This is a genomic window from Pseudomonas fluorescens (genome assembly GCF_000730425.1).
Classification (GTDB): domain Bacteria; phylum Pseudomonadota; class Gammaproteobacteria; order Pseudomonadales; family Pseudomonadaceae; genus Aquipseudomonas; species Aquipseudomonas fluorescens_X.
Window position 1 is genome coordinate 2,287,264 of the sequence record NZ_CP008896.1, and the last position, 115,343, is coordinate 2,402,606.

The window sequence follows — 115,343 nt, forward strand, 5'->3', positions numbered from 1 at the left end:
CCGCCAGTAAGCGTGCAAAGCGTGGCTCAATTGGCATGGCAGCTCATCCTGGTGCTCAGTGCTCAGACGCAGTTCCAGGCTTTCGCCCAGATGCGCATGCAAGTCCACCTGCCAGTCGCACAACCGCAGTTGCCAGTGCAGGCGCACACCGTCGTCGTCGGTGCTGCTGTCCAGCAGCTTCCAGTCGATCAACCGCGCCCAGCCATGGGATGGCCAGGCGTTTTCGCTGGGATGACGGCCGTACCACGGCCAGCACACAGGCACCCCGCCACGAATCGCCCCGACTTGCGGCCACTTTGCCGCACACCACAGCCACGGCTTCTGGCCCGTGGGCTGGAAATGCAACAACTGCGCACCCTGGCGGCTGAACACCGCCTGGCACAGCGGGTGATCGATCACCAACACGTCGCGCATCTGGAAGCGCTCCCAGGCAAATACCGGTTGCTCGCGCAGGGATTTGAAAAAGCGTTGCAGCGGATGCTCATGCATGGGCTACGGTCCTACCTTTGATTGAACCTGTAGGAGCCGGCTTGCCGACGATGCAGGCGGCCCGGCCCATCCGTCAGACCGAGGCGCGGCTATCGCGGGCAAGCCAGCTCCTAGAGGGGGTGTGCATGTGAGCCAAAAAAAAGCGGATAGCCATGGCTACCCGCAAATGCGCACAGAGAGAAGGAGCTTATCGCAACAGCGTTAGAACACCGACTGAATTTTCAGGCCGGCCACCAGCGCGTTGTCGACTTTATCCACGCCGCCAGGTTGGACCACGTATTGCAGGTTGGGACGCACGGTCAGCCAGTTGGTTACGTGGAAGCCGTAGTTGATTTCAAAGTTGTACTCGGTTTCGCGTATTGGCGAGAACAGCGCGTTGTCGTAGTCACTCACACCGTTTGAAACGTTGCGCAGTTCAGCGTTTTTCTTCACGTCATCGTTGACGTGCAGACGAGCGGCGCCAATACCCACGTCATCTTTTGGACGCGCATTGAACGGGCCTTTGTACACCAGCATGATCGATTGATAGTTATCGACGGTGTTGGTTTCTTTGTCATGGAACGTGGCGTTGGCGGCGATGTTCAGACCACGAGACGCGTCGCCGTTATGGGTCGTGAGTTGCTGCTGAGCAACGAACCAGTAGCCTTTTTTGCTGCTGCGGGTGCGGTAGTCTGCACCGGTGGTGGCCGCATCGTTGCCGTTGATGTCCTCGCGTACATCAGGGGCATCGGCGGCGCTCTTGTAGTAACCCACACGGTATTCGCCCGGCAGGTTATTGACCTTCGGCGACCAGACCAACTCCACCGGAATCACGGTGCCTTTGGTACCACTGCCGCTGAGTTTGAAGCCGTTGCCGTGCTCCAACTGCGATGGGTTTTGGTTGTACGCGCCGATCTGGGCGTACAGCTCAGGTGTAATGTGGTACTTCACGCGGATCGCGGCCTGGCTGACCGGCCAGTTGTACCAGGTGTTGACGTAGTTACCCACTTGCGAGCCGCAGAACGACAGGTTCTGGAAATCGCACGGGAAGGTGTTGAAGTCTTCGCCTTCACCGAAGTAACCGAGCTTCACATCCAGTTTGTTGTCGAACATCTGGTGCTGGATCCAGAACTGGGTCAGGCGCACCATATGGCCACGACCGTACACTTCCTGAGAGGAACTCAAGGTGCCAGCACGCGGGTCGCCAATTCGGTCATTGGAGATGTTGCGACCATTACGGCTGGTCATCTGGATCTTGGCTTGCGTGTTGTCCCAGCCCCACAGCTTTTGCAAGTCCAGCGCGACCCCAAGGCCGAACTGATCAGCGTAACGCCCGGTCTTGTCGTCGTTATAGCCGCCGCGTGCGTTGTAGCCGGCCTCGCCAACGTAGTCAGCCTTGATATCGATACCCTGCTCGATCAACTTGGTCCGCTCGCCACCCCAATCCCCGGTCATCCACTTGGAATCGGCACTGAACGCTTCGTCCGCCATCGCATTGGCAGACAAGACCATCGCTGCCACCGCCGACAATTGGCAGATCAAGCGCGTGTTGTTGTGTTGTTTTTTCATCCCTACATCCTCGTCTTTATTGTTATTAACTGTTTTTATCTAACGCGGTTTACATCTATTTGCCCCTATCGCCGGCAAGCCGGCTCCTACATGGGGTTTTCAGCGGCCTTTGAATTGGGTGACGTTATCGGCGTGTTGCACCGGCACTGAGGCGGCAGTGCCCAGGCGCTCGCCGGTCTTGGCGTCGAACAGCAACACCTTGGCCGGATCGAACTGCAAGGTCAGGCTCTCGCCCACGTGCGGCGCCACGTCCGGCGCCAGGCGGCAGCAGACCTTGGTCTCATTGAGCTGGACGAATACCAGGGTGTCCGGGCCAGTAGGCTCAGTGACCTGGACCTCGGCACGAATGCTCGGCAAGCCGTTGCCTTCAGCAGCAGCCAGGACAATCTGTTCCGGCCGCAGGCCGAGGATCACATCCCGATCCTCAAGACCGGCATCGCTCATGCCCAATGGCAATTCGCAACGCGCCTGGCCGCTGTCAAGCAGGGCCAGCAGGCGGCCCTCCTTGCGCTGCAGGCGCAGAGGAATGAAGTTCATCGGCGGCGAACCGATAAAGCTCGCCACGAACAGGTTGGCCGGATCGTTGTAGATCTCTTTGGGCGTGCCGAACTGCTGGATGATGCCGTCCTTCATCACCGCCACTTTGTCGCCCAGGGTCATGGCTTCGATCTGGTCGTGGGTTACGTAGACCGTGGTGGTTTTCAGGCGCTGGTGCATCAGTTTCATTTCGGTGCGCATCTCGACCCGCAGCTTGGCGTCGAGGTTGGACAGCGGTTCGTCGAACAGGTAGATCTTCGGCCGCCGCGCCAGCGCCCGGCCCATGGCCACGCGCTGTTGCTGTCCGCCCGAAAGCTGGCCCGGCTTGCGATTGAGCAGGTGTTCAATCTGCAGCAGCTTGGCCACCCGCGCCACCTCCTCATCGATGGCCACCTGGCTCATCTTGCGGATTTTCAGGCCGAATTCGATGTTCTCGCGCACGCTCATGGTCGGGTACAGCGCGTAGGACTGGAACACCATGGCGATATCACGGTCCTTGGGGCTCATGCCGCTGACGTCCTGGTCACCGATCATGATCGCGCCGCCGCTGATGTTTTCCAGGCCCGCGATGCAGTTCATCAGGGTGGACTTGCCGCAGCCCGAAGGCCCGACAAGGATCAGGAACTCGCCGTCCTTGATCGACAGTTCGATGTTCTTCAGGGTGTCCGGCAGGCCGGCACCGTAGGTCTTGTTTACGTTGCGAAGTTCGAGCGTAGCCATGATTACCCCTTGACCGCGCCGGCCGTGAGGCCGCGCACGAAATACTTGCCTGCGACCACATAGACCAGCAGGGTCGGCAGCCCGGCGATCATCGCCGCCGCCATATCAACGTTATATTCCTTGGCCCCGGTGCTGGTGTTGACCAGGTTGTTCAGCGCCACCGTGATGGGCTGTGAATCACCGCTGGAGAACACCACGCCAAACAGGAAGTCGTTCCAGATCTGGGTGAACTGCCAGATCAGGCAGACCATGATGATCGGTGTCGACATCGGCAGAATGATCCGACGAAAGATGGTGAAAAATCCTGCGCCATCCAGGCGTGCAGCCTTGACCAACGCATCCGGAATACTCACGTAGTAGTTACGGAAAAACAGCGTGGTGAACGCCAGGCCGTAGACCACGTGCACAAACACCAGGCCGGTGGTGGTGCTGGCCAGGCCCATCTTGCCGAGGGTGAACGAGGCCGGCAGCAAGACGGTCTGGAACGGTAGGAAGCAGCCGAACAGCAACAGCCCGAAGAACAGCTGCGAACCGCGAAAACGCCACATCGACAGCACGTAGCCGTTCAGCGCACCGAGGGTGGTAGAGATCAGCACCGCCGGGATGGTGATCATGAACGAGTTCCAGAAGTAACCGTTCACCGTGGCCCAGGCCTTGACCCAGCCGATACCGGTGATCACCGTCGGCCAGCTCAGCAGGTTGCCGGTGCTGATGTCTTCCGGGGTCTTGAAGCTGGTCAGCAGCATGACCACCAACGGCACCAGGTACAGCACCACGGCGAGGATCAGCACCGCGTGGATCGCCACACGGCTGAAGCTGATGGAAGGTTTGGCGAGACTAGTCATGGCGCTTGGTCCTCAGCTCGGAGTACAGGTAAGGCACGATGATCGCGAGGATCGCGCCGAGCATCAGGATCGCACTGGCCGAGCCCATGCCCATCTGGCCGCGGCTGAAGGTGAAGGAGTACATAAACATCGCCGGCAGGTCGGACGAGTAGCCAGGGCCACCGGCCGTCATCGCGGCCACCAGGTCGAAGCTCTTGATCGCGATGTGCGCAAGGATCATCACGGCACTGAAGAACACCGGGCGCAGGCTTGGCAGCACCACACTCCAGTAGATACGCGGCAGGCTCGCGCCGTCGATCTGCGCGGCACGGATGATCGACTGGTCAACCCCACGCAGGCCGGCAAGGAACATCGCCATGATAAAGCCCGAGGCTTGCCATACCGCCGCGATCACCAGGCAATACACCACGCGGTCGGGGTCGATCAACCAGTCCAGGCGAAAGCCTTCCCAACCCCAGTCGCGCAGGAGTTTGTCCAGGCCCATGCCAGGGTTGAGCAGCCACTTCCAGGCGGTACCGGTGACGATCATCGAGAGCGCCATCGGGTACAGGTAAATAGTGCGGATAAAGCCTTCGCGACGGATGCGCTGGTCAAGAAATACCGCCAGCAACACGCCGATCACCAGGGTAATGCCGATAAACATGCCGCCAAACAACGCCAGGTTCTTGCTCGCCACCCACCAGCGATCGTTGTCGAACAAGCGCGCATATTGCGCCAGGCCCACCCACTTGTAGGTCGGCAGGAAGGTCGAGTTGGTGAACGACAGCACAAACGTCCACAGGATGTAGCCGTAGAAGCCCACCAGGACGATGAACATGCTCGGCGCCAGCACCAGCTTGGGGAGCCAGCGTTGCAATGCATCGAACGGCGAGGCCTTGCTGAACACAGCAACAGAACTCATGGGAAAATCCAGGGCAGGGAGTAAGGGACTAATGGATAACCTTGTGGGGGCCGGCTTTAGGTGGGAGCTGGCTTGCCTGCGATGGCATCACATGGGTGTCATTGATACACCGAGGCGCCTGCATCGCGGGCAAGCCCGCTCCCACACTCAAGCCCAGCCTTCCAAGGGTTACTTGGCAGACTTGACCGCCGCGCCAAGTTTCTTGGCGGTGTCGGCCGGGTCGGCTTTCGGGTCGTTGATGAAGTTGGTCACCACATCAAAGAACGCGCCCTGTACCGCCAGCGTGGTCGCCATGTTGTGCGCCATGCTTGGCTGCAGGCCACCGGACTTGGCATCTACCAGGAAGTCCTTGGCCGCAGTCTGGGCGCAGCTGTCGAAGCCGTACTTGGCCATGTCGCCGAGCATGTCGTTGCGCACCGGGATCGAGCCCTTGTTGATGCTAAAGACCTTCTGGAAGTTCTCGCCCAGCACAACCTTGGCGATATCCTGCTGGCCGGCTGAGGTGCCGGCGTCTTTCTGCTTGAACACCGCCAGGGAGTCGATGTTGTAGGTAAAGGCCTTGTCGGTGCCCGGGAAGGCAACGCATTCGTAGTCCTCGCCGGCCACTTTCTTGGCGGCAGTCCATTCGCTCTTGGCCCAGTCACCCATGATCTGCATGCCGGCCTTGCCGTTGATGACCTTGGCGGCTTCCAGGTTCCAGTCCTGGCCCTTGCCGTCAGGATCCATATAGGTCGCGACTTTTTTCAGCTCGGTCAGTGCCTTGACCATGTCCGGGCCGGTCAGGGTAGCGTTGTCCAGGTCAACCAGGGCTTTCTTATAGCCATCCACGCCCATGACCGAGAGCACTACGGCTTCAAATACCGTGCTGTCCTGCCAAGGCTGGCCACCGTGGGCGAGCGCAATGAAACCGGCGGCCTTGAGCTTGTCACCGGCGGCATAGAATTCTTCAAGGGTCGTAGGATTTTTGCTGATGCCGGCTTTCTTGAACACTTGCGGGTTGATCCACAGCCAGTTGACGCGGTGGATGTTCACCGGCACGGCGACGTAATCACCTTCGTACTTCACTGTATCGGAGACTTTCTTGTCGAGCAGTTCGTCCCACTTCTCAGCCTTGGCAACGTCTTTCAGGACATCGGTGTCGAGCAGGCCAGTAGACGCCCATTCCTGGATGTCAGGGCCCTTGATCTGGGCAACGCCTGGCGGGTTGCCAGCGACCGCACGGCTTTTCAGCACGGTCATGGCGGTGGCGCCGCCGCCACCTGCGACAGCCCCGTCTTTCCAGGTGAAACCGTCTTTTTCAACTTGGGCCTTCAGGACATCCACTGCCGCTTTCTCACCGCCTGAGGTCCACCAATGCACCACTTCAACCGTCCCTTTCGAGTCGGCGGCAAATGCAGTGAGGGGAAACAACGAGGCAATGGAAATAGCAACGGCGAGGCGATTAATCGCGTTCATCTGAGTACCTTTTCTTGTTGTTATGCATGCAAGTCTGGAGCTTGCGCTGCATAGGATTCTAAACAGGGATTTTTGCCAGGCACGTAACAAAGGGACGGGCAAATGTCACCACTTGGTGACATAGCGACCTGCCCCCAGGGCACTGGCCATGCTGGGCGATAACGGCAGGCCCGGCAGCAGCACCGCCTGCCAGGCATGGTACAGGTCCGGCTTGCCACCCCAGATCTTGCTGGCGGGCTGGTTCAGCGGGTCGAGTTCGTGGTGCCAACTGCCCCGGGCCCGGTCGATCAACTGGGTTTCACAGAACTCCCAGAATCGCCGGTACCAGACTTCGTAATGCCACTCGCCCGTGCGCTTGAGCAGGGCCTGGGCGGCCGCGCTGGCTTCGGCGTGGGTCCAATGCAGGCGCTCGCGCACCACCGGACGATAGTGCCAGTCCAGGGTGTAGACCAAGCCCGGAGCACCGTCCACCGACCAACCATACTCGCAGGCACTGGCGAACAACCCCTTGGCATCCTCCAGCAGCCACTCTGGCGTGACGAGCCCCGCCTGCTCGCGCGCAGCTTCAAGATGCAGCACCAGGCGCGCCCATTCAAACCCATGGCCGGGGGTGATGCCGTAGGGGCGAAAGCCATCGGCCGGGTTGTCTTCGTTGTAGCGGTGCATGGGCTGCCAGTAGCGATCGAAATGTTCGATCACCATGAAATCATTGGCGCAGGCATGCTGATGGATCACCCGTTCGACAATGCGCAACGCCCGCCCCAACCAACGGGTGTCGCCGGTGACATCAGCCAGGGCCAGGAACGCTTCGGTTGCGTGCATATTGCTGTTGGCACCGCGGTAGGCTTCCACGCCGCTCCAGTCCTGGGCAAAGGACTCAAGCATCGCGCCCTCCTCCTCGCACCAGAAATGCTGGTCGATGATCTGGATGGCCTGCGCCAGCAAGGCTTGTGCCCCGGGCGCACCCGCCACCACCGCAGAACTGGCGGCCAGGGCGACAAAGGCGTGCAGGTAGGCAGCCTTGCCAGTATTTCCGTCACGCGCGCCAGGGACGGCAAACCACCCGCCATGTTCGGCATCGTGCAACGGGCCACTGAGGCTGGCCACCCCATGTTCCACCAGCTCTGCATACCCCGGCAGGCCTTGGGCGTGGGCCATGGCAAAGCTGTGGGTCATACGGGCGGTGTTCATGGTTTCGGCGTGGGCATCAGCGGGCAGTCGCCCCTGGACGTCGAGGTTGCCAAAACCCTCAGGCAGCCGGGAAGCCTTGGCAAAGCCCAGCAGGCGCTGGCCTTCGGCGGCGAGCCAGGCGTGATGGGCAGGTGCGTTCAGCCAACTGCTGGCAGGCAGTGGTTGGATGGTCATGGGTGGCCCTTTTTGTTTTTGTGGGATGAGCGCAGTCTAAACAAGGGCCGAGAAGGGACATGTAACGAAAGGGATGGCAAATGTCACCGACCGGTGACACTTGCAGGAGCCGGCTTGCACTGGCGATGGCGGCCTTGGAATCGGCGCAAGGCTACTGGCCTCATCGCCGGCAAGCCGGCTCCTACAGGAATTGGCTCATTGGCCCAGGGGCGTAGCCCTGGCCGGTGCGCTGACTTCCCGTTGCAGGTTCTGCATCTGGGTCTGCAAGGTCGTGATGTTACGGGTGGTCTGGATGCGGAACACGTCGAACTCTTTATTCGACGGCCCTTCGGTGGCGGCGCGATTGTCCAGTTCGCTCTTGATCACCAACAGGTCCTGCTCCAGGCGCGCGATGGCCGTGGCCGGGTTGCCCTGCTTCTTCAAGGTTGCCACATCCGTGCTCAATTCCTTGACTTCGGCATTCAATTTGGCGGTTTCGGCCTGCGCAGCCTTGAGCGCTGCCAGCTCGGTCGCCAGAGTCTGCACCTGGGCCTGCAACTGGGTATTGGCGCCGGTCAGTTCCGTGGTGCTGGCACTCATCTGCGCCAGGCGCTTGTCCAGGTCGGTGGCCTGTCCCGCCACGCCCAACTGCTGCTTGCCCTGCTCCAGCAACTGGCTTTCCAACTGCTTGATCTGCAATTTCAGCGCTTCGCTGCCGGTATTGACGCTGGCTTCGCTGGCCACCACTTTGCCGGAAATATCCTGCAAACGGCCGGCAGCCTCTTCGCTGATCCGCGCGAAGCTCTCCTGGGTCGCCACCAGTTGCTGCCCCATCAGGGAAATCTGCTGGAAACTCCACCACGCCAGGCCCGCGAAGGCGAACAGCAGCGCGCCGACCAGGGCCCACAACGGCCCGGTACTGGCGCTCTTGACCTTGACTACCGGTACCGGACGCGAGCGTATGGACGTGGCAGCGGTCGGCACAAAATCATCGTCGTCGCCAATGTCGGCCCGCAGGTTCGGCACATTGTCGAAGTCGTCTTTAGTATCGTTACGCATGAATCAACCTTGAAATAGCCACATAAAAAACCAAGCGGCGGGAGTATAAACCCCTTGCCCTGCGCCTTGGTCGACCTTCAACCGAAAAATCGGTTCCCGGTGTTGCCGACGCTATTTGGAGACCGGCTCCTGGACTTTCCACCAGTGGCAAAACTCATCGAGGGCGGTCCACAGGCTGACCTTGGGCTGGTAGTCGAGATAGTGTCGCGCGCGGCTGATATCGAGGGTGAAATCCTTGTTCATCACCTGCATCCCCAGGCGTGACAGGGACGGTTCCGGACGCCCCGGCCACATCGCACAGAAGGCTTCATTGAGCGCGGCAACGCTGTAGGACAGGCCGTAGGAACGGTAACGCGTGACCTGGGGCATTTCCATCTGGCGCATCACGTAGTTGATTACATCCCACACCGGCACCGGGGTGCCATTACTGATGTTGTAGGCCTTGCCCAACGCCGAACCGGTGGCCAGCAGGCTACTGAGCAAGGCTTCGTTGAGGTTGTGCACGCTGGTGAAGTCGACCTTGTTCAGGCCATCGCCAACGATGGCCAGGCGATTCTTGCGCTGCATTTTCAACAGGCGCGGGAAGATGCTCATATCGCCAGCGCCGGTGACAAAACGTGGGCGCAGCGCCAGTACTTCAAGGCCGAACTCCTGGGCACCGAAGACTTTTTGTTCGGCCAGGTATTTAGTGGCTGCATAAGGATGCTTGAAGCGCTTGGGCACTTGCTCTTCGGTCAGCCCCAGGTAATCGCGGCCATCGAAATAGATCGACGGCGACGACAGGTGTACCAGGCGCCCGACCCGTTGTTTCAGGCACGCTTCCACCACGTTTTCGGTGACCTGCACATTGCCCTGATAGAAATCCTGGTAACGCCCCCACAGCCCCACGGCGCCAGCGCAGTGGACCACGGCTTCGACGTCGCGGCACAGGTCGCGTACCAGGTCCGGATCATTCAGGTCACCCTGGATAAACTCGGCACCGCGCCTTACCAGATGCTCGACACCCTCGGCCCGCCGCCCGTTGACCCGTACCTCCAGGCCCTGCTCAAGGGCAAAACGCGCAAAGCGTCCGCCAATGAAACCGCTTGCGCCGGTGACCAGAATTTTCATGTATTACTCCGTGTTCTTTCATTTTTCATCGCCGTTGCGTTGACGCCGAACAATCACGCCAACGGCACCAGCAATTGGCCAGTTGCCCGCGCCAGATGTTCGGTCAACAAACCGAGCAATTGCCCACCACTGCGCCAATGATGCCAGTACAGCGGCACATCGATGGGTTTATCTGGCAACAACTCCACCAGCACGCCCCGTTGCAATTGCTCACGCACCTGCAACTCCGGCACTAACCCCCAGCCCAGGCCCGCCTCGGTCAGGCGGATAAAACCTTCGGACGATGGGCATAAATGGTGCTCGAAACCGCCATCCACGCCCAGCGATGCCAGGTAGCGGTGTTGCAGGAAATCATCCGGGCCAAACACCAGCGCCGGGGTGCGCGCCAATTGCTCGGCCCGCACCCCGCCAGGAAAGTGCCGGGCAATAAACGCCGGGCTGGCCAGCGCCCGATAGCGCATGGCCCCCAGCAACAGGCTGCGGGCTCCGGCCACCGGACGTTCGCTGGCGCAAACGCAGGCTGCCACTTCGCCGGCACGCATGCGTTTGAGGCCGACGGTCTGGTCCTCCACCACCAAATCCAACAGCAAATGTTGCTCGGCGCAAAAATCACCCACCGCCTGCGCCCACCAGGTCGCCAGGCTGTCGGCGTTCAGGGCAATGCGCAGCCGCTCGGGCATCCCCTCTTCATCCAGGGCCGGCACCTGGCTTTGCAGGTCGCGCTCCAGCAAACGCACCTGCTGCACATGGTTGAGCAGGCGCCGGCCTATTTCCGTGGGGGTCGGCGGGGTCGCGCGCACCAGCACCGGCTGGCCGACGCGCGCTTCGAGCAATTTGATGCGCTGGGAGATCGCCGATTGCGATACACCCAGCACTTGGGCACCACGCTCGAACCCGGCTTGTTCCACTACCGCTGCCAGGGCAGACAGTAATTTATAGTCGAGCATCAGTTTTCCTAATGAGCGATGAGCAGTATTGATTTTTCTTATACAGCGTCACACCGGAGAATGACCAGCATCCCGTGTTTACTTTCTATCAAGGATCTCCCAATGGCTGGCGAAACCGCCCTGGCAACCCTGCTGCGCAGCATGAGCCCACAGCTCAATACAGGCGATTATGTGTTCTGTACCCTGGCCGACCACCGCCTGCCAGATTGCGAGGTGATCGGCAGCTTTCGCGAGCAGGAAGGCTTGACGGTGATTGTCGAACGCCAGCAGGCCGAACAGGCCGGCCTGGCCTTCGAGTATGTGGCGGCCTGGATCACCTTGAACGTGCATTCGGCCCTTGAAGCCGTGGGCCTGACTGCCGCCTTCGCCAGCACCCTGGGGCGTGCCGGGATCAGTTGCAATGTGGTCGCCGGCTACTACCACGACCACCTGTTTGTTGGCCGTGATGACGCCGAGCGCGCAATGGATGTGTTGCAACAACTGGCGGCGGGCGTGGAGTAAATCCTATGTGGCAGAGTTATGTTAACGGCCTGCTGGTGGCCCTCGGGTTGATCATGGCCATCGGTACGCAAAACGCATTTGTGCTGGCACAGAGCCTGCGTCGCGAACATCACCTGCCGGTGGCGGCCTTGTGCGTGGTGTGTGATGCACTGCTGGTGGCCGCCGGAGTATTTGGCCTGGCGACAGTACTGGCACATAACCCTGTGCTGCTGGCGGTTGCGCGCTGGGGCGGCGCGGCGTTCCTGCTGTGGTACGGCGCCCTGGCTTTGCGCCGGGCCTGTTCGCGGCAAAGCCTGGGGCAAGGCGAAGGCCATAAGGTACGCTCATTGCGCGCGGTGATGCTCAGCGCCCTGGCCGTGACCCTGCTCAACCCCCATGTGTACCTGGACACGGTTTTACTGATCGGATCCCTGGGCGCCCAACAAACCGAGCCGGGCGCTTATGTCGCAGGCGCCGCCAGCGCTTCGTTGCTGTGGTTTTCCGCCCTGGCCCTCGGCGCGGCGTGGCTGGCCCCTTGGCTGGCGCGCCCGGCCACATGGCGCCTGCTGGACCTGCTGGTGGCAGTGATGATGTTCAGCGTGGCCTATCAATTGATCAGCACCTGAGCAATATTCCAAAACGCTCTGGAACCTCTATTCCACACAGTTGTTGCGTGGTTTTGCCGCACCCCCGGTGCTATGATCCAGCCCCTGCGCCGCAAAGAGTACAAACTCCCCGGCGCTTGTTTGGCCGCCCGTGATCGGCCTTGCGCTCACCGCAACTGACCTGATTAGGAGAATCATCATGGCTTTCGAATTGCCGCCGCTGCCCTACGCACACGATGCCCTGCAGCCGCACATCTCCAAGGAAACCCTGGAGTACCACCACGACAAGCACCACAACACCTATGTCGTGAACCTGAACAACCTGGTGCCTGGCACCGAGTTCGAAGGCAAGACCCTGGAAGAGATCGTCAAGTCCTCTTCGGGTGGCATCTTCAACAACGCCGCTCAGGTCTGGAACCACACCTTCTACTGGAACTGCCTGGCGCCAAACGCCGGTGGTCAACCGACTGGCGCACTGGCTGAAGCGATCAACGCTGCATTCGGTTCGTTCGACAAGTTCAAGGAAGAGTTCACCAAGACTTCGGTCGGCACCTTCGGTTCCGGTTGGGGCTGGCTGGTGAAAAAGGCTGACGGCTCCCTGGCCCTGGCCAGCACCATCGGCGCCGGCAACCCGCTGACCAGCGGCGACACCCCGCTGCTGACCTGCGACGTCTGGGAACACGCCTACTACATCGACTACCGCAACGTACGTCCAAAGTATGTAGAAGCGTTCTGGAACCTGGTCAACTGGAAGTTCGTGGCTGAGCAGTTCGAAGGCAAGACCTTCACTGCCTAAGCAACCCTTGCAGTAAAGGAGCCCGGCGATTGCCGGGCTTTTTTTATCCGACAACACACCAGCCTCAGCGGAACTCACAGCAAGGAATTGGCCACAGAGTGGGTGAGAGAAATAACTTCCTCATCTATTTAGGAGTATCAACTATGGGTGGACTAATGAGCGGTGTGATGGGGGCAGCCTTGCCAGTAATAGGGCAGCTTATGGGAGCGCTAGCGTCAACGGCGGCGAACATGCTGAACGGCGTATCAGGTGTCGGCGCGGATCATGCGCAGAATTTCGGAAAAATTGCCGAAGATGTACACGTTAAAACCCATATGAACATTACTTACTAATCTGTAAGACAACCGAAGAAACTCTCGCAGCAGGCCAAAAGGGCGGCGGATTTGCTCCATCTACCGCCCTCCCGCCCCTCATCGACTAGGCTCCAGACGTTCCACACCGCATTGTTCCTTTGACTGCCACCACGGGATTGCCAATACTCATGGCATATTGAGGTTACCCGCAAGGAACAAGGAATGACCCTTTGAAGCTGGAACTCAAAAACAGCTTGTCGGTGAAATTGCTCCGGGTGGTGCTGCTGTCGGCACTGATAGTGGGCGTTGCACTGAGCGTGGCGCAGATCGTCTTTGATGCCTACAAGACTCGCCAGGCCGTGGCAGGCGATGCCCAGCGCATTCTGGACATGTTTCGCGACCCCTCGACCCAGGCCGTCTACAGCCTGGATCGTGAGATGGGTATGCAGGTCATCGAGGGTTTGTTTCAGGATGATGCAGTGCGTATGGCCTCCATTGGCCATCCCAACGAACCCATGCTCGCCGAAAAGAGCCGAGACCTACAGCACTCCCCAAGCCGCTGGCTGACGGACGTGATTCTTGGCCAGGAACGCACCTTCACCACGCCACTGGTGGGGCGCGGGCCCTACAGCGAGTATTACGGCGACCTGAGCATCACCCTCGATACTGCGACCTATGGCCAGGGCTTTATCGTCAATTCGGTGATCATCTTTATCTCCGGGGTACTGCGTGCCCTGGCCATGGGCCTGGTGTTGTACCTGGTCTATCACTGGCTGCTGACCAAGCCATTGTCGCGGATCATCAGCCATCTGAGCTCGATCAACCCTGACCGCCCCAGCGAACACAAGATCCCGCAGCTCAAGGGCCACGAGAAAAACGAGCTGGGCCTGTGGATCAACACCGCCAACCAGTTGCTGGCGTCTATCGAGCGCAACACTCACCTGCGCCACGAGGCGGAAAACAGCCTGCTGCGCATGGCCCAGTACGACTTTCTCACCGGCCTGCCCAACCGCCAGAAACTGCAGGAGCAACTGGACAAGATCCTGGTCGACGCCGGTCGCCGGCAACGCCGGGTCGCAGTTTTGTGCGTAGGGCTGGATGACTTCAAGAGCGTCAACGAGCAGTACACCTACCAGGCCGGCGACCAATTGCTGCTGGCCCTGGCCGACCGCCTGCGTGCCCACAGTGGCCGTCTCGGCGCCCTCGCCCGCCTGGGTGGCGACCAGTTCGCTCTGGTCCAGGCCGATATCGAGCAACCCTACGAAGCCGCCGAGCTGGCACAAAGCATTCTCGATGACCTGGAAGCCGAGTTCGCCCTCGATCACGAACAGATCCGCCTGCGTGCCACCATCGGTATTACGTTGTTCCCCGAAGACGGCGACAGCACCGAGAAACTGCTGCAAAAGGCCGAGCAGACCATGACCCTGGCCAAGAGCCGCTCGCGCAACCGCTACCAGTTCTACATCGCCAGTGTCGACAGCGAGATGCGCCGTCGCCGCGAACTGGAGAAAGACCTGCGCGAAGCCCTGGGCCGCGATCAGTTTCACCTGGTGTACCAACCGCAGATCAGTTATGTCGATCATCGCGTGGTCGGCGTCGAGGCGCTGATTCGCTGGCAGCACCCGGAACACGGCATGGTGCCGCCCGACCTGTTTATCCCGCTGGCGGAACAGAACGGCACCATCATCGCCATCGGCGAATGGGTGCTGGACCAGGCCTGCCGGCAACTGCGCGAATGGCATGACCTGGGGTTCATCGAGTTACGCATGGCGGTCAACCTGTCCACGGTACAACTGCACCACGCCGAGCTGCCACGGGTAGTGAATAATCTGCTGCAGATCTATCGCCTGCCACCGCGCAGCCTGGAACTGGAGGTGACCGAAACCGGCCTGATGGACGACATCAGCACCGCCGCCCAGCACTTGCTGAGCCTGCGTCGCTCCGGCGCGTTGATTGCCATCGACGACTTCGGCACCGGCTATTCCTCCCTCAGTTACCTGAAAAGCCTGCCCCTGGACAAAATCAAGATCGACAAGAGCTTTGTCCAGGACCTGTTGGATGACGACGACGATGCCACCATCGTGCGGGCGATCATCCAGTTGGGCAAAAGCCTGGGCATGCAGGTCATCGCCGAAGGGGTAGAAACCCCCGAGCAGGAAGCCTACGTCATCAGCGAAGGCTGCCACGAAGGCCAGGGCTATCACTACAGCAAACCCTTGCCAGCACGGGAACTGGCGGCCTACCTCAAGCAAGCCGAGCGCAATAACGCCGCTATCCTGTAAAACCATGATGGCCACCCGAGACATCACCTTGGGTGGTCGATGCCCGAATGTTGATTTTTTACTGCGTTAACTCTTTACAGAAAATGCAAATCTTTCGCATTATGTCGCAGTTTTGCGCGCCGCACTGCGCCCCGACCCACTACCGAAGCAGGATGTTCGCCATGATTCGTATGCCCCTGGCCACCGCCAGTCTGCTGGCCATCGCCATTTCTCTCGCCGGCTGCGGCGAGGGCAAAGACAAGGCTGCCGCTCCTCAGGCGCCTACACCCGCTGCCAGCACTACCGCCCCAGCGGCTGCCGCGACTGCCGGCCAGGTTGACGAGGCTGCCGCCAAGGCAGTCGTCGCGCACTACGCAGACATCGTGTTCGCGGTGTACAGCGACGCCGAGTCCACAGCCAAAACCCTGCAGACCGCCATCGACACTTTCCTGGCCAACCCCAACGACCAGACCCTGAAGGCCGCCCGCACTGCGTGGATCGCCGCGCGCGTACCGTACTTGCAGAGCGAAGTGTTCCGCTTCGGCAACACCATCATTGATGACTGGGAAGGTCAGGTGAACGCCTGGCCACTGGACGAAGGCCTGATCGACTATGTCGACAAATCCTACGAACACGCCCTCGGCAACCCAGGCGCCACCGCCAACATCATCGCCAACACCGAGATCCAGGTTGGCGAAGACAAGATCGACGTCAAGGAAATCACTCCGGAAAAACTCGCCAGCCTCAATGAACTGGGCGGCTCCGAGGCCAACGTCGCCACCGGCTACCACGCCATCGAATTCCTGCTCTGGGGCCAGGACCTGAACGGCACAGGCCCTGGCGCCGGCAACCGCACAGCGTCGGACTACCTGCAAGGCGAAGGCGCCACCGGCGGGAACAACGAACGTCGGCGCACCTACCTGCGCGCCGTGACCCAACTGCTGGTCAGCGACCTCGAAGAAATGGTCGGCAACTGGAAACCCAACGTCGAAGACAACTACCGCGCCACCCTGGAAGCAGAACCGGGCACTGACGGCCTGCGCAAGATGCTGTTCGGCATGGGCAGCCTGTCCCTGGGTGAACTGGCGGGCGAGCGGATGAAGGTTTCCCTGGAAGCCAACTCGCCGGAAGACGAGCACGACTGCTTCAGCGACAACACCCACAACTCGCAGTTCTACGACGCCAAGGGCATCCGCAATGTCTACCTGGGCGAATACACCCGCACCGATGGCACCCAACTGACCGGCGCCAGCCTGTCGTCCCTGGTGGCCAAGGTTGACCCGGCCGCCGATGAAGCCCTCAAGGCTGACCTGGCTGACACCGAAGCGAAGATCCAGGTCATGGTCGACCACGCCAACAAGGGCGAGCACTACGACCAGTTGATTGCCGCCGGCAACACCGCCGGCAACCAGATCGTGCGCGACGCCATCGCCGCCCTGGTCAAGCAGACCGGCTCCATCGAGCAGGCTGCCGGCAAGCTGGGCATCGGTGACCTGAACCCGGACAACGCTGATCACGAGTTCTGATCTGCACCGGTTAAATGAGGCGGCCTTCGGGTCGCCTTTTTTGTATCCATCGCTTGCAGCCTCCCCTGTAGGAGCCGGCTTGCCAGCGCCTACACAAGTCCCGGCCCACGGCAGATCCGGATCCCACCGTTGCAGCCCCCGGTTTACAAGCCCTGCACCGTAGGTAGAATGGCGCCTCCGACTGTCACCCGAGCGCAATTCATGGCAATGCCGACCCTGCGGATCATTGGTTTCATCATCGGCATCTTCCTGATCACCCTCGCGGTCGCCATGATAGTGCCCATGGCGACCCTGGTGTTTTTCGAGCGCACCAGTGACCTGCCGTCCTTTCTCTGGGCAAGCCTGATCACCTTTATTGCGGGCCTGGCCCTGGTGATTCCCGGGCGCCCGGAACAGGTGCAGCTGCGCCCCAGGGACATGTACCTGCTGACCGTCAGCAGTTGGGTGGTGGTGTGTATCTTTGCCGCGCTGCCGTTTTTGCTCACCCAGCACATCAGCTATACCGACTCGTTCTTTGAAAGCATGTCCGGTATCACCGCCACCGGCGCCACCGTGCTCAGCGGCCTGGACACCATGTCACCGGGCATTCTGATGTGGCGCTCGATGTTGCACTGGCTTGGCGGTATCGGTTTTATCGGCATGGCGGTGGCGATCCTGCCGCTGCTGCGTATCGGTGGTATGCGTCTGTTCCAGACCGAGTCCTCGGATCGCTCGGAAAAAGTCATGCCCCGCTCCCATATGGTGGCGCGCCTGATTGTGGCGGCGTATGTCGGCATTACCGTCCTCGGCAGCCTTGGGTTCTGGTGGGCCGGCATGGGCCTGTTCGATGCGATCAACCACGCAATGTCAGCCATTTCCACGGGAGGGTTCTCCACCTCCGATGAATCCCTGGCCCACTGGAAACAACCGGCAGTGCATTGGGTAGCGATCGTGGTGATGATCCTGGGCAGCCTGCCATTTGCCCTGTATGTCGCGACATTGCGCGGCAACCGCAAGGCGTTGATCAAGGACCAGCAAGTACAAGGCTTGCTCGCGATGCTGCTGGTGACCTGGATCGTGCTCGGCACCTGGTACTGGTGGACCACCAACCTGCACTGGCTGGATGCACTGCGCCATGTGGCGCTGAACGTCACGTCCGTGGTGACCACCACCGGCTTTGCCCTCGGTGACTACAGCCTGTGGGGCAATTTCTCGCTGATGCTGTTCTTCTACCTGGGTTTTGTCGGTGGCTGCTCGGGCTCCACTGCCGGCGGGATCAAGATTTTCCGCTTCCAGGTCGCCTATATCCTGCTCAAGGCCAACCTGAATCAATTGATTCACCCAAGGGCGGTGATCAAGCAGAAATACAACGGCCACCGCCTGGATGAAGAAATCGTGCGGTCGATCCTGACCTTCTCATTCTTCTTTGCCATCACCATCTGCGTGATCGCCCTGGCCCTCTCCCTGCTGGGCGTGGACTGGATGACAGCCTTGACCGGCGCCGCCAGTACCGTCTCCGGCGTGGGCCCGGGGTTGGGCGAGACCATCGGCCCGGCCGGCAACTTCGCCACCCTGCCAGATGCGGCCAAGTGGATCCTGTCCCTGGGCATGCTGCTGGGCCGGCTGGAGATCATTACGGTGCTTGTGTTGTGTATTCCGGCGTTCTGGCGGCACTGACACTCGCCGACGCCTCCAGCAGCCGCGCCCGGTACTCGCCGGGCGTGGCATCGAACCAACGGCGAAACGCGCGAAAGAAATTGCTCGGGTCGGCAAACCCCAACAAATAGGCGATTTCCAGCAGGGTCATGCTCGGCTGCGCCAGGTACTGCTCGGCCAGTTCACGGCGGGTGTCATCGAGCAGCGCCTGGAAACTGGTGCCCTCCTCCTGCAAGCGCCGCTGCAAGGTGCGCTGGGACAGGTGCAACGTCTGCGCCACCACCTCACGCTTGGGTTCGCCCTGGGGCAACAGCCGACACAGCACCTGGCGGGCCTTGTGGGTCACCCGGCTTTCGGAAAACCGCGCCAGGTATTCCCCGGCAAACCGATCGTGCAACAACGCCATTGCCTCATTGGCCGTGGGCAGCGGCGCTTCCATATCCGCCCGCTCGAAGATCAGTGCGTCATAGGGGGCGTTGAACACCAGGGGCGCATGAAAGGCCTGCCTGTAAGGTTCCAGGTCTGCTGGCTGAGCGCCCTGCACCAGCACCTTGCGTGGCTGCAACGTGCGCCCGGTCAACCAGCCACACAAGGCCAGGGCACACGCCAGCGATGCCTCGGCGCTTTGCCGGGTAGGCGGCAGGTGGTCGCCGTGGACAGTGAGGATCAGGGCATAGCCTTCAGGTAACAGGCGGAAACTCAGGTCGGCACTTTCAGCAATGATCCGCTGGTAGCGCACCAACCGGGCAAACCCTTCGGCCAGGGTGCTGCTGGACATCAAGGCATAGCCAGCCACATGGAAAGACGCGGGGCGCACCACCTTACCCATGTTCAGGCCGATGGCAGGGTTGCCCGACACCTCCACCGCCCGCTGCCAGAGCCGGGTCATGGAGTCCTGGGGAAAGCGCGCGTCGGGGTCGTCCAGAGCGCTGTAATCCAGGCCCAGCTGTTTGAACAGGGCGCGGCAATCCAGGCCTTCGAGCTCCAGCGCCTTGACTATCCCCATCGCCCAACTTGCAGAAGTCGTTCGTTCGTTCATGGCGTTTTCTTGCACGTTTTCTATGAAGGGACGGCTGAAACCGCAGCCAGGAACCCAAGGATACTAAAGTGGCGTCTATTGTCACTGGCCCTTGCCAGTGATGACTCTAGACTCAAATAAGCTCCCCGCCGAACATCCATCGGGCACAACAAAAACCAGAGGGCATGCCATCGTGGAAAATATCAGACAATTCAACAGCTTCGCCGAGTTCTACCCGTATTACCTGCGTGAACACGGCAACAGCACCTGCCGACGCCTGCACTTTATCGGTACCAGCCTGGTCATTTTTATTCTCGCGTTCGCCATCGGCAAGGGCGCCTGGTGGCTGCTGTGGGTGCTGCCGGTGGCCGGCTACAGCTTTGCCTGGGTCGGGCATTTCTTCTTTGAGAAGAACCGGCCCGCGACATTCCAGCATCCGTTCTACAGCCTGCTGGGGGATTTCGTGATGTACCGAGACATGATTCTGGGCAAGGTGCCGTTCTAAACCACCCAAAAACAATAAGAGACACGCCGATGAACCAGCAGGCCCGCTTCACCCATATGCAAGACGGCACCCAGGAAGACTGGGCGATCATCGCCGCCGACTTCAGCGCCTACGCCCGTCAATTGCCCGGGCGGATCCTCGCGCACCTGCGACTGCTGGAAGGCGACTTCGGCGGCTTCCCGGTGGACCGCCTGACCCACTCCCTGCAAACCGCCAGCCGCGCCTGGCACGATAGCCGCGACGAAGAATATGTGGTCTGCGCCCTGCTTCATGATATCGGCGACACCCTGGGCTCCTATAACCACCCGGACATTGCCGCCGCCATCCTCAAACCGTTCGTCAGCCCGCAGAACCTGTGGATGGTGGAAAAACACGGAATTTTCCAGGGGTACTATTTTCTTTCACCACCTGGGCATGGATCGCCACCTGCGCGAGCAATTTGGCGAGCACCCGCAGTATGAGCAAACCATCGAGTTCTGCGCCCGATATGACGCAGCCGCCTTCGATCCAGCCTATGCCACCCTGCCCCTGAGCTTTTTCGAACCGATGCTGGCGCGGGTCTTCGCCCAGCCAAAAAACTCGATCTACAAGGCCGCCATGGAGCGTCAGGCCAGCGTGTGACCTCTTGTCACTTGCGTCTTGGGGCGAAAGGTTCGTGGATTTGTCGAGATAAAAGTCTTTTTGTCATTTGCAGTGCTGTATCCTGCCCAGGCTTTGTAAAAAGCGCGGTACATCTGCAATTCCACAACAGACCTTGCGAGGAGCGACGACGATGCACGAGATCCCCAATCTCCCCTTCCCAAGCCTGCACGAGACCGAGCAGCCCACTCCGCAACAAGCCAGCAGCGACAAACAAGCGCCGGCACAGGCAACACCGGTCGACAGCGATAGCGACGACTGACCGCAGTACCCAGACCGTGTGGAAAGCGTGACATTGCGCGCTTTCCACACCGCCTGAATCAAGAGACACGCAACATGCCCGATACCCCCCATAATTCCCCCGATGAAGCGTTACTCGGCACCGCCCTGCAAATGGTCGACGTGTGGAGCCGTCTCAGCCCGGAAAAACAGGCACTACTGCTCAAGCGCTTCGGTACCCAGGAAAACGCCCTGGCCGCATTGGTGACCACACGCCTGCTCAACCCCGCCCCACTGTAGGAGCCGGCTTGCCGACGATGGCGGTCGTTCAGCCACCAACGGTTTTATGCCCTGTGTGCGCCAAAGCGCCGGTATCATAAGCAGCCTATCTTTTCTGCCGCGACAGTGGACCCCTTCCCATGCCAGATACCCAGCGCCCCATGGTGGTCACGCTGCAAGTCGTTTCCATCGTGCTGTTCACCTTTATCGGTTACCTGAATATCGGCATTCCCCTGGCGGTATTGCCGGGCTATGTCCACAGCGACCTGGGCTTTGGCGCCGTGATCGCGGGCCTGGTGATCAGCGTGCAATACCTGGCCACTTTGCTGAGCCGGCCCTATGCCGGGCGCATCATCGATAACCGCGGCAGCAAGCGTGCAGTGATGTACGGGCTGGCCGGTTGCGGCTTGAGCGGCGTGTTCATGCTGGCATCCGCCGCACTGACCCATCTGCCGGCCCTGAGCCTGGCCAGCCTGCTGATTGGTCGGCTGGTGCTGGGCAGTGCCGAAAGCCTGGTGGGATCGGGCTCCATTGGCTGGGGAATCGGCCGGGTTGGCGCGACGAATACCGCCAAGGTCATCTCCTGGAACGGTATCGCCAGCTATGGCGCCCTGGCGATTGGCGCACCGCTGGGGGTGTTGCTGGTCAGCCGGTTCGGGCTGTGGAGCATGGGCGCAAGCATCATTGCCCTGGCGGTGCTGGGCCTGCTGCTGGCCTGGCCGAAAGTCGCAGCGCCGATCGTGGTCGGCGAACGCCTGCCGTTCATGCATGTGCTCGGCCGCGTGCTGCCCCACGGCTGTGGGCTGGCCCTGGGCTCCATCGGTTTTGGCACCATCGCCACGTTTATCACCCTGTATTACGCGACCCGCAACTGGGATAACGCGGTGCTGTGCCTGAGCCTGTTCGGTGCCAGCTTTATCGGGGCGCGGCTGCTGTTCGGTAACCTGATCAACCGGATCGGCGGTTTTCGCGTGGCAATTGCCTGCCTGTCGGTGGAAACCCTTGGCCTGCTGCTGTTGTGGCTGGCGCCGAATGCCGAGCTGGCCCTGGCAGGCGCGGCCCTGAGTGGCTTCGGGTTTTCCCTGGTGTTTCCGGCGTTGGGGGTTGAAGCGGTCAACCTGGTGCCCGCTTCCAGCCGAGGTGCAGCGGTGGGTGCCTATTCGTTGTTTATCGACTTGTCATTGGGCATCACCGGGCCATTGGCCGGGGCGATTGCGGCGGGCTTTGGCTTTGTCTCGATCTTTTTGTTTGCCGCGCTGGCAGCCTTCGCCGGGCTGCTGCTGAGCCTGTACCTGTATCGCCAGGCCCCCCGATACCGCGACGAACGTAACGCCGGCTAGAAGTCCACCTTGCCGCGCCCGGCCTTGATGCTGCCGCGCTTGGTCTTGGATTCCAGGCGACGTTTCTTCGAGCCCAGGGTGGGCTTGGTCGGACGGCGTTTTTTCTCGACCTTGGTCGCGCTGAGGATCAACTCCACCAGGCGCTCCAGGGCATCGGCACGGTTCTGTTCCTGGGTCCGGTACTGCTGGGCCTTGAGGATCAGCACGCCTTCACTGGTGATACGGCTGTCGCGCAGGGCCAGCAAGCGTTCCTTGTAGAACGGCGGCAACGACGAAGCGCCGATATCGAAGCGCAAGTGCACGGCGCTGGAGACCTTGTTGACGTTCTGCCCGCCAGCACCCTGGGCACGGATGGCCGTCAACTCGATTTCGGCATCGGGCAGGTGCACGTTACTGGAGATCACCAACATGGAAAGCGGGTCCGTTAAGACTTGTAGGAGCCGGCTTGCCGGCGATAGCGGTTTATCTGACCCAACACTATCGCCGGCAAGCCGGCTCCTACAGGGTGGGCTAGTTGTTCAGCGAGGATACAGCACTCAAGTCAGCCAGCGCCTTGCGCTTGTTCTTGAGCACGTAGCACACCCACATAAAGGCCACCCAGACCGGAATCGCGTACACCGAGACCTGGATCCCCGGGATCAGCAACATGATCCCCAGGATAAACACCACGAACGCCAGGCACACATAGTTACCGTAGGGGTACCACAAGGCCTTGAACAGCGGCACCTGACCGGTGCGGTTCATGTGTTGGCGGAACTTGAAGTGCGAGAAGCTGATCATCGCCCAGTTGATCACCAACGTGGCCACCACCAGGGACATCAGCAACTCCAGGGCATGCTGCGGGATCCAGTAGTTCATCAACACCGCCACCAGGGTGACGGCCGCCGAGGCCAGGATCGAACGCACGGGTACGCCGCGCTTGTCGATCTTCGCCAACGCCGCCGGGGCATCGCCTTGCTCGGCCATGCCCAGCAGCATGCGGCTATTGCAGTAGGTGCCGCTGTTGTACACCGACAGCGCCGCCGTCAACACCACAAAGTTAAGGATATGCGCGGCAGTGTTGCTGCCCAGCATCGAGAACACCTGCACGAACGGGCTGCCACTATAGGCATCGCCGGAAGCGTTCAAGGTCACCAGCAGGCTGTCCCAGGGCGTCAGAGACAGCAGCACCACCAAGGCGCCGATATAGAAAATCAGGATGCGGTAGATCACCTGATTGATCGCCTTGGGAATCACGGTGCGCGGCTGATCCGCTTCGGCGGCGGTAAAACCGAGCATTTCCAGGCCGCCAAACGAGAACATGATGATCGCCATGGCCATCACCAGGCCACCGACGCCATGGGGGAAGAACCCGCCGTGCTCCCACAGGTTGGTCACCGAAGCCTGTGGCCCGCCGGTGCCGCTGACCAGCAGGTAGCTGCCCAGGGCGATCATGCCGACAATCGCCACCACCTTGATGATCGCAAACCAGAACTCAGCCTCGCCAAATACCTTGACGTTGGCCAGGTTGATCACATTGATCAGCACGAAAAACGCCGCCGCCGAGACCCAGGTCGGAATCTCCGGCCACCAGTAGTGCACGTACTTACCGACAGCCGTCAGCTCCGACATGCCCACCAGAATGTAGAGGATCCAGCAGTTCCAACCCGACAGGAAGCCGGCGAAACCACCCCAGTACTTGTGGGCAAAATGGCTGAAGGAACCGGCCACTGGCTCTTCCACGATCATTTCGCCCAACTGGCGCATGATCATGAAGGCAATGAAACCGCAAATGGCATAACCGAGGATCATCGACGGACCGGCTGACTTCAGCACCCCCGCCGAGCCCAGGAACAGGCCGGTACCGATCGCGCCACCGAGGGCGATCAATTGAATATGACGATTTTTCAGGCCGCGCTTCAGTTCGCCTGAATGCGAGTTGGGTTCACTCATGAAAAGGGTCTCACGCAAGGTTTGATAATGTTCAATACACGATGCTGCTTTGAAACCGACTCAAGCAGCGCCGATCAAACCCCAGCGCAGGCACCAGGAGTTCAGCGTCTTTCTTACGGTCATGCGTCACCTGTTTGTTTTTATCTGTGACGAAATCGAACCCGTCCGGCTTATGGCCAGGCGGAGTAAACAAGGCAGCCAGCCTTGAAGGCCTTTTGCGTGGGTACGCAAGGGGGGGTCACAGTAAAACGCGGCGCATTGTACACCGCTCGATCCGTTCGGGAGGCTTGCAGGGAAGATTGCTGAGTGAACGGAAGGTTTTCTTTACACAAGGAGCGCCTCGAGAGCACGCCCTGCCTAGGCCCATCCCAATCGTAAAATAATCGTTACGACCCGGAAGTTATTCATGACAGGTGTTCCCCGCGGATAAATGGCTACCCGGTTGCCGTTCCTGTAGGAGCCGGCTTGCCGGCAAAGAACCCGAGAGTGGCGCGGGGCACCGGGTGAGCCGCGTTATCGTTGGGAAGTGGTCACGCAAAAAAAACGCCAACCCGAGGGTTGGCGCTTTTTCTTATCGCTTGCCGCTGCTCTTAAGGCTTCTTGCGACCAAACCCCGGACGCTGGCCGGAACCTGCCGGCGCCCCACGACGCTTGCCCGACGGCTCGTCCGCTACCAGCTTGAGCCCTGGGCGCTTTTTCGGCGCGGGCTTGGCTGGGCGCTTGGCACCTTCGGCAGGGCGATCGGTCTGCGGGGCACCACGGCCAGTATCACCACGGTTGCTGCGGCCGCCGCTTGGCGCCTCGCCACGACCGGCTGGACGCGGTGTGCGCGGTGCGCGCTCACCATCCTGACGGGCCGGAGCCGAGGGGCGACGATCACCCTCGATCTGCGGCTGGCGGGAAATACGCCCGCCAGTGGCCGGTGCATCCAGCGCCGGGCGCAAGGTGCGGGCAACACGCTCGGTGCGCGCCACAGGACGCGACGATTTACGCTGCATGCGCTCCAGCTTGTCTTTGCTCTTGGCATTCATTTGCGGCATCGCCACCGGCGTCAGGCCCACTTCAGCGCTGAGGATGTCGACTTCGTACTGGCTCATTTCCCGCCAGCGTCCCATCGGCAGGTCCGAGTTGAGGAACACCGGGCCGAAACGCACGCGCTTCAGGCGGCTGACCACCAGGCCCTGGGATTCCCACAGGCGACGCACTTCACGGTTACGCCCTTCCATCACCACGCAGTGGTACCAGTGGTTGAAACCTTCGCCACCTGGCGCCTGCTTGATGTCGGTGAACTTGGCCGGGCCGTCTTCCAGCACGACGCCTGCCTTGAGGCGCTCGATCATCTCGTCATCGACTTCGCCCCGTACACGCACGGCGTATTCGCGGTCCATCTCGTAGGACGGGTGCATCAGGCGGTTGGCCAGCTCACCGTCGGTGGTGAACATCAGCAGGCCAGTGGTGTTGATGTCCAGGCGACCGATGTTGATCCAACGGCCTTCTTTGGGCTTGGGCATCTTGTCGAAGACGGTTGGACGGCCTTCCGGGTCGTCACGTGTGCAGATCTCGCCGTCGGGCTTGTTGTACATGATCACGCGGCGCACCGATTCGGCGGCCTCTTCACGCTTGATGACCTTGCCATCAATGGTGATCGCGTCATGCAGGTCGACGCGCTGGCCAAGGGTAGCCTCGACGCCATTGACCTTGATGCGCTTCTGGGTGATCCAGGCTTCCACGTCGCGGCGCGAGCCAACGCCGATACGGGCGAGGACTTTCTGCAGTTTCTCGCCGGCTGGGCCGATTTCCTGGCTGTCGTTCTGGTCTTGGTCTTTCATCTTAAGCACCTCCCGGTGTGTCGATTCAGGCATGGCCTGAAGGTATTGAAACTGGGGTCTTGGACGAACGCATCGCCAAAGGGTCGCGAATCATACGCTCATGGCGCGCATTGCGCATCAGAGACTAGTCGATATGGACCGGCTCATTTGTTTTTCCGCCGACCGGTGGCACCCAGGGCGAGCAGCCGTAACTCGGCTTCGGCCAGCACCGCGCGTTTGTCGACCTTGTCGAGTTTCTTCCAGGCCCGGACCTCACGCTTGCTGCGACCGCAGCCAACGCAAATGTCGTCGCTGAATTTACAGATGCTGATGCAGGGGTCTTTGCTGGAACTCATCACTATCTCACTGCACAGGGCTTTTCTGTGGGAGGGCTCAGTCTTCGAATTCGCGGCGTTCGTTTTCGATGGCCTCGGCCAGTGCCCGGGCTTCGGCTTCTTCTTCGCTCAACTCGGGTTGTTCGAGGGCGGCAACGGCGGCCAGCAGTTTTTCGCGGGCAGCCGCCACCCCCAGGATATCTTCCTCAGGTTCAAGTTCGACCGCAGGCACCGTTTCAACGTTCACCGGCGCCTGGGGCTCGGCCGCGCCATCGCGCAACAGGTCATCAAAGTCGGTCTTGATCCCCTGCTCCATATCGTCCAGCTCCAGCAGCAATGTGTGGAAACTGGTCTCGTCCTTCGGCTCCTCCGGCTCGGCGCTGGCATCGGCCAGTTCCTGCAAGCTGGCCGGCACCGGGGCATCGTCGAACTCAAGCACCGGTTCGGCCTCGATCTCCCGCAATTCGGCCAGTGGTGGCAGGTCGTCGAGGTTCTTCAGGTTGAAGTGATCGAGAAACACCTTGGTGGTGGCAAACATCGCGGGTTTGCCGGGCACGTCGCGGTAACCGACGATGCGGATCCACTCGCGCTCCAGCAGCGTCTTGACGATATGGCTGTTGACCGCCACACCCCGCACATCTTCGATCTCGCCCCGGGTGATGGGTTGGCGATAGGCAATCAGTGCCATGGTCTCCAGCATCGCCCGGGAATAACGCTGCGGGCGCTCTTCCCACAGGCGCCCGACCCATGGCGAAAACTTCTCGCGGATTTGCAGGCGGTAGCCCGAGGCGACTTCCCGCAGTTCAAAGGCACGGCCGTCGCAGGATTTGCGCAGCAGCTCCAGGGCCTTCTTGAATACCGGCGGCTCCGGGCGCTCGGCCTCTTCAAACAGTTCAAACAGGCGCTCCAGCGATTGCGGCTTGCCCGAGGCCAAAAGGAAGGCTTCCAACAGCGGTGCCAGTTCGCGAGGTTCAGTCAGATTCATCGATTCAGCTCTTTATTCGGCTCGCGCCCGCACGTGGATAGCCGCAAAAGGCTCATTCTGCACCAGCTCCACCAAGGACTCCTTGACCAGTTCGAGGACCGCCATAAAGGTCACGACCACGCCCAGGCGCCCCTCTTCGGCGGTGAACAACTCGACAAACGGCACAAACCCACCCCCCTTGAGGCGCTCCAGCACATCGCTCATGCGCTCGCGGGTAGACAAGGCTTCGCGGCTGACCTGATGGCTTTCAAACATATCGCCACGGCGCAGTACCTCGGCCATAGACATCAGCAACTCTTCCAGACTCACATCCGGCAACAATTTACGCGCCCGGGCTTCCGGGGCATCCAGCTTGGGCACCACCACATCACGGCCGACACGGCTCAAACCGTCGATACCTTCGGCGGCGGCCTTGAAGCGTTCGTACTCCTGCAGGCGTCGGATCAGTTCGGCGCGCGGGTCGTCTTCTTCAGCCTCGACGGTCTCCGAACGAGGCAACAACATGCGCGACTTGATCTCCGCCAACATCGCGGCCATCACCAGGTACTCGGCGGCCAGTTCCAGGCGTACCGACTGCATCAATTCGACATAGCCCATGTACTGGCGGGTGATTTCCGCCACCGGGATATCGAGGATATTGATGTTCTGCTTACGGATCAGGTACAGCAGCAAGTCCAGCGGGCCTTCAAAGGCTTCAAGGAAGACCTCCAGGGCGTCCGGCGGGATGTACAGGTCCAGGGGCATTTCCATGACCGCCTGGCCGTAGACCATGGCAAATGGCAGCTCCTGCTGGGCGCCGGCCTGGCTGTCGACGGTTTCCACGGCCGACATTCAGGCCTCGGCCATAAACGGTGCCGGGTCGCCACAGCCCACGCGGATCACCTGCGGCTCGCCGTCCGCCAGGTTGATCACCGTGGACGCCTTGCCACCGCCGAAGCCGCCGTCGATGATCAGGTCCACCTGTTTCTCCAGGCGTTGGCGCATGTCGTAGGGATCATCCAAAGGCTCAGTGTCGCCGGGCATGATCAGTGACACGCTCATCAACGGCTCACCCAGTTCGGCCAGCAGTGCCAGGGCGATGGGATGCTCCGGCACCCGCAGGCCGATGGTGCGTTTCTTCGGGTGCAGCAACAGGCGCGGCACCTCGCGGGTGGCATTCAGGATAAAGGTGTACGGCCCTGGCGTATGGGCCTTGAGCAGGCGGAAGGTGCCCGTATCGACCTTGGCGAACAGCCCCAGTTGCGACAGGTCACTGCAGATCAACGCAAAGTTGTGGTTCTTGTCCAGGTCACGCAGGCGCCTTACACGCTCCACCGCATTCTTGTCACCGATCTGGCAACCAATGGCGTAGGAGGAATCGGTGGGGTAGATCACCACGCCGCCGGCGCGAATGATCTCCACTGCCTGCTTGATCAGCCGTGCTTGCGGATTTTCCGGGTGAATCTGGAAAAATTGACTCACGTTCTCTACCTGTTCAGACAGTGGCGGTAATGGGGTCATGCTTGAATCGCCCCGACAAAAGCGGCAAGTCTTCCGGGACCGGGCGGTACTCGCCGATCTCCGACCAGCCGCCTGGGCCATGGAAATCACTGCCGGCACTGACCAGCAGCCCAAATTCACGGGCAAGAATCGCCAGGCTGCCAACCTGTTCGGCGGGCTGATGCCCATTGACCACTTCGATGGCGTGGCCACCCGCTTGAATATAGTCGCCTATCAGCTTGCGGCGTTTACTGCGGGTGAAATCATAGTGCCAGGGATGCGCCAGACTGACCCAGGCGCCCGAAGCGCGCAGGGTGCCCACAGTGTCTTCGAGGGTCGGCCAGTGCAGCTTGACGTCCCCCAGCTTGCCGGCGCCCAGCCATTTGCGAAACGCTTCGGCGCGATCCTTGACGTAACCCTGGCGTACCATCCAGTCGGCAAAATGCGGACGGGCCGGCGCGTTGCCGCTGTCGCCCAGCGCCTGCTGGATGGCACGGGCACCCTCAAGGGCATTGGGCATCCCCTTGAGGGCCAGTTTGCGGCTTATTTCTTCGGACCGCAGCCAGCGGCCATCGTGCAAACTGGCAATGGCCGCGACCAATGGCGGGGCTGTGACATCGAAACCGTAGCCCAGTACATGAATGGTTGCACCGCCCCAGGTGCAGGACAATTCGACGCCATTGACCAGGTGCATCCCCAGCGCAGAGGCGGCAATACGCGCCTCGTCCAGGCCTTCAAGGGTGTCGTGGTCAGTCAACGACAGGACTCGCACGCCTTTTTCAAACGCACGCGCAACCAATACCGCGGGCGCCAGGGCGCCGTCGGAGGCCGTGCTGTGGCAGTGCAAATCAACATTCACGGGAGTGTGTAACCTCAAGTCAGCTGGCGCTTTCGCTACCAAGGATGTTTGTTATTATGCCGCCACATCCGGCTTCTGGCTCTTACTGTGAAACAATTCATCGACTTCATCCCGCTGTTGCTGTTCTTCATCGTTTTCAAAACCGATCCACGGGTCCTCGATATCGGCGGCCATGAGCTGTCGTTCGGTGGTATCTACAGCGCCACGGCGGTGCTGATCATCAGTTCCCTGGTGGTCTACGGCGCAATTTTCATCTCCCAGCGCAAGTTGGAAAAAAGCCAATGGCTGACCCTGGTCGCCTGCCTGGTCTTTGGCGGCCTGACCCTGGCCTTCCACAGCGAAACCTTCCTTAAATGGAAAGCCCCGGTGGTCAACTGGCTGTTCGCCCTGGCCTTTATCGGCAGCCACTTCATTGGTGACCGCCTGCTGATCAAGCGAATCATGGGCCATGCGCTGACCTTGCCGGAGCCGATCTGGACGCGCCTGAACATCGCCTGGATCGGTTTTTTCCTGTTCTGTGGCGCGGCAAACCTGTTCGTGGCCTTTACCTTCCAGAGCTACTGGGTCGACTTCAAGGTGTTCGGCAGCCTGGGCCTGACCGTGGTGTTCCTGGTTGCCCAGGGCATCTATCTGTCGCGCCACCTGCATGACACCGACCCCACCACGCCAAAAACCGAGGACTGACATGCTCTACGCCATTATTGCCACCGACGTCGCCAACTCCCTGGAAAAACGCCTCGCCGCACGCCCGGCCCACGTGGAGCGCCTCAAGGTGCTGCAGGCCGAAGGGCGTGTCGTACTTGCCGGCCCGCACCCGGCAGTCGACAGCAATGATCCGGGAGACGCCGGCTTCACTGGCAGCCTGATCGTTGCCGAGTTTGCTTCCCTGGCGGATGCCCAGGCCTGGGCCAAGGCCGACCCGTATGTGGCGGCCGGCGTCTATGCCGATGTGGTGATCAAACCATTCAAGCAAGTCCTGCCTTGATCCCGGTAGCGCTGAACCTATTGGGTTCGGCAAACGCCTAGTCGCTCATTATTCTCGGTAACCTGCCGACAACGTTCTGAATATTCGTGTGGAATCAGGAGTTCCGATGCGCTTAAGTCAGTTGTGTCTGTTGGCAGTGTTAACGATCGGGGCTACGGCCCACGCTGAAGAAACCTCGAACACCGGCAGTTCCACGCCTCTGTCCTTGAGTGCCGGCAGCCAGATCACCGAGTTGCAGCAACGCTTGAAAGAAAGCGAGCGCCTGCGCGAAGAACTGACCAAACAATTGCAAACTGCCAACACCGCCCGTGAGAGTGCGCAACTGAGCCGGTTGCGCCAGGACAATCAACGCCTGGCCCAACAACTCAAGGACGCGCAAGGTAACGCCTTGCCACGCTGGCTCAGCGACCAGCAGCAATGGTTCGTGATTGGCGCGGGGGTTGCGCTGATCGCCCTGCTGTGCGGTATCTTCGCCAGTGGCGGCCATCGACGCCGTCGACAATGGCTAAATTGAGTGAGTCATGAGCGAGCTGTTACTGATAGATGATGACCAGGAGCTCTGTGAGCTACTGACCAGTTGGCTGAGCCAGGAAGGTTTCCAGGTGCGTGCCTGCCATGACGGCGTAAGCGCCCGCAAGGCCCTGGCCGAAGCGGCGCCTGCGGCGGTGGTACTGGACGTGATGTTGCCCGATGGCAGCGGCCTGGAGCTGCTCAAGCAATTGCGCGCCGACCACCCGGAATTGCCGGTGTTGATGCTCTCGGCCCGAGGCGAACCCCTGGACCGGATCCTCGGCCTGGAGCTGGGCGCCGATGACTACCTGGCCAAGCCCTGCGACCCCCGGGAACTGACCGCCCGCCTGCGAGCGGTGTTGCGCCGCAGCCACCCGACGGCGGTGTCGACCCAACTGGAACTGGGCGACCTGTGCTTCAGCCCGGTACGTGGCGTGGTGCTCATCGACCATCAGGAGTTGACCCTCACCCTGTCCGAAAGCCGCCTGCTCGAAGCCTTGCTGCGCCAGCCGGGCGAGCCCCTGGACAAGCAGGAGCTGGCGCAGATTGCCCTGGGCCGCAAGCTAACCCTGTACGACCGCAGCCTGGATATGCACGTCAGCAACCTGCGCAAGAAAATCGGCCCACATGCCGATGGCCGGCCGCGAATCGTCGCACTGCGCAGCCGTGGCTACTACTACACCCCCTGAAATCCCCTGTAGGAGCCGGCTTGCCGGCGATGGGGCCCTTGCGTCATACGCTGATCCAACGGACGCCATCGCCAACAAGCCGGCTCCTACCTGTTTTGTAAGTCCCTGCCCAATCGGTCTTTACTCAAGCTTTACCCTCCCCTGACCGCCGCTGACCTTGATCTTTGTAATCTACTCACATCCGGACTCACCGGAACCGAGACAAGGAGAAACACCATGCGCAAGACCCTTATCGCTCTGATGTTCGCCGCAGCCCTGCCTACCGTCGCCATGGCCATGCCAGAAGGCCAAGGCCCGATGGAAGGCCCGGCAGGCCACATGATGGGTGGCCCGGGCCACGGCGGTGAACACGGCATGCGCGGCAAAGGCGGCCCCTTCAGCCAGCTCGACCTGACCCGCGAACAACGCCAGCAGATCGGCAAGTTGATGGGCGAGCAACGGGAAGGCCGCCAGCAGTTGGTCAAGAAGTACCTGGACAAACTCCCGGCCGCCGAGCAGAAAGCCATGAGCGACGAAATGGCCGCCGCCAAACAGAAAACCCAAGCGGATATCCGCGCCCTGCTCAAGCCTGACCAGCAGAAGAAATTCGACGAAATGGCGAAGAAACGCGCCGAGCGCAAGGCCGAGTGGCAGCAGTTCCAGGCCTGGAAAGCGCAACAACCGCAAAAAGCGCAATAATGCGTTAGCTACCTCCCAGCCCAGTGGCCCATGCCGCTGGGCTTTTCCTGTTTGAGGGTTTCCTGTGCGTTCACTCTTCTGGCGCATCCTTGCCAGTTTCTGGCTGGCCATCGCCCTGGTAGCCGGGTTGTCGCTCCTGCTTGGGCATATGCTCAACCAGGACGCCTGGATTCTCAGTCGCCACCCTGGCCTCAGTAATCTGGCCGAAGAATGGACCCAGCGCTACGAAACCCAAGGCGAGGATGCGGCCCAGGAGTTGTTGCAACAGCGCAAGCGTCAGTATCACGTCGATGTGCAGGTGCTCAACGAGAGTGGCGACCCGGTGGTACGTGGCACCTTCCCGCGCCGCGCCGCCGCCTTCGAAGCGCGACAGCACGAGAGCCACGAGGGGCGGTTGCCCTGGCGCCGCCTGACGGCCGAGTACACCAGTGAGAGAACCGGCGACACCTACCTGCTGATCTACCGCATTGCCCTGCCGGAGCTGGATGCCTGGCACCGCAGCAGCCTGCTCTGGCCCTTGAGCGCTTTGGCGATTGCCTTGGTGGTGCTGACGCTGTTCAGCCTGCTGGTGACCCTGTCCATCACCCGCCCCCTCAGCCGCTTGCGTGGTGCGGTCCACGACCTGGGCCAGACCACTTACCAGCAAAACAGCCTGGCACGCCTGGCCGACCGGCGCGATGAGTTTGGCGTGCTGGCCACCGACTTCAACCGCATGGGCGCGCGCCTGCAAAGCCTGATTGGCAGCCAGCGGCAACTGCTGCGCGATGTCTCCCATGAACTGCGCTCGCCCCTGGCCCGCCTGCGGATCGCCCTGGCCCTGGCGGAACGGGCCACCCCCGAAGCCCGGGAAAAGCTCTGGCCGCGCCTGACCCTGGAATGTGATCGCCTCGAAGCCCTGATCAGCGAAATCCTGGTACTGGCACGGGTGGATGCCGACAACGCCAGCGCCGAAGACATCGACCTCAATACCCTGCTCAAGACCCTGCAAAAGGACGCCCAGCTCAGTGCCCCGGACCAGGAGGTGCAGCTTCATGCCGACCCTGCTTTGAAACTCAAGGGCTGGCCCCATATGATCGAGCGGGCCCTGGACAACCTGTTGCGCAATGCCCAGCGCTTCACCCCGCCCACCCTGCCGATTGAGTTGTGCGCCCAACGTGACGCAGAACGCATTGTGATCAGCGTGCGCGACCACGGTCCGGGCGTGGACGCCGAGTACCTGCAAAAGCTGGGCGAGCCGTTTTACCGTGCCCCCGGGCAAACCGCCCAAGGCCATGGCCTGGGCCTGGCCATCGCCCGCCGGGCTGCCGAACGTCACGGGGGCAGCCTGAACCTGGCCAACCATCCCGACGGTGGTTTTATCGCCACCCTGGATTTGCCCTTGCAACCGGGGCTTGTAGCACACCCCTGAAGATCTTCTATGATGGCCCTTCTCTTATGGAGGGCCTTTGATGACTGATCTGCTCACATCGCTCCTGCTGGCACTCGATCTGCCACCCGCACCGCTGGCCACCACCGAGACCGGCGCGCTGCCATCAACCTTCTGTGTGACCGAGTTGGCCTGCGCCAGTATGGGGGCTGCAGGCCAGGCGGTGGCGTGCCTGCTTGAACAACAGACCCAGCGCCACCCCCTGGTCAGCGTGGACCGGCGCCTGGCCTCGTTCTGGTTCTCCAGTTCCCTGCGCCCACTGGGCTGGAGCGTACCGCCGTTGTGGGACCCGATTGCCGGCGACTACGCCTGCACCGATGGTTGGATTCGCCTGCACACCAACGCCCCACACCATCGCGCGGCCGCTGAGCGTGTGCTGGGAAAGGTTGCAGATCGGGCGGCGATGACGCGCAAGGTCGCCCCATGGAACGCTGCCGAGCTTGAACAAGCGATTGTCGACGAGGCCGGCTGCGCGGCGCAGATGCGCACTTGGCAGGCGTGGCAGGCTCACCCCCAAGGGTTGGCGGTCAATCAGGAACCCCTGGTTGCACGGGAGCGCTTTAAAACAACCGGTAAAACCCGTTGGCAGGGTAACGTTGCGCGCCCGCTGGCGGGGGTCAAGGTCCTGGATCTGACCCGCGTGCTGGCCGGCCCCGTGGCCAGCCGCTTTCTCGCTGGCCTCGGTGCCGACGTCTTGCGCATCGATGCTCCAGACTGGAACGAACCCGGGGTTGTGCCGGAAATGACCCTGGGCAAGCGCTGCGCGCGCCTTGACCTTAAAAACCCCAACGAGCGGCAACTATTCGAACGTTTACTCAAGGATGCCGACATTCTGTTTCACGGTTACCGGGCAGATGCGTTGGAGCAACTGGGCTACGACACGACCGCACTGCAGCAGCTTGCCCCCGGCCTGATCGACGTCAGCCTCAACGCCTACGGCTGGAGCGGGCCATGGCGCAATCGCCGGGGCTTCGACAGCCTGGTGCAGATGAGCAGCGGCATCGCCCACGCCGGCATGCAGTGGAAGCAGGTGGACAAACCTGTGCCACTGCCGGTGCAGGCGCTGGACCATGCTACCGGCTACCTGATGGCCGCCAGTGCGATCCGGGCCTTGGCCGAACGGTTGAACAGCGGGCACGGTAGTTCGGCCCGGCTGTCACTGGCACGCACGGCGAAGCTGTTGGTCGACGCTGGACAAGGTGTAAAAGAGCCAACATTGCGTGAGGAAGAACCCAGTGATCAGGGGCTGCTGGTGGAGCAGACGGCCTGGGGGCCGGCGCATCGCTTGCTGGCGCCGGTCATTATTACCGGGACACCACTGCAGTGGGATTTACCGGCTGGGGAATTGGGCGCGCATCGGGCACAGTGGTGACCTTGCGATTGTCATCGCGGGCTTGCCCGCGATGAGGCCCTCAGCCGCACAATCATTCAACCATCATGTTCACAGGGTCAGCACCCCGCTATACAACCCATACGCCGCCAGGCTCGCCCCGGCGATCACACAACTGAAAATGCCTTTTTCAAGCAAGGTAAACAAAGGCTGGCCCTGTTCGCGCTTGGCCTGGGCAAACAAAATCACCCCCGGTGCATACAGCAGCGCCGACAGCAGCAGGTACTTCAAGCCGCCGGCATACAACAACCACACCGCATACCCCAGTGCAATCACGCCGATCAACAGGTCTTTGAGGCGCGCGCGGTGGGCATCCTCATACGTCTCGCCTCGCCCGCACAGCAACACGGCATAGGCCGCCGACCATAAATACGGCACCAGGATCATCGACGACGCCAGGTAGATCAGCGTGGTGTAGGTACTGGCGGAAAACAGGGTGATCACCAGGAAGATCTGAATCATCACGTTGGTCAACCACAACGCGTTGACCGGCACACGGTTGGCATTTTCCTTTTTCAGGAAGGCCGGCATGGTCTTGTCCTGGGCCGTGGCGTAAAGAATCTCGGCACACAGCAAGGCCCACGACAGCAACGCGCCCAACAACGAAACCGCCAGGCCGATGCTGATCAACATCGCCCCCCAGGGCCCGACGATATGCTCCAGCACGCCCGCCAGGGACGGGTTCTGCAGGTTGGCCAACTCAGGCTGGCTCATGATCCCCAATGACAACACGTTGACCAGCACCAACAGGGCCAGCACGCCGATAAAGCCGATCACGGTAGCGCGGCCCACGTCTGAACGTTTTTCCGCGCGCGCCGAGTACACACTGGCGCCTTCGATGCCGATAAACACAAACACGGTGACCAGCATCATGTTGCGCACCTGGTCCATCACCCCACCAAATTGCGGGTTGCCCAGGCCCCAGATATCCCGGGTAAAAATATCCGCCTTGAAGGCCACGGCGGCAATCACGATAAACATCAACAACGGCACGATCTTGGCCACGGTAGTGACCTGGTTGATGAACGCCGCCTCCTTGATGCCGCGCATCACCAGAAAATGCACGGCCCACAGCAGCAACGACGCGCAGCCGATCGCCACAGGCGTGTTGCCCTGGCCGAACACCGGAAAAAAATAGCCCAGGGTACTGAACAGCAATACGAAGTAGCCGACATTGCCCATCCAGGCGCTGATCCAGTAGCCCCAGGCCGACGAGAAGCCCATGTAGTCGCCGAAACCGGCCTTGGCGTAGGCGTATACACCCGAATCCAGGTTGGGCTTGCGGTTGGCCAGAGTCTGGAACACAAAGGCCAGGGTCAGCATGCCAATGGCGGTGATGCCCCAACCAATCAGGATCGCCCCCACTTCGGCGCGAGCGGCCATGTTCTGTGGCAACGAGAAGATCCCGCCACCAATCATCGAGCCCACCACCAACGCCACCAGGGCGCTGAGACGCAGCTTTTGTGCCGGTTGCGGCATAGGAACTCCTGCAGATAAAACAGTCATTGGTCTAACAACTGTGCACTCGGCTAATTTATCGAAAACATGCAACGTTTATTAGCTATAGCGAATAAAACTGCTCGCCTCATAACTTAATGACCTTTCAGTTAGTCGAGTTTAGGCAAATTTAGAATTTAAATACCACTTGTCTTTTATCCATGAGCGGTATTTGGCAAAGCCTTCTGAAAAAGTTTGCACATCTGTGAAAACGGGCTAGCTTCAAACATCCACGCCTTACGCATATCGCATTAACCCGAACGGATAAAAGCTCTGGGACGCGCTTATCCGAGCAATTATACGCCTGCCGCCTTTATTCATAAGTCTTTAATTCACAATGGAATGTGCCAATGAAGTGATCTGAGTCAGCTGTTTGAATAGCGCACAGTTTTATTCTGTGGTCTCTCTTCTCCTGCATTGGAGTCACGCAATGTCTGAATCTCCCGGAAAACTTCGATTAGGCGCCCTTGTTGCTCTTGTTGTGGGCTCAATGATTGGCGGCGGGATCTTCTCGTTGCCGCAAAACATGGCCGCCAGTGCCGATGTCGGTGCGGTCTTGATTGGCTGGGTCATTACTGCCGTAGGTATGTTGACCCTGGCCTTTGTGTTCCAGACCCTGGCCAATCGCAAACCTGACCTGGATGGCGGTGTGTACGCCTACGCCAAGGCCGGTTTCGGCGACTACATGGGCTTCTCGTCGGCCTGGGGCTACTGGATCAGTGCCTGGCTGGGCAACGTCGGCTACTTCGTGCTGCTGTTCAGCACCCTCGGCTACTTCTTCCCCCTCTTCGGCGAAGGCAACACTCCGGCGGCGGTGATTGGCGCGTCAGCCCTGTTGTGGGCCGTGCATTTCCTGGTGTTGCGCGGGATCAAGGAAGCAGCGTTCATCAACCTGGTCACCACCGTCGCCAAGGTCGTGCCCCTGGTACTGTTTGTGTTGATCGCACTGTTCGCGTTCAAGCTCGAGATCTTTACCGCTGATATCTGGGGCGTGAAAAACCCCGACCTGGGCAGCGTGATGAACCAGGTGCGCAACATGATGCTGGTCACCGTCTGGGTGTTCATTGGCATCGAAGGCGCGAGCATCTTCTCGTCCCGTGCCGAAAAGCGCTCGGACGTGGGCAAGGCCACCGTCATCGGCTTTATCACCGTGCTGTTGTTCCTGATGCTGGTGAACGTGCTGTCGTTAGGGATCATGACCCAACCGGAACTGGCCAAGTTGCAGAATCCGTCGATGGCCGCCGTGCTGGAACATGTGGTCGGCCACTGGGGCGCGGTACTGATCAGCGTCGGCTTGATCATCTCCTTGCTGGGCGCACTGCTGTCGTGGGTGCTGCTGTGTGCAGAGATCATGTTCGCCGCCGCCAAAGACCACACCATGCCGGAGTTCCTGCGCAAGGAAAACGCCAACCACGTGCCGGTCAACGCCCTGTGGCTGACCAACGCCATGGTCCAGATTTTCCTGGTGATCACGCTGTTTTCCGCCAGCACCTACCTGTCGCTGATCTACCTCGCCACCTCGATGATCCTGGTGCCCTACCTGTGGTCGGCGGCCTACGCGCTGTTGCTGGCAATCCGCGGCGAGACCTACGAGGCGGCCCTGGCCGAACGCAAGAAAGACCTGTTCATCGGCTCCATCGCCCTGATCTACGCGGTCTGGCTGCTGTATGCCGGCGGTACCAAATACCTGCTGTTGTCCGCCCTGCTCTACGCCCCCGGCGCGATCCTGTTCGCCAAGGCCAAGCGTGAACTGGGCAAACCGATTTTCACCAACGTCGAGAAGCTGATTTTCGCCGCAGTGGTCATTGGCGCCCTGGTGGCGGCCTATGGGCTCTACGACGGCTTCCTGACCCTGTAACACCTGAATCTTTTTGTTCACTGGAGGATCTGTAATGACCACGGAAAAAGTTAAGTACGGCGTACATTCCGAAGCCGGCAAACTGCGCAAAGTCATGGTGTGCTCCCCCGGTCTGGCCCATCAGCGGCTGACCCCCAATAATTGCGACGAACTGTTGTTCGATGACGTGCTCTGGGTTGCCCAGGCCAAGCGGGACCACTTCGACTTCGTCACCAAGATGCGCGAGCGGGATATCGATGTGCTGGAAATGCACAACCTGCTGACCGACATTGTCGCCATGCCCGAAGCGCTGGACTGGATCCTGGAGCGCAAGATCACCGCCAACACCGTTGGCCTGGGCCTGGTCGATGAAGTCGGCTCCTGGCTGCGCAGCCTGGAACCGCGCAAGATCGCCGAGTTCCTGATTGGTGGCGTGTCCGCCGATGACCTGCCGAGCAGCTTCGGTGGCAAGACCATCGAGATGTTCCGCGACTTCCTCGGCCACTCAAGCTTCATCCTGCCGCCACTGCCCAACACTCAGTTCACCCGCGACACCACGTGCTGGATCTACGGTGGCGTGACGCTCAACCCCATGTACTGGCCGGCGCGACGTCAGGAAACCCTGCTGACCACCGCCATCTACAAGTTCCACCCCGAGTTCACCAACGCCGACTTCCAGATCTGGTACGGCGACCCAGACCAGGAGCACGGTGCGGCCACCCTGGAAGGCGGCGACGTGATGCCGATTGGCAACGGCGTGGTGTTGATCGGCATGGGTGAACGCTCGTCCCACCAGGCCATCGGCCAGCTGGCGCGCAACCTGTTCAAGAACAAGGCAGTGGAAAAGGTGATCGTCGCCGGCCTGCCGAAATCCCGCGCCGCGATGCACCTGGACACCGTGTTCAGCTTCTGCGACCGCGACCTGGTGACCATCTTCCCCGAAGTGGTGAACCAGATCGTCGCCTTCACCCTGCGCCCTGACGAAAGCAAGCCCCACGGCATCGATATCCACCGGGAAAAAACCAACTTCCTCGACACCGTGGCCGCCGCGCTCGGCCTCAAGGCCCTGCGCGTGGTCGAGACCGGCGGCAACAGCTTCGCCGCCGAACGCGAACAGTGGGACGACGGCAACAACGTGGTCGCCGTGGAACCTGGCGTGGTGATCGGCTACGACCGCAACACCTACACCAACACCCTGCTGCGCAAGGCCGGCGTGGAAGTCATCACCATCAGCGCCGGCGAGCTGGGCCGCGGGCGTGGCGGCGGCCACTGCATGACCTGCCCGATCATCCGCGACCCTATCGACTACTAAACGACCATCTCCCCGGCGGCATCCACCCGATGCCGCACGGGCCGATTACCGAATCCAAGGAGAATCACCATGGCGTTCAACATCCACAACCGCAACCTGCTGAGCCTGGAACACCACACCCCGCGCGAGCTGCGCTACCTGCTGGACCTGTCCCGCGACCTCAAGCGCGCCAAGTACACCGGTACCGAGCAGCAGCACCTCAAAGGCAACAACATCGCGCTGATCTTCGAAAAAACCTCGACCCGTACCCGATGTGCCTTCGAAGTCGCGGCCTATGACCAGGGCGCCAACGTCACCTATATCGACCCCAACTCGTCGCAGATCGGCCACAAAGAAAGCATGAAAGACACCGCCCGCGTACTCGGGCGCATGTACGACGCCATCGAATACCGTGGCTTCAAGCAGGAAATCGTCGAAGAGCTGGCGAAGTTCGCCGGCGTGCCCGTGTTCAACGGCCTGACCGACGAGTACCACCCGACCCAGATGATCGCCGACGTGCTGACCATGCGTGAACACGCCGACAAGCCGATCCACGACATCAGCTACGCCTACCTGGGCGACGCCCGCAACAACATGGGCAACTCGCTGCTGCTGGTCGGTGCCAAGCTGGGCATGGACGTGCGCATCTGCGCGCCAAAAGCCCTGTGGCCTCACGATGACCTGGTGGGCCGCTGCAAAAAATACGCAGAAGAAAGCGGTGCCCGTATCACCCTCACCGAAGACCCGAAAGCCGCAGTCAAGGGTGTGGACTTCATCCACACCGACGTCTGGGTCTCCATGGGCGAGCCAGTGGAAGCCTGGGCCGAGCGTATCGAGCAACTGCTGCCGTACCAGGTCAATGCACAGCTGATGAAAGCCACCGGCAACCCACGGACCAAGTTCATGCACTGCCTGCCAGCGTTCCATAACAGCGATACCAAGGTCGGCAAGCAGATTGCCGAGCAGTATCCACACCTGGCCAATGGCATCGAAGTGACCGACGACGTGTTCGAGTCCCCGGCCTGCATCGCCTTCGAGCAAGCGGAAAACCGCATGCATACCATCAAGGCGATCCTCGTCTCGACCCTGGCTGACCTGTAATCCCACTGACGAAATGCGGTCACTGTAGGAGCCGGCTTGCCGGCGAAGAAGCCAGTCCACTCACCGCCGAGGTCGCCTGACAGGCCGCCATCGCCGGCAAGCCGGCTCCTACAAGGGCCGCGATCAGCTTCTACAGAAGGACAAACGCTATGCGTATCGTCGTTGCACTGGGCGGTAACGCCCTGCTCCGCCGTGGTGAACCCATGACTGCGGACAACCAGCGCGCCAATATCCGGATCGCCACCGAACAGATTGCCAAGATCCATCCGGGCAATGAGTTGGTGATCGCCCACGGCAATGGGCCGCAAGTCGGCCTGCTGTCACTGCAGGCGGCTGCCTACACTCAGGTTTCACCGTATCCACTGGATGTGCTGGGCGCGGAAACCGAAGGCATGATCGGCTACATCATCGAACAGGAACTGGGCAACCTGCTGGACTTTGAAGTGCCTTTCGCCACCCTGCTGACCCAAGTCGAAGTGGATGCCAAAGACCCGGCGTTCCAGAACCCGACCAAACCGATCGGCCCCGTGTACTCCAAGGCCGACGCGGAAAAACTGGCAGCCGAAAAAGGCTGGGCGATTGCCCCCGACGGCGATAAATATCGCCGGGTGGTGGCCAGCCCACGGCCTAAACGCATCTTTGAGATCCGCCCGATCAAGTGGCTGCTGGAAAAAGGCAGCATCGTGATCTGCGCCGGTGGCGGCGGTATCCCGACCCTGTACGGCGAGGACGGCAAGCTCAAGGGCATTGAAGCGGTGATCGATAAAGACCTGTGCTCCTCGCTGCTGGCCCAGCAACTGGAGGCCGACCTGCTGGTGATCGCCACCGACGTCAACGCCGCCTTTATCGACTTCGGCAAGCCGACGCAAAAGGCCATCGGCCAGGCGCACCCCGACGACATGGAAAAACTCGGCTTCGCCGCCGGCTCCATGGGCCCCAAGGTCCAGGCCGCCTGCGAGTTCGCCCGCGCCACTGGCAAAACCGCAGTGATCGGTTCACTCTCGGACATCGAAGCCATTGTCCAGGGCACCGCCGGCACCCGTATCAGCACGGCAAAACCTGGCATCACCTACCTATAACTACACTTGGGCGGTTGTTGCAGCCGCCCTTCTCCAATGCCTTGTTAGGGAGAGACGCCTATGGCTATTTTTGAGCCCGGTCACTTGCATATCGAACGCCACGCGTTGAATGCTCAGGATTACAGCTACAACCTGTGCATCGACTATGAAGTCAGCCAGGACCCGAAGGAAGGCAAGGGAATGCTCTTCAAGATGCACGGCTCGGTGCAGGGCAAGGACCTCAAGGAAGAATTCTTCCTGCCCAAGGACCAGGCCTTCGACTTTGCCCGCCATGCCATGAACATTGCGCAGAAATACGGCATGCCGAAAACCGCGGTGCTCAACAGCGGCATGCACAAACACTACGACCTGATGTTCGAGGACGTGCGCCACCAACTGGATGTAAAACCGGGCGACCCGATCAAGCCCGAGCACCTGGAATAACAGGCTTTTACTGACACAACAGAACCCAATGTAGGAGCGGGCTTGCTCGCGAAGGCGGAGGGTCAGTTGATGAATAATTGACTGACACACCGCTTTCGCGAGCAAGCCCGCTCCCACATCCGGACCTGTGTTACCTGTCAGATTTCACCTCTGCCCTGCTCCAAGGCATACTGGCCACCCTCCGCATTGCAGAATCAATTCCACCCCATGCGTATCCACGTCAGCTTCATCGACCGCGTCGGCATCACCCAGGAAGTCCTGGCCCTGCTCGGCGGGCGCAATCTCAACCTGGATGCGGTGGAGATGATCCCGCCCAACGTCTACATCGATGCACCCACCCTGAGCGTGGAGGTGCTGGAAGCGTTGCGCGACGCGCTGTTCAGCGTCCACGGCGTACAGGCCGTCACGGTGGTGGATATCCTTCCCGGCCAGCGCCGCCACCTGCAACTCGACGCCCTGCTGGCGGCCATGACCGACCCGGTGCTGGCCCTGGACAGTGCCGGCAAGGTGCTGCTGGCCAACCCGGCGTTGATTGCCCTCTATGGTCGCGAACCCGCAGGCGAAAGCATCGCCGAGCTGTTTGACGATCCGGCGCTGCTGGATGGCTTACTCGAACATGGCTTTCGCCTGCCCCTGCGGGAGATCAGCGTCAACGGCCAGACCTTGCTGCTGGACGCCACGCCGATTACCGATGCCGGCGCACTGCTGACCCTGTACCAACCCAACCGCATCGGCGAGCGGCTCTCGGCGCTGCACCATGACCATGCCGAAGGTTTCGATGCGCTGCTGGGCGAATCCCCGGCGATCCGCACCCTCAAGACCCGTGCACAGCGGGTCGCGGCCCTTGATGCGCCCTTGCTGATCCAGGGCGAGACCGGCACCGGCAAAGAGCTGGTGGCCCGCGCCTGCCATGCCATCAGCACCCGCCACAACTCGCCGTTCCTGGCGCTGAACTGCGCGGCCCTGCCGGAAAACCTCGCCGAGAGCGAGCTGTTTGGCTACGCCCCCGGCGCCTTTACCGGTGCCCAGCGCGGCGGCAAGCCGGGGCTGATGGAACTGGCCAACCAGGGCACGGTGTTTCTCGATGAGATCGGCGAGATGTCGCCGTACTTGCAGGCCAAGCTGCTGCGTTTTCTCAATGACGGCAGCTTTCGCCGGGTCGGCGGCGACCGCGAGGTCAAGGTCAACGTGCGCATCCTCAGCGCCACTCACCGCGACCTGGAGAAAATGGTCAGCGAAGGCACCTTCCGTGAAGACCTGTTCTATCGCCTCAATGTGCTGAATGTCGAAGTCCCGCCCCTGCGCGAGCGCGGCCAGGACATCCTGCTACTGGCCCGCTACTTCATGCAGCAGGCCTGTGCGCAGATCCAGCGCCCGGTCTGTCGCCTGGCACCCGGTACCTACCCGGCGCTGCTGGGCAATCGCTGGCCGGGCAACGTGCGCCAATTGCAGAACGTGATCTTCCGCGCCGCTGCCATTTGCGAAAGCAACCTGGTGGACATTGGTGACCTGGATATCGCCGGCACCTCGGTCGCCCGCCAGAGCGACGGCGAGGTGGCCAGCCTGGAGCAGGCCGTGGAGGACTTTGAACGCAGCCTGCTCGAAAAGCTCTATGCCACCTACCCCTCGACACGCCAGTTGGCCAGTCGTCTACAGACCTCCCACACCGCTATCGCCCATCGGTTGCGCAAGTACGGCATCCCTGGCAAACCCTAGGCTCAGCCGTCACCAGAAAACCCGGCGCCCGCGCTGCTGCATCGCACCGGTTGCGCTGAAAAACAGACGCTGGGCCATGGTCGCGCTGATCCTTGAGTAGTAGATCGTGATCACATCGCTGTCGGTCTTGTCGGCCAGGCTTCTGAAGCTCATAAAACGTTGTTGCGGTTTTTTCAGGTGGCCGGCGCTGTATTCGGTGTTGGCAGCCCCTGGGGTTCGGTAATGAAAATGGGCATAGGCCAATACCGCCCCCTTGATGTCCTTGACGATGTATTCCTGCAGGAAATCATTCTCCCGCTTGAGTGCAATGCGCCCCTCTATCGGCACGATCTGCACCTCATTCTGGCTCTTGAGGTAAGCAATCCCCTCTTCATCAGGCGCCAGGCGCTTGACCATCTCGATCCGGATCAGTCGACCATGCTCCACCAGGTGGCTGGAGGCCTGCACCAACTGCGTGAGCAAGGGCTGCGACGCTCCAGGGTTTTTCTCCCGCTCCAGGGCTTTACGGATTTTCTCGGCCACCGCGCTGACTTTTGCAGCGTGGCGCAACAACCGGGCCTCGACACTGGCGGGCAGGCTGGAAACACCGGCTTCGGCGCGAGCCTGTTCAAGGACAATCGCTTGTCGGTCCAGCAGCTTGCGCCCATCCTCCTTGAGCTTTGCCAAGGAGCGCGTTGGACGGACTGGCGGTGTACTGGCCTCGGTGATCGCCTCAAACTCATTGCTGCCAGGCGCTTGTCGAAAACTCGCCACCACGCTCTGATCGACAGGATTGATGACATCGACAATATCCTCGTCCAACTCCGGCGTACGGGCACGAACCTGGCCTACCAGATACCGGCTCTTACGGTCACGAATCAAGCGTTTTCCCGAACCCAGCGCCGGTCCAGGTTCACGCACGGGCGTGCGCTCACGCTCGCGCAGCAGACCGACCAGAGATTCTCGCGCCTCGTGTTGCAAGGCATTGAGCATCCGGCTCAAGCGCTCGATGCTGCCCTCATAAAACAGCTCAGAAGCCATGTCTCCATACTCACGCAGGGACGCTTGAGTCTTGTCGTATTCAAGCAGAATCGCGTCATACCCTTCGATGTGCTGCTGCACGGTCAACGGGCCTGGGTCCTGCAAACTTTTTTGTGACTGGACCGACCGGATCGCCTCGTCGATCAGCCACCCGATGCGCAGGAAATCATCATATTCCTCAGGGAGCGGCTGCCTGCGCAAGATCACCCCGCCCAGTACCTTCAGTTGCAAGGACTTCCAGTCCAGAGGAGTGCCAAGCGTAGAGGGGGCCAATGCGTCGACACGAGACTCGTACCCAGGCACCTTGGTCAGCCGGGCATAATTGTTTCGCTCCAAGATGCTCAAGTCGATCAGCCTGTCGTTGTGCCGGGCGATGTTCTGCGCGGCCTGGACGAGGGCGTGATGGGCCTCCTGGGCAATGGCCATGTCTTCGTGTGCCAGTTGCTCATGCAATTGGCTGCGACGCTCACCAGGAAGCATTTTGGTCGCCCGATTGGTGATCAGCACCGCCATTTGCACCCGTAGGTTTTCGACGATGCCCTCCAATTGCAGGATCTTCTCCGACTCGAACCGTTCAACGGGTTTGTTGGCATTCTTAGCGATCAACACGTCCAGCTTTTCGAACTGCGCCCGACTTTGTTTCTCCAGCTCGGCCAGGTAAGTGTCCCGAATGTCCTGCAGGGTTTGATCAAAGAGCCTTTGCGGGTTGCTGTCATGAGCCTCTTGAAAGCGCTCCTCGGCGGCCGCCACCGCACTTTCGGCCTCCACCAATCGCACTGTCGCCTCTTGGTAGCGCTGCTCGAACATCTGGTTTTGGCGCAGGATATTGGCGCGTCGGCTGGCAGCCGACAGCTTTGGGTGCCCGCCGAGCAGTTGCAAACCCAGGTCGACCTTCCAGATACCTTGGGCGTCCTTCCTCAGCCAGGGGCCTTGGCGCTGGGGAGCCCGCAGGTCCACGATTCGCCAGCGACCATCGACCTGCCTGACCCCATACAACTGGCTGTCAATCAACAGATACGCTTCATGGCTGAATACCCCGCCGCCGCGCTGTACCGCGACTCGGCCACGTACCGGACTGTCGGACGAAATAATCGCGGGGCTGCGGGGCCACTGTTCGCCACGTCCGGGCGACCAGCGAAAGGTCTCCAGTTGTGCCTGTTGTGCAGGGCCCAGTCGCAACCGCGAGTTGGCCCAGGAAAAGTCCATACCGGTGACATCCGCCAGTGAGCGCCGCCAGGCAAACGTCGACGGTGTCTGCTGGACATGCCTGGGTGCGGTGGTTTGAATCGAGCCGGTAGGCAGTGGGTTGGTCTCATTCAGCCGCAGGCGCTGATCGAGGCTCACCACGGGGCTCAACAGCAGGCCGGCCAGACTGGCGATCAACTCGCCCAGAGCATTGGCGGAGTCTTCCTGGCTGGCGCCAGCCGGCAAAGCCAGCACCGCGCGAAAACTGCCATAGACCTGGGCCAACCACCCCGCCACCGCCACCGGGCCCCTGAGCATGGGCAGGAGGGCGTTGAAGATCTGCCAGAGGTTGTTCTTGAACAGTGTCCAGCGCAACGTTTCGACAGAGGTTGAACGCTTTTCGGCGGCCAGACACAGGCTCCTGGCGTTTTCAGCAAACACCACCTCTAGAAACGCCCCCTGCACAGGCTCGTCGCTGAGCAATGCCGGGCTGGCGTCGGGCTGTTCATTGTATTCATCGCCCTGTAGAAAGCGCTGGACATGGGGACTGAGAAACCCGCCATTGCCGAACAGCACCCGGCCGTGTTCATCCATGTGTTCCAACACCAGGGCTTGTAACTCGCTGCCCGTGCGAGTGACCTCGTCGAGCAACGCCTGGCGGCTGGAAAACTGCTGCAAAGCGGCCTCGACCTGGTCGGGCCGATACAGGATATGGGGCAGCGCGCCGTTATCCCGCGGACCGATGACAAACAGGTTGTGGGCTCTATACACAGCCCCGCCAGCATGGGTCAGAAACGCCAGGGGCCTGGCGATAACGACCTGGTTGCCGACGGTGCGTCGCAACGGATCGCTGTGCAGCAAGGCTTGCACCACCTCAGCGCCCGAGGGGGTAAACCCGTTGTATCGGCGCAGGCTGTTTTCAAGGGCGCGCAACGGTAGCTGGAGCGCCATCTGCTCGACAAACAATTGCCGTCGGCGCGCCGACTCTAGGGGGTCCGATACCAGCATCCGCTTGAGCAGCGCCGGGTAATGCCTGCCCACATCGACTGTTTCGATGAGTTTTTTCAGGTACGCCGGCTTGATCCATCTCGCGGGTTCACGACCCGGCGCGGCCTGGTTACTGATCTGCACATTGGCATAAGGGCTGGCAAAGGGATTTTCCAGTGCCCATGAGGTCAGGGTCCCACTGGTACGCTCCGTCCAGCCCACCGTTGCACCTTGGGTACGCTCAAATGTCAGCAGGTAATCATCCGGGTTGATCGCCGCCTCTCGCGGGTAGTCCAGGCGCATCTGACGCTGCAGCGCTTTGCGGGCATACACGTCAATCGGGTCCAGGCCATCGAGGAACGATGCTCCCCCCGTACGGTTGTGCAGATGCGCCAGGCGCTCAAGCCATTGGCCGTAGGTTTGCCGCTCAGCGTCGCTGGCGGCCTGCAGCCACACCGGCAATTGTTCTTCGTGGGGTTGTTGGACATAGTCGGCGTCGAACCAGACGTCAGGCGCAGTGAGCGTGTGGAACAGGCGCTTGTAGCTGTCGACACTGGCAAGCGCCGACCAGTCGACCCGCTTCAGCACCCTGAGCTGCCTCTCCAGCAGGGCCTGGGCCTGGGCATCGAAGGCATCGCCCTGGGGCTCCCTGAGCACCCACCTGACGAGCAGGCCAGGGGTGTAGCTGCTCATGTAGCGCGCCAGCAGGTTGCCCAACTCATCCAGCGTGGTGAGCTTGAGCACGCTCATCGCTGGAACATAGACCAGGTTGACCTGCTTCTGCGCCACCTGGCGCTGCAGCACCAACAGCGGCAGCCATTCGCCCGGCTGTCCCTCGTGGCCAGCATAAACCTGATAAATCCGCAGCACATGGGCCCCGCCCAACACCTGGCGGTCCGCCTGGTATCCCCAGAGTTCCTGCGGCCCATCGCCCAGGCCCAGCAGCTTTTTGCCCTCCTCCGCGGTCAGCGGCGGGTTCTGCCGAGCACTGAGCAGACAGGCGCGCAACTGCCTGCCGACGGCACCCCAGTGACACAACGCCGTGTTGTCAGGGACATGCGCGTTCCAATAAGCCAACAGCCTCTGGATAAAGCCATCGAGCAGTTCGACCGACAGGGTGTTGAGCATGAACTCAATATCATTGACCGAAACATCTCCGGTGAACGGCACCAGGCCCTGGGTGATCGAACTGACCAACAGGCAGTGATGATCTTTCACGTAATTGAGCACGTCGCGGCTCATGCAGCGATGGATCAGGGCGTCACTCAAGGTCGTGAGTTGGGCATAACTGACGCCATTGGCCTGGGACACCTGCCTTACGCCGATCCAGGTACTGCCGGCTTGCAAGCCGCAGGTGCTGAACCACTCGCTGATCCAGCCCTGGATCATAGAATCGGCCACCTGCGCCAACGTCGGGCGCTCGGCGAACAAGCGCCTGAGATAGTCGCGGGAAGCCTGTAACTGTGAAGTGCCCTGAGTTGCACCGATTGAATTGCTCATGTTGCGTGTCCTGATCTTCGATCAGGGCAAAATAGGCCGCCCGCTCCCCCAGGGTGCGCTACATAAATTTCCTGGCCTCCACACACCGGGAGCGCCGACTGTAGCGAAAACGCTACACCGGAACGTTTTCAATACATCACTGATTGGCCTTCGCCATGCAAGGCTTTGATCCAGATAGGCTTTTTTTCCACCACCGATCCGTAGCGTTTTCGCTACAGCGCGGATCATCACGCCCTCAGCGAAAACATACAATCTATTGATTTATAACAATAAAATTATATTGGCCGTGTTTTTGCTAAGGACTTTCCCATTCCAATCCCGTCCACCAGACGATTCTGGCCCTGAGGAGTTTCCATGAGCGAATTGCGTTTTACTGAAGATCACGAATGGCTGCGTGCCGAAGCCGACGGCAGCGTCACCGTGGGTATTACCGCGTTCGCGCAAAACGCACTGGGTGATGTGGTGTTCGTGCAACTGCCTGAGTTGCAGGCCTATGACCAGGGTGCAGAAGCTTCCACCGTAGAATCGGTCAAGGCCGCCAGCGGTGTATACATGCCCCTGACCGGCGAAGTCCTGGAAGTGAACGACAAGCTCAGCGACAGTCCGGAACTGGTCAACGAAGACCCGATGGGTGAAGGCTGGTTCTTCCGCTTTAAACCGGCCGATACCGATGCGGTAGCTAAGCTGTTGGATCAGGATGCGTACGACCGCCTGATCAAAGCCAATGCGCAAGCTTGAGGAGCGCACCATGACCGTTCAATTGACCACAGCCAACGAATTTATCGCCCGCCATATCGGCCCACGCCAGGACGACGAGCAGCAGATGCTCGCGACCCTGGGTTTTGATTCCCTCGAAGCCCTGAGCGCCAGCGTGATCCCGGAAAGCATCAAGGGCACCGCCGTGCTGGGCCTGAGCGACGGCCTGAGCGAGGCCGATGCCCTGGCGTCGATCAAGGCCATCGCCGCCAAGAACCAACTGTTCAAGACCTACATTGGCCAGGGCTACTACAACTGCCACACGCCGTCGCCGATCCTGCGCAACCTCCTGGAAAACCCGGCCTGGTACACCGCCTACACGCCGTACCAGCCAGAGATTTCCCAGGGCCGCCTGGAAGCGCTGCTGAACTTCCAGACCCTGATCAGCGACCTCACCGGCCTGCCAATCGCCAACGCCTCCCTGCTCGACGAAGCCACCGCCGCCGCCGAAGCCATGACCTTCTGCAAGCGTCTGAGCAAGAACAAGGGTAGCAACGCGTTCTTCGCCTCCGTGCATAGCCACCCGCAAACCCTCGACGTGTTGCGCACCCGTGCCGAGCCGCTGGGCATTGAGGTGGTGGTGGGCGACGAGCGTGAACTGACCGACGCCAGCCCGTTCTTCGGCGCACTGCTGCAATACCCAGCCAGCAACGGTGATGTATTCGACTACCGTGAACTGACCGAACGCTTCCACGCTGCCAACGCCCTGGTGGCGGTGGCCGCCGACCTGCTGGCCCTGACCCTTTTGACCCCACCGGGTGAATTCGGCGCCGACGTGGCCATCGGCAGCGCGCAACGCTTTGGCGTACCGCTGGGCTTTGGTGGCCCGCATGCCGCTTACTTCTCCACCAAGGATGCATTCAAGCGCGATATGCCGGGCCGTCTGGTCGGCGTGTCGGTAGACCGTTTCGGCAAGCCGGCCCTGCGCCTGGCCATGCAGACCCGCGAGCAACACATCCGCCGCGAGAAGGCCACCAGCAACATCTGTACTGCCCAAGTACTGCTGGCCAACATCGCCAGCATGTACGCCGTGTACCACGGCCCCAAAGGCCTGGTGCAGATTGCCACGCGCATCCATCACCTGACCGCGATCCTCGCCAAAGGCTTGGACGCGCTGGGGATCAAGGTCGAGCAAACCACCTTCTTCGACACCCTGACCCTGGCTACCGGCGCCAGCACCGCGGCCCTGCATGACAAGGCGCGCGCCCAGCGCATCAACCTGCGCGTCGTGGACACGGCACGCCTGGGCCTGTCAGTGGACGAAACCACGGCACAAGCCGATATCGAAACCCTGTGGAGCGTGTTCGCAGACGGTAAGACCCTGCCGGACTTCGCCGCCCTCGCCGCCCTCGCCGCCAGCACCGACAGCACCTTGCCCGCCGCGCTGTTGCGCCAGTCGCCGATCCTCAGCCATCCGGTGTTCAACCGTTATCACTCGGAAACCGAGCTGATGCGCTACCTGCGCAAGCTGGCCGACAAGGACCTGGCACTGGATCGCACCATGATCCCGCTGGGCTCGTGCACCATGAAACTCAATGCCGCCAGTGAAATGATCCCGGTGACCTGGGCCGAGTTCGGTGCCCTGCACCCGTTCGCCCCGGCCGCACAAAGCGCCGGCTACCTGCAACTGACCAGCGAACTGGAAGCCATGCTCTGCGCGGCCACCGGCTACGACGCGATCTCCCTGCAGCCGAACGCTGGCTCCCAGGGCGAATACGCAGGCCTCCTGGCGATCCGTGCCTACCACCAGAGCCGTGGCGACGAGCGCCGCGATATCTGCCTGATTCCTTCGTCGGCCCACGGCACCAACCCCGCGACCGCCAACATGGCCGGCATGCGCGTGGTGGTAACCGCGTGCGACGCCCGCGGCAACGTGGACATTGAAGACCTGCGTGCCAAGGCCGTCGAGCACCGCGAGCACCTCGCCGCGCTGATGATCACCTACCCCTCGACCCACGGCGTGTTCGAAGAAGGCATCCGCGAAATCTGCGGGATCATCCATGACAACGGCGGCCAGGTGTACATCGACGGCGCCAACATGAACGCCATGGTCGGCCTGTGTGCCCCAGGCAAGTTCGGCGGCGACGTATCGCACCTGAACCTGCACAAGACCTTCTGTATCCCCCACGGCGGTGGCGGCCCGGGCGTTGGCCCGATTGGCGTCAAGTCACACCTCGCGCCATTCCTGCCCGGCCATGCGGCCATGGAGCGCAAGGAGGGTGCAGTGTGCGCAGCGCCGTTTGGCAGCGCGAGCATTTTGCCGATCACCTGGATGTACATCAGCATGATGGGCGGCGCGGGTCTCAAGCGTGCCTCGCAGTTGGCGATCCTCAATGCCAACTACATTTCCCGTCGCCTGGAAGAGCACTATCCCGTGCTGTACACCGGCAGCAACGGTCTGGTGGCCCACGAATGCATCCTCGACCTGCGCCCGCTCAAGGACAGCAGCGGCATCAGCGTCGATGACGTGGCCAAGCGCCTGATCGACTTTGGTTTCCATGCGCCAACCATGTCGTTCCCGGTGGCTGGCACCTTGATGATCGAGCCTACCGAAAGTGAATCCAAGGAAGAGCTGGACCGCTTCTGCAACGCGATGATCGCCATCCGCGAAGAAATCCGCGCGGTGGAAAACGGCACGTTGGACAAGGATGACAACCCGCTGAAGAACGCACCGCACACCGCTGCTGAGCTGGTGAATGAGTGGACGCATCCGTACACCCGTGAACAAGCGGTGTACCCGGTGCCGTCGTTGATCGAAGGCAAGTACTGGCCGCCGGTTGGCCGGGTCGATAACGTGTTTGGCGATCGCAACCTGGTGTGCGCATGCCCGTCGATCGAGAGCTACGCCTGATCTGACTGAGTGAATACGGTCAAAAATGTGGGAGCGGGCTTGCTCGCGAATGCGGTGGTTCAGTCACCAGATGCATCAACTGACACTCCACATTCGCGAGCAAGCCCGCTCCCACAATTGGACCGATTGTACCCGCCACATAATAAGAAACCGGAGAACCACTCATGTCGTTAAGCGTGTTCGACCTGTTCAAGATTGGCATCGGCCCCTCCAGTTCCCACACCGTCGGCCCGATGCGTGCCGCAGCCCGATTCGTCGAAGGCCTCCAGCGTGACGGCCTGCTGCACACCACCACCTGCATCAAGGTGGAGCTCTATGGATCATTGGGCGCCACCGGCAAAGGCCACGGCAGCGACAAAGCCGTGCTGCTGGGCCTGGAAGGCGAACACCCAGACACCGTGAACACTGAAACCGTGGCCGCGCGCCTGGCGCAGATGCGCAGCGATGGCCGCTTGAACCTGCTCGGTGAACACAGCATTGCGTTCAACGAGAAAGAACACCTGGCGATGATTCGCAAACCCCTCGCCTATCACCCCAACGGCATGATCTTCCGTGGGTTTGACGCAGCCGGCATCCAGATCCGCAGCCGCGAGTACTACTCGGTGGGCGGCGGTTTTGTGGTGGATGAAGACGCTGCCGGCGCCGACCGGATCGTCGAAGACGCTACACCTCTGACCTTCCCGTTCAAACATGCCAAGGATTTGCTTGGCCATTGCACCACCTATGGGCTGTCCATCAGCCAGGTGATGCTGACCAACGAAAGCGCCTGGCGCCCGGAGGCCGAGACTCGCAGCGGCCTGCTGAAAATCTGGCAGGTGATGCAGGACTGCGTGGACGCAGGCTGTCGCAATGAAGGGATCTTGCCGGGAGGCTTGAAGGTCAAGCGCCGCGCGGCCGCCTTGTATCGTCAACTGTGCAAGAACCCCGAATCCTCACTGCGCGATCCACTGTCGGTGCTGGACTGGGTCAACCTGTATGCCCTGGCGGTCAATGAAGAAAACGCCAACGGCGGGCGCGTGGTCACGGCACCTACCAATGGTGCCGCCGGGATCGTGCCAGCGGTGCTGCATTACTACATGCGCTTTATTCCCGGGGCCAATGAAGACGGGGTGGTGCGCTTCCTGCTCACCGCTGCGGCCATCGGCATCCTCTACAAAGAAAATGCCTCGATCTCCGGGGCCGAAGTCGGCTGCCAGGGCGAAGTCGGCGTGGCCTGCTCCATGGCGGCCGGAGCCTTGTGCGAAGTGCTGGGGGGTACGGTTTCCCAGGTAGAAAACGCCGCCGAGATCGGCATGGAGCACAACCTCGGCCTGACCTGCGACCCAATTGGCGGCCTGGTGCAGGTGCCCTGCATCGAACGCAATGCCATGGGCTCGGTGAAGGCAATCAATGCGGTGCGCATGGCCTTGCGCGGTGATGGGCAGCACTTCGTGTCCCTCGACAAGGTCATCCGCACCATGCGCCAGACCGGCGCCGACATGAAAAGCAAATACAAGGAAACCGCCCGTGGCGGTTTGGCCGTCAACATTATCGAGTGCTGATGCTTATAAATGCGCCAGCACGTTTTTCAGGAGCTGAATATGTCCACCGAAACTCTGTTGAAAACCCCGTTGCATGCCCTGCACCTCGAACTGGGCGCACGCATGGTGCCCTTCGCCGGCTACGACATGCCGGTGCAATACCCGCTGGGCGTGATGAAGGAGCACCTGCACACCCGTGAACAGGCCGGGTTGTTCGATGTGTCGCACATGGGCCAGATCCGCCTGACCGGCGCGAATGCCGCCAAGGCCCTGGAAACCCTGGTACCGGTGGACATCATCGATTTGCCTGTGGGCATGCAGCGCTACGCCATGTTCACCAACGACCAGGGTGGCATCCTTGATGACCTGATGGTTGCCAACCTGGGTAACGACGAACTGTTCCTGGTGGTCAACGCCGCCTGCAAGGATCAGGACCTGGCTCACCTGCGCCAGCACATCGGCGATCAATGCCGGATCGAGCCGCTGTTTGAAGACCGTGCCCTGCTGGCCTTGCAAGGCCCGGCGGCGGTCAAAGTACTGGCGCGCCTGGCCCCGGAAGTGAACAAGATGACCTTTATGCAGTTCACGCCACTGCGCCTGCTGGGGGTGGAGTGCTATGTCAGCCGCTCTGGCTATACCGGCGAAGACGGTTTTGAAATCTCGGTGCCTGCGGCCAATGCCGAAAGCCTGGCCCGCAGCCTGCTGGCCGAAACTGAAGTTGAAGCCATTGGCCTGGGCGCCCGCGACTCCCTGCGCCTGGAGGCCGGTCTGTGCCTCTATGGCCACGATATGAACACCGACACCACGCCGATTGAAGCCAGCCTGCTGTGGGCCATTTCCAAGGCACGCCGCTCCGACGGCGCGCGTGCCGGGGGCTTCCCGGGTGCAGACCGGATCTTCACCCAGCAGCAAACCGGTATCAGCCGCAAGCGCGTCGGCCTGTTGCCCCAGGAACGCACCCCGGTACGTGAAGGCGCAGAGATTGTCGATGAGCACGGCACCGTGATCGGCACCGTCTGCAGCGGCGGCTTTGGCCCAAGCCTCGGCGGCCCGCTCGCCATGGGCTACCTCGACACGGCCTTTACCGCACTGGATAGCGAAGTCTCTGCGCTGGTGCGTGGGAAAAAGGTGCCACTTCGTGTAAGTAAAATGCCATTCATACCACAACGTTACTACCGTGGCTGATTGACTGTTTCTATAAGTAACGCGACTGTGTTCACTTGCACTAATCTGTAACACAGTCGCCATAAAACAGTGCGCCGACGATAGTCAATATTATGTCGATTAACCTATAACAAGTGACCCACGCTATCGAATAACACGCTGCGACAACAGTCACTGAAGTATGACTAGGACAAGTAAATACGCGGCTTGCAGAGGGCTTGTTTTTCCTGTGTTAGTTGGCGTAGAGTTTGCCCACTGTGTTTGCATGGGTCGCTTGGAACCTGGACCTGGGCAGTAGCCAAAGTTTGCTACAACCCGTTCGACGTCTCTTACTTTCCTGCAACCCAGCCCAGTACTCTTTCATGTGAAAGGGGCTGTCATTAATTTTTAGCGTCAAGGAAATAAGAAAATGGCTGAACGTCAGAGCGGTACCGTCAAGTGGTTTAACGACGAGAAAGGGTTTGGTTTTATCACTCCAGAAAGCGGTCCGGATCTGTTCGTGCATTTCCGCGCTATCCAGGGCAACGGTTTCAAGAGCCTGAAAGAAGGCCAGAAAGTGACCTTCGTTGCCGTGCAGGGCCAAAAAGGCATGCAAGCTGACGAAGTACAAGCAGAAGGCTGATCCTTACTGCGACAAAAAGCCTCTGGTGGTGACATCAGAGGCTTTTTTGTGTGCGTTTGTCCGTAAAATGGCTTTTTTCCTCCTGAGAGCCGAGCCATGTCGAAACACCTGCTGAGCCCCCAAGGCGAATTCCCCGCCGTTGGCCTGGGCCGTCGTCTGGCAGCGATGTTCTATGACTTCCTGTTGTGTACCGCCCTGCTGATCGTCACCGCCTTCCTCTATAAGCTGGTGTGGATTGCTTTTGTGGGTGAAGCGAAGATGCGCACGCTCTCGGAGTCCGGCGCATTGGACGGTGACCCGCTGCTGTCGACGATTCTGTTTTTTGTGCTGTTTGGTTTCTTTGCCAAGTTCTGGACTCATTCCGGGCAGACGTTGGGCATGCAAGTGTGGGGCGTGCGTGTGCAGAACGCGGACGGCTCGCGCATCAGCCTATGGCAGGCCCTCTTGCGTTTTGTGGTGTCGATTGCATCGTGGTTGTGTGCAGGGCTGGGGTTTATCTGGTCCCTGGTGGACAAGAAAAAACGCGCTTGGCATGACATCTATTCCGACACGCAGCTGGTGCGTATCCCGAAGAAAAAGAAATAACACCGCAAACACAAATCAAACTGTAGGAGCTGGCTTGCCTGCGATTGCAATCTATCAGTCGCTGCAATATTGACTGCTAGAGCGCTATCGCAGGCAAGCCAGCTCCTACAGCTGGACCGTGGCAGCTGTGGATCAAGCATTACCCGCCAGTTTGAGGCGTGCTGCCTGGGTAAAGTCCAGCATCCGCTTGAGCGGGCGTACCGCATGGGGGATCAAGGACGGTTCGACGAATATCTCGTTGCTGCCTTCACGCAAGCATTGCAACGTGCGCTCCAGGGTATTCATCGCCATCCACGGGCAGTGCGCACAGCTGCGGCACGCCGCGCCGTTACCGGCGGTTGGCGCCTCGATAAACACCTTGTCCGGGCACAGCTGCTGCATTTTGTAGAAAATGCCGCGGTCAGTGGCGACGATAAATGTCTTGTTCGGCAAACGTTGCGCCGCCGCAATCAACTGGCTGGTGGAACCCACGGCATCCGCCAACTCGATCACCGAAGTCGGTGACTCCGGGTGCACCAGGATCGCGGCATCCGGATACAGCGCCTTCATGTCTTCCAACTGCTTGGACTTGAACTCCTCATGGACGATGCAGGCACCGTCCCACAAGAGCATATCGGCACCGGTCTGGCGCTGGATATAGGTGCCCAGGTGCTTGTCCGGGCCCCAGATAATGGTTTCGCCGTTATCCATCAGGCTTTCGACGATTTCCAGGGCGCAACTGGACGTTACCACCCAATCAGCCCGAGCCTTGACCGCCGCCGACGTGTTGGCATACACCACCACGGTACGCTCCGGGTGCTGGTCGCAAAACGCCGAAAACTCTTCCACCGGGCAGCCCAGGTCCAGGGAGCACGTAGCCTCCAGGGTTGGCATCAGGATGCGTTTTTCGGGGGTGAGGATTTTTGCCGTCTCACCCATGAAGCGCACGCCGGCAACCAATACGGTCTTGGCCGGATGGGCGGCACCGAAGCGGGCCATTTCCAGGGAGTCGGAAACACAACCGCCGGTTTCTTCGGCCAGGGCCTGAATCACCGGGTCGCAGTAAAAGTGTGCCACCAGCACCGCGTCTTGAGCCTTGAGCTCGGCAGCAATGGCAGAACGTAAGCTTGCCTCTTGCTCGGCACTGAGCACCTTGGGTTGCTTGGCATCGAGGTGGGCTTGAACCAGAAGGCGTTCGGAAATTTGCGTCATGTTCGCAAGACCTGCAGGCGCAGTTGCGCGAAAGTCGAGTGTACCACCGGCTCTGGAGCCCTTCGGGCGCCGCCGGACGAAGTGATGGTGTTCATCAAGCACGGGTTAAGGTGAAGCTGCGCAAGGCTACAGAATATCGATTGGATTCAAAAGCCTAATATGGCGCCGGCACATTACCCATTTCCCTGGCCAGCTCCAGCCAGGCCCGCGCTGCCGGCGGCAAGTGTGCATTACGCCGCCAGGTCAGGGCGATATGCCAGTCGGTCTGGGGCTCATCCAGGGCGATCAGGGCAATGCCGGCATGCAGGTGCTTGTAGGCCAGCATGCGCGGCAGGAAGGCAACCCCAAGGCCGGCGCCGACCAGATCAACGATAAAGTCGATCTGGGCGCTGCGCACGGAAACCTTCGGCGATACGCCCCGACGCTCGCAGGCAGAAAGAATGATGCGATTGAGAGCAAACCCTGCCTCGAACAGTATGAACGGCGAGTCGGACAGGTCGGAAAAGTCCACACTCTTGCGCCCGGCCAATGGGTGGCTACTGGGCAGGACGACCATCAACGGCTCGACGCGCACATCCTGATACTCAAACTCGCCCTCCACCGGCACCAGCAGCGCGGCGACATCCACCTCTCCCGCTTGCAGGCACTCGCCCAGCTTCTTGCTGCCATGCTCGATCAGCTCGATCTCGATCTGTGGGTAGCGCTGGCGATACACCGCAAACATCGCGGCAAACAATTCACCACTGCCCACCGGCGGCAAGCCAATGCGCAGCACGCCGCGCTTGAGCCCCAGCAGGTCATTGATCTCGGCCACCAGGTCACTGCGCTCGGCCAGCAAGACCAGGGCACGGCGATAGGCAATTTCACCTGCCGCGGTCAGTTCGTTCTTATGGCCGATACGACTGAACAGCGGTGTGCCTAACTCCTCTTCCAGGGTCTTGACCGCCTTGCTGACGCTCGATTGCGTCAGCGAAACCATCCCGGCCGCTTGTGAGAAACTGCCTTGGCGCACCACCTCGACAAAGGCTCGCAGGGTTCGCAAGTTCATGACTATTCCATTTGCGACTTGAATAAAGTTGGAAAAGTTGTTTTTACCATGAAAAGCCTTTGACTATCCTCCATCCACTGTTTTCTTTATTCCGGGGCCTCACTGTTCATGATCATTTCGTCTGCATCGGATTACCGCGAAGCCGCACGCCGCAAACTGCCGCGTTTCCTGTTCGACTACATTGACGGTGGCGCCTACGCCGAGCACACCCTCAAGGCCAACAGCTCGGACCTGGCAGACATCAGCCTGCGCCAGCGCGTCCTGCGCAACGTCGAGAGCCTGAGCCTGGAGACCACCTTGTTCGACCAACCGCTGGCGATGCCGGTGGTCATGAGTCCGGTGGGCCTGACTGGCATGTTTGCCCGGCGCGGGGAGGTCCAGGTGGCCACCGCGGCGGCCAATAAAGGCATTCCTTTTTGCCTGTCGACCGTGTCGGTGTGCCCGATCGAAGAAGTGGCGTCGCAGAGCGCGCAATCGATCTGGTTTCAGCTCTATGTCCTCAAAGACCGTGGCTTCATGAAGAATGCCCTGGAGCGCGCGCAAGCCGCCGGGGTGAAAACCCTGGTGTTCACTGTCGACATGCCAACCCCGGGGGCCCGCTACCGCGATGCCCACTCCGGCATGTCCGGCCCGTACGCCGCCCAGCGGCGCATGTTGCAGGCCGTAACCAAACCAGCCTGGGCTTTTGATGTGGGGCTTATGGGGCGCCCCCACGACCTGGGTAATATCTCCAAATACCTGGGCAAACCGACCCACCTTGAAGACTACATCGGCTGGCTGGCCACCAACTTCGACCCGTCCATCAGTTGGAAAGACCTGGAGTGGATCCGCGAGTTCTGGAAAGGCCCAATGATCATCAAGGGCATCCTCGACCCACAGGATGCCAAGGATGCAGTGAGTTTTGGAGCCGACGGCATCGTCGTATCCAACCACGGCGGCCGCCAGCTCGATGGCGTGCTGTCCACCGCCAAGGCTCTACCTCAGATTGCCCAGGCGGTTGGTAGCGACCTCACCGTGCTGGTGGACTCAGGGGTGCGTTCGGGGCTGGACGTGGTGCGTATGCTCGCCCTGGGCGCCCGAGGCATATTGCTGGGACGAGCACCCGCCTACGCGCTGGCCGCCGACGGCCAGCGCGGCGTAGAGAATCTGCTGGATATCTTTGCCAAGGAAATGCGCGTGGCCATGACCCTGACCGGGGTGACGTCGATTGCGCAGATCGACGAATCGATCCTGGTGCGCGGGCAGATCTGAGCCGCCAGCGTCAGGCTTGGCTGATCTTGCTGACACTGGTGATCTGTCCATTCCAGACCATCTCGTAATGGGAGGCCTGGACAATCGACGACACCGGCCTGGGTGTCAGCAATGCCCAGCAGTGATCGCCCTCTGAGCGTACCGACAAGTAACGAAGGCCGGGACAACCGGCCTGCTTCAGCGAGCCACCCAGGCGCTGGGCGTGGCTGTAGTCGTCAGGGTCGTAGATCGGGTCGCTCATCGGCACCGACGCAGCATCCTTCATCGAGTCGCCAGCAAAGCTGCATGACAGCCCGCGAAAAACAAAGCGCTCATAATTGAGGCCGTGGACCCCGGACCAATAGCGGTTCTGGTGATGACGCACTTCTGCCAGTGCTGTCTCGACAGTGGCCGCCAGATACAACACGCCAAAATCACCAGCGCTGAAACGCGATCCGGCAGGATTGACGTGGGTGAACGGCGCTATCGCGTAGGAGCATCCCACAATCCCAAATGGGATTTCCCTTCGGGGTATCAGCTCGATCCGGCCGACCTCATTACCCAATCGCGGATTGGTCAGGGCCTGGATCTGATAGAGAGCCTCAAACTCGTCGGCATCCGCCACATCATCAAACAACGCAATCGGCGGGAATTTTGAATTGACCAGGCGATAGGCCTGCAACGGCCCCCCGGGCAACTCGCCCAACTGGCTCACCTTCACCATTGCGAACCACGCAGCACATCAATGCGGCGGAAGGTTTCGTACAGTGAAATCATATCGCCCTGAGCCATGATCTCCAGGGGCGAGCGCCCGTTGAAGAAGCTGTTGTCGTTGGCCATGGCCGGGAAGCCGTACACGTTCTCAGGGTTATCGAACACCATGCGCAGCGTGGCGTGGATGTTCAGCACAAAGCTGATGCGCTGCATCTGGTCAAAATCCAGGCTGACAGACCAAGCGGCATCGCGCTGCCGGGCGCGTGTGTAAGTGCTGCGAGAGATGCGCAGAATGCGGCAGGCCTGGTCGCTGCTGGCCTGCCATTTTTCCAGGATACCCACGGCTGCCCGTAATCCGGCGACACATTGCTCCCGGGTAAAGGGCTGCGCTTGGAGGGCTATGCTCATGATTGTTACCTCAGCCTTAGTCTATAGATTCAAAAATAGACAATATTGGTCCATAGATCAAATCAACATCACTTCAATGTCAATCGTTACAACCAAAGGCCGTAGCGCTGCAGATCTTTTTATTTCGAATCGCACTTTATTACCTGATGGGTGAGAATGGTTCCCGTCTAACCCATCCCAAACTCTTTGCAGGCGAGCTTTCTAGAAATGGAATTCAATGCACCTTCTTCGACCCGCTGGCTGCTGGCATTGTGCAGCGCAAGCCTGCTGTCACTTTCCGGCTGCCAGAGCCACACTCCGGAGCAGGCAGCGGCCGTGGCAGCGGCACAGGTACAGCAAAAAGACGAGAAATACACCAAGACCTTCACCATGATACTGCGCAGCTATGCCCTGGCCGCCAATGAACAGGAGCTGACAGGCGTGATGAATATGATCATGACCGTCGACGCACAGAACCATGTAGTGGACTGCACGGCTAAACGCGGGACCTTGCTGCCCAGCGAGGGCCAGAACAACCTGCGCCAGGCCAAGCTGGCCAGCCTGGTGACTGAACTGTGCTGGACCACCCTGTTTCCAGAGGTCTCACCCAAGGTCTTTGCCGATGCCAAGGACACTCAGGTGATTGTCGCGCCCATCGTCTTCAACCCTCTGCTCGGCATGTCGGCGGAACAGCAACAAAGGCATACAGCCCGAATCGATCTCTATAAGCAGATCCGCTTCTTCCGTGAACAACTGTTTGCCGGGCATGACATTGGCAGCATTGGCGTAGCCAGCTTCCACTTCATTGCCGATGCACAGGGCAACGTGAGTGAATGCCTGGTCAACCTGAATCAAAGCCCGTACCGCTCACAGGGCTTCAAGGTGGATAGCGCGCTGCAGCAACGCCTTGTCACGCAGTGCAAACTGATGGACCTGCGCCAGATGCCAGGGTTTGCCAACTATCCTAAAGGCCTGCCTTTGGGTTATGTACAGGTGGACTACAGTCCCTGGATGAATGGGCGCAAGCAGCCTTGAAGACGGACGGGATTGAGCCTGGGCTGATTCTGGTAACCCATCATCTGCGCGAGCTTGACCGCGTGCCCGGTCTGCGCATTGAACATTGGGTTTAGGGAAAATCACGACCAGCCCCATTGGGCTGCATCGGAAAGCGTTCATTGCCCATTTGGGCTGTGCCTGGGAGTAGTCCTTGGATGCTGACTTGGCCACCACAACGAAGGTGAGCAGGAAAAAAGGACCACAACTATGCACTCCAATTGTAGGCAAGGTGCTGGTGCTGAGAGATGGCCGGTATCTGCTTTTAGCGTTGAGTCATTGGTTGAAAATTATGAAGCCCCCGTTACCAAGCTGCGCGAAGGCGCATTTAACCTGGTCATGCGAGGGTTAATTGCCTTTGAAGTCGATAAAGGCTTGTGGATGGTCCCACCACAATGCGCATTATGGATACCCGGTGGCATGGCGCGCAGTTTTCGAAGCAGTGGGAGCCTGGAGTTTTGCGGGCTGCTCATCGCACCGGAGGTGACACGCAAGTTCCCACGAGAATGTTGCACCATGGCGGTGTCACCGTTGCTTCGGGAGCTGGTGATAGCCACCGCACAACTGCCCAAGCCCTACACAGAGAGTCGCGCCACTCGAGCGTTTGTACTTGCCGATGCCATCAGATGGACGTCTGCGCAAGATTGTGGATGCGCTTCACCATACGCCCTCCGATCGCGCGACAACAGGCGAATGGGCACGCCGTATCGGTATGAGTGAGCGTGCGCTTTTTCGCCTGGTTCTGAAACAAACCGGCATGAGCTTTGGTCGCTGGCGGCAACAGATACAAGTCATGTTGGCGATCGAGCAATTGTCCAAAGGCAAGGCTGTTCAAGCTATTGCGTTTGATCTTGGCTACGAGAGTGCCAGCGCTTTCATTACTATGTTCAAAAAGGCCATGGGCCAACCACCGGCCACGTACCTTGCCACCAGGCAGGGGCGGGGTAAGACACGCCACACGTGATATGACGATCGCCTAAGGGGAAGCCGCCACTACTTTGGCAGGATATCGATATATTCTGGCTGTGTTGCGTAGTCGGGCCACAGAGTGTCACCGATAGGATACCGAGATACTAATGGCTTGGTGTCGGTGTACAGATGAAAATTGATCTTTCGGGGAAAACCGCAATTGTAACGGGGTCTACGGAGGGGATTGGATTTGCAATTGCCAAAGGCCTCTCACAAGCAGGCGCAACGGTGATCGTGAATGGCCGGAGTGCTGAGAAAGTGCAATTGGCGGTAAGTTCTCTGGGAGGCACTACGCGTGGCGTGGTCGCTGACCTGGCTGATAAAGGAGGCGTGGCAGTTCTCCTTGAAGCGGTTCCGAGCTCAGACTGAATAACCCCTAGTTTCGTAGACACCTCTTTGCCTACGAACACCAACCCAAATTACAGGCAAAAAAAAACCCGGAAATCCTCACTTACGTGGGCCTTCCGGATTTTCTAAACCGCCAAAAATGGTGGGTCGTGTGGGATTCGAACCTACGACCAATTGGTTAAAAGCCAACTGCTCTACCAACTGAGCTAACGACCCGCTGTGTGGTGGCGCGTATAATACTGATTTCTAAGGATTATTCAACACCTTATTTTAAATAAATCAGAAATAACGCGTTGGGTCAGTAATTCCGGCCGCTTGGAAGCCTTCTGCACGCAGTCGGCAGCTGTCACATTTCCTACAAGCACGACCGTCATTATCCGCTTGGTAGCAGGAAACAGTCAGCGAGTAGTCGACTCCAAGTCCTACACCCGCCTTGACGATATCCGCCTTGCTCAGGTTCTGCAGCGGGGCCTGGATGCGAAAAACCCGCCCTTCTACGCCGGCCTTGGTCGCCAGGTTGGCCATACGTTCGAACGACTCGACGAACTCTGGACGGCAGTCCGGGTAGCCGGAGTAGTCCACGGCGTTGACACCGATAAAGATGTCACGGGCGTTAAGCACCTCTGCCCAGCCCAGGGCCAGCGACAGGAACACGGTGTTACGTGCCGGCACATAGGTGACCGGGATACCCTCAGTGGGCGCCTCAGGCACGTCGATGGCGTTGTCGGTCAAGGCCGAGCCCCCAATGCCATTGAGGTTCAGACCAATCACCTTGTGCTCCACCACGCCTAGGTCGCGGGCAACACGGGCGGCGGCGTGCAACTCGGCATGGGAACGCTGACCATAGTCAAAGCTCATGGTGTAGCAGTTGTAGCCCTCGGCACGGGCCATCGCCACCACTGTGGCGGAGTCAAGGCCACCAGACAGCAGGATCACGGCACGTTTTTGATCAATGGTTTGTTCAGTCATTTCAGCGTCCTGGCTCGTCGTTCCAAAGGTATTTATGCAGCTGCAATTGCAGGCGCACCGGCAGATTGTCCGCGACCACCCAATCAGCGAGGTCGCGAGCGTTCAAGTCATGGTGACTCGGGGAGAACAGCACCTCACCGGCACGTCGGTCCAGGCCGTATTGGATCAGCTTGGAATTGGCCCAGTCATAGTCGTCCCGCGAGCAGATGACGAACTTGACCTGATCGTTGGCGGTGAGGAGCTCGATGTTCTCATAACGGTTGCGATGCGCTTCCTTGGAGTCCGGGGTCTTCAAGTCAACCACTCGGCTGACGCGAGGGTCGACCGCAGAAATGTCCAGGGCACCGCTGGTTTCCAGCGACACCTCGTAACCGGCGTCACACAACTGTTTGAGTAAAGGAATGGCATTGGGCTGAGCGAGGGGCTCGCCGCCCGTCACACACACGTAGCGCGGCCTGTAGCCGGCAACCTGCTCCAGGATGTCGTCGAGGGTGCGAACAGTGCCGCCACTGAAGGCATAGGCACTGTCACAGTACTGGCAGCGCAACGGGCAGCCGGTGAGACGCACAAATACGGTGGGCAGGCCGGCAGTGCGCGTTTCACCCTGTAACGAGTAAAAAACTTCGGTGATACGTAATGTGTCTTGCATAGTCGCCACGGGCGTAACAGCTAAACAGGCTGTCCGCCTCCGTCAGGCACTTTGTGGGATCCCGGCAAAGCGTGAACCCCAAAAAGCGTATTTCATAAAAGGGCGTGGATTCTAACGAAAAAACCCGCGACAGGCGCGGGTTTCTTCCAAGCGGGATTGCTGTACTTACAAACGCTGCAAATCACGCTGAGCCAGCTGAGCAGCAGAGGTACCCGGATACTGGGCCACTACTTGCTGCAGGATGCCTTTGACCTTGTCGGTATGACCCAGGCGGCGCTCTACATCAGCCAGTTTGTACAGCGAGTCAGGCACCTTGGAGTGCTTGGGGTATAGCTGGCTGACCTTGGCAAACGCCTGGCCTGCACCTTGCAAATCACCCTTGGCCAAGTTGACCTCCCCCAACCAGTACTGGGCATTGCCCGCGTACTGGCTGTTTGGATAACGACCCAGGAAAGCGGTGAACGCCTTGCTGGCCTTGTCGAAATCCTTGGCCTTGATCAGGTCGAAGGCCGCATCGTAATACAGCTTTTCCTTCGCCGGATCACCCGGTTCGCTGCTGGCGGCAGGAGCCTGGGCGGCGCCTGCGGCTGCACCACCGGCGGCGCTTGCGGCGCCACCGGCAGAAGAATTATCAGGAGTAGCGGCTGGTGTAACGCCGGCTCCTATACGTCGGTCAAGATCCTGGTAACGCTCCAGGCCTTCCTGCTTGAGCTGACGCACCTCATTCTGCAGAACTTCAATGGTGCCTTGTTGCTGCGCCAGTTGATCCTGCATGCGTTGCAGTTGGTTGAACAGTTCGCCCTGTGCCGAAGGAGCGGCCGTGGCCGCTCCCCCCGCATAGGCGCCGTTCGTGCCATAACCTGCAGGTGGATAGCTGCTCCCACTATTGTTATAGCCAGAGTTGCTATCTTCCACGGGAACCGCAGCCCACACCGCAAACGGTGCAAGGCTGAGAGCCAATACGGTTACAACACGACGGCACGTTCGCATGACGAATTACTTACGCAGTTCGACGCGACGGTTTTGAGCCCAGGATTGCTCGTCGTTGCCGGTAGCAACTGGACGCTCTTCACCGTAGGAAACCAGTTCCAGCTGAGCTGGGGAAACACCTTGCAGTACCAGGTAGCGCTGAACGGCTTTCGCACGACGCTCGCCCAGTGCCATGTTGTACTCACGAGTACCACGTTCGTCGGTGTTGCCTTCCAGAACAACGCGAGCGCCGTTACCTTTCAGGTCTTTCGCGTGAACGTCCAGAGCGCGCATGGCTTCTGGCTTCAGGTCCGAACTGTCGTATTCGAAGTAGAAAGTGGTGATCGCGCGCAGAGCAGCTTCTTCGCTCAGGGAGCCGTCAACTGCACCAGTGTTGGCGCCGTAACCAGCGTTTGGATCAACAGCTGCGCCTTCACCGGCATTGTCGCCGCCTTTAGACGAGCAACCAACGGCTACGGACAGAGCCAGAGCCAGAGCAGCAAACTTACCAAACTTCAGCATTTCCATCGTGAAACTCCTAATGAACCCCAGTGTGTTAAGTACTTCTTTTTGTAGCGCCGCGTCAGTTCAGGTAAGGGGACCAGGACGGTTCTCTGACTTCGCCTTGTGCGGTAGGAAGCGGGAGCCTTACGCGTCCATTAATGGACACGAGCATCAAGACTCCCCGGCCCTGCTGGCGGGTGGCGTAGATTACCATGGTGCCGTTGGGCGCAACAGTAGGCGACTCATCAAGAGTGCTATCTGTAAGGATTTTTACGCTTCCGCGCTGCAAATCTTGGGCCGCCACCTTGAAATTAGTGAAACCGTCCTGGCGATGGATCATTACCAGGGTCTTTTCATCGGCAGAAAGCTTCGGGTTAGCGTTGTAATTGCCGATAAAGGTCACACGTTCTGCACCACCACCGCCAACGCTGCTCTTATAGATCTGCGGTTTGCCGCCACGGTCTGAAGTGAAGTAGATGGTCGAACCATCCTTGCCCCAGAACGGTTCGGTGTTGATACCAGGGCCGGAAGTGACACGGGTGATCTGGCGCGAACCGAGGTTCATCACGTAGATATCCGGGTTACCGTCCTTGGACAGCACGAATGCCAGGCGATTGCCATCCGGCGACCAGGCTGGTGCACCGTTGAGGCCTTCGAAGTTGGTGATCTGCTCACGGCGACCGGTGTCGATGTGCTGAACGAAGATGCGCGGACGCTTCTGTTCAAACGACACATAGGCGATACGCTTGCCATCGGGCGCAAAACGCGGCGACAGGATCGGCTCGCGCGACTGCAGCAAGGTCACTGCACGGGCACCGTCGTAGTCCGAGCGCTGCAGGGTGTAGCGGGTGTTGTTCACCGAGAAACGCTCAGCCGTCACGTATAACATGCGGGTAGAGAACGCACCTTTGATGCCCACCAGCTTCTCGAACGACTGGTCGGAGATGTAGTGCGCCATGTCCCGCAGTTGATCGACACTGCCCGATACGCTGCCAGTCAGCACTTGCTGCTCGGTGGCCACGTTGAACAGGGCATATTGCACCTGCAGGCGGCCGCCCGCTGGCACGATGCTGCCTACCATCAGGTACTGGGCGCCCAGGGCTTTCCAGTCACGGTAGATCACTTCGCTGCCTTGGGTCGGCTGGCTGATCATGTTCTGTTTCGGAATTGGCGCGTAGTAACCCGAGTTGCGCAGGTCATTACCAATGATTTCCGCCATATCGTCTGGCAGCACGCTGCCGCCCTGCCAGCCAAACGGTACAACGGCGATCGGAGTGGCCCGGTCGCTACCGCTGGTTACCAGGATGTTCTTTTCATCCGCCGCCGCTATCCCTGCCATACAGCAAATAACGACAAGCATTCCTCGAAGAAGGTTTCTCACAAGGCTAGATCCTCAGGTGTGAATGTCATCTTGAATGAACGATAGGGAGCGAAGTCGCTTGGTTTCATTCCCTGCATCTCGGTCAGCCGGCCAATATTCTTGACCGCTGCAACCGCTGAACTGTCGAAAGAACCGTCGCCACTGGTCTTGGCCACGCTGACCGAAGTCACCGTACCGTCCGGCAACATGCCGATCTGCAATACCACTGTCATGCCTTTGCGTGCCGAAGGTGGACGTGTCCAGCCCTCTGCTGCGCGGGCGCGAATCAGATCGTCGAAACTGCCAGCGACTTCGTCACCACGCTCATCGGCCAGGGCCTGCTGACGTTGTGGCGTGTCGGAAAGCAAGTCTGCCAAGGCCTGGGCCTTTTTGTCTTCGGCGGATTTACGGGCTGCTTCCTGGGCCTTTTTCTTGGAGGCATCGGCGGCAGCTTTCTTCTTCGCGTCGTCGGCGACTTTCTTCTTCGCCTCGTCTGCTTCGGCTTTTTTCTTGGCGTCTTCGGCGGCTTTCTTCTTCGCGTCTTCGACTATCTTCTTCTTGGCTTCTTCAGCGGCCTTTTTCTTGGCCTCTTCTTCAGCCGCTTTCTTGGCTTCTTCTTCAGATTTTTTCTTGGCTATGTCAGCCAATTGTTTCTCTTCGGCTTTTTTAGCTTCGGCAGCTTTCTCGGCTTTCTTGGCTTCATCAGCCTTTTTCGCCTCGTCGGCCTTCTTCGCTTCGTCAGCCTTTTTCGATTCTTCGGCCTTTTGAGCCGCCTCTTCTTTCTTTTGTTCCGCAGCAGCCTTCACCGCTTCCTGCTCGACCTTCTTCTGTTCCATCTGTTCGACTTCAGTCTGGCGCGCAGCCGACTTCTGGGCCTCACCCGCAATCTTCTGATTGGTCTGGGTGGTGGCCTGACTCTTCGATTTCAGCTGATACAGGGTCGCCTGCACGATCGGCTTGGCTGGCGGCAGCTCCGGTGTCATGGCAAAGCTGACAAACAGCATGCCAAACACCAGAACGTGCAGGGCAATTGCCCAGACGCTAGGCCAGAAGTAGCTTTCCGAGGCGGACGGCTCTCGCTGTTGCTGCATCAGGGCGCCTCGGTAATCAAGCCAACATTACCGACCCCGGCCTTCTGCAGCCCGCCCATGGCGCCCATGACGGAGCCATAATCGACCGACTTGTCACCGCGGATGAACACCTGGGTGTGCTTGCCGCCTTCGTTGCCGGCACGGATGATTTTGGTCACGGCGTCGGTCATCTGCGGCAAGGTCATGGCCTTGTCCTGTTGTTTCTGGGTGTCGACTTCGCTGCCAAGGTTCCAGTAATAGGTCTTGTCAGCCTTGATCGAGATGGTCAGGACCTGGGTGTTGTTGTCCTGCGGCAAGGCTTCGCTGGAAACCTTGGGCAGATCAACCTTCACACCCTGATTGAGCATCGGCGCGGTCACCATGAAGATCACCAGCAGCACCAGCATCACGTCGATGTAAGGCACTACGTTCATCTCGGCGACCGGCTTGCGCTTTTTGCGAGCTCGAGCGATTAAAGCCATTGGGAATTACCTGCTTATTCTTCGCTGGTGTGCACTTTACGGTGCAGGATCGCCTGGAATTCATCGGCGAAGGTGTAGTAACGGCCAATCAGGGTTTCGCTGGTTGCAGCGAAACGGTTGTAGGCAATTACTGCGGGGATTGCAGCGAACAGGCCAATGGCAGTGGCGATCAGCGCTTCGGCGATACCCGGGGCCACGGTGGCCAGGGTCGCTTGCTGGGCCGTTGCCAGGCCACGGAATGAGTTCATGATGCCCCATACGGTGCCGAACAGGCCGATGTACGGGCTGACCGAACCGACGGTGGCAAGGAATGGCAGGCTCTGCTCGAGCTTTTCTTCCTCGCGGGAGATTGCTACACGCATGGCACGGGCCACGCCTTCCATGACCGCTTCAGGATCAACGCCAGACTGCTGGCGCAGGCGGGAAAATTCCTTGAAGCCGGCGCGGAAGATCTGCTCGACGCCCGAATCCGGGTCCGGGTTGCTGCCCGCCTGGCGATACAGCTTGGACAGATCGATACCCGACCAGAAGCGCTCCTCGAAGCTCTCCAGGGCACGTCGACCGGCGCGCAACAGATTGCTGCGCTGAAAAATCATGACCCATGAGGTAACCGATGCGGCTACCAGGGTCAGCATTACCAGTTGAACCACGACACTGGCATTGCTGACCAGGCTCCACATGGAGGAATGGTCGACGACGGTAGGTTCCACGCTAAATCTCCTGCTCTGATTGTTTACCGGCGCCGCTCACGTCGGCAAAGGCCGCACGTAAAGCTTCGGGAATGGCCCGGGGTTTCAAACTATTGGTGCGCACACACGCCACCAGGAACTGCCCCTCACAGAGCAGCGTTGCATCCGTTGCCCGCCTGACCTGCTGTTTAAAGCGCAGGCTGACACGGTTCAATTCGATTACTTCTGCACTGACCAGTAATTCATCGTCCAGTCGCGCCGGCGCGTAGTAACGGGCCTCGCTGGAATGCACGACAAACAACAGGTCCTCCCCTGCAAGCGCGGATTGGGCAAAGCCCAGCTCCCGCAGCCGCTCGGTTCGAGCCCGCTCCATGAATTTCAGGTAGTTGACGTAATACACGATGCCGCCCGCATCGGTGTCCTCGTAATAAACGCGACAGCGATGTGCGAACGACTGATCCCCGTTTTGCGCGCGCATACTCTAGTGCTTACTCCTCAGGTTGCCAATCCAGCCAGGCAACTGTTTTTCATTCTCTGCAACATTTCTAACGAAAGAATGACGACGCCAGCCACTAGGACAGCACAAACGCCGAATAAATCGACCTGCCATGCCTTTTTAATCGTCCACTGCATCGAGGAATTCGTCTACCACAGGCATCTCTCCCAATCGTGACGGAATGTTTAACCCGAAGTGTAAATACGCGTGGCGCGTGACCACCCGCCCCCTTGGCGTACGCATGATGTAACCCTGTTGAATCAGGTACGGTTCCAGCACATCCTCGATGGTATGGCGCTCCTCACTGATGGCAGCAGCCAGACTGTCCACACCCACCGGCCCACCATCGAACTTCTCGATCATGGTCAGCAGCAGGCGCCGGTCCTGATGATCGAAGCCATGTTCATCGACGTCCAGCAGGTTCAGCGCCAGGTCAGCCACGGCCTTGGTGATATGGCCCTTGGCCCGCACTTCGGCAAAATCGCGTACCCGGCGCAGCAAACGGTTGGCTATCCGCGGCGTACCACGGGCCCGCCGGGCAATCTCGAAGGCGCCTTGCGGGTCGAGCGGCAAGCCGAGAATCCCCGCCGAACGACTGACAATCGTCGCCAGGTCGGCAGTGCTATAGAACTCTAGACGTTGAACAATGCCGAAACGGTCTCGCAACGGGTTGGTCAGCATACCCGCACGGGTGGTTGCGCCGACCAGGGTGAATGGCGGCAGGTCGAGTTTGATCGAGCGCGCCGCCGGCCCTTCACCGATCATGATGTCCAACTGGAAGTCTTCCATGGCTGGGTACAGCACTTCTTCGACGATGGGCGATAGCCGGTGGATTTCGTCGATGAACAGCACATCATGGGGTTCAAGGTTGGTCAACAGCGCAGCCAGGTCGCCCGGGCGCTCCAGCACCGGGCCGGAGGTGCTCTTGATCGACACGCCCATTTCCTGGGCGATGATGTTGGCCAGGGTGGTCTTACCCAACCCCGGCGGGCCGAAGATCAACGTATGGTCCAGGGACTCACTGCGCCCGCGCGCCGCCTGGATGAACAGCTCCATCTGCTCGCGCACGGTGGGCTGGCCAATGTAGTCGGCAAGGCTCAGGGGGCGGATGGCCCGATCCTGGACCTCTTCACGGTCGCGAGGGCCGGTGGCCGCAATCAGACGATCAGCTTCAATCACTTAAATCATTCCCTTCAGGGCTCGGCGGATCATGTCTTCAGCGCTCAGGTTCTTGTCCTTGATGGACGACACGGCCTTGCTGGCCTCCTGGGGCTTGTAGCCCAGGGAGATCAGCGCATTGACGGCATCGCTTTCGGCACTGGCGACCTGAGCCGCCGGCATATCCGGCTGGTTCGGCACCAGTGCAAACATGCTCGGCACCACTTCCCAGGCCTTGAAGCGGTCCTTGAGCTCCACCAGCAGGCGCTCAGCGGTTTTCTTGCCGACACCCGGCACCTTGGTCAGCGCTGAGGTGTCCTGGGCCGAAACGGCACGTACCAACTCATCCACTTCCAGGCTCGACATCAGTGCCAGAGCCAGCTTCGGGCCTACACCATTGAGGCGGATCAGCTCGCGGAAGAAATCGCGGTCGCGCTTGCCGATGAAACCATAGAGTAGTTGCGCGTCTTCGCGCACCACCAGATGGGTGTGCAAGGTTATCAGCTCACCGACCGACGGTAGGCGGTACAGGGTGGTCATGGGCACTTCCAGCTCATACCCCAGCCCGTTTACATCCAGAATCAGGTGCGGTGGCTGTTTCTCCGCCAGAGTGCCGCGCAAGCGTCCAATCACAGTTCAGATCCTTAAAGCTTGAGGTCAGATCAAAGCCCGACCATAACGATTGCGCTGATGCTATCAGAGACGCAGGCGCCCGCCACGACTGCGTGCCGTACCGAGGCCGTGGGGCAACAGGCTGGAGCGGGTGTGGGCATGGCAAATGGCAATGGCCAGGGCGTCAGAGGCATCGATCTGTGGTTTTGAGGTGAGCTTGAGCATGTGCATGACCATCATCTGCACCTGCTCTTTATTGGCTGCTCCGGTGCCGACCACGGCCTGCTTGACCTGGGTCGCCGTGTATTCGGCGATTTCCATGCCCTCCTCCGCCCCCGCGACGATGGCGGCGCCACGGGCCTGGCCCAGCTTCAGGGCCGAGTCGGCGTTTTTGGCCATGAACACCTTTTCAATGCCCATGGTCACCGGTCCATAGGTCTGGATCACTTCACGCACGCCGCGATAGACAATCTGCAAGCGTTCAGCCAGTTCCCCGGCGCCGGTACGGATACAGCCCGATGCCACGTAGATACAGCCGCGCGGGGTCTGCTGCACCACACCAAAGCCGGTGATGCGCGAACCGGGGTCGATACCTAGGATTAAAGTCATAACGCCTGCAAGTAGGGTAAACACATTTTTTGATACAGAGAAGATCCCATGTGGGAGCGGGCTTGCTCGCGAAAGCGGTACTTCAGTCACGCATGTACTGATTGACAGACCGCTTTCGCGAGCAAGCCCGCTCCCACATTTTGGTCTACACCAGCCTTCAGACTAGCTGTGCGGCCACGTCCTCTGGAATGTCGGCGTTGGAGTAGACGTTCTGTACATCATCCAGGTCTTCAAGCATATCCAGCATCTTGAGCACCTTCTGCGCGCCATCCAGGTCCAGCTCGGCACTGGTGGTCGGCAGCATGACGATCTCCGCGTCGGTACCTTTGAATCCAGCGGCCTCCAGCGCGTTACGCACCGCATAGAAGCCGGCAAACGAGGTGAAGACATCAATGGAACCATCTTCATTGGTCACCACGTCGTCGGCATCCGCCTCCATCGCAGCTTCCATCAGTGCGTCTTCATCCGTACCCGGCGCGAAGGTGATCTGCCCCTTGCGCTCGAACAGATAGGCTACCGAACCATCCGTACCCAGGTTGCCGCCGCACTTGCTGAATGCATGGCGTACAGCTGCCGCAGTGCGGTTGCGGTTGTCGGTCATGCACTCGACCATCACTGCGACGCCGCCCGGGCCGTAACCTTCATAGGTCAGCTCGACCATGTCGTCGGTATCCGCCGCACCCGCACCACGGGCCACGGCGCGATCGATGATGTCACGACTCATGTTGGCACCCAGGGCCTTGTCCAACGCCAGGCGCAGGCGTGGGTTGGAACCTGGATCACCACCGCCCTGGCGGGCAGCGACGGTCAGTTCGCGAATCCACTTGGTGAAAATCTTGCCTTTCTTGGCATCCTGACGCTCTTTGCGGTGCTTGATGTTCGCCCACTTGGAATGGCCAGCCATAACACAACTCCGAAATTCTTATAGAAACCTTTCAATCCCGCCCCAGGCAGGAGTTCTCTCTTTTAAACGCAAAGGCGCATCCGAAGATGCGCCTTTTTGACTGCGTACAACCTTATCGCGCTTTCACGCCGCAGCCTTACTCAGCCTTCGGCGCCTCGCGCAGACGGATATGCAGCTCGCGCAATGCCTTGGCATCCACCACACCCGGTGCCTGGGTCATGACGTCCGCAGCGCTCTGGGTTTTCGGGAAGGCAATCACTTCACGGATTGACTGGGCACCGGTCATCAGCATCACCAGGCGGTCAAGGCCAAAGGCCAGGCCACCGTGGGGTGGAGCGCCGTATTTCAGGGCATCGAGCAGGAAGCCGAACTTCTCTTCCTGTTCCGCTTCGTTAATGCCCAGCAGGCGGAAGACCGACTGCTGCATCTCTTTGCGGTGGATACGGATCGAGCCGCCACCCAGCTCGGTACCGTTGAGCACCATGTCGTAGGCACGGGACAGAGCGCCAGCCGGGTTGGCTTCCAGCTCTTGCGGCGTGCACTTGGGTGCGGTGAATGGGTGGTGCAGGGCGCTGAAGCTGCCGTCGTCATTCTCTTCGAACATCGGGAAGTCGACGACCCACATTGGCGCCCACTTGCAGGTCAGCAGGTCAAGGTCGTGGCCCAGCTTGATCCGTAGCGCGCCCAGGGCCTCACTGACGATCTTGGCCTTGTCGGCACCGAAGAACACGATATCGCCATCGACTGCGCCAACGCGATCGAGGATCACATTGAGCTTGTCTTGCGGGATGTTCTTGACGATTGGCGACTGCAGGCCTTCAACACCCTTGGCGCGCTCGTTGACCTTGATGTAAGCCAGGCCCTTGGCGCCGTAGATGCCGACAAACTTGGTGTAGTCGTCGATCTGCTTGCGCGGCATGCTCGCCCCGCCTGGCACACGCAGTGCGGCGATACGGCATTTCGGGTCGTTGGCCGGGCCGCTGAACACCTTGAAGTCGACTTCCTTGAGCTGGTCGGCAACGTCGACCAGTTCCAGCGGGTTACGCAGGTCTGGCTTGTCGGAACCGTAGCGGCGCATGGCTTCTTCGAAGGTCATGTGCGGGAACTCGCCGAACTCCAGGCCCAGCACTTCCTTGAACAGGTTGCGGATCATTTCTTCGGTCAGGCCCATGATCTCTTTTTCATCGAGGAAGCTGGTCTCGATGTCGATCTGGGTGAATTCCGGCTGGCGGTCGGCGCGCAGGTCTTCGTCACGGAAGCACTTCGCGATCTGGTAGTAACGATCGAAGCCGGCGACCATCAACAGTTGCTTGAACAGCTGCGGCGATTGCGGCAGGGCAAAGAAGCTACCGGCGTGGGTACGGCTTGGCACCAGGTAGTCACGTGCGCCTTCTGGCGTAGCGCGGGTCAGGATCGGCGTCTCGACGTCAAGGAAGCCATTCTCGTCGAGGAAGCGGCGGATGCTGGTGGTCATGCGCGAACGCAAGCGCAGCTTCTCGGCCATTTCCGGGCGACGCAGGTCGAGGAAGCGATAACGCAGGCGGGTTTCTTCGCCAACATCGGAGAACTCGTTAAGCGGGAACGGCGGGGTTTCCGACTCGTTCAACACTTCGAGCTCGTAGCCCAGGACTTCGATCATGCCCGACGCCATGTTGGCGTTGGTGGCACCGGCCGGACGCAGGCGAACCTTGCCGGTGATTTTCACGACGTACTCGCTGCGCACACGGTCAGCGGCGGCGAAGCTCTCGGCGCGATCCGGGTCGAATACCACCTGGGCCAGACCGTCACGATCACGGATATCGAGGAAAATCACCCCGCCATGGTCGCGGCGACGGTGGACCCATCCGCAAAGGGTGATTTCCTGACCTTCCAGGGTCTCGTTCAGTTGGCCGCAATAGTGGCTGCGCATCATGGTAGTGGTTTCACTTCTCGTAATTCGAAATTCGGTGGAGTTCCTGCCCGGATACCGCACCTGTTGAGTCAGGCCACGGATAATGCAGGAGCTCGCGCGTAGAGTTCAACTCAGTCTGCTTTGTCGCCGCCCGCCAGATTCTTCTTGGCGCCGGTCTTGAAGTCGGTCTCGTACCAGCCGCTACCGCTCAGGCGAAAGCCCGGCATGGACAACATCTTTTTCAGCTCGGGCGCCCGGCATGCCGGGCAATCGACCAACGGCGCGTCGCTGATCTTTTGAATGGCTTCCAACTGATGACCACAGGAAGCACATTGGTAATCGTACATGGGCATGGAATATCTCGGCGATCACGTCACTGCTGCGCCACGCCCCGTACCAGCCGGTCTGCGCAGCAAAGGGCGAGATTATATCCGTTAAATCGAGGCTGTGCAGCCGTGGTAACGTGCAGCACACTATATAGAAACACCCCGGCCCGCCTGATATGGGGTAACCCGGCTACATAACCCCAGCCTGATCTGCGGTGGATACCTGCCCCTTCAACGCATGCACCACACAGACCACCCTGACCAGACCGCTGAAATTCTTGACCCCGCCATAACGCAAATGCACCTCGCGATCCACGTAAGACAACAAGGCACTGATCGAACAGGTATTGATCCTGGCTATTTCGCCAAGGATATTCCAATAGACTTCCTCAAGCCGCAGGCATGTCGAAAAACCATTCAACCGGACAGAACGTGATAATGGCCGGGCCAATGCCATGTCGAATCCTTTGACAAAAGGATCGTTCTTTATCTTGTAGGCACCAGAAGTTTCCAGCACACCTTTACCCATGCTACGCGACATACACTTGACACTCCCTTGCCAAACGGCTCTTGAATAAACGGCTGTTATTGGCCGCTGAGCCTATAAAACATCAAGCAGGCAAGTGCAGCCAGAAGACGGAGAGTCGCTGTTCGTAGGACAAGCCAACGCATGTATCAGGAAGCAATCAGGTGAAACCAGTGGTACCCGCCGGGTGCCACTGGCCGGCAGCGTTTATTTGCCTTCGAGCAGTGCGCGCAGCATCCAGGCGGTTTTTTCATGAATCTGCATACGCTGGGTCAGCAAGTCCGCAGTCGGCTCATCGCTGACTTTATCCAGCAACGGGAAGATCCCGCGGGCCGTGCGGGTAACGGCTTCCTGGCCATCGACCAGCTGCTTAATCATGTTCTCGGCGCTGGGCACTCCTTCTTCTTCCTTGATAGAAGAAAGGCGCGCGTAGATAGAGTAGGCACCCGGCGCAGGAAAGCCCAGGGCACGAATACGTTCGGCAATGGAGTCAACGGCCAGCGCCAGTTCGTTATATTGCTCCTCAAACATCAAGTGCAATGTACGGAATTGCGGCCCCGTGACGTTCCAATGAAAGTTATGGGTTTTCAGATAAAGTACATAGGTATCCGAAAGCAGTCGTGAAAGTCCGTCAACAATGGATTTACGATCTTCTTCACTGATACCGATATCGATTGCCATGTCTATTCCCTTCAATTGATGAAAATTCATTGATCAGGTGCCTACCCACTCTAGCAAGAGTACTCGCCTTGCGCAGCCCTACTGCCACACGAGGCCTGCGGCAAATCGCCTCTTTGCATCGCGTTCGACCACGGCCGGCAAGGCCTGGCGCGGCAAAAAACACCCACACCCGTCTAGGACAAGGGTTTGCCGCAGAAATGCCATAATCTTCGCAACGCCTTGAAACGCTTGATTTGAGAAGGCACAGGCTTTGCTGTTAAATAGGCAGCGTGTCGCCACCGCTATTTCCTGCGGCAAGCGGCATAGGCTGAATAATCGCGCACGTGCCCAACGCCTCCCATTGTTCAGAAGCGAACCGTGCCAGTCAGCTCTTCCTTCGTGATCCGTCTTAACGTGAGTTAATCAAAATGTTGAAAATCGTCCACCTGCTAACGGGCGCTGCAGCTTTGCTGCTGTCCTTTATCCCGAGCCTGCAACCAGAAAGCCTGCCGTACCTGCAACAACACGACGCGCTGTACCTGGCTCTGTTCGGCCTTCTCAACCTGACGCTGGCGCCAGTGATTCCCTACTGGAACAAAGGCACACGCCATCAACTGCAAAACCTGGTCAGCGCACTGCTGGTCCTGGCTGTCGTCGTACAAACCCTCACCCTCCTGGCGCCCATGCCTGAAGTCGGCGGCCACCCGGCCATCCTGCTCAGCCTGGCCATTGCTGCTGCCGCTATCGTTCTTCACCTGGCCATCAGCTTTTACCGCTCGTCTGCACCTGCCACCTCGCAAAACTACGACATGACCAACCGGGATACCGGGACCGTCAAGTGGTTCAACACCTCCAAGGGCTTCGGCTTTATTTCCCGGGACTCGGGCGACGATATCTTCGTCCACTTCCGGGCCATTCGCGGCGAAGGCCATCGCGTCCTGGTAGAAGGCCAGCGCGTGGAGTTCTCCGTCATGAACCGTGACAAAGGCCTGCAAGCGGAAGACGTGATCGCTGCACTGCCGCGTCGCTGATCCCAGGCAAGGCCCGAAAAAAAACCGCGATGCCGTTGATACTGCATCGCGGTTTTTTATGGTCGGGAGCTTTCCCCAACCCTCAATAATGAGGCGGCGGCGCTTCTTCCTCGGAGGACTCGAACTGCCCGCCCATTTCTTCCTGGCGCTTGAGCAAGGCGGTCATCTGCAATTGCAGGCGCTCTACCGCACGCTGCTGGACAACCAGGATGTCATTCAATGTCTCGATAGTGTCGTCCTGGAAAGCCAGGCGGCTCTCAAGGTCCATCACTCGGTCTTGCAGGTCCATGGCTCAGTCCTGGGCAAAAGTGAATTCGGGCGGCAACAACTCGCGCAGGCGGCTTCGAATCACCGCCACCTGCTCGTCGGTGTAAGGCACTGCCGGGTGTCGACCCCAGACCGGGGCGGGCCAGGCCACATCGCTGCGCTTGCGCACTATCACGTGCACATGTAATTGGTTGACCACGTTACCCAGGGCGCCAATGTTCATTTTATCGGCGCCGAACCCTTCATTGAGCAACTGCGCCAATGCTGTGGTTTCTTGCCACAACCGGGACTGGTCGCCCGCATCAAGCTGGAACACTTCGCTGATACCTGCAATCCGTGGCACCAGGATAAGCCATAGGTAGTTTGAGTCGTTGGACAGCAGCAGCCGGCACAGGGGGAATTCCCCGATGGGCCAGGTGTCGTTTTGCAGACGTGGATCCAAGGCGAACACCGCAGTTACTCCGTTCGGCTAGTCAGTTTCAGGCGCCCAGCATACCTGCGAATGGCGCCTGCTTCACGGGGCAATCCACCCATGCCCACAGGCAATCGGCCTGCCCGGCACCAACGCACCAAAATGAGTCTTTTATGCCCCGCATCGGGCAAGGCTTATCCGCCGATTACTCACTGCACAGGGTGGACCGGTAACATTTCTGACAGAAACGCATTTTTACCCGTTCGAAATCCCGCACAACCGGTGTCCGAAATTCCAAAAAAAACCACGCCAAAGCCCCGTGCCCAAGCGGTTTTCACAGACCCACCCTATTTTTCACGAAAAAATGACATCTGCCTGTCAGTTTGAGCACGCTTGTTGCATTCACTCCCACATCGTCGGCAACAGCACTTGCCAGGAAGGCAGTGTTTCACGATAAAAAGAACAGTGAGTCAATACACAAACAGGAAGTTTTAAAACTTTGGGCAGGGTATTTTCCACCTCTGCCGAGGGTATTAAAAACAGTATTGAAGTTGTCAGTCTGGTTACAAACAGACTGTAAATTTGCGACATGGATCTAGCAATTTACGACAGCCTCGCAAAGAAGCTGAATGGACAGATGTGCAAGTATCGCCAATTATTGCCGGCGTGCTATAAGTTTGCGTTGTCACAAAAAAGAAAGAGTCGCCCAGACAAAAATACAGGTGGGACGGCAGTACTCTTCCTAAATCCAAAGGAGCAAATCACGATGCGCGTGATGAAGTGGAGCATGATCGCCCTCGCTGTTTCAGCAGGCACCTCACAGTTCGCAATGGCGTCCGCCCAAGATGATGCCAAAGGCTTTGTCGAAGACAGTACCTTCAGCATCAATACCCGCACCCTGTACTTCAGCCGGGACAACCGTAACAACAATTCGGGCAAAAGCTACACCCGGGAAACCGGCCTGGGCTTCAACGGCTTGTACCAGTCGGGCTTCACCCAGGGCACCATTGGTGTCGGTGTTGACGTCATCGGCCTGCTGGGCGTGAAACTGGACAGCGGCAAAGGTCGCAGTGGCACTGGCTTGTTCCCGACCGGTTCCGACGGTCGCTCGCAGGATGACTACTCCAAGGGCGGCGGCGCCATCAAGTTCCGTCTCTCCAATACCGTGCTGAAAGTCGGCGACCAGTACACCACCGCACCGGTATTTGCATCTGACGACAGTCGCTTGCTGCCGGAGCTGCCGCAAGGTATCTCGATCGTCAGTAACGAGATCAAGGACCTCAAGCTCGAAGCCGGTCACTTCACCTCCAGCGTCGCGCAGGCCCAGACCTTCAAGGACAGTATCCTCGACTTCCCTGAAACCTCCCGGGGCATCAAGCAAGCCAACTTCGTGGGCGGTACCTACGGCTGGACGCCTGAGTTCACCACCAGCCTCTACTACTCGAAAGTTGAAGACTACTGGCGCAAATACTACGCCAACGTCAACTGGACCCACGCCCTGAGCGATGACCAGTCGGTAGCCGTAGACTTCAACATCTACGACACCAAGAGCGACGGTGCCGGCCTGCAGCGCGCCTACAAAGACAACGTTACCAAACTCGACAACCGCGCGTTCAGCTTGCAGGGTGCCTACACCATCGGTGCACACACCTTCACCCTGGCAGCCCAGAAGGTTACCGGCGATGGCGACTACGGCTACGGCATCGATGGCGGCGGTACAGTGTTCCTGGCCAACTCGGTGGCCCGTTCCGACTTCAACGCCGAAGGCGAAAAATCCTTCAAGGCCCGTTACGACCTCGACATGGCCACCTTCGGTGTACCTGGCCTGAGCTTCCTGGCTGCGTACATCACCGGTAGTGGTGCCAACACGGCCCTGACCTCGAACGGCAAAGAGTGGGAACGTGACCTTGAGGCCAAGTATGTGATCCAGAGCGGCCCGGCCAAAGACCTGAGCCTGCGTATTCGTCAAGCGACTTATCGCTCGTCTGATGGCGTTTACTACGGTTCTTCGTCTATTGATGAACTGCGCCTGATCGCGCAATACCCACTGAACATCTTGTAATTGGCAGATTAATTACAATGATGAATTAGAGTCTCGACTCTAATAAAAAGCCGCTCACTTGGTACTTTGTGAGCGGCTTTTTTATTGCAGTTTTTTTACATCACAGAATAACTAGCAAGCTAGGGAAGGTCTGAAGTAAGCAGCCGTTTTTAACGGCCTCGCTGTCTGAGGTTCAAAAAACACCGACTTAATCGAAAATCAGACCTTTCCTCCTGTCAGTTCACTGTTTTTTGCGGAATAGCACCTTTTCAGGGCTCATTGTCCACATCACAGGCGCACCTCGCCTGCATTCAACAGTCGTTTTCGCATCATCCACAGGTTCGATAAGGCAAACAGTGTGGTCTGCTGCGCGGTGTTTTTCACCAAGCCTCGGAAGCGGACTTTCGTATAACCAAACTGGCGCTTGATCACCCTGAATGGATGCTCAACCTTGGCCCGGACTTGAGCTTTCGCGTATTCGATTTTGCGGCGCATGCGACCGATCAGGCTCTTTTTTGCATGCTTCTTATAGCTGCTGGGGCGCGCTGCGATCGACCAGATCATCTGGCGATGTTGATGCTCCGCACGCTTCTCCACGCCGGTGTAACCGGCATCGCCAGAGACGTAAGTTTCCTCGCCATGCAGCAACTGATCGACCTGAGTCACGTCCGCCACATTCGCCGCCGTGCCCACCACGCTATGTACCAGACCGGATTCAACATCGACACCGATGTGCGATTTCATCCCGAAATAGTACTGATTTCCTTTCTTTGTCTGGTGCATTTCGGGGTCGCGTTTACCGTCCTTGTTCTTGGTCGAACTGGGCGCATGAATGATCGTCGCATCGACCACAGTTCCCTGACGCAGCAGCAAACCTCGGTCGCCCAAATAGCCGTTGATGACCTGCAAAATCCCACCGGCCAGCTCATGTTTTTCCAACAGCCGGCGGAAGTTGAGGATCGTGGTTTCATCCGGAATCCGATCCAAATGCAGCCCGGCAAACTGGCGCAGAATCGTGGTTTCGTAGAGGGACTCTTCCATCGCCGGATCGCTGTAGCCGAACCAGTTTTGCATCAGATGAACCCGCAGCATGGCCATCAACGGATACGCCGGACGACCGCCTTCACCCTTCGGATAATGCGGCTCGATCAACGCAATCAGGCCTTTCCAGGGCACGACCTGATCCATCTCAATCAGGAAACGCTCACGGCGGGTCTGCTTACGTTTGCCTGCGTACTCGGCATCAGCGAAAGACATTTGCTTCATCGGGGCTCAACCGTTCAGTTCGTGGGACAGCCGTATCTCACCAGATTTGGAAGTCTTTTTCAGAGTTTCCCTAGCTATCCAGATGCAAGAGTCGAATAAAACTTGACCTTTCGGCCAAGTTCAATCCCCGCCCTTACTTGGCTGCTGCTTCCTGCATCACCCGGATAACTCGCTGAGGAAACGGAATATCAATCCCGGCCGCTTTCAAACGGTCACGTGCCAGCTCATTAAACATAAACAGCACATCCCAGTAATCCGCAGTCTTGGTCCATACCCGCAGGGAAACCGTGATGGAGCTGTCGCCCAGGGTCGAAATCACGGCCTCAGGTTTCGGGTCAGCCAATACCCGTGGGTCCTTGGCCAGCTCCAGCAACACTGCCCGGGCTTTCTGCAGGTCAGCGTCGTAGTCGACACCCACGTCAAACACCACCTTGCGGGTCGGCTGACGATTGGTGTTGGTAATGATGCCGTTGGACAAGATGCCGTTGGGCACGATGACTGTCTTGTTGTCGCCGGTCCGGATCACCGTATGGAAGATCTGGATGCTGTCGACGGTACCCGAAGTACCCTGGGCCTCGATCCAGTCACCGATACGGAACGGGCGGAACAACAGGATCAACACGCCACCGGCAAAGTTGGCCAGGCTGCCTTGCAGCGCCAGGCCAATGGCCAGGGTCGCGGCACCAATCGCGGCGACGAACGAGGTGGTTTCGACACCGATCATCGAGGCCACGCTGACAATCAGCATCACTTTGAGCACGATATTCGCAAGGCTGGTCACAAAGCCCTGCAACGCCAGGTCAGCATTACGCAAGGCCAGCAGGCGCCCTACTTTGTGGGTCAGTTTGTTGATCAGCCACCAGCCGATGGCCAGGGTCAGTACCGCCAGCAATACCCGGCTGCCGTACTCCATGATCATCGGGACCCAGGCTTGGGAAGCCTTGATCAATTGATCCACTTCAGCGTTCAAGTCCATCTAGATTCTCCTGTTTACCACTGCATATAGAGGTCGCCACAGCAATTGAGCCCCGTAGGGCTCAATCGTTTCTGCAAGTTCTGGGGCGTGGGACGTCGAAAAGCCCTACGGGTTCCCCAAAACCGGGTCAATCGCGGAAGTTATTGAACTGCAGCGGCATGTCGAAGGTCTTGGCGCGCAGGGCGGCAATCGCTTCCTGCAAATCGTCGCGTTTCTTACCGGTGATACGCACCTGCTCGCCCTGGATCGCTGCCTGGACCTTGAGCTTGGCGTCCTTGACATGAGCGACGATTTTTTTCGCCAGTTCCTTGTCGATCCCTTCCTTGAGCACGGCTTCCTGCTTCATCAACTTGCCCGAAGCATAGGCATCCTTGACTTCAAGGCACTGCACATCGATCTTGCGCTTGACCAGGGCCAGCTTGAGGATCTCGATCATCGCTTCCAGCTGGAAATCGGCTTCAGCGGTCAGGTTGACCGTCAGTTCCTTTTCCTTGAACTCGAAGCTGCCCTTGCCTTTCAAGTCATAGCGACGGTCCAGCTCCTTGACGGCGTTCTCGACGGCGTTGGTGACTTCGTGCTTGTCCAGTTCAGATACCACGTCGAACGACGGCATGTAGTTTCTCCAATAAAAAAGGGGCGCGGCTCAGTAGAGATGGAGCACGCCTGGCTTGCGGGTAAAATGCCGGGGCATTATAACGGCTCTTTACCCTGAGCTGCTTGGCTCACCCAAAGGCCGACGGAGCAAAATTGATGTCCACCACCTGGCATGTCCTCGGCGCAGGCAGTCTCGGCACATTATGGGCCACACGCCTGGCCCGCACGGGCCTGCCTGTGACGCTGATCCTGCGGGATCAGGCGCGCCTGGCCAGTTATCAGGCATCGCCGGGGCTGACCCTGGTCGAACAGGGGCATGCCCACACTTACCCGGTGATTGCACAGACATCCGACAGCCCCGAGCCAATTGATCGCCTGCTGGTCGCATGCAAAGCCTACGACGCCCCAGGCGCCGTCGCACAGTTGGCCCAACGCCTGACACCCAACGCGGAGGTGATCCTGCTGCAAAACGGCCTGGGCAGCCAGGATGCAGTTGCCGCGCAGCTACCCCAGACGCGTTGCATCTTCGCTTCCAGCACCGAGGGCGCGTTTCGCCAAAATGATGGCAGCGTGGTGTTCGCCGGCCATGGCTTTACCTGGCTGGGTGACGCCAGCCATCCCACGGCGCCGCGGTGGCTGGAGGACTTGCATACGGCCGGCATTCCCCACCAATGGAGCACCGATATCCTCACGCGCCTGTGGCGAAAACTGGCGCTCAACTGTGCGATCAATCCACTGACCGTGCTCTATCAATGCCGCAACGGTGGGTTGCAGGAGCATCACTGCGAAGTCGCGACCCTGTGCGCCGAACTCGCCGAACTGCTGGAGTGCTGCGGCCAGCCGGCGGCGGCCCAGGACCTGCCGGCCGAAGTGGAGCGGGTAATCCAGGCGACGGCAAGCAACTTCTCGTCGATGTACCAGGATGTGGCCAACGGGCGGCGCACCGAGATCAGCTATCTGCTCGGCCACGCCTGTCAGGCGGCCCTGCGCCATCGCCTGAGCCTGCCACACCTGCAACAGCTGCATGTACGCCTGGCCGGCTACCTGGACGCACGCGGATTGCCCAGTGACTGAAGCACGCGCTACCCTGCCAACTTGATCCTTGCCTGCGAAACAACCTGATGCCACTGCGCCAACGTCTCGAAAATCTCCCCGTTGGGCAGAAACTGCTGGCGGCCCTGCTGGTACTGCTGACCACTGTACTGCTGGTGGCTAACCTGACCTTTATCAGCGCCGCCTACTGGATCTCCCAGGAAAGCATGGCCCCCCAAGCCTTGCAAGCGATTGGCAGGCTGGTGTCCAACCCGGCCCTTGCCGCGCAAGCCCTGGACTCTCCCGCCAAGGCCGATGCCCTGCTCAACGAGCTGACCAGCTATTCGCCGCTGCGGGCGGCGGCCCTGTATGACGGCGAAGGCAATCGCCTGGCACAGTTGCAACAAGGTGATCACCTGCAACTGCCAGCGCACTACCGCGATATCGAAGCCTGGCGGATTACCGAATTTCGTAGCAATCAAGTCATCACCCTGCCCCGCCCCAGCCAACCCTCCGGGCATCTGTTGCTGGTGGCCAGCAGCGAACTGCCGGTCGCCTTCTACACCGGCACCCTGACCGCCAGCCTCGGCATCCTGATTTTCAGCATCCTGCTGTGGCTGGTGATCGCCCGGCAGATCAAGCGCCTGATTACCCGGCCCATCCACGAACTGGAAGAGTTGTCGCGCCAGGTAACCCGCGAAGAGAACTACGCCCTGCGGGCCGGTCGCGGCAACCATGACGAAATCGGCAGCCTGGCCGAAGCGTTCAATACCATGCTGTCACGCATCGAAGCCCGGGAGCAGCAACTCAAGCGCGCGCGGGACGACTCCCAGGCCGCCTATGACCAAGCCCAGGGCCTGGCCGAGGAAACGCGGCATACCAACCGCAAGCTGGAGCTGGAAGTCCAGGTGCGCAGCAAGATCGAGAAAAAACTCACCGGCTTTCAGAATTATCTGAACAGCATCATCGACTCCATGCCGTCCGCCTTGATCGCCCTGGACGAGCAGCTCTATGTCACGCAATGGAACCAGGAAGCCAGTGCCCTTTCCGGCACGCGCCTGGGGGAAGCGCTGAACCAGCCAATCTTCCTCGCTTTTGAGCCGCTCAAACCCTATCTGCCCCAGCTCAAGGCCACCGTGGAACAACACACAGTGGAGCGCATCGAGCGCGTCACCTGGGTCAAGGACGACGAACCCAGGCACTATGCCCTGACCTTTTACCCGCTGATGGGCGGCGCCGGGCGTGGGGTGGTGATCCGTATCGATGACATCACCCAGCGCCTGTCCCTGGAAGAAATGATGGTGCAGTCGGAGAAGATGCTGTCTGTCGGCGGGCTGGCCGCTGGCATGGCCCATGAAATCAACAACCCCCTGGGGGCGATCCTGCACAACGTGCAGAACATCCGGCGGCGGCTGTCGACAGATTTGCCAAAAAACCAGGAGCACGCCGAGCAAGTAGGCGTGGAACTGGAAACCGTCAACCGCTACCTGCAAAGCCGCGAAGTGCCACAACTGCTCGACGGTATCCAGCAAGCCGGGGCCCGCGCAGCAAAAATCGTCACCCATATGCTCAGCTTCAGCCGCCGCAGCAACCGCCAGATGGCACCTTGCGACCTGCCGGCGTTGATCGACCAAGCGGTAGAAATTGCCGGTAACGACTTTGACCTGACGATCGGTTTCGACTTCAAGGGCCAGGCGATCATTCGCCAGTTCGACCCATCGCTGGGCCCAGTGCCAGGCACCGCCAACGAACTGGAACAGGTATTGCTCAACCTGCTGAAAAACGCCGCCCAGGCCATCCACCTGCGCGAAGACGACAGCGAACCTGGGCGCATCATCCTGCGTACCCGGCTCAACCCGCCATGGGCCGAGATCCAGGTGGAGGACAATGGCATCGGCATGAGTGAGAGCGTGCGCAAGCGCACCTTCGAACCTTTCTTCACCACCAAGGAAATCGGCCAGGGTACGGGGCTGGGCCTGTCGGTCTCGTACTTCATCATCACCAACAATCACAAGGGCCAGATGGAGGTTCACTCCACCCTGGGCCAGGGCACATGCTTTACCTTGCGCCTGCCGCTGGCCGGCAGCCAGCTTGCCCCCCTCGAACTGACTCAACTGGAGCACTGACCATGGGCTTTCGCCTGTCGAAAATTTACACCCGTACCGGCGACAAAGGCGAAACCGGCCTGGGTGACGGTCGCCGCGTGCCCAAGGATCACCCCCGAGTGGAGGCGATCGGCGAAGTCGACAGCCTCAACAGCCAATTGGGCCTGCTGCTGGCCGGCCTTGAGGAACACTGCGGCCAGCATCCGACACTGAAGGATGTGATCGAGGTACTGACACCCTGCCAGCACCGACTGTTTGACCTGGGCGGCGAGCTGGCGATGCCGGTCTACAAGGCGCTTAATGCGGGCGAGGTGGACCGCTTGGAAGCTGCGATTGATCGCTGGAATGATGAAGTGGGGCCATTGGAAAACTTCATCCTGCCCGGCGGCTCGGCGCTGATTGCCCAGGCCCATGTGTGCCGCAGCCTGGCCCGCAGCGCCGAGCGGCGTTGCCAGCAATTGAATGCGCTGGAGCCGTTGGAGGGGGTGGGGTTGGCGTATATCAATCGGCTATCGGATTTGCTGTTTGTCGCAGCGCGAGTGATTGCCAGGCGCCAGGGGGTTGCGGAGATTTTGTGGCAGGCGGCGGCTAAGCCGCACTGAGAGATAGGCATCATGGTTTGACGCAGACCAAAAGCCAGATCAGAACCAGAGCGCGAAGCTACATCCCTTGTAGGAGCCGGCTTGCCGGCGATGACGCAAGCAAGAACACCGAGGGGTGTCAGGTATCCAACGTCATCGTTAACGACCTTCGCCGGCAAGCCGGCTCCTGCAGGGGGATGGGGCAATCACTGACGACTCAAACCTCAGGCCAGAACGCCCGAATCCCTGCTACACCCTGCGCCCCACTTTCCCAAGCCTTCTCCCGCTCGTCAGGCCCAACCCCACCCAACAGGAACACCGGTTTGCTGAAACCCTTGATCAACTGCGCCGCCTGCTCCCAACCCAACGGCAGCGCATCAGGGTGAGTCTGGGTCGGCTGCACCGGTGACAGGGTGACAAAGTCCACATCCATCAATTCGGCCAATGCCAGCTCCTCGGCATTATGGCAAGACGCCGCCAACCAGCGATCCTTGGGCAACGGCCGGCCTTTGCTGGCATATTTGCGCAGTTGCGCCGAGGTCATGTGCCAGCCCGCTGCCGGGAAATCACCGAGCCATTCAAACGGCCCCTTGAGCATCAATTGCGCCTTGCCGGCACACAACCCCACGGCATCCACCGCCAGGTCGCGGTACTTGGGGTCGTAACCATTGGGCGCACGCAATTGGATCAGCTTGATGCCAGTGGCAATGGCTTTCTGGATACCGCGCAACAGCACCGGGGTTTCCAGTTCGCCCGGGGTAATCAGGTAGTCAGCGGGTAAACGGGCCGCGGCGACGATTGGCGCGTTGGCCGCTGGGAACTCGTAATTCTGCAAGTCCCGTGGCGCCACCCATTCAAGGGGCTGGCCTTCCACGCCATGGGGCTCGCCGGTAAACGCCGAGACCTCCCAGACATCCAGCAACACCTGCTTGTCCGGGTAATCATGCTGTACCTGGATCAGCGGCCGCGCTGTGGTGACCTGGATACCCAATTCTTCCTGCAACTCTCTCCCCAGTGCGGTGACAACCGACTCATCGGCCTCCACCTTGCCACCGGGGAATTCCCAGAGGCCACCCTGGTGCTGGGTATCTGCGCGACGCGCCAGCAGAATCCGGCCATCGGTACCGCGAATGACTGCGGCTGCTACATGAACTCGTTTCACGGTATTGCGTCCTTTAAACCTGTCTCGCATCTTGCCGGCGATGATCGTTAATGATGACGCGTACTTGCTGCATAACCGCGGCGTCAATTCGTTTTATCGCCGGCAAGCCGGCTCCTACAGTGCCCTGAACAGGTATCAGGTGCGGTATTCGGCGTTGATCTTCACGTACTCGTGGGACAGGTCAGTGGTCCAGATGGTTTCGCTGCACTCGCCGCGCCCCAACTCGATACGGATGGTGATTTCTTCCTGCTGCATCACCGCCGAGCCTTGGGCTTCGGTGTAGGTTTCGGCACGGGCGCCCCGGCTGGCGATACACACATCGCCAAGGAACACGTCGATCTTGCTTACATCCAGGTTCGGCACGCCGGCACGGCCAACCGCCGCGAGGATCCGGCCCCAGTTCGGGTCGGAGGCAAACAGCGCGGTCTTGATCAGCGGCGAGTGAGCCACGGTGTAGCCGACATCCAGGCACTCCTGGTGATTGCCGCCGCCGTTGACTTCAACGGTGACGAACTTGGTCGCGCCTTCGCCGTCGCGCACGATGGCCTGGGCCACTTCCATGCACACTTCAAAAACCGCCTGCTTCAGCGCCGCGAACAACGGGCCGTTGGAGGAGGTGATTTGCGGCAGGTTGGCTTTGCCGGTGGCAATCAACATGCAGCAGTCGTTGGTCGAAGTATCGCCGTCGATGGTGATGCGGTTGAAAGATTTGTTGGCGCCATCGAGCATCAGGTTCTGCAGCACGTCGCGGGAGACATTGGCGTCGGTGGCGATGTAGCCGAGCATGGTCGCCATGTTCGGGCGGATCATGCCCGCACCTTTGCTGATGCCCGTCACGGTGACGGTCACGCCTTCATGCACGAACTGGCGGCTGGCGCCCTTGGGCAAGGTGTCGGTGGTCATGATCCCGGTGGCCGCGGCCGCCCAGTTATCCACGGACAGATCGTCCAGCGCGGCTTGCAGGGCGCCTTCGATTTTTTCCACGGGCAGCGGCTCGCCGATCACCCCAGTGGAGTAAGGCAGCACCTGGTTGGCCTCCACACCGGTCAGTTCTGCAAGCCTGGCGCAGGTGCGCGCAGCCGCCGCCAGGCCAGGCTCGCCGGTACCGGCGTTGGCGTTGCCGGTGTTGGTCAGCAGATAGCGCACCGGGCCTTCGACACGTTGCTTGGCAAGGATCACAGGCGCTGCACAAAACGCATTCAGGGTGAACACGCCCGCGATGGTCGAGCCTTCGGCACAGCGCATCACTACCACGTCCTTGCGCCCGGGACGCTTGATGCCGGCCGAAGCGATACCGAGTTCAAAACCGGCAACCGGGTGCAACGTGGGCAAAGGACCAAGACCAACAGCCATGAATGCGCTCCTTAACGATGTGGTGTCTGCACCGTCGTCGTCGACGGTGATTAAATGGCAAAACGCCGCGACGGCTGATGCCGGTCGCGGCGCGGGGTATTGCAGCGTCAGGCAAAAATCTTAGTTGATTTCGCCATGGCAGTGTTTGAACTTCTTGCCCGAACCGCACCAGCACGGCTCGTTGCGACCCAGCTTCTGTTCGTTGCGCACCGGTGCCTGGGACAAGGCCACATCGACCTCTTCGCCCAACACTTGTGGCGACTCAAGGCCTGGCGCCTCGTCATGCTGGAACTGCATGCGCGCGGCAAGGGCTTCGGCTTCCTGGCGCAGGCGGGCTTCTTCTTCGATCGGGTCTTCGCGACGCACCTGAACGTGGGACAGCACACGGATCGAATCGCGCTTGATCGAATCCAGCAACTCGGAGAACAGCGTGAACGACTCGCGCTTGTACTCCTGCTTCGGGTTCTTCTGGGCGTAGCCACGCAAGTGGATACCATGGCGTAGGTGGTCCATGGTCGACAGGTGGTCTTTCCACAGGTCGTCCAGCACACGCAGCACAATTTGTTTCTCGAAGGTGCGCAGCGCTTCGGCACTGGCTTGCTCTTCTTTCTCGTTGTACGCGGCCAGCAATTCGGCCATCAGTTTTTCGCGCAGGGGTTCTTCGTACAGGTGATCGTCTTCGTCGAGCCATTGCTGGACCGGCAGATCGACACCAAAGTCGCTCTTCAACGCAGCTTCCAGACCGGCAACATCCCACTGCTCAGGCAGCGACTGTGGCGGGATATGGGCACTGACGGTGGCGTTGAGTACGTCCTGGCGGAAGTCGGCAATGGTCTCGCCGATATTGTCGGCGGCCAGCAACGTGTTACGCATGTGATAAATCACTTTACGCTGTTCGTTGTTGACGTCATCGAACTCCAGCAATTGCTTACGGATATCGAAGTTGCGGCCTTCAACCTTGCGCTGGGCTTTTTCGATGGCGTTGGTCACCATACGGTGCTCGATCGCTTCACCGGACTGCATCCCCAAGGCCTTCATGAAGTTCTTCACCCGATCCGAGGCGAAGATGCGCATCAGGCTGTCTTCCAGGGACAGGTAGAAACGGCTGGAACCGGCGTCACCCTGACGACCGGCACGGCCACGCAGTTGGTTGTCGATACGACGCGATTCATGACGTTCGGACGCGATCACCTGCAAGCCACCGGATTCCAGCACAGCCTGGTGGCGCTTCTGCCAGTCAGCCTTGATCTGGGCGATCTGCTCAGGGGTCGGGTTGTCCAGGGAGGCCACTTCCACTTCCCAGTTGCCGCCCAGCAGGATGTCGGTACCACGACCGGCCATGTTGGTCGCAATGGTCAGTGCGCCCGGGCGACCGGCCTGGGCGATGATCTCGGCTTCTTTTTCGTGGAACTTGGCGTTGAGAACCTTGTGCTCGATGCCTTCCTTGTTGAGCAGGTTGGAAACGTGCTCGGAAGTCTCGATGGTCGCGGTACCCACCAGGATCGGACGGCCCTGGGCCATGCCTTCCTTGATATCGTTGATGATCGCCGCGTATTTCTCTTCGGCGGTCAGGAACACCAGGTCGTTGTAGTCCTTGCGCGCCAGCGGCTTGTTCGGCGGGATGACCATCACCGACAGACCATAGATCTGGTGGAATTCGAACGCTTCGGTATCCGCAGTACCGGTCATGCCGGACAGCTTGTTGTACAGGCGGAAGTAGTTCTGGAAGGTGGTCGAGGCCAACGTCTGGCTCTCGGCCTGGATATTGAGCACTTCCTTGGCTTCGATGGCCTGGTGCAGGCCTTCGGACAAACGACGACCGGGCATGGTACGGCCGGTGTGTTCGTCGACCAGTACCACCTGGCCGTCCTGGACGATGTATTCGACGTTGCGATGGAACAGCTTGTGGGCACGCAGGCCAGCATACACGTGGGTCAACAGGCCCAGGTTGTGTGCCGAGTACAGGCTTTCACCTTCAGCCAGCAGGCCGATCTGGGTCAGCATCTCTTCGACGAACTGGTGACCGGCTTCGTTAAGCTCGACCTGACGGGTCTTCTCGTCGATGGAGTAATGACCTTCTTTGGTCACCACACCTTCCACTTCCTCGATATGTTGCTCAAGGCGCGGGATCAACTTGTTGATTTCGGTGTACAGGCGCGAGCTGTCCTCGGCCTGACCGGAGATGATCAGCGGGGTACGGGCTTCGTCGATGAGGATGGAGTCGACTTCGTCGATCACGGCAAAGTTGAGTTCACGCTGGAATTTTTCTTCCATGCTGAACGCCATGTTGTCGCGCAGGTAGTCGAAACCGAATTCGTTGTTGGTGCCGTAGGTGATGTCGGCAGCGTAGGCGGCGCGCTTCTCTTCAGGCGGCTGGAACGGCGTCACCACGCCGACGGTCAGGCCAAGGAACTCATACAGCGGGCGCATCCAGTTGGCGTCCCGGCGGGCCAGGTAGTCGTTCACCGTCACAACGTGCACGCCCTTGCCGGACAGTGCGTTGAGGTAGACGCCCAGGGTTGCCACCAGGGTCTTGCCTTCACCGGTACGCATTTCGGCAATCATGCCTTCATGCAAGGTCATGCCGCCGATCAACTGGACGTCGAAGTGGCGCATGCCCATGACACGCTTACCGGCTTCGCGGGCAACCGCAAAGGCTTCGGGCAGCAGCTTGTCGAGGGATTCACCTTTGGCTATGCGGGCCTTGAACTCTTCGGTCTTGGCGCGCAACTGCTCGTCCGACAGGGCAACCATCTGCTCTTCGAAGGCATTGACCAGCTGCACCGTCTTGAGCATGCGTTTGACTTCGCGCTCATTCTTGCTTCCAAAAAGTTTCTTTAACAAAGGCGCAAACATATCGGCAGGTTCTTCCACACATTAGGGATGAAGGGGCGCCCCGTAAGTCGCCCGAGCAGCCCTCACGGCCGCATGCGAACGAGCATTCTACCCGGAAACGAGGGTGAGGAAAGTGGCGTTGTTCCACGATGCAGGCACAGCGTTCCGGGAGGGCTTGTTTAAAATAAGGGCTTTTTGCTGAACTTCAACCCATTCGAGCGAGAAGTTACTTATTGATTTAATGGATAAACTGCTGACAAAGCAATGGCCACGGTGCCGCACACGCTTTCTGCTACCATGGCGGCTCTGTTACCTAAGGTGTCTAGACCATGGCATTTCGCCCTCTTACGGCCCGTGCTCCCGCCGTGTTGCTGCGCGAAGCCAAGCCTTTAAAAGCCATCTTTAGCCATGCGCAACGCCTGGGCCACCTGCAACGCCTGCTGGAAAGCCAACTGCAACCTGCGGCTCGCGAGCACTGCCATGTGGCGTCGTGGCGTGAAGGTACGCTGCTGCTGATCGTCACCGACGGGCATTGGGCGACGCGCCTGCGCTATCAGCAAAAACGCTTGCAGCGCCAGCTACAGGCGTTCGAGGTATTTGAGAGTTTGCTGCGCATCCAGTTCAAGGTCCAACCGCCGACCGTACAACAAGGCGCGCAGGGCCATACCCTGGACTTGTCGGTGAGTGCCGCCGAAACCATCCAGGCGACAGCAGACGGGATTGCAGATCCGAAGCTGCGTGCGGCGCTTGAGCGGCTGGCCGCTCATGCCAAACCCAAAACGTAGGAGCTGGCCTGCCGGCGATGGCGCCCGCCAGGACGCCACAGGCACTCAGCCATCATTGACGAGCATTGCCGGCAAGCAGGCTCCTACAAGTGCTACTTGCGCTTGCTACCGCCAAGCAAAGACCCCAGCAGCCCGCGCACCAACTGACGGCCCATCTGGTTCGCCGCCTGCTGCATCGCCGACTTCAGGGCCTTGCCCGCTGTAGTTCCCAGAAACGCCCCGGCCTTGTCAGTGAAACTCGGCTCTTCAGCAGCAGGCGCAGCGCCAGCCTCCGGCCCCAACTCCTTGCGCGCCATCAACACTTCATAGGCTGACTCACGATCAACCGGCTTGTCGTAGCGCCCCAACAGCGATGAACTGGCGATCAATGCCGCGCGCTCGGCGGCGGTCAATGGCCCGATCCGCGATTGCGGTGGCGCTACCAGCACCCGCTGGACCACCTCGGGCGTGCCTTTTTCCTGCAGCGTGCCCACCAGCGCCTCACCGGTGCCCAACTCAGTCAACACTGCCAGGGCATCAAACGCGGGGTTTGGTCGGAAACCATCCGCCACCGCCCGCAGGGATTTCTGTTCCTTGGTGGTGAATGCGCGCAAGCCATGCTGGATCCGCAAGCCCAGTTGCGCCAGCACGTTATCCGGTAAATCCCCCGGCGACTGGGTGACAAAATACACCCCCACCCCTTTTGAACGGATCAGCCGCACCACTTGCTCCAGGCGGTCCTGCAATGCCTTGGGCGTATCGGCGAACAGCAAATGGGCCTCGTCGAAAAACAGTGCCAGCAGCGGCTTGTCGGCATCCCCGCGCTCCGGCAACTGCTCGAACAGTTCCGCCAGCAACCACAGCAGGAAAGTCGCATAGACCTTGGGCGACTCGTGCACCAGACGGCTGGCATCGAGCAGATGAATGCGCCCTCGCCCATCACTGGCCGGCTGCAGAATATCTTCCAGTTGCAACGCCGGCTCGCCGAACAGGGCTTCTGCGCCCTGCTGTTCCAGCACCGCCAGGCGCCGCAGCAAAGCCTGGCTGGAGCCGGTCGTCATGAGGGCCGCGTCATCGCCCAGCAACTGCGGGTTGAACTTGAGATGATTGAGCAGCGCCTTGAGGTCCTTGAGGTCCAGCAGCAGCAAGCCCTCACGATCCGCCACTTTAAAGGCTGCATACAAGGTCGACTGCTGGCTGTCAGTCAGCTCCAGCAGGCTGCCCAGCAGCAGCGGGCCCATTTCGCTCAAGGTTGTACGAAGTGGATGACCGGACTGACCGTGGATATCCCACAACGTTACCGGATACGCCTTAGGCGCATAGTTCAGGAACGGCATGCCGGCGATACGCTCGGCCACCTTGCCCTGGGGGTTGCCTGCGGCACCGAGGCCACACAGGTCACCCTTGATATCGGCAGCGAACACTGCGACGCCAGCATCACTGAACGCCTCCGCCAGCCGCTGCAAGGTCACGGTCTTGCCGGTGCCGGTAGCGCCAGCGATCAGGCCATGGCGGTTAGCCAGGCGCATGGCCTGGGCGATAGGTTGGCCTTCGAGGTCTGCGCCAATAAGAAGTTGCGAGGAGTCAGGCATTTTGTCACCCATGGTTAATCTTTAGCGCTGCACAGTCGATACAGACAAAGCGAGAGACCCAAAAAGTCTAAAAAAGTTAGATCAGATAATTCCTACAGGAGCAGATGGAAATATCACACTTTATTTAACGCTGCCATTTGTGCGTTTCCATAAAAGACGCGCCTCGGACATTAAGACCTTAGCGGACACGACGAGCTATGAATAAAAATCTGCGCTTCAGCCACAAAATCCTGCTTGCAGCCGCCCTTATCGTCATTGCCGCATTTGCGTTGTTTACGCTGTACAACGACTACCTGCAACGTAATGCCATTCGCAACGACCTCAACAGCTATCTACATGAAATGGGCAGCGTTACCGCCAGCAATACCCAGAGCTGGTTGGCCGGGCGCATTGTCCTGGTGGAAAACGCCGCCCAGAACATCGCCATCAACCCCGAACCGACGGTAGTCGCAAGCCTGCTGGAGCAGAAAGCCCTGACGTCTTCGTTCATGGCAACCTACCTGGGGGACAGCAAAGGCGGCTTCATCATTCGCCCGGACGCAAAGATGCCCGAAGGCTTCGATCCGCGCGCGCGCCCCTGGTACAAAGGCGCCCAGACCAGCAATGGCTCGACCCTGACTGAGCCCTATATCGACGCGGCCACCGACCAGTTGATCATTTCCATTGCCACCCCCAGCAGCAAGGCCGGGCAAAGCGTCGGCGTGGTGGGCGGTGACCTGAGCCTGCAAACCCTGGTAGACAACATCGGCGCACTGAACTTCGGTGGCATGGGCTACGCGTTCCTGGTCAGTGCCGACGGCAAGATCCTGGTCCACCCGGACAAAAGCCTGGTGATGAAGACCCTCGGCGAGGCTTACCCGAACCAGCCCATCAAGATCAATGCCGACTTCAGTGAAATCGAGGTGGAGGGCAAGACCCGCATCGTTACCTTCGCCCCGATCAAGGGCTTGCCGTCGGTGAACTGGTATATCGGTCTGTCGGTAGACAAAGACAAATCCTTCGCCATGCTCAGCGAATTCCGCACCTCGGCCATCATTGCCACGGTGATTGCCGTGGCGATCATCATCGGGTTGCTGGGTATGCTGATTCGTGTGCTGATGCAACCGCTGCATGTGATGACCCGCGCCATGGAAGACATTGCCGATGGCGAAGGCGACCTGACACGCCGCCTGACCATCCAGAACCATGACGAATTCGGCATTCTCGGCAAAGCCTTCAACCGCTTCGTGGAGCGAATTCATACGTCGATTCGCGAAGTATCCTCCGCCACCGGCCAAGTCAATGAAGTAGCGCTGCGTGTGGTCAGTGCTTCCAACTCGTCGATGGTCAACTCTGACGAACAGGCCAACCGCACCAACAGTGTCGCGGCAGCGATCAACCAATTGGGTGCCGCCGCCCAGGAAATTGCCCGTAACGCCGCCCAGGCCTCGCACCAGGCCAGCGATGCACGCCACCTGGCCGAAGATGGCCAGCAAGTGGTGGAGCGCAACATCAAGGCCATGACGCAATTGTCCGAGATGATCAGCACCTCCAGCAGCAATATCGAGGCACTTAACAGCAAGACCGTGAATATCGGGCAGATCCTTGAAGTGATCACCAGTATTTCCCAGCAAACCAACCTTCTGGCGCTCAATGCTGCCATCGAGGCGGCACGCGCCGGGGAAGCCGGGCGCGGGTTCGCGGTAGTGGCCGACGAAGTGCGCAACCTGGCCCATCGCACGCAAGAATCGGCACAACAGGTACAAAAGATGATCGAGGAGCTACAAGTCGGCGCCCGAGACTCTGTCAGCACCATGAGCGAAAGCCAGCGTCATAGCCTCGACAGCGTAGAAATCGCCAACCTGGCAGGCGAACGCCTGAGCAGCGTGACCCAGCGCATTGGTGAAATCGACGGCATGAACCAATCGGTGGCCACCGCTACCGAAGAACAGACTTCGGTGGTGGAATCGATCAACATCGATATCACCGAAATCAATACGCTCAATCAGGAAGGCGTGGAAAACCTGCAATCTACCTTGCGCGCCTGCACAGACCTGGAACAGCAGGCAGCACGCCTGAAACAACTGGTGGGGAGCTTCCGTATCTAAACACACCGCAAACCAACTGTAGGAGCCACCTCGCTTGGGCTCGACAGCTCCTACATTCAATCTGCGTTGTTTTTGCCAGAGCCGGGCTTTTCGTGCGGCTCTGACTCTTCCTGCAACTGTTCCCACAACCGGGCCGCGTCGGGAAAGTCCGTGCCGTCGTCGGCATCCAGGGCCTCCGGGTCATAGCGACTCAAACATCCCTCGCCCAGCGTGGCAGGCGCTCGGGAAGTAGCTTTATCCAGGGGATCACTCACCGTTCGCTCCTCATGACTGGCACCAATAAAAAAGGCCTGGGTGATTTAACGCCCAGGCCCTTTTTGCTTCAACTAAAAACAGTCGATCAGAACACTACGGTCTTGTTGCCATGCACCAGCACGCGGTCTTCCAGGTGATAGCGCAGGCCACGGGCCAGAACCATTTTCTCGACATCACGGCCGAAGCGCACCATGTCTTCAATGCTGTCGCTGTGGCTGACGCGTACCACGTCCTGCTCAATGATGGGACCCGCGTCCAGCTCTTCGGTGACATAGTGGCAGGTTGCGCCGATCAGCTTCACCCCACGCAGGGACGCCTGGTGGTACGGCTTGGCACCGACAAACGACGGCAGGAAGCTATGGTGAATGTTGATCACCTTGCCTGCATATTCGCGGCACAGTTCCGGCGGCAGAATTTGCATGTAGCGCGCCAGAACCACGACATCCGCTTCATGCTGTTCGACCAGGCGCGAGACTTCGGTGAAGGCCGGCTGTTTATCCTGCGAGTCGACCGGCACGTGGTAGTACGGAATGCCATGCCACTCAACCATGCTGCGCAAGTCGTCGTGGTTGGAAATCACACAGGCAATTTCACAGTCCAGCTCATCGCTGTGCCAGCGGTGCAGCAAGTCTGCCAGGCAATGGGATTCGCGGCTGGCCATCAGGACCACGCGTTTTTTCTGCTCGGTGTCAGTGATGCGCCATGTCATCGAAAACTCTTCGGCGATAGGCGCAAATGCCTCGCGAAATGCCTCCAGGCCAAAGGGCAACGTGTCAGCACGAATTTCGTGACGCATGAAAAACCAACCACTGAGATTGTCCGAGTGATGACTCGCTTCGGTGATCCAGCCGTTGTGGGAGGCCAGAAAGTTACTGACTTTAGCGACGATACCAACCCGATCCGGGCAGGCAATCACCAGACGAAAAGTGCGCATTAGGGGCAAACTCCAGAACTTCGCAAAGGCCGCTATTCTAGCGACACCGTAGAAAAACTGCAGTATTCCTCATCGCTTATTCGCGCGATTCCTTGCGGAGTCCCTAAACAGCGTACGGCTTTTACCTGAGCACTATGTCAGTACAAGCATCTGTTACCACAATTAGCCAAGATCTAATGAAAATATCTTTAGCGGCCCGAGCGCACTAAATAGTGCGTTCCACGCCTCTGGCTACAAACATTCAAAGTAAATTACATAAAACCGAGCTTAAATGTTTACTTGGGGGAGTTGCCTGACTATTATTAGGCCACTATCCCTATCCCTCAGCGCCCCGCATAAGGTAGTCCACATGTCCCTGATCAACGAATACCGTGCCACCGAAGAAGCTATCAAAGAGCTTCAAGCCCGTTTGAAGAATCTGTCCCAAGACGACAAACTGCAAACCGAGCTGGAATTCGAAGGCAAATTGCGCACCCTGATGGGTGAATACTCCAAATCCCTGCGTGACATCATTGCGCTGCTGGATCCGGAATCGAAAGTTAAAGCACCACGCGGCGCGGTAAAAGTTACCGGCACCAAGCGCGCGCGCAAGGTCAAGCAATACAAAAACCCGCACAACGGTGAAGTGATTGAAACCAAAGGTGGCAACCACAAGACCCTGAAAGAGTGGAAAGCCAAGTGGGGCGGTGACGTGGTTGAAGGTTGGGCTACCCTGCTGGGCTAAGGCTCGCCAGGTCTCGACCAGATTCGCGACACAATAAAAAACGCCAGCACGCTGGCGTTTTTTATTGCCCGTTTTTTATAAAACACCGATTACAGACTCAGACGCTGGCGTAAATCATCTGCATAGTCCTGCCATTCATCCAAAACCTGACGCTGAAACGATGTAGCACTAACGTCCAACTCAAGCCTGGCCTTATTGAAACTCTCAAGGGTATTGGGTGCACCGTAATCCACATCTGACAATCGTTGCTGACAGAATAGTTTCCAGCGTTGTTGCTCTTCATCGTCCAAGGTGTACGCAAAGTTACGGGCACGATAGCGAAACAATAATTCCGGCAAACGATGATCATCAAAAGGCCATTGCTGACGTGCTAATTGCGCAGGCTCCACAGCCCGGACTTGCTCACATAAACGCCGATCCCGGTCACCAATAAAACCGTCGTAGAGCTGTTGCTCCGGGTCGGCGCTTGCGGCGAAATCTTCTTCGGCATAAATCGCCGGCAATTTATCCTGCCAAAGTTCCTGTGCGTCAGTTAGCCGCAGTGCTCGGGCCTGGATTTCACTCATATCCAGGTTCAAACGCTGCTGGTCTTGCGCACGCAACACACTCAGCGGGGCGACCACCGGGCAACGATTGATGTGCACTAACTTGAGCGGCACCGGCAACTCGCCTTCAGCCAACTCATCGCGGCGGGTGTACAGGCGCTGGCGCAGGGTTTGTGCATCCAGATCCAGCAGCCCCTGTGGGTCGAGCCCCAGGTCACAGACAATCAACGCGTTGCGATTGCGCGGATGCCACGCCAGCGGCAGAACAACCCCAAGGTAATGACGCTCGGCCGAGAAACGCCCGGAAATATGCACCATGGGCTGCAACAGGCGGATCTGATCCATGACCCGCTGTTTGCTGCGCAGTTGAAACAACCAATCGTACAGCTTGGGTTGTTTGTCCCGGACCAGGCGTGCCAGGGCAATGGTGGCGCGCACGTCGGCCAGGGCCTCGTGAGCCTGGCCATGGTCAATCCCATTGGCCGCCGTCAAGCGCTCCAGCTTGAGGGTCACGCGCCCGTCCTGCTCGGGCCAGACGATGCCGTCGGGGCGCAGCGCATAGGCTGTGCGCAGCACATCGATCAAGTCCCAGCGGCTGTTGCCGCCCTGCCACTCACGTGCGTATGGGTCGAAGAAATTGCGATACAAACTGTAGCGCGTCATTTCATCGTCAAAACGCAAGGTGTTGTAGCCCGCGCCGCAGGTGCCGGGAGCCGCCAGCTCGGCATGCACCCGCGTCATGAAATCGGCTTCGGCCAGACCTTTTTCCGCCAGTTGGCCAGGAGTAATGCCCGTGATCATGCACGCAGCCGGATGCGGCAGGATATCGTCGCTGGGTTTGCAATAGAGGTTGACCGGCGGCCCTATCTCATTGAGGTCAAGGTCGGTGCGAATCCCGGCGACCTGCAGTGGACGGTCGCTGCGCGGGTTGATGCCGGTGGTTTCGTAGTCGTACCAGAAGATCGAGGTCACGGGCTATTCCTGTGCTGAAGACCGACAAAGTCTAGGCGCTGGACGCTACCCGGGGCCAGTGTCATGTGTACTGGATAAATATTCAGTGAAACCTTGGCGTATTTTCAGGTGTTACTTCCATCGACGACACTGCTAGCATCGGCCTCTCAACTTGCGGGCCAGTTGATGAAGCTGCCCATGTCCAGCCACGCTGCACTGCCAGGGAACGCAATGCCCACTGCACCATTGGACACTCGCTACCAGATCGAAACCCCGGAGGGCATCGACCTGCCCTTGCGCCCCGCCGGGCTGATACCTCGTGCCTTGGCATTCGGCTTCGACCTGGGCTTGCGCGGGCTGATCCTCGGCATCCTGTTCATTGTCCTGGCGTTTCTCGGCAACCTGGGCATCGGCCTGGGCTCGATCCTGCTGTTTCTCGTCAGTTGGTGGTACATGGTGCTGTTCGAAGTGCTCAACCAAGGCAGCTCACCGGGCAAGCAGATCATGGGGCTGCGGGTGGTTCAGGATGACGGCACGCCCATTGGCTGGTCCGCATCCCTGATCCGCAACCTGCTGCGTTTTGTCGATATGTTGCCGTTTGGCTACTTCCTCGGCGCCATCAGTTGCCTGCAACATCCCCACTTCAAACGCCTGGGCGACATTGCGGCCGGCACCCTGGTTGTCTACCGCGAACAGCCCCTGGCCCGTCCCCACTTGCCCCAGGCCGCGGCCTTGCGCCTGCCCTTTGCCCTTGAGCTGAACGAGCAGCGCGCGATCCTTGGTTTTGCCGAACGCCAGGGCGAACTGTCCGCCGAGCGGGCCCATGAACTGGCAGCGATTCTGGCCACGCCCCTGCAGGTCTCGCCCACACGCGCCGTGGAACAACTCAATGGCGTGGCCCGCGGCCTGTTGGGGCCGACATGAAGCAGAGCCTGTTCGAAACCCGTCACCAGCCACACTGGCAGGCCTTTGCCGCACAACTGGCACTGCTTGAACAAGGCAAGGCCAAGACCCAGGACCTGACGCACTTTCCCCATGATTACCGACGCCTGTGCCAACACTTGGCGCTGGCCCAGGAACGGGGCTACAGCAGCTACCTGGTAGACCCGTTGCAACAACTGGCCTTGCGCGGCCATCAACAGCTGTATCGCCATCGCAGTCGTCTTGGTGCCAAGGTCCTGGGTTTCCTGCTGGCAGACTTCCCCCGCACAGTTCGCGAGCAATGGCGCTTCGTGCTGGTCGCCAGCCTGCTGTTCTTTGGCAGCCTGGCCGGCATCGCGCTATTGGTCTACCTGTTTCCCGACCTGATCTACACCATCGTCAGCCCCCAGCAAGTGACCGAGATGCAGGGTATGTACGACCCTGACGCCAGTCGCCTGGGGCGTGCGGCCGAGCGGGCATCGAGTGAGGACTGGATGATGTTCGGCTACTACGTCATGCACAACATCGGCATCGCATTCCAGACCTTCGCCGGCGGCTTGCTGTTTGGCCTGGGCAGCGTGTTCTTCCTGTTCTTCAATGGCCTGATGATCGGCGCCATCGCCGGGCACCTGACTGAAATTGGCTATGGGCAAACCTTCTGGTCCTTTGTCATCGGCCACGGTGCCTTCGAACTGACGGCCATCGCCCTGGCCGGCTCAGCCGGCCTGCAACTGGGTTGGGCGTTGATCGCACCGGGAGCGTTGCCCCGGGGTGAAGCACTGCGACTGGCCGCCCGTACAAGTGTGAAAATGATCTGCGGCGTGATGGTATTCCTGCTGATCGCAGCCTTTATAGAAGCCTATTGGTCCTCCACCACCGCCGTGCGGCCCTGGGGCAAATACCTGGTGGGCGCTGCGCTCTGGGCGATGGTGATCGCCTATCTGCTGTTCGCAGGCAGGAGCCGTCATGCGCCTGAGTGACGCCAGCGTGGTGATCCGTCCCCGCTCCTCGTGGGAGGCCATGGACCTGGGGGTGTTGCTGGCCCGTGAGCACCGCGTGTTATTGATGAGCAGTTGGGCCTTGGTCAGCCTGCCGATGTTTATCCTGATCAGCGTTGTGCTGTGGGACTACCCCTCGGTTGCCGTGCTGCTGTTCTGGTGGTTGAAACCGGCCTTTGAGCGCCTACCGCTGTACATTCTATCGAAGGCGCTGTTTGGCGAGGTGCCCACCCTCAAGCAGGCACTGCGCCAATGGCCTCGCCTGCTCAAGGAGCAACTGCTGGCCAGCCTGACCTGGCGACGCTTTAGCCTCAGTCGCAGCTTTGTCATGCCCGTGGTGCAACTCGAAAGCCTAGGCGGCCTGGCCCGCCAGCAGCGATTGGGAGTGCTGCTGCAACGCAATGCCGGCGCGGCGCGCTGGCTGACACTGATCGGCCTGCTCCTGGAAACAGCGCTGTGGATTGGCTTGATGGCGTTGTTCTATCTATTCCTGCCGCAGCAGGTTGAGCTGGACTGGGACTGGCAGCAACTGGCACTGGCCAGCAGTCAGGACTGGCTCTGGCTGGAGCACCTGAGCAATGCCTTCTACGCCCTGATCCTGGTGTTCTGGGAGCCGATCTATGTGGCGTGTGGATTCAGCCTCTATCTTAACCGGCGCACCGTGCTTGAAGCCTGGGACCTGGAGTTGGTGTTCCGCCGCCTGCGCCAACGCCTGGGATCGGCAGTGGCCCTCCTGCTGCTGACTGTCGGCCTGCTAGTGATCGCGCCAATACCCCAGGCCATGGCCAACCCGCCGGTCAACTCGAAACCGTTGAGCACCACGCAAGCCAATCAATCAATCAAGCATCTGCTGGAACAACCCCCGTTCAAGAATCCGCAAACCGTTACCCACTATCGTTTCAGTGAGGACAAAACCAACAGCAAAACCAAGCCCCCGGGTGATGCCCACTTGCCTGCCTGGCTCAAATCCTTACTGAACAGTCTCAACAGCGACACATTCAAGTCCCTGGCGCTGGTGATGGAGGTGCTGCTCTGGGGCCTGCTGATCGCCGGCATTGCCCTGGTCGCCTGGCACTACCGCGACTGGCTGCACGCCTTCGTCAGCCCTCATCGCGCGCCCCGACCCAAGGTTACGCGGCCCGTGCCGTCACAACTGTTCGGCCTGGACATGGGCGTGGAAACCTTACCCGACGATATTGCCAGTACCGCCGAGCAACTATGGGCCACGCACCCCCGTGAAGCCCTTGGCCTGCTTTATCGCGGCCTGCTTAGCCGGCTGCTGCATGACTTCAACCTGCCACTGAAAAACGCCGATACCGAAGGTCAGGTCCTGGAACATGTGCGTCACTTGCAACAGCCGCAATTGCTCGCGTTCAGCGACGACCTGACCCGACACTGGCAAAACCTCGCCTATGGCCACCGCGTGCCGCCGGCCCTGGCCCAGCAACAGCTCTGTGCCCATTGGCGCAGCTTGTTCGAACGCGAGGCCACGCGATGAGTCGGGCATTGATCTGGCTCGGACTGATCCTGGCTTGCCTGCTGACAGCCGGGGGCTTCTACGCCTGGCACAAGGCGATACCCTACGAAGAAGTGATCGACCGCGGACCGTCACCTGAAGCCCAGGCCAACCCCTACCTGGCGGCCGAGCACTTCCTGCGTCAGCAGGGCCTGGCTGTCGAGCACGCCCGCAGCCTGGAGCGCCTGGCCACCCTGCCCGCCAAGGGTGCCAGCCTGCTGTTGCTCAGCGAGCGCAGCAATATGACCCCACGCCAGGTTGACCAGTTGCTGGAGTGGACCCAGGCCGGCGGTCATCTGCTGTTGGTGGCCGAAGCCATATGGGATGAAGAAACCCAGGACAGTGGTGACCTGCTGCTCGATCGCCTGCAGTTACGCCAGGCCTTCAGCGATGACTTCGATCAGCCTCCCTCCGCTCGCAAGGGCAAGAAGCCGGACCTGACACGGCTCTATGTCGATAACGAAACCGCACCGGCGTTTTTCAGTTTCGACACCGATTTCACCCTGACCGACCCCAGGCACCTGGCACAGTTCTCGGCCAACAGCGCCAAGTCCAGCCACCTGATGCAACTCGATCTCGGGCATGGTCGCGTGACCGTGATCACCGACAGCGAACTATGGAAAGCCCCGGCCATTGGCTTGCACGACAATGCCTGGCTGCTGTGGTACCTGACACAGGGCAGCGATGTCACCCTACTGTCCAACACAGACGTCGAGAACCTGTTTAGCCTGTTGCTACGTTATTTCCCCCAGGCCCTGGTGGCTCTCGCTGCCTTGATTCTGCTGGGGTTATGGCGCGCGGGTGTACGCCTGGGGCCGGTCCAGGCACCGGCGCCGAAAGCCCGCCGGCAATTGCAGGAACACCTGAATGCCAGTGCCGACTTTCTGTTGCGTCGCAGCGGCCAGGGCAGCCTGTTGCAAGCCCTGCAGCGGGACATCCTGCGCACCGCCCGCCGGCGCCACCCCGGATTCGAACAGTTGGACACTGCCGGGCAATGGCTGGCGCTTGAACACCTGACCCGCCAACCCTCTTCCATTATCAGCCAGGCCCTTGGCCCACTCCCGGCAAAGCGGCTTTCCAGTGCTGACTTCAGCCGCCAGGTGGCCAGCCTGCAAACCCTCAGGAATGCCCTGTGATCTGGCACTTGGCATATGTCAGATCTCTGCCATGTTTGGAGCAACCCTTTAGATGTTCTTAGCCTACCCATGAAGGGAGTCTGATGACCGCAACTCTGTCGGATCAGATAACGGGTCCCTCTCCCGATCAATGCAGGCCGCTCGCTGGAGCAGTTTCAAATTAACCCCAACAACTTGCGGCTTGCCTGTTTGATGGAATCAAACTTACCAGCCCTTAACAACACCGACAGCACCACCCGTTACCGAACTGCTGGTACCGATGGCACCACGAAAGGTGAAGACTGTGGATTCATTCATGTAATGGTTAACCCCAAACGCCAGTGCCGATTGACTTTGAACGTTGCCTATCGCCAAACCAGCCTGGGTACGACCAAGGCTTGTTGGCCCGATTCCAATAGCAGACGAAGCCATTGCCATGGCACCAATGGACCGATGCTCACGACGCATCTCGGCATTTTCCTTACGGATGTACGAATAGGCTCCGTCGAGTGCTTCCTTGGCCGAATCAACACGCTGATTGGTGTAGTTGATTGATTGAGTGAGTGTAGTCGCGTCACCACGATTCATTTGATCAACATTGACCGCATCCGTGCCCTGGGTACCGGCAGCCACGTTAACAATCTGACGCTCATTACCTGCCGCCCCCACTGAAACACTGTTGGCCCTGGCAGCTACTGAGTCATTGCCGATCGCGACTGAGTTGGTCCCAGTTGCTTGAGCCGTTTTGCCTACAGCGACAGTTTTAACGCCGTCCTCCGCTCCACGTGCGACTGAATAGTCTTTTGCGCGGTTCAACGTGGTCACATCACCTTCCACCTGGTCTTTACGGATGGCCGCTTCACGCTTATCAGTGTGGGTGTTGGCGTTAGACAATGTGGCCACGTCGCCTTTATCCGCGTAGGCCTTGGCATCGATGACACCGGCATCGGCATGTTTGTTGGCATTGGCCAAGGTAGTCACGTCACCATCTACCTGATCCTTGCGGATTTCGCCTTCACGGTCGGCGGTGTACTGGTTAGCGCTATTCAGCGCTACTCCCACGGAGTTCGTGAGTTGGCTGAGGTTCACTGCATCAGTCCCAACGGTGCCAGCTGCCACATTGGTGATTTGGCGCTCTGCCCCACTACTGCCTACAGATACCGTCTGGTTTCTTGTAGCATTTGAGTTATTACCAAGAGCAACACTATCGTTTAGTCCACCTGCGCTGGCCTTGGCATTAAAACCTACTGCTGTATTGCTAGACGTTAATTCTGCACTGGCCCCTAATGTTGTAGCACCAGGACCAAGTGCCCTTGAGCTCGAGCCGACGGCTGTCGAACCTGCAACCGGTAACGGCGCGGCAGTGCCATTGCCGCCAAATGTCGCACCCAGATCGGCCCCGTAGCTCTCGCATCGCCGCCTACCGCGGTTGTCCCCGCTCCAAGAGCCTGACTATTAGCCCCTATCGCCGTTGGAGCACGAGGAATTGGAGTTCCACGTGGCGGTGTGTCAACGGCGGGGCTCTCTGCTGTTGAAGCAGTGCTACAGGACGCAACTGTTGAAGCTGCACTGTTATGGCCTATGGCAACTGAACAATGGCCTTCTCCGACGGTGTTCGTCCCTACAACGACAGCACCCGCTATAGCTGATGGCACCATAAATGGCATAAACAGAAAAAATACAGCATGAGAAACATTAATCTTATTCATTTAGAGTTCGCATTAGGCTGAAAATTTCTAGCACTACAGGGGACCCTATTAGTGCCATCAAGAAACACATCGGTTATAAATTCAAGTAACAGCTCAACGAAAACGGCAAAGCCATTAGTTACAAAAATAAGATTTCAAAAGTTTTATTTATTGACTTATTACTATGATCACGCGATTTTTTACGCATACCTATAGGAAAATTCACTAGGCGGGGAGTGAAAATTCCATCAAGTTTTTATACTCACATTAAGTGAGTCTCGAAAAGTCATTAAGTGATCGAGAACAAAGCCTTTTTTGCTCTTGATTCATCGCTGTTTCAAAGCGATCAGCCCAAGTGACAATTGCACGTTCGTCACCTTTCCGCCGGCGAGTGCCAATGAGGCAGTCTCGACGCAGATAGCCGGAACTCCTCGCGTACTCCATACAGCTCTGCTTCATTTTTCCAGCAAGGCCCTGATCGACCACTCTTGGTATGGTCGATCAGACTACTTGATGGAATACATAGACTTTAACCCTGTGCTAAAGGCTAAGATGATGTTCCCAAATGCGCGATCTGAGTTAACCAAGGACCTGGCTGGGTCCAATCGACACGCCGGCACCGGGCCTCATTCCTCCTCTGAGCACGCGCAAAAGCTTAAAAACCAGTTAAATCAGGTAAGTGCATGATTTATGGAAGATAAAACGAATCTGACAATTAGCAGGGCACCGGAATCATTGAACGACTCCCCAGTGGATTTACCCAATCCCCTCGACACCGGGCGAGCGACCCAATTGGCCCAGGCGCTGCGTGCTGAATTGCGCAAGGCGGTGATTGGCCAGGACGCAGTGATCGATGATGTACTGACCGCGCTGATCGCCGGCGGCCATGTGCTGCTAGAAGGCGTTCCCGGCCTGGGCAAGACCTTGCTGGTACGAGCCCTGGCCCGCTGCTTTGACGGCGATTTTGCACGCATCCAGTTCACCCCGGACCTGATGCCCAGCGATGTCACAGGCCATGCCGTATACGACCTGCACACCGAGCAGTTCAAGCTGCGCAAGGGCCCGTTGTTCACCCACCTGTTGCTGGCCGATGAGATCAACCGGGCCCCGGCAAAAACCCAGGCTGCCTTGCTCGAAGCCATGCAGGAACGCCAGGTCACCCTCGAGGGCGAAGCCTTGCCCATCGGCCAGCCCTTTATGGTGCTGGCCACCCAGAATCCCATTGAACAGGAAGGCACCTATCCTCTGCCCGAGGCCGAACTCGACCGGTTCATGCTCAAGGTGCGCATGGACTACCCCGAGGCGCAGCAAGAGTTGGATATGGTGCGTGAAGTGACCCGCTCCTCCCGTGCAGACATGCTCGACGTACAGCCATTACGCACCGTGCTGCAGGCCGATGATGTGCTGATGTTGCAGCAGGTCGCCAGTGAACTGGCCCTCGATGAACAGGTGCTCGACTACGCCGTGCGCCTGTCCCGCACCACCCGTAGCTGGCCCGGCCTGGCCCTGGGCGCCGGGCCTCGTGCCTCCATCGCCCTGGTGCGAGGTGCACGGGCCCGCGCCCTGCTGCGCGGTGGCGAGTTCGTGACCCCGGACGACATCAAGGGCTGCGCGCTCGCGGTGTTGCGCCATCGGGTACGCATCGCCCCTGAGCTGGATATCGAAGGCCTGGAGGTGGACCAGGTCCTTGCCCAACTGCTCGACCAAGTACCGGCGCCACGCCAGTGACATGCTCATGAGACCCACTCGCCTGTTGCTTGTCTGGCTCGCGGTACTACTGGGCCTGAACGTCGCCCTCGGAACGGCTGCGGCCCTGCAACTCAAGGTACCAGTTGCCCTGCACTCCGTGGCCTGGGGCCTGCTCCTGGCGCTGCTGTTGCTGGCGTTGCTCGACGCCGCACGCCTGCAACGCCGTCCCTCGCCACGCCTGCGGCGGCAAATGCCGGGTAGCCTGGCATTGGGGCGCTGGAGCGAGGTACGGCTCACTCTGAAGCATGACTATCCACAGCCGCTGGTGCTGGAGGTCTTTGATCACGTACCGGATGGCTTGAGCGTGCAAAACCTGCCGCAGGCCATCGCCCTGCGCCCTGGTGTACACAGTGAGCTGGGTTACCGCCTGCGCCCCTTGAGTCGTGGGCATTTCAGCTTCGAGCGCTGTGAGGTGCACCTGCCCAGCCCACTGGGATTGTGGACTGCAAAACGCCAACTGCCGGTCAAGGATGCCGCACGGGTCTACCCGGATTTTGCCCGCCTGTACGGCGCGCAGTTGCTGGCGGTGGATAACTGGCTCAGCCAACTGGGGGTACGCCAGCGCCAGCGTCGCGGCCTGGGCCTGGAGTTTCACCAACTGCGGGAGTTTCGCGAGGGTGACAGCCTGCGCCAGATCGACTGGAAGGCCACGGCACGGCAACGCACGCCGATTGCCCGGGAATATCAGGATGAGCGCGACCAGCAGATTGTCTTCATGCTCGATTGCGGTCGGCGCATGCGCAGCCAGGACGGCGAGTTGTCGCATTTCGACCACGCCCTCAACGCCTGCCTGCTGCTCAGCTACGTGGCCTTGCGCCAGGGCGATGCCGTGGGCCTGTGTACCTTCGCCTGCGACCCGCCGCGCTACCTGGCACCGGTCAAGGGCAGCGGCCAGTTGAACCAGTTGCTCAACACCGTATACGACCTGGACACCACCCGGCGACCGGCCGACTACCAGGCGGCGGCCAGCCAACTGCTGGCTCGCCAGAAACGTCGGGCGCTGGTGATTGTGGTGACCAACCTGCGTGATGAGGACGATGAGGATCTGCTGACCGCAGTCAAGCGCATCAGCCGCCAGCATCGGGTGTTGGTGGCGAGCCTGCGCGAAGAAGTGCTGGACCAATTGCGCCAGGCCCCCGTGCAGACCCTGCCGCAGGCGCTGGCCTACTGTGGCAGCGTCGACTATCTCAATGCCAGGGAAGAGCTCCATGACCGCTTGAAGGCGCAAGGCCTGGCGGTATTGGATGCCCATCCCTCGGCGCTGGGCGCCAACCTGGTAACCCGTTACCTGGGCTGGAAAAAAGCGGGCGTGCTATGAACAGGGTATGACGCTAGGCCGAAGCCTGCAGGGGGTCAAAGCTGAAGTACTGCAGCAACGCGACGATCAATTGCCCGTATTCGGCGGGGGCCTGCAACAGGATGAACCCCGAGTCGTAATGCCGGGGGTTGATATCCTCATGGCTCCACAGGCAAGTGGCGCTGAAGTCAACGGCATGCACATCCCCCTCGGGACCGGGAATTTTCAAGCGCAGCTCGAAATCCACATCGATCATCAAGGGCAATTGGCTGACCAGCATCAGCCCTTCGCTGGAAATATTGCCCAAGTAGCCAATGGGCTTATCTGTAAAGCGGTTGAACACTTGCAGAAAATAGGGCAACTGGTGCCGCTCAATCTTTCGGTCGGTAAACATAATCAGATCGCCATCCAATGGCCATGACTCTGGCCGTTCCTGTGACTAGGGCCGGAGCGTTTCCGGCAACGCCCCGCTCTCTGGATCTCGGTGCAACAGCAGTCCTTGCCCTGTCACTGTACCGCCGCCGAATCCTGGCATTACACCTGTTTGAGTAGAAACTTGTACAAACAGGCATTCAAAGAATAGCCCAACTCCCGCAAGAGGCCAGCCATGAAATGATAAATGTCATCACAAGGTCGCTGGCCGTGCCCTTGCTGCGCTGGCCCCCGGGTAATGCCCCAGTTGCTGCAAGGTGTCGAGGCGTGCGCGAGCACGAAACGCGTACTCGCTCGCAGGGTACTGGCTGATGATGAACTGATAGGTCTGCACGGCATCCACAAACAGTTTCTGGCGCTCCAGGCATTGCCCGCGCAGCATCGAGACTTCCGGCTGCACGTAGCGACGGGACCGGCTTTCACGGTCGACCTGGGACAATTCCAGGGTGACCCGTTCGCAATCGCCTACGTTGTAGGCGCGATAGGCATTGTTCAGATGATGATCCATCGACCAACGGGTACAGCCGACAACACTGACGGCCAGGGCAGCAATGATCAAAACTCGCATGGGGTGTTCTCCTGTCTTGAGCAGTGTATCGACCCTTGGGCGGAAATCTTCAAGGTTGTTCGTCTGGCGCCATAGAGTGAAAACAAGCGAATCGACAATAAGTAGTGCAAACGAACAATGACTACAGCCAAAGAGCATAGTAGCCTTCCCCAGCGCTAGAACTCAGGAGTCCGTGCATGTCCGTCCGTCGTACCAAAATCGTCGCCACCCTTGGCCCGGCCAGTAACTCGCCGGAAGTCCTCGAACAGCTGATTCTGGCTGGCCTGGACGTTGCCCGTCTGAACTTCTCCCACGGCACCCCGGACGAGCACAAGGCTCGCGCCAAGCTGGTACGTGACCTCGCCGCCAAACATGGTCGCTTCGTCGCACTGTTGGGTGACCTGCAAGGTCCAAAGATCCGCATCGCCAAATTCGCCAACAAGCGCATCGAACTGAAGATTGGTGACAAGTTCACTTTCTCCACCAGCCATCCGCTGACCGAAGGCAACCAGCAGGTCGTAGGTATCGATTACCCGGACCTGGTGAAAGACTGTGGCGTCGGCGACGAGCTGCTGCTCGATGACGGCCGTGTGGTCATGCGTGTCGACACCGCCACCGTCACCGAGCTGAACTGCACCGTGATCATCGGCGGCCCGCTGTCCGATCACAAAGGCATCAACCGCCGCGGTGGTGGCCTGACTGCACCGGCCCTGACCGAAAAAGACAAGGCTGACATCAAGCTCGCTGCCGAAATGGAAGTGGACTACCTCGCCGTGTCCTTCCCTCGCGACGCCGCCGACATGGAATACGCCCGCCAACTGCGCGACGAAGCCGGCGGCACCGCCTGGCTGGTGGCGAAGATCGAACGCGCCGAAGCCGTGGCTGACGACGAAACCCTCGACGGCCTGATCAAGGCGTCCGACGCGGTGATGGTTGCCCGTGGCGACCTTGGTGTAGAAATCGGTGACGCTGAACTGATCGGCATCCAAAAGAAAATCATCCTGCACGCGCGCCGCCACAATAAAGCGGTGATCGTTGCAACCCAGATGATGGAGTCGATGATCCAGAACCCGATGCCGACCCGCGCCGAAGTGTCCGACGTGGCCAACGCCGTGCTCGACTACACCGACGCCGTGATGCTCTCGGCGGAAAGTGCTGCCGGCCCGTACCCGTTGGAAGCGGTCCAGGCCATGGCGCGTATCTGTGTCGGCGCTGAAAAGCACCCGACCAGCAAAACCTCCAGCCACCGCATCGGCAAAGTGTTCGAAAGCTGTGACCAGAGCATCGCTCTGGCCGCCATGTACACCGCCAACCACTTCCCGGGTGTCAAGGCGATCATCGCCCTGACCGAAAGTGGCTACACCCCGTTGGTCATGTCGCGCATTCGTTCCTCGGTGCCGATCTATGCGTTCACACCACACCGTGAAGCCCAGGCCCGCGCAGCGATGTTCCGTGGCGTGTATACCATCCCGTTCGACCCGGCTTCGCTGGCGCCGAACGAAGTCAGCCAGAAGGCGATTGACGAGTTGGTCAAGCGCGGCGTCGTGGAGAAAGGCGACTGGGTCATCCTGACCAAGGGCGACAGCTACCACACAACTGGCGGCACCAACGGTATGAAGATCCTGCACGTTGGCGACCCAATGGTCTGAGTGACCCGCTGAAAAGCCCAAGCCCTGCCATGTGAGTGGCAGGGCTTTTTTGCATTTCAAGGGAAGGTTATTTGATGGCTGGGCAGGCCTCATCAGCGCCTGGCCATAAACCCCGACAACGCCGCAATCGCCTCCGGCGAGCGCAACCTTTGGCTAAACAATGCGCCCTCCTCCTCAATCACCTGGCGCAACTGCTCACGGTCGACACCTTTCATCAACTGCTTGCTGATTTGCACTGCACCCGGCGCCAGAGTCTCGAAGCGCCCGGCCACCTCCCGCGCCTTGGCCAAGGCGGCTTCACCACTGTCGAGCGCTTGTGTCGCAATGCCCCACTGTGCAGCCTGCTCGCCGCTGAACCCTTCGCCCAACAGCAGCAGTTCAGCGGCTTTCGCATGCCCGAGCAATCGCGGCAGGATCAGGCTGGAACCAAACTCCGGGCACAACCCCAGGTTGACGAACGGCATGCGCAACCGGGCATCACGGCTGACATACACCAGGTCGCAATGCAGCAACAGCGTCGTGCCAATGCCTACCGCCGCGCCGGCCACCCCGGCAATCACCGGCTTGCGGCAATTGAGCAGGCTTTTCATGAAGAGGAACGGTGGGCTGTCCAGGTCGCTGGGCGGTTGTTGCAAGAAATCGCCGATATCGTTGCCGGCGGTAAAGCATTCGCTGCTGCCCTGGATCAGCACTGCGTTGATCGTGTTATCGGCATCAGCTTGCTCCAGCGCCGCCGCCAACTGGTGGTACATGGCGCGGGTCAGGGCATTTTTCTTGTCGGCACGATTGAGCTGCAGAATCAGCAGCCCGCGGTCACGTTGCAGCACAATGGCATCGGTCATGGTGAGTCTCGCAGATAGGCATCAGCGCTCAACCACGGGGCAGGAACACATCGGCCAGCAGTTGGTTACGCGGCAAACCAGCCAGGAACAGGCGCTTGGAAAAGGCCTCGACACTGCTGGGATGCCCGCAGAGTAAGGCCAGGGTTTGCCGGGAAACAAGCCGCAGTTGCGCCAAAGCACCGGCCAGCTGTGCCGCCGTCCACAGTTCGATCGTGAGGTTGTCATGGCTGGCAGCGAGCTGGGCCAGGGGCTCGGCCAGATAATGCCCACCCGTATCATGGGCCAGGTGAATAACACGGATGGCGCCCTGATGATCCTGGCGCAAGGCTTCGCGCAACACCCCCCACAACGGGCCCAGACCGCTGCCGGAAGCCAGCAGCCACAACGGCCGGGACTGCCAGTCCGGGTCGTAATGCAACGCGCCGCCGCGCAACTCACCCAGACGCAACGGGTCACCCGCGTGCAACTGCCGGGCAAGATCGCTGAACTCGCCGGGCAGACGGCAATCGAGATGAAACTCCAGGAACGGATCGTCCTGGGGCAGGCTGGCCAGGGAATAAGGCCGCGCCACCGTGCCCGCCCACAACACAAGATGCTGCCCGGCCCGGTAGCGCAACCCACGCTCCGGTTGCAGGCGCAGGCGCAGCACCGTCGGGCTCAACCAGTCCGCGCTCAATACCGTAGCCGCCGCGCCGTCGCGCAAGGGGTCAAAAGCCTCGACCCGTACATCGCCCGTGACCTGGCATTGGCAGGCCAGGCGCCAGCCGTCCTGGCGCTGGGCCGGGCTCAGGGCATCGGGTTGCTTGTCCTCGACCTCACCCCGGCAACGCACCAGGCAGGCATGGCAACTGCCCGCCCGGCAACTGTAGGGCACGGCCACACCGGCCTGGTTCAAGACATCCAGCAGATTGCTGCCGGTGGAGACCGACCAGTGGCGCTCGCCAACGTGCAGTTCAGGCATGAAAGGTCTCGAATCAAAATGTGCGATCACTGTAACTGCTTTTTGTCGGCGCCGGCTTGCCGGCGATGGTGGACTAGCAGCCACGACAGGTGTCGCCTGATGCACCGCTATCGCCGGCAAGCCGGCTCCTACAGGTTCCTGGTCGGTAGAGTTTGACCATCGTCGGGTGTATCGGCCATCACGCCGGGTTATACTGCCGCGCCTTTTTAGCGTCGCGCCAGCACTACCCGGCGTGCCTTGGAAAAGGTGGTTTCAGCGACCGATACCCCCATCTGAAGCCACCTTTATTGAATGTTCCCTTATAGAGGAGCGCGACTCATGACCGTGATCAAGCAAGACGACCTGATTCAGAGCGTTGCCGACGCCCTGCAATTCATTTCCTACTACCACCCCGTTGACTTCATCCAGGCGATGCACGAAGCCTACCTGCGCGAAGAGTCGCCGGCAGCCCGTGACTCCATGGCCCAGATCCTGATCAACTCGCGCATGTGTGCCACCGGCCACCGCCCGATCTGCCAGGACACCGGGATCGTCACCGTGTTCGTG

109 protein-coding genes, 1 tRNA gene and 2 pseudogenes (2 of these 112 only partly in view) are annotated in these 115,343 nt (G+C 59.7%); 52 read left to right on the forward strand and 60 right to left on the reverse strand.

Annotation, left to right across the window (positions count from 1 at the left end):
* The 10 genes from HZ99_RS09980 to HZ99_RS10025 form a co-directional block, all read right to left on the reverse strand.
* Positions 1-489, reverse strand: partial view of a D-hexose-6-phosphate mutarotase gene (locus tag HZ99_RS09980; protein WP_038442770.1) — the 5' portion only. It extends 357 nt beyond the left edge of the window; only the first 489 of its 846 coding nucleotides appear in the window; its start codon is at positions 487-489; its stop codon lies off the left edge, out of view.
* Between the two features lie 201 nt (positions 490-690).
* On the reverse strand, positions 691-2,037 hold the full coding sequence (locus HZ99_RS09985) for a carbohydrate porin (RefSeq protein WP_038442771.1): 1,347 nt from the start codon (positions 2,035-2,037) through the stop codon (positions 691-693).
* A 99-nt stretch (positions 2,038-2,136) separates the two neighbouring features.
* The gene (locus HZ99_RS09990) at positions 2,137-3,294 is read right to left on the reverse strand and encodes an ABC transporter ATP-binding protein (protein WP_038442772.1); all 1,158 of its coding nucleotides are present in this window, start codon (positions 3,292-3,294) and stop codon (positions 2,137-2,139) included.
* Positions 3,295-3,296: 2 nt separating this feature from the next.
* A complete protein-coding gene (locus HZ99_RS09995) occupies positions 3,297-4,139 on the reverse strand; it encodes a carbohydrate ABC transporter permease (RefSeq protein WP_038442773.1) in 843 nt (280 codons plus the stop codon).
* The gene (locus HZ99_RS10000; RefSeq protein ID WP_029296391.1) at positions 4,132-5,040 is read right to left on the reverse strand and encodes a carbohydrate ABC transporter permease; all 909 of its coding nucleotides are present in this window, start codon (positions 5,038-5,040) and stop codon (positions 4,132-4,134) included. Before HZ99_RS10000 ends, HZ99_RS09995 begins: the two co-directional genes overlap by 8 nt.
* Before the next feature lie 168 nt (positions 5,041-5,208).
* Positions 5,209-6,495 (reverse strand): ABC transporter substrate-binding protein, encoded by a 1,287-nt coding sequence (locus HZ99_RS10005; protein WP_038442774.1) that lies wholly within the window; start codon positions 6,493-6,495, stop codon positions 5,209-5,211.
* Positions 6,496-6,600: 105 nt separating this feature from the next.
* On the reverse strand, positions 6,601-7,860 hold the full coding sequence (locus tag HZ99_RS10010; RefSeq protein WP_038442775.1) for an AGE family epimerase/isomerase: 1,260 nt from the start codon (positions 7,858-7,860) through the stop codon (positions 6,601-6,603).
* Positions 7,861-8,055: 195 nt separating this feature from the next.
* Positions 8,056-8,898 (reverse strand): ATPase, encoded by an 843-nt coding sequence (locus HZ99_RS10015; RefSeq protein WP_038442776.1) that lies wholly within the window; start codon positions 8,896-8,898, stop codon positions 8,056-8,058.
* Positions 8,899-9,009: 111 nt separating this feature from the next.
* On the reverse strand, positions 9,010-10,008 hold the full coding sequence (locus tag HZ99_RS10020) for an NAD-dependent epimerase/dehydratase family protein (RefSeq protein ID WP_038442777.1): 999 nt from the start codon (positions 10,006-10,008) through the stop codon (positions 9,010-9,012).
* Between the two features lie 53 nt (positions 10,009-10,061).
* On the reverse strand, positions 10,062-10,955 hold the full coding sequence (locus HZ99_RS10025) for a LysR family transcriptional regulator ArgP (protein WP_038442778.1): 894 nt from the start codon (positions 10,953-10,955) through the stop codon (positions 10,062-10,064).
* Positions 10,956-11,057: 102 nt separating this feature from the next.
* Between HZ99_RS10025 and HZ99_RS10030 the strand changes: the two genes are divergently transcribed.
* From HZ99_RS10030 to HZ99_RS10060, 7 genes are all read left to right on the forward strand, one after another.
* Positions 11,058-11,456 carry an ACT domain-containing protein gene (locus HZ99_RS10030; RefSeq protein WP_038442779.1) on the forward strand — a complete coding sequence of 133 codons (399 nt, stop codon included), beginning with the start codon at positions 11,058-11,060 and terminating at the stop codon, positions 11,454-11,456.
* 5 nt (positions 11,457-11,461) lie between these two features.
* Entirely contained in the window at positions 11,462-12,061 is a 600-nt protein-coding gene (locus HZ99_RS10035; protein ID WP_038442780.1) for a LysE/ArgO family amino acid transporter, read from the forward strand.
* Between the two features lie 178 nt (positions 12,062-12,239).
* Complete coding sequence (locus HZ99_RS10040; RefSeq protein WP_003212997.1) at positions 12,240-12,836, forward strand: superoxide dismutase; 597 nt, start codon at positions 12,240-12,242, stop codon at positions 12,834-12,836.
* 143 nt (positions 12,837-12,979) lie between these two features.
* A complete protein-coding gene (locus HZ99_RS10045) occupies positions 12,980-13,168 on the forward strand; it encodes a hypothetical protein (protein WP_038442781.1) in 189 nt (62 codons plus the stop codon).
* A gap of 191 nt (positions 13,169-13,359) precedes the next feature.
* A complete protein-coding gene (locus HZ99_RS10050; protein ID WP_038442782.1) occupies positions 13,360-15,411 on the forward strand; it encodes a putative bifunctional diguanylate cyclase/phosphodiesterase in 2,052 nt (683 codons plus the stop codon).
* A gap of 161 nt (positions 15,412-15,572) precedes the next feature.
* Positions 15,573-16,916, forward strand: coding sequence for an imelysin family protein (locus HZ99_RS10055; RefSeq protein WP_038442783.1), 1,344 nt, complete (start codon positions 15,573-15,575; stop codon positions 16,914-16,916).
* Between the two features lie 201 nt (positions 16,917-17,117).
* Complete coding sequence (locus HZ99_RS10060) at positions 17,118-18,572, forward strand: TrkH family potassium uptake protein (RefSeq protein WP_038442784.1); 1,455 nt, start codon at positions 17,118-17,120, stop codon at positions 18,570-18,572.
* Here HZ99_RS10060 and HZ99_RS10065 read toward each other — a convergent pair.
* Positions 18,529-19,590: an AraC family transcriptional regulator gene (locus HZ99_RS10065; RefSeq protein WP_080727698.1), complete on the reverse strand. Its 1,062-nt coding sequence runs from the start codon at positions 19,588-19,590 to the stop codon at positions 18,529-18,531. The genes HZ99_RS10060 and HZ99_RS10065 overlap by 44 nt on opposite strands.
* Before the next feature lie 172 nt (positions 19,591-19,762).
* Between HZ99_RS10065 and HZ99_RS10070 the strand changes: the two genes are divergently transcribed.
* From HZ99_RS10070 to HZ99_RS10085, 5 genes and pseudogenes are all read left to right on the forward strand, one after another.
* The gene (locus tag HZ99_RS10070; protein ID WP_038442787.1) at positions 19,763-20,074 is read left to right on the forward strand and encodes a DUF962 domain-containing protein; all 312 of its coding nucleotides are present in this window, start codon (positions 19,763-19,765) and stop codon (positions 20,072-20,074) included.
* A gap of 29 nt (positions 20,075-20,103) precedes the next feature.
* Positions 20,104-20,695, forward strand: a pseudogene (locus HZ99_RS10075) (HD domain-containing protein).
* Between the two features lie 151 nt (positions 20,696-20,846).
* Positions 20,847-20,975: a hypothetical protein gene (locus HZ99_RS29385; protein WP_258869212.1), complete on the forward strand. Its 129-nt coding sequence runs from the start codon at positions 20,847-20,849 to the stop codon at positions 20,973-20,975.
* Between the two features lie 74 nt (positions 20,976-21,049).
* Positions 21,050-21,232 (forward strand): hypothetical protein, encoded by a 183-nt coding sequence (locus HZ99_RS10080; protein WP_038442788.1) that lies wholly within the window; start codon positions 21,050-21,052, stop codon positions 21,230-21,232.
* Between the two features lie 119 nt (positions 21,233-21,351).
* Positions 21,352-22,551 carry an MFS transporter gene (locus tag HZ99_RS10085; RefSeq protein ID WP_038442789.1) on the forward strand — a complete coding sequence of 400 codons (1,200 nt, stop codon included), beginning with the start codon at positions 21,352-21,354 and terminating at the stop codon, positions 22,549-22,551.
* Here HZ99_RS10085 and arfB read toward each other — a convergent pair.
* From arfB to HZ99_RS10125, 8 genes are all read right to left on the reverse strand, one after another.
* Entirely contained in the window at positions 22,548-22,961 is a 414-nt protein-coding gene (gene arfB, locus HZ99_RS10090; RefSeq protein WP_029296355.1) for an alternative ribosome rescue aminoacyl-tRNA hydrolase ArfB, read from the reverse strand. The two genes, HZ99_RS10085 and arfB, sit on opposite strands and share 4 nt — an antisense overlap.
* Positions 22,962-23,061: 100 nt before the next feature.
* Complete coding sequence (locus HZ99_RS10095; protein ID WP_038442790.1) at positions 23,062-24,483, reverse strand: amino acid permease; 1,422 nt, start codon at positions 24,481-24,483, stop codon at positions 23,062-23,064.
* 590 nt (positions 24,484-25,073) lie between these two features.
* Positions 25,074-26,312, reverse strand: a complete 1,239-nt coding sequence (gene rluB, locus HZ99_RS10100) for a 23S rRNA pseudouridine(2605) synthase RluB (protein ID WP_038442791.1) — start codon at positions 26,310-26,312, stop codon at positions 25,074-25,076.
* Positions 26,313-26,455: 143 nt separating this feature from the next.
* A complete protein-coding gene (locus tag HZ99_RS10105; RefSeq protein ID WP_038442792.1) occupies positions 26,456-26,647 on the reverse strand; it encodes a DUF1289 domain-containing protein in 192 nt (63 codons plus the stop codon).
* A 37-nt stretch (positions 26,648-26,684) separates the two neighbouring features.
* Positions 26,685-27,611: an SMC-Scp complex subunit ScpB gene (scpB, locus tag HZ99_RS10110; RefSeq protein WP_038442793.1), complete on the reverse strand. Its 927-nt coding sequence runs from the start codon at positions 27,609-27,611 to the stop codon at positions 26,685-26,687.
* 12 nt (positions 27,612-27,623) lie between these two features.
* On the reverse strand, positions 27,624-28,322 hold the full coding sequence (locus HZ99_RS10115; protein ID WP_181883260.1) for a segregation and condensation protein A: 699 nt from the start codon (positions 28,320-28,322) through the stop codon (positions 27,624-27,626).
* 120 nt (positions 28,323-28,442) lie between these two features.
* A complete protein-coding gene (locus tag HZ99_RS10120; RefSeq protein ID WP_038442796.1) occupies positions 28,443-29,072 on the reverse strand; it encodes an L-threonylcarbamoyladenylate synthase in 630 nt (209 codons plus the stop codon).
* Between the two features lie 13 nt (positions 29,073-29,085).
* Positions 29,086-29,949 (reverse strand): PHP domain-containing protein, encoded by an 864-nt coding sequence (locus HZ99_RS10125; protein WP_038442797.1) that lies wholly within the window; start codon positions 29,947-29,949, stop codon positions 29,086-29,088.
* A gap of 87 nt (positions 29,950-30,036) precedes the next feature.
* Between HZ99_RS10125 and HZ99_RS10130 the strand changes: the two genes are divergently transcribed.
* The 7 genes from HZ99_RS10130 (at position 30,037) to HZ99_RS10160 (ending at position 35,609) form a co-directional block, all read left to right on the forward strand.
* A complete protein-coding gene (locus HZ99_RS10130) occupies positions 30,037-30,633 on the forward strand; it encodes a septation protein A (RefSeq protein WP_038442798.1) in 597 nt (198 codons plus the stop codon).
* A 1-nt stretch (position 30,634) separates the two neighbouring features.
* Entirely contained in the window at positions 30,635-30,934 is a 300-nt protein-coding gene (locus tag HZ99_RS10135) for a YciI family protein (RefSeq protein WP_038442800.1), read from the forward strand.
* A 106-nt stretch (positions 30,935-31,040) separates the two neighbouring features.
* Positions 31,041-31,448: a translation initiation factor 2 gene (locus HZ99_RS10140; protein WP_038442802.1), complete on the forward strand. Its 408-nt coding sequence runs from the start codon at positions 31,041-31,043 to the stop codon at positions 31,446-31,448.
* A 7-nt stretch (positions 31,449-31,455) separates the two neighbouring features.
* The gene (locus HZ99_RS10145; protein WP_038442803.1) at positions 31,456-32,133 is read left to right on the forward strand and encodes a response regulator transcription factor; all 678 of its coding nucleotides are present in this window, start codon (positions 31,456-31,458) and stop codon (positions 32,131-32,133) included.
* Between the two features lie 216 nt (positions 32,134-32,349).
* Positions 32,350-32,811 (forward strand): LTXXQ domain protein, encoded by a 462-nt coding sequence (locus HZ99_RS10150; protein ID WP_038442804.1) that lies wholly within the window; start codon positions 32,350-32,352, stop codon positions 32,809-32,811.
* A 64-nt stretch (positions 32,812-32,875) separates the two neighbouring features.
* Complete coding sequence (locus tag HZ99_RS10155; protein ID WP_038442805.1) at positions 32,876-34,219, forward strand: sensor histidine kinase; 1,344 nt, start codon at positions 32,876-32,878, stop codon at positions 34,217-34,219.
* A gap of 40 nt (positions 34,220-34,259) precedes the next feature.
* Positions 34,260-35,609: a CoA transferase gene (locus HZ99_RS10160; RefSeq protein WP_038442806.1), complete on the forward strand. Its 1,350-nt coding sequence runs from the start codon at positions 34,260-34,262 to the stop codon at positions 35,607-35,609.
* A 69-nt stretch (positions 35,610-35,678) separates the two neighbouring features.
* Here the strand turns inward: HZ99_RS10160 and arcD (HZ99_RS10165) are convergent, their stop codons facing one another.
* Positions 35,679-37,106 carry an arginine-ornithine antiporter gene (arcD, locus tag HZ99_RS10165; RefSeq protein ID WP_038442807.1) on the reverse strand — a complete coding sequence of 476 codons (1,428 nt, stop codon included), beginning with the start codon at positions 37,104-37,106 and terminating at the stop codon, positions 35,679-35,681.
* A gap of 448 nt (positions 37,107-37,554) precedes the next feature.
* Here arcD (HZ99_RS10165) and arcD (HZ99_RS10170) point away from each other — a divergent pair, with 448 nt between their 5' ends.
* The 6 genes from arcD (HZ99_RS10170) to HZ99_RS10195 all read left to right on the forward strand — a co-directional run bounded on the left by arcD (HZ99_RS10170) (position 37,555) and on the right by HZ99_RS10195 (position 44,571).
* The gene (arcD, locus tag HZ99_RS10170; RefSeq protein ID WP_038442808.1) at positions 37,555-38,982 is read left to right on the forward strand and encodes an arginine-ornithine antiporter; all 1,428 of its coding nucleotides are present in this window, start codon (positions 37,555-37,557) and stop codon (positions 38,980-38,982) included.
* 34 nt (positions 38,983-39,016) lie between these two features.
* Entirely contained in the window at positions 39,017-40,273 is a 1,257-nt protein-coding gene (arcA, locus tag HZ99_RS10175) for an arginine deiminase (RefSeq protein ID WP_038442810.1), read from the forward strand.
* A 69-nt stretch (positions 40,274-40,342) separates the two neighbouring features.
* On the forward strand, positions 40,343-41,353 hold the full coding sequence (locus HZ99_RS10180) for an ornithine carbamoyltransferase (protein ID WP_038442811.1): 1,011 nt from the start codon (positions 40,343-40,345) through the stop codon (positions 41,351-41,353).
* Between the two features lie 149 nt (positions 41,354-41,502).
* Positions 41,503-42,432 (forward strand): carbamate kinase, encoded by a 930-nt coding sequence (arcC, locus tag HZ99_RS10185; RefSeq protein WP_038442812.1) that lies wholly within the window; start codon positions 41,503-41,505, stop codon positions 42,430-42,432.
* Between the two features lie 60 nt (positions 42,433-42,492).
* A complete protein-coding gene (locus tag HZ99_RS10190; RefSeq protein WP_038442813.1) occupies positions 42,493-42,855 on the forward strand; it encodes a DUF5064 family protein in 363 nt (120 codons plus the stop codon).
* Between the two features lie 207 nt (positions 42,856-43,062).
* A complete protein-coding gene (locus tag HZ99_RS10195) occupies positions 43,063-44,571 on the forward strand; it encodes a sigma-54-dependent transcriptional regulator (RefSeq protein WP_038442815.1) in 1,509 nt (502 codons plus the stop codon).
* Between the two features lie 9 nt (positions 44,572-44,580).
* Here HZ99_RS10195 and HZ99_RS10200 read toward each other — a convergent pair whose 3' ends face one another.
* Positions 44,581-49,263 (reverse strand): hypothetical protein, encoded by a 4,683-nt coding sequence (locus HZ99_RS10200; RefSeq protein WP_038442816.1) that lies wholly within the window; start codon positions 49,261-49,263, stop codon positions 44,581-44,583.
* 354 nt (positions 49,264-49,617) lie between these two features.
* Between HZ99_RS10200 and gcvH the strand changes: the two genes are divergently transcribed.
* From gcvH to HZ99_RS10230, 6 genes are all read left to right on the forward strand, one after another.
* The gene (gcvH, locus tag HZ99_RS10205; protein ID WP_038442817.1) at positions 49,618-50,001 is read left to right on the forward strand and encodes a glycine cleavage system protein GcvH; all 384 of its coding nucleotides are present in this window, start codon (positions 49,618-49,620) and stop codon (positions 49,999-50,001) included.
* A gap of 10 nt (positions 50,002-50,011) precedes the next feature.
* Positions 50,012-52,870 carry an aminomethyl-transferring glycine dehydrogenase gene (gene gcvP / locus HZ99_RS10210; protein WP_038448041.1) on the forward strand — a complete coding sequence of 953 codons (2,859 nt, stop codon included), beginning with the start codon at positions 50,012-50,014 and terminating at the stop codon, positions 52,868-52,870.
* Between the two features lie 164 nt (positions 52,871-53,034).
* The gene (locus tag HZ99_RS10215) at positions 53,035-54,411 is read left to right on the forward strand and encodes an L-serine ammonia-lyase (RefSeq protein WP_038442818.1); all 1,377 of its coding nucleotides are present in this window, start codon (positions 53,035-53,037) and stop codon (positions 54,409-54,411) included.
* Positions 54,412-54,450: 39 nt separating this feature from the next.
* Positions 54,451-55,575 carry a glycine cleavage system aminomethyltransferase GcvT gene (gene gcvT, locus HZ99_RS10220; protein ID WP_038442819.1) on the forward strand — a complete coding sequence of 375 codons (1,125 nt, stop codon included), beginning with the start codon at positions 54,451-54,453 and terminating at the stop codon, positions 55,573-55,575.
* A 388-nt stretch (positions 55,576-55,963) separates the two neighbouring features.
* Positions 55,964-56,176, forward strand: coding sequence for a cold-shock protein (locus HZ99_RS10225; protein WP_003365337.1), 213 nt, complete (start codon positions 55,964-55,966; stop codon positions 56,174-56,176).
* Between the two features lie 96 nt (positions 56,177-56,272).
* The gene (locus HZ99_RS10230; protein WP_038442820.1) at positions 56,273-56,761 is read left to right on the forward strand and encodes an RDD family protein; all 489 of its coding nucleotides are present in this window, start codon (positions 56,273-56,275) and stop codon (positions 56,759-56,761) included.
* A 132-nt stretch (positions 56,762-56,893) separates the two neighbouring features.
* Here HZ99_RS10230 and nadA read toward each other — a convergent pair whose 3' ends face one another.
* Positions 56,894-57,952: a quinolinate synthase NadA gene (nadA, locus tag HZ99_RS10235; RefSeq protein ID WP_038442821.1), complete on the reverse strand. Its 1,059-nt coding sequence runs from the start codon at positions 57,950-57,952 to the stop codon at positions 56,894-56,896.
* Between the two features lie 154 nt (positions 57,953-58,106).
* Positions 58,107-59,000, reverse strand: coding sequence for a LysR family transcriptional regulator (locus HZ99_RS10240; RefSeq protein WP_038442822.1), 894 nt, complete (start codon positions 58,998-59,000; stop codon positions 58,107-58,109).
* A 108-nt stretch (positions 59,001-59,108) separates the two neighbouring features.
* Between HZ99_RS10240 and lldD the strand changes: the two genes are divergently transcribed.
* Entirely contained in the window at positions 59,109-60,251 is a 1,143-nt protein-coding gene (gene lldD / locus HZ99_RS10245) for an FMN-dependent L-lactate dehydrogenase LldD (RefSeq protein WP_038442823.1), read from the forward strand.
* A gap of 10 nt (positions 60,252-60,261) precedes the next feature.
* Here the strand turns inward: lldD and HZ99_RS10250 are convergent, their stop codons facing one another.
* Both HZ99_RS10250 and HZ99_RS10255 read right to left on the reverse strand, forming a co-directional pair.
* Entirely contained in the window at positions 60,262-60,954 is a 693-nt protein-coding gene (locus HZ99_RS10250; protein ID WP_038442824.1) for an RES family NAD+ phosphorylase, read from the reverse strand.
* The gene (locus HZ99_RS10255) at positions 60,948-61,352 is read right to left on the reverse strand and encodes an antitoxin Xre-like helix-turn-helix domain-containing protein (protein WP_038442825.1); all 405 of its coding nucleotides are present in this window, start codon (positions 61,350-61,352) and stop codon (positions 60,948-60,950) included. Before HZ99_RS10255 ends, HZ99_RS10250 begins: the two co-directional genes overlap by 7 nt.
* Positions 61,353-61,559: 207 nt before the next feature.
* Between HZ99_RS10255 and HZ99_RS10260 the strand changes: the two genes are divergently transcribed.
* From HZ99_RS10260 to HZ99_RS27735, 3 genes are all read left to right on the forward strand, one after another.
* The gene (locus HZ99_RS10260; protein WP_038442826.1) at positions 61,560-62,366 is read left to right on the forward strand and encodes a hypothetical protein; all 807 of its coding nucleotides are present in this window, start codon (positions 61,560-61,562) and stop codon (positions 62,364-62,366) included.
* 634 nt (positions 62,367-63,000) lie between these two features.
* On the forward strand, positions 63,001-63,348 hold the full coding sequence (locus HZ99_RS28505) for a helix-turn-helix domain-containing protein (RefSeq protein ID WP_115284344.1): 348 nt from the start codon (positions 63,001-63,003) through the stop codon (positions 63,346-63,348).
* Between the two features lie 134 nt (positions 63,349-63,482).
* The gene (locus HZ99_RS27735) at positions 63,483-63,722 is read left to right on the forward strand and encodes an SDR family NAD(P)-dependent oxidoreductase (protein WP_080727700.1); all 240 of its coding nucleotides are present in this window, start codon (positions 63,483-63,485) and stop codon (positions 63,720-63,722) included.
* Between the two features lie 119 nt (positions 63,723-63,841).
* Here HZ99_RS27735 and HZ99_RS10270 read toward each other — a convergent pair.
* The 18 genes from HZ99_RS10270 to HZ99_RS10355 all read right to left on the reverse strand — a co-directional run bounded on the left by HZ99_RS10270 (position 63,842) and on the right by HZ99_RS10355 (position 77,596).
* Positions 63,842-63,917, reverse strand: a tRNA-Lys gene (locus tag HZ99_RS10270).
* Between the two features lie 63 nt (positions 63,918-63,980).
* Positions 63,981-64,655: a 7-cyano-7-deazaguanine synthase QueC gene (gene queC, locus HZ99_RS10275; protein WP_162473199.1), complete on the reverse strand. Its 675-nt coding sequence runs from the start codon at positions 64,653-64,655 to the stop codon at positions 63,981-63,983.
* 16 nt (positions 64,656-64,671) lie between these two features.
* On the reverse strand, positions 64,672-65,319 hold the full coding sequence (gene queE / locus HZ99_RS10280; protein WP_038442828.1) for a 7-carboxy-7-deazaguanine synthase QueE: 648 nt from the start codon (positions 65,317-65,319) through the stop codon (positions 64,672-64,674).
* Positions 65,320-65,484: 165 nt separating this feature from the next.
* A complete protein-coding gene (ybgF, locus tag HZ99_RS10285) occupies positions 65,485-66,309 on the reverse strand; it encodes a tol-pal system protein YbgF (protein WP_038442829.1) in 825 nt (274 codons plus the stop codon).
* Between the two features lie 6 nt (positions 66,310-66,315).
* Positions 66,316-66,816 carry a peptidoglycan-associated lipoprotein Pal gene (gene pal / locus HZ99_RS10290; protein WP_029300299.1) on the reverse strand — a complete coding sequence of 167 codons (501 nt, stop codon included), beginning with the start codon at positions 66,814-66,816 and terminating at the stop codon, positions 66,316-66,318.
* A 55-nt stretch (positions 66,817-66,871) separates the two neighbouring features.
* The gene (gene tolB, locus HZ99_RS10295; RefSeq protein WP_181883234.1) at positions 66,872-68,152 is read right to left on the reverse strand and encodes a Tol-Pal system beta propeller repeat protein TolB; all 1,281 of its coding nucleotides are present in this window, start codon (positions 68,150-68,152) and stop codon (positions 66,872-66,874) included.
* Between the two features lie 17 nt (positions 68,153-68,169).
* Complete coding sequence (tolA, locus tag HZ99_RS10300; RefSeq protein ID WP_038442831.1) at positions 68,170-69,243, reverse strand: cell envelope integrity protein TolA; 1,074 nt, start codon at positions 69,241-69,243, stop codon at positions 68,170-68,172.
* Entirely contained in the window at positions 69,243-69,695 is a 453-nt protein-coding gene (tolR, locus tag HZ99_RS10305; RefSeq protein ID WP_162473200.1) for a protein TolR, read from the reverse strand. The genes tolA and tolR overlap by 1 nt, the downstream gene beginning before the upstream one ends.
* A 23-nt stretch (positions 69,696-69,718) precedes the next feature.
* A complete protein-coding gene (gene tolQ / locus HZ99_RS10310; RefSeq protein WP_029300305.1) occupies positions 69,719-70,414 on the reverse strand; it encodes a protein TolQ in 696 nt (231 codons plus the stop codon).
* Between the two features lies 1 nt (position 70,415).
* The gene (gene ybgC / locus HZ99_RS10315; RefSeq protein ID WP_038442832.1) at positions 70,416-70,871 is read right to left on the reverse strand and encodes a tol-pal system-associated acyl-CoA thioesterase; all 456 of its coding nucleotides are present in this window, start codon (positions 70,869-70,871) and stop codon (positions 70,416-70,418) included.
* A 138-nt stretch (positions 70,872-71,009) separates the two neighbouring features.
* The gene (gene ruvB / locus HZ99_RS10320) at positions 71,010-72,068 is read right to left on the reverse strand and encodes a Holliday junction branch migration DNA helicase RuvB (RefSeq protein WP_038442833.1); all 1,059 of its coding nucleotides are present in this window, start codon (positions 72,066-72,068) and stop codon (positions 71,010-71,012) included.
* Complete coding sequence (gene ruvA, locus HZ99_RS10325; protein ID WP_038442834.1) at positions 72,069-72,680, reverse strand: Holliday junction branch migration protein RuvA; 612 nt, start codon at positions 72,678-72,680, stop codon at positions 72,069-72,071.
* A gap of 63 nt (positions 72,681-72,743) precedes the next feature.
* Positions 72,744-73,268 carry a crossover junction endodeoxyribonuclease RuvC gene (gene ruvC / locus HZ99_RS10330; protein WP_005790910.1) on the reverse strand — a complete coding sequence of 175 codons (525 nt, stop codon included), beginning with the start codon at positions 73,266-73,268 and terminating at the stop codon, positions 72,744-72,746.
* 157 nt (positions 73,269-73,425) lie between these two features.
* On the reverse strand, positions 73,426-74,172 hold the full coding sequence (locus tag HZ99_RS10335) for a YebC/PmpR family DNA-binding transcriptional regulator (protein WP_038442836.1): 747 nt from the start codon (positions 74,170-74,172) through the stop codon (positions 73,426-73,428).
* Between the two features lie 136 nt (positions 74,173-74,308).
* Complete coding sequence (aspS, locus tag HZ99_RS10340; protein ID WP_038442837.1) at positions 74,309-76,084, reverse strand: aspartate--tRNA ligase; 1,776 nt, start codon at positions 76,082-76,084, stop codon at positions 74,309-74,311.
* Positions 76,085-76,194: 110 nt separating this feature from the next.
* Positions 76,195-76,416, reverse strand: a complete 222-nt coding sequence (locus HZ99_RS10345; RefSeq protein WP_029300317.1) for an FmdB family zinc ribbon protein — start codon at positions 76,414-76,416, stop codon at positions 76,195-76,197.
* A gap of 163 nt (positions 76,417-76,579) precedes the next feature.
* The gene (locus HZ99_RS10350) at positions 76,580-76,930 is read right to left on the reverse strand and encodes a ribbon-helix-helix domain-containing protein (RefSeq protein WP_038442838.1); all 351 of its coding nucleotides are present in this window, start codon (positions 76,928-76,930) and stop codon (positions 76,580-76,582) included.
* A 192-nt stretch (positions 76,931-77,122) separates the two neighbouring features.
* Positions 77,123-77,596, reverse strand: coding sequence for a Dps family protein (locus HZ99_RS10355; RefSeq protein ID WP_038442839.1), 474 nt, complete (start codon positions 77,594-77,596; stop codon positions 77,123-77,125).
* Positions 77,597-78,003: 407 nt separating this feature from the next.
* Between HZ99_RS10355 and HZ99_RS29425 the strand changes: the two genes are divergently transcribed.
* The gene (locus HZ99_RS29425; RefSeq protein ID WP_038442840.1) at positions 78,004-78,606 is read left to right on the forward strand and encodes a cold-shock protein; all 603 of its coding nucleotides are present in this window, start codon (positions 78,004-78,006) and stop codon (positions 78,604-78,606) included.
* Between the two features lie 82 nt (positions 78,607-78,688).
* Here the strand turns inward: HZ99_RS29425 and HZ99_RS10365 are convergent, their stop codons facing one another.
* Positions 78,689-78,895, reverse strand: a complete 207-nt coding sequence (locus tag HZ99_RS10365; RefSeq protein ID WP_038442841.1) for a SlyX family protein — start codon at positions 78,893-78,895, stop codon at positions 78,689-78,691.
* Positions 78,896-78,898: 3 nt separating this feature from the next.
* Positions 78,899-79,324 (reverse strand): HIT domain-containing protein, encoded by a 426-nt coding sequence (locus tag HZ99_RS10370; RefSeq protein ID WP_038442842.1) that lies wholly within the window; start codon positions 79,322-79,324, stop codon positions 78,899-78,901.
* Between the two features lie 727 nt (positions 79,325-80,051).
* On the opposite strand from HZ99_RS10370, the gene HZ99_RS10375 reads away from it, so the two are divergent.
* Positions 80,052-81,347 (forward strand): OprD family porin, encoded by a 1,296-nt coding sequence (locus HZ99_RS10375; protein WP_038442843.1) that lies wholly within the window; start codon positions 80,052-80,054, stop codon positions 81,345-81,347.
* Positions 81,348-81,614: 267 nt separating this feature from the next.
* Here the strand turns inward: HZ99_RS10375 and HZ99_RS10380 are convergent, their stop codons facing one another.
* From HZ99_RS10380 to HZ99_RS10390, 3 genes are all read right to left on the reverse strand, one after another.
* Entirely contained in the window at positions 81,615-82,592 is a 978-nt protein-coding gene (locus HZ99_RS10380) for an IS5 family transposase (protein ID WP_033902000.1), read from the reverse strand.
* 133 nt (positions 82,593-82,725) lie between these two features.
* Positions 82,726-83,568, reverse strand: coding sequence for a mechanosensitive ion channel family protein (locus HZ99_RS10385; protein WP_038442844.1), 843 nt, complete (start codon positions 83,566-83,568; stop codon positions 82,726-82,728).
* Between the two features lie 127 nt (positions 83,569-83,695).
* Positions 83,696-84,181 carry a YajQ family cyclic di-GMP-binding protein gene (locus HZ99_RS10390; RefSeq protein ID WP_007933288.1) on the reverse strand — a complete coding sequence of 162 codons (486 nt, stop codon included), beginning with the start codon at positions 84,179-84,181 and terminating at the stop codon, positions 83,696-83,698.
* 137 nt (positions 84,182-84,318) lie between these two features.
* Between HZ99_RS10390 and HZ99_RS10395 the strand changes: the two genes are divergently transcribed.
* Genes HZ99_RS10395 through HZ99_RS10405 form a run of 3 tightly spaced genes read left to right on the forward strand, consistent with a single transcriptional unit; the run spans position 84,319 to position 87,901 of the window.
* Positions 84,319-85,236 carry a putative 2-dehydropantoate 2-reductase gene (locus tag HZ99_RS10395; protein WP_038442846.1) on the forward strand — a complete coding sequence of 306 codons (918 nt, stop codon included), beginning with the start codon at positions 84,319-84,321 and terminating at the stop codon, positions 85,234-85,236.
* A gap of 47 nt (positions 85,237-85,283) precedes the next feature.
* Complete coding sequence (locus HZ99_RS10400) at positions 85,284-87,320, forward strand: sensor histidine kinase (RefSeq protein WP_038442847.1); 2,037 nt, start codon at positions 85,284-85,286, stop codon at positions 87,318-87,320.
* 2 nt (positions 87,321-87,322) lie between these two features.
* Complete coding sequence (locus HZ99_RS10405) at positions 87,323-87,901, forward strand: cob(I)yrinic acid a,c-diamide adenosyltransferase (RefSeq protein ID WP_038442848.1); 579 nt, start codon at positions 87,323-87,325, stop codon at positions 87,899-87,901.
* A 196-nt stretch (positions 87,902-88,097) separates the two neighbouring features.
* On the opposite strand, the gene HZ99_RS10410 is transcribed toward HZ99_RS10405, so the two are convergent.
* The 3 genes from HZ99_RS10410 to secA all read right to left on the reverse strand — a co-directional run bounded on the left by HZ99_RS10410 (position 88,098) and on the right by secA (position 93,251).
* Entirely contained in the window at positions 88,098-89,042 is a 945-nt protein-coding gene (locus HZ99_RS10410) for a Nudix family hydrolase (RefSeq protein ID WP_038442849.1), read from the reverse strand.
* Between the two features lie 135 nt (positions 89,043-89,177).
* The gene (gene argJ / locus HZ99_RS10415; protein ID WP_038442850.1) at positions 89,178-90,395 is read right to left on the reverse strand and encodes a bifunctional glutamate N-acetyltransferase/amino-acid acetyltransferase ArgJ; all 1,218 of its coding nucleotides are present in this window, start codon (positions 90,393-90,395) and stop codon (positions 89,178-89,180) included.
* 120 nt (positions 90,396-90,515) lie between these two features.
* Positions 90,516-93,251, reverse strand: coding sequence for a preprotein translocase subunit SecA (secA, locus tag HZ99_RS10420; protein WP_038442851.1), 2,736 nt, complete (start codon positions 93,249-93,251; stop codon positions 90,516-90,518).
* 308 nt (positions 93,252-93,559) lie between these two features.
* Here secA and HZ99_RS10425 point away from each other — a divergent pair, with 308 nt between their 5' ends.
* Positions 93,560-94,015, forward strand: coding sequence for a DUF721 domain-containing protein (locus tag HZ99_RS10425; protein WP_038442852.1), 456 nt, complete (start codon positions 93,560-93,562; stop codon positions 94,013-94,015).
* A 92-nt stretch (positions 94,016-94,107) separates the two neighbouring features.
* Here HZ99_RS10425 and HZ99_RS10430 read toward each other — a convergent pair whose 3' ends face one another.
* A complete protein-coding gene (locus HZ99_RS10430; protein WP_038448042.1) occupies positions 94,108-95,586 on the reverse strand; it encodes a helicase HerA-like domain-containing protein in 1,479 nt (492 codons plus the stop codon).
* 197 nt (positions 95,587-95,783) lie between these two features.
* Between HZ99_RS10430 and HZ99_RS29565 the strand changes: the two are divergent.
* Positions 95,784-96,815: pseudogene (locus tag HZ99_RS29565) on the forward strand (cache domain-containing protein); the annotation flags it as partial.
* 93 nt (positions 96,816-96,908) lie between these two features.
* Positions 96,909-97,673, forward strand: a complete 765-nt coding sequence (locus HZ99_RS29570; RefSeq protein ID WP_404942454.1) for a methyl-accepting chemotaxis protein — start codon at positions 96,909-96,911, stop codon at positions 97,671-97,673.
* 56 nt (positions 97,674-97,729) lie between these two features.
* Here the strand turns inward: HZ99_RS29570 and HZ99_RS10440 are convergent, their stop codons facing one another.
* Positions 97,730-97,927: a hypothetical protein gene (locus HZ99_RS10440; protein ID WP_038442854.1), complete on the reverse strand. Its 198-nt coding sequence runs from the start codon at positions 97,925-97,927 to the stop codon at positions 97,730-97,732.
* 86 nt (positions 97,928-98,013) lie between these two features.
* Positions 98,014-98,862, reverse strand: coding sequence for a formyltetrahydrofolate deformylase (gene purU, locus HZ99_RS10445; protein ID WP_038442855.1), 849 nt, complete (start codon positions 98,860-98,862; stop codon positions 98,014-98,016).
* A gap of 349 nt (positions 98,863-99,211) precedes the next feature.
* Here purU and mvaT point away from each other — a divergent pair, with 349 nt between their 5' ends.
* Positions 99,212-99,586: a histone-like nucleoid-structuring protein MvaT gene (mvaT, locus tag HZ99_RS10450; RefSeq protein WP_029295469.1), complete on the forward strand. Its 375-nt coding sequence runs from the start codon at positions 99,212-99,214 to the stop codon at positions 99,584-99,586.
* Positions 99,587-99,675: 89 nt separating this feature from the next.
* Here the strand turns inward: mvaT and sbcB are convergent, their stop codons facing one another.
* Positions 99,676-101,103, reverse strand: coding sequence for an exodeoxyribonuclease I (sbcB, locus tag HZ99_RS10455; RefSeq protein ID WP_038442857.1), 1,428 nt, complete (start codon positions 101,101-101,103; stop codon positions 99,676-99,678).
* Between the two features lie 210 nt (positions 101,104-101,313).
* Here sbcB and HZ99_RS10460 point away from each other — a divergent pair, with 210 nt between their 5' ends.
* The 4 genes from HZ99_RS10460 to HZ99_RS10475 are packed head-to-tail and all read left to right on the forward strand — an operon-like array spanning position 101,314 to position 105,653.
* Complete coding sequence (locus HZ99_RS10460; protein ID WP_038448043.1) at positions 101,314-102,006, forward strand: RDD family protein; 693 nt, start codon at positions 101,314-101,316, stop codon at positions 102,004-102,006.
* Complete coding sequence (locus HZ99_RS10465) at positions 102,003-102,983, forward strand: stage II sporulation protein M (protein ID WP_038448044.1); 981 nt, start codon at positions 102,003-102,005, stop codon at positions 102,981-102,983. The genes HZ99_RS10460 and HZ99_RS10465 overlap by 4 nt, the downstream gene beginning before the upstream one ends.
* Positions 102,970-104,499: a DUF4129 domain-containing protein gene (locus HZ99_RS10470; RefSeq protein ID WP_038442858.1), complete on the forward strand. Its 1,530-nt coding sequence runs from the start codon at positions 102,970-102,972 to the stop codon at positions 104,497-104,499. Before HZ99_RS10465 ends, HZ99_RS10470 begins: the two co-directional genes overlap by 14 nt.
* On the forward strand, positions 104,496-105,653 hold the full coding sequence (locus tag HZ99_RS10475) for a DUF4350 domain-containing protein (RefSeq protein ID WP_038442859.1): 1,158 nt from the start codon (positions 104,496-104,498) through the stop codon (positions 105,651-105,653). The genes HZ99_RS10470 and HZ99_RS10475 overlap by 4 nt, the downstream gene beginning before the upstream one ends.
* A 204-nt stretch (positions 105,654-105,857) precedes the next feature.
* Here the strand turns inward: HZ99_RS10475 and HZ99_RS27740 are convergent, their stop codons facing one another.
* On the reverse strand, positions 105,858-107,024 hold the full coding sequence (locus tag HZ99_RS27740) for a YadA family autotransporter adhesin (protein WP_404942455.1): 1,167 nt from the start codon (positions 107,022-107,024) through the stop codon (positions 105,858-105,860).
* A gap of 986 nt (positions 107,025-108,010) precedes the next feature.
* Between HZ99_RS27740 and HZ99_RS10485 the strand changes: the two genes are divergently transcribed.
* Both HZ99_RS10485 and HZ99_RS10490 read left to right on the forward strand, forming a co-directional pair.
* A complete protein-coding gene (locus tag HZ99_RS10485) occupies positions 108,011-109,048 on the forward strand; it encodes an AAA family ATPase (RefSeq protein WP_235205585.1) in 1,038 nt (345 codons plus the stop codon).
* A 7-nt stretch (positions 109,049-109,055) separates the two neighbouring features.
* On the forward strand, positions 109,056-110,387 hold the full coding sequence (locus tag HZ99_RS10490; RefSeq protein ID WP_038448046.1) for a DUF58 domain-containing protein: 1,332 nt from the start codon (positions 109,056-109,058) through the stop codon (positions 110,385-110,387).
* Between the two features lie 13 nt (positions 110,388-110,400).
* Here HZ99_RS10490 and HZ99_RS10495 read toward each other — a convergent pair whose 3' ends face one another.
* Complete coding sequence (locus HZ99_RS10495) at positions 110,401-110,760, reverse strand: PilZ domain-containing protein (protein WP_038448047.1); 360 nt, start codon at positions 110,758-110,760, stop codon at positions 110,401-110,403.
* Between the two features lie 231 nt (positions 110,761-110,991).
* Positions 110,992-111,366 (reverse strand): hypothetical protein, encoded by a 375-nt coding sequence (locus HZ99_RS10500; protein WP_038442861.1) that lies wholly within the window; start codon positions 111,364-111,366, stop codon positions 110,992-110,994.
* A gap of 176 nt (positions 111,367-111,542) precedes the next feature.
* On the opposite strand from HZ99_RS10500, the gene pyk reads away from it, so the two are divergent.
* Positions 111,543-112,994: a pyruvate kinase gene (gene pyk / locus HZ99_RS10505; RefSeq protein WP_038442862.1), complete on the forward strand. Its 1,452-nt coding sequence runs from the start codon at positions 111,543-111,545 to the stop codon at positions 112,992-112,994.
* Positions 112,995-113,086: 92 nt separating this feature from the next.
* Here the strand turns inward: pyk and HZ99_RS10510 are convergent, their stop codons facing one another.
* Both HZ99_RS10510 and HZ99_RS10515 read right to left on the reverse strand, forming a co-directional pair.
* A complete protein-coding gene (locus HZ99_RS10510; protein ID WP_038442863.1) occupies positions 113,087-113,836 on the reverse strand; it encodes an enoyl-CoA hydratase-related protein in 750 nt (249 codons plus the stop codon).
* Between the two features lie 28 nt (positions 113,837-113,864).
* Positions 113,865-114,797 carry an iron-sulfur-binding ferredoxin reductase gene (locus HZ99_RS10515; RefSeq protein WP_038442864.1) on the reverse strand — a complete coding sequence of 311 codons (933 nt, stop codon included), beginning with the start codon at positions 114,795-114,797 and terminating at the stop codon, positions 113,865-113,867.
* Positions 114,798-115,115: 318 nt separating this feature from the next.
* On the opposite strand from HZ99_RS10515, the gene HZ99_RS10520 reads away from it, so the two are divergent.
* On the forward strand, positions 115,116-115,343 hold the 5' end (the start) of the coding sequence (locus HZ99_RS10520; protein WP_038442865.1) for a fumarate hydratase. It continues 1,296 nt past the right edge of the window; the window shows 228 of its 1,524 coding nt (coding positions 1-228); its start codon is at positions 115,116-115,118; the stop codon falls past the right edge of the window.

Bases quoted from the DNA above. Each gene is read 5' to 3' on its own strand.
- HZ99_RS10380 (WP_033902000.1), bottom strand. From the start codon at position 82,592: ATGAAGCAAATGTCTTTCGCTGATGCCGAGTACGCAGGCAAACGTAAG.
- HZ99_RS10365 (WP_038442841.1), bottom strand. From the start codon at position 78,895: ATGGACCTGCAAGACCGAGTGATGGACCTTGAGAGCCGCCTGGCTTTC.
- pal (WP_029300299.1), bottom strand. From the start codon at position 66,816: ATGGAAATGCTGAAGTTTGGTAAGTTTGCTGCTCTGGCTCTGGCTCTG.
- gcvH (WP_038442817.1), top strand. From the start codon at position 49,618: ATGAGCGAATTGCGTTTTACTGAAGATCACGAATGGCTGCGTGCCGAA.
- ybgF (WP_038442829.1), bottom strand. From the start codon at position 66,309: ATGCGAACGTGCCGTCGTGTTGTAACCGTATTGGCTCTCAGCCTTGCA.
- HZ99_RS10465 (WP_038448044.1), top strand. From the start codon at position 102,003: ATGAAGCAGAGCCTGTTCGAAACCCGTCACCAGCCACACTGGCAGGCC.
- HZ99_RS10240 (WP_038442822.1), bottom strand. From the start codon at position 59,000: ATGAACTTGCGAACCCTGCGAGCCTTTGTCGAGGTGGTGCGCCAAGGC.
- HZ99_RS10025 (WP_038442778.1), bottom strand. From the start codon at position 10,955: ATGCTCGACTATAAATTACTGTCTGCCCTGGCAGCGGTAGTGGAACAA.
- HZ99_RS10080 (WP_038442788.1), top strand. From the start codon at position 21,050: ATGCCCGATACCCCCCATAATTCCCCCGATGAAGCGTTACTCGGCACC.
- HZ99_RS10055 (WP_038442783.1), top strand. From the start codon at position 15,573: ATGATTCGTATGCCCCTGGCCACCGCCAGTCTGCTGGCCATCGCCATT.
- HZ99_RS10405 (WP_038442848.1), top strand. From the start codon at position 87,323: ATGGGCTTTCGCCTGTCGAAAATTTACACCCGTACCGGCGACAAAGGC.
- scpB (WP_038442793.1), bottom strand. From the start codon at position 27,611: ATGAATCTGACTGAACCTCGCGAACTGGCACCGCTGTTGGAAGCCTTC.
- HZ99_RS10060 (WP_038442784.1), top strand. From the start codon at position 17,118: ATGGCAATGCCGACCCTGCGGATCATTGGTTTCATCATCGGCATCTTC.
- HZ99_RS10010 (WP_038442775.1), bottom strand. From the start codon at position 7,860: ATGACCATCCAACCACTGCCTGCCAGCAGTTGGCTGAACGCACCTGCC.
- HZ99_RS10470 (WP_038442858.1), top strand. From the start codon at position 102,970: ATGCGCCTGAGTGACGCCAGCGTGGTGATCCGTCCCCGCTCCTCGTGG.
- HZ99_RS10085 (WP_038442789.1), top strand. From the start codon at position 21,352: ATGCCAGATACCCAGCGCCCCATGGTGGTCACGCTGCAAGTCGTTTCC.
- HZ99_RS10105 (WP_038442792.1), bottom strand. From the start codon at position 26,647: ATGAGTTCCAGCAAAGACCCCTGCATCAGCATCTGTAAATTCAGCGAC.
- HZ99_RS10350 (WP_038442838.1), bottom strand. From the start codon at position 76,930: ATGTCGCGTAGCATGGGTAAAGGTGTGCTGGAAACTTCTGGTGCCTAC.
- arfB (WP_029296355.1), bottom strand. From the start codon at position 22,961: ATGTTGGTGATCTCCAGTAACGTGCACCTGCCCGATGCCGAAATCGAG.
- arcC (WP_038442812.1), top strand. From the start codon at position 41,503: ATGCGTATCGTCGTTGCACTGGGCGGTAACGCCCTGCTCCGCCGTGGT.
- HZ99_RS10180 (WP_038442811.1), top strand. From the start codon at position 40,343: ATGGCGTTCAACATCCACAACCGCAACCTGCTGAGCCTGGAACACCAC.
- aspS (WP_038442837.1), bottom strand. From the start codon at position 76,084: ATGATGCGCAGCCACTATTGCGGCCAACTGAACGAGACCCTGGAAGGT.
- HZ99_RS10225 (WP_003365337.1), top strand. From the start codon at position 55,964: ATGGCTGAACGTCAGAGCGGTACCGTCAAGTGGTTTAACGACGAGAAA.
- HZ99_RS10250 (WP_038442824.1), bottom strand. From the start codon at position 60,954: ATGGTGAAGGTGAGCCAGTTGGGCGAGTTGCCCGGGGGGCCGTTGCAG.
- HZ99_RS27735 (WP_080727700.1), top strand. From the start codon at position 63,483: ATGAAAATTGATCTTTCGGGGAAAACCGCAATTGTAACGGGGTCTACG.
- HZ99_RS10515 (WP_038442864.1), bottom strand. From the start codon at position 114,797: ATGCCTGAACTGCACGTTGGCGAGCGCCACTGGTCGGTCTCCACCGGC.
- HZ99_RS10395 (WP_038442846.1), top strand. From the start codon at position 84,319: ATGTCCACCACCTGGCATGTCCTCGGCGCAGGCAGTCTCGGCACATTA.
- queE (WP_038442828.1), bottom strand. From the start codon at position 65,319: ATGCAAGACACATTACGTATCACCGAAGTTTTTTACTCGTTACAGGGT.
- HZ99_RS10200 (WP_038442816.1), bottom strand. From the start codon at position 49,263: ATGAGCAATTCAATCGGTGCAACTCAGGGCACTTCACAGTTACAGGCT.
- HZ99_RS10135 (WP_038442800.1), top strand. From the start codon at position 30,635: ATGCTCTACGCCATTATTGCCACCGACGTCGCCAACTCCCTGGAAAAA.
- HZ99_RS10260 (WP_038442826.1), top strand. From the start codon at position 61,560: ATGGAATTCAATGCACCTTCTTCGACCCGCTGGCTGCTGGCATTGTGC.
- HZ99_RS10140 (WP_038442802.1), top strand. From the start codon at position 31,041: ATGCGCTTAAGTCAGTTGTGTCTGTTGGCAGTGTTAACGATCGGGGCT.
- HZ99_RS10160 (WP_038442806.1), top strand. From the start codon at position 34,260: ATGACTGATCTGCTCACATCGCTCCTGCTGGCACTCGATCTGCCACCC.
- HZ99_RS10095 (WP_038442790.1), bottom strand. From the start codon at position 24,483: ATGAGTGAACCCAACTCGCATTCAGGCGAACTGAAGCGCGGCCTGAAA.
- ruvC (WP_005790910.1), bottom strand. From the start codon at position 73,268: ATGACTTTAATCCTAGGTATCGACCCCGGTTCGCGCATCACCGGCTTT.
- HZ99_RS10030 (WP_038442779.1), top strand. From the start codon at position 11,058: ATGGCTGGCGAAACCGCCCTGGCAACCCTGCTGCGCAGCATGAGCCCA.
- ybgC (WP_038442832.1), bottom strand. From the start codon at position 70,871: ATGCGCGCGCAAAACGGGGATCAGTCGTTCGCACATCGCTGTCGCGTT.
- HZ99_RS10490 (WP_038448046.1), top strand. From the start codon at position 109,056: ATGAGACCCACTCGCCTGTTGCTTGTCTGGCTCGCGGTACTACTGGGC.
- gcvT (WP_038442819.1), top strand. From the start codon at position 54,451: ATGTCCACCGAAACTCTGTTGAAAACCCCGTTGCATGCCCTGCACCTC.
- HZ99_RS29425 (WP_038442840.1), top strand. From the start codon at position 78,004: ATGTTGAAAATCGTCCACCTGCTAACGGGCGCTGCAGCTTTGCTGCTG.
- pyk (WP_038442862.1), top strand. From the start codon at position 111,543: ATGTCCGTCCGTCGTACCAAAATCGTCGCCACCCTTGGCCCGGCCAGT.
- nadA (WP_038442821.1), bottom strand. From the start codon at position 57,952: ATGACGCAAATTTCCGAACGCCTTCTGGTTCAAGCCCACCTCGATGCC.
- arcD (WP_038442807.1), bottom strand. From the start codon at position 37,106: ATGCCGCAACCGGCACAAAAGCTGCGTCTCAGCGCCCTGGTGGCGTTG.
- HZ99_RS10020 (WP_038442777.1), bottom strand. From the start codon at position 10,008: ATGAAAATTCTGGTCACCGGCGCAAGCGGTTTCATTGGCGGACGCTTT.
- secA (WP_038442851.1), bottom strand. From the start codon at position 93,251: ATGTTTGCGCCTTTGTTAAAGAAACTTTTTGGAAGCAAGAATGAGCGC.
- HZ99_RS10510 (WP_038442863.1), bottom strand. From the start codon at position 113,836: ATGACCGATGCCATTGTGCTGCAACGTGACCGCGGGCTGCTGATTCTG.
- HZ99_RS10400 (WP_038442847.1), top strand. From the start codon at position 85,284: ATGCCACTGCGCCAACGTCTCGAAAATCTCCCCGTTGGGCAGAAACTG.
- HZ99_RS29570 (WP_404942454.1), top strand. From the start codon at position 96,909: ATGGTCAACTCTGACGAACAGGCCAACCGCACCAACAGTGTCGCGGCA.
- HZ99_RS10045 (WP_038442781.1), top strand. From the start codon at position 12,980: ATGGGTGGACTAATGAGCGGTGTGATGGGGGCAGCCTTGCCAGTAATA.
- HZ99_RS10195 (WP_038442815.1), top strand. From the start codon at position 43,063: ATGCGTATCCACGTCAGCTTCATCGACCGCGTCGGCATCACCCAGGAA.
- argJ (WP_038442850.1), bottom strand. From the start codon at position 90,395: ATGGCTGTTGGTCTTGGTCCTTTGCCCACGTTGCACCCGGTTGCCGGT.
- HZ99_RS10335 (WP_038442836.1), bottom strand. From the start codon at position 74,172: ATGGCTGGCCATTCCAAGTGGGCGAACATCAAGCACCGCAAAGAGCGT.
- HZ99_RS09985 (WP_038442771.1), bottom strand. From the start codon at position 2,037: ATGAAAAAACAACACAACAACACGCGCTTGATCTGCCAATTGTCGGCG.
- HZ99_RS29385 (WP_258869212.1), top strand. From the start codon at position 20,847: ATGCACGAGATCCCCAATCTCCCCTTCCCAAGCCTGCACGAGACCGAG.
- mvaT (WP_029295469.1), top strand. From the start codon at position 99,212: ATGTCCCTGATCAACGAATACCGTGCCACCGAAGAAGCTATCAAAGAG.
- HZ99_RS10145 (WP_038442803.1), top strand. From the start codon at position 31,456: ATGAGCGAGCTGTTACTGATAGATGATGACCAGGAGCTCTGTGAGCTA.
- HZ99_RS10475 (WP_038442859.1), top strand. From the start codon at position 104,496: ATGAGTCGGGCATTGATCTGGCTCGGACTGATCCTGGCTTGCCTGCTG.
- HZ99_RS10035 (WP_038442780.1), top strand. From the start codon at position 11,462: ATGTGGCAGAGTTATGTTAACGGCCTGCTGGTGGCCCTCGGGTTGATC.
- tolA (WP_038442831.1), bottom strand. From the start codon at position 69,243: ATGCAGCAACAGCGAGAGCCGTCCGCCTCGGAAAGCTACTTCTGGCCT.
- HZ99_RS09990 (WP_038442772.1), bottom strand. From the start codon at position 3,294: ATGGCTACGCTCGAACTTCGCAACGTAAACAAGACCTACGGTGCCGGC.
- HZ99_RS10255 (WP_038442825.1), bottom strand. From the start codon at position 61,352: ATGAGCATAGCCCTCCAAGCGCAGCCCTTTACCCGGGAGCAATGTGTC.
- HZ99_RS10425 (WP_038442852.1), top strand. From the start codon at position 93,560: ATGGCATTTCGCCCTCTTACGGCCCGTGCTCCCGCCGTGTTGCTGCGC.
- HZ99_RS10040 (WP_003212997.1), top strand. From the start codon at position 12,240: ATGGCTTTCGAATTGCCGCCGCTGCCCTACGCACACGATGCCCTGCAG.
- HZ99_RS10355 (WP_038442839.1), bottom strand. From the start codon at position 77,596: ATGGCAATCGATATCGGTATCAGTGAAGAAGATCGTAAATCCATTGTT.
- HZ99_RS10005 (WP_038442774.1), bottom strand. From the start codon at position 6,495: ATGAACGCGATTAATCGCCTCGCCGTTGCTATTTCCATTGCCTCGTTG.
- tolB (WP_181883234.1), bottom strand. From the start codon at position 68,152: ATGCTTGTCGTTATTTGCTGTATGGCAGGGATAGCGGCGGCGGATGAA.
- arcD (WP_038442808.1), top strand. From the start codon at position 37,555: ATGTCTGAATCTCCCGGAAAACTTCGATTAGGCGCCCTTGTTGCTCTT.
- arcA (WP_038442810.1), top strand. From the start codon at position 39,017: ATGACCACGGAAAAAGTTAAGTACGGCGTACATTCCGAAGCCGGCAAA.
- HZ99_RS10385 (WP_038442844.1), bottom strand. From the start codon at position 83,568: ATGGACTTGAACGCTGAAGTGGATCAATTGATCAAGGCTTCCCAAGCC.
- lldD (WP_038442823.1), top strand. From the start codon at position 59,109: ATGATCATTTCGTCTGCATCGGATTACCGCGAAGCCGCACGCCGCAAA.
- HZ99_RS10065 (WP_080727698.1), bottom strand. From the start codon at position 19,590: ATGAACGAACGAACGACTTCTGCAAGTTGGGCGATGGGGATAGTCAAG.
- HZ99_RS10000 (WP_029296391.1), bottom strand. From the start codon at position 5,040: ATGAGTTCTGTTGCTGTGTTCAGCAAGGCCTCGCCGTTCGATGCATTG.
- HZ99_RS10460 (WP_038448043.1), top strand. From the start codon at position 101,314: ATGCCCACTGCACCATTGGACACTCGCTACCAGATCGAAACCCCGGAG.
- HZ99_RS10015 (WP_038442776.1), bottom strand. From the start codon at position 8,898: ATGCGTAACGATACTAAAGACGACTTCGACAATGTGCCGAACCTGCGG.
- HZ99_RS10495 (WP_038448047.1), bottom strand. From the start codon at position 110,760: ATGTTTACCGACCGAAAGATTGAGCGGCACCAGTTGCCCTATTTTCTG.
- HZ99_RS10375 (WP_038442843.1), top strand. From the start codon at position 80,052: ATGCGCGTGATGAAGTGGAGCATGATCGCCCTCGCTGTTTCAGCAGGC.
- HZ99_RS28505 (WP_115284344.1), top strand. From the start codon at position 63,001: ATGCCATCAGATGGACGTCTGCGCAAGATTGTGGATGCGCTTCACCAT.
- HZ99_RS09995 (WP_038442773.1), bottom strand. From the start codon at position 4,139: ATGACTAGTCTCGCCAAACCTTCCATCAGCTTCAGCCGTGTGGCGATC.
- purU (WP_038442855.1), bottom strand. From the start codon at position 98,862: ATGCGCACTTTTCGTCTGGTGATTGCCTGCCCGGATCGGGTTGGTATC.
- rluB (WP_038442791.1), bottom strand. From the start codon at position 26,312: ATGAAAGACCAAGACCAGAACGACAGCCAGGAAATCGGCCCAGCCGGC.
- gcvP (WP_038448041.1), top strand. From the start codon at position 50,012: ATGACCGTTCAATTGACCACAGCCAACGAATTTATCGCCCGCCATATC.
- HZ99_RS10190 (WP_038442813.1), top strand. From the start codon at position 42,493: ATGGCTATTTTTGAGCCCGGTCACTTGCATATCGAACGCCACGCGTTG.
- HZ99_RS10485 (WP_235205585.1), top strand. From the start codon at position 108,011: ATGGAAGATAAAACGAATCTGACAATTAGCAGGGCACCGGAATCATTG.
- HZ99_RS10390 (WP_007933288.1), bottom strand. From the start codon at position 84,181: ATGCCGTCGTTCGACGTGGTATCTGAACTGGACAAGCACGAAGTCACC.
- HZ99_RS10345 (WP_029300317.1), bottom strand. From the start codon at position 76,416: ATGCCCATGTACGATTACCAATGTGCTTCCTGTGGTCATCAGTTGGAA.
- HZ99_RS10430 (WP_038448042.1), bottom strand. From the start codon at position 95,586: ATGCCTGACTCCTCGCAACTTCTTATTGGCGCAGACCTCGAAGGCCAA.
- HZ99_RS10150 (WP_038442804.1), top strand. From the start codon at position 32,350: ATGCGCAAGACCCTTATCGCTCTGATGTTCGCCGCAGCCCTGCCTACC.
- HZ99_RS10500 (WP_038442861.1), bottom strand. From the start codon at position 111,366: ATGCGAGTTTTGATCATTGCTGCCCTGGCCGTCAGTGTTGTCGGCTGT.
- HZ99_RS10215 (WP_038442818.1), top strand. From the start codon at position 53,035: ATGTCGTTAAGCGTGTTCGACCTGTTCAAGATTGGCATCGGCCCCTCC.
- HZ99_RS10230 (WP_038442820.1), top strand. From the start codon at position 56,273: ATGTCGAAACACCTGCTGAGCCCCCAAGGCGAATTCCCCGCCGTTGGC.